This is a genomic window from Buttiauxella brennerae ATCC 51605 (assembly GCF_001654925.1).
GTDB classification, from domain to species: Bacteria; Pseudomonadota; Gammaproteobacteria; order Enterobacterales; family Enterobacteriaceae; genus Buttiauxella; species Buttiauxella brennerae.
This window is the reverse complement of record NZ_LXER01000015.1, coordinates 57,672-173,014: the sequence shown is the minus strand read 5'-3', so window position 1 is coordinate 173,014 and position 115,343 is coordinate 57,672. Positions and strand designations below refer to the sequence as shown.

The following is a 115,343-nucleotide window of genomic DNA, read 5'->3' as shown; positions in this document are numbered from 1 at the left end:
CCCATATGACCGTGCTGGAAAACGTCGCATATGGCTTGATGGTAAAGGGGATTGATAAAAAAACACGGCTGGCCAAAGCGCAGGAAGCGCTCGAGCGAGTCGCCCTGGGGTTTGTTCACGCCCGTAAACCTTCACAACTTTCCGGCGGCCAGCGCCAGCGTGTGGCACTGGCTCGCGCGCTGGTGAATCGCCCACGCGTATTGTTGCTGGACGAACCGCTTGGCGCACTGGATCTCAAACTACGTGAGCAGATGCAGGGTGAGCTGAAAAAACTTCAGCGCGAACTGGGCATTACTTTTATTTTCGTCACCCACGACCAAAGCGAAGCACTGTCGATGTCTGATCGCGTAGCGGTGTTTAATAACGGGCGTATCGAGCAATTGGATACGCCACGCCAGCTTTATATGCAGCCGCGCACGGCGTTTGTCGCGAGTTTTGTCGGCACTTCAAACGTGTTGCAACCGGCGCTTTCCGGGAAAGTGTGCGGTGAACAAGCGCTATTTTCCCTGCGTCCGGAACATATCGTTCTGAGTGATGAACCGAGCCACCACAATGAAATTCGGGTGAGCGGCATGATTCAGGAAATTCACTATCAGGGAGCAGCAACGCGCCTTGAACTGCGCCTTGCCGACGGCGAAAAACTGCTGGTCAGTGAAGCGAACCCGCAACGGATTATCAGCGAAGAACGCTATCAAATTGGCCAGCAGGTCACCGCAGTCTGGCCTCGTGCGGCGATGGTTCCGCTGTTGGGGGAAGGATGAAATGGATATGAGCCTTCCCACATCTCCTCCTGACAACCGCTTGATGCGTCGCATCGCCACGTTTTTGTGGCAGCGCCCAGGCTTCTGGCTGGCATTGTTATTGCTGCCGCCGCTGCTGTGGTTCGGCGTTATTTATCTCGGCTCGTTGCTGACGCTGCTGTGGCAGGGGTTTTATACCTTCGACGATTTCACCATGTCGGTCACACCGGACCTGACGTTCGCTAACATTGCCGCGCTGTTTAACCCGGCGAACTACGACATCATCTTGCGCACTCTGACGATGGCTATCGCCGTCACGCTCGCCAGTGCGGTATTAGCGTTCCCGATGGCCTATTTTATGGCGCGCTACACAACGGGCAAACTGAAAGCGTTTTTCTATATCGCCGTGATGCTGCCGATGTGGGCCAGCTACATTGTTAAGGCGTATGCCTGGACGTTGTTATTGTCTCGCGACGGTGTGGCGCAATGGTTCCTCAATCATATGGGACTTGAGCCGCTGCTGAACCTGATACTGACAATCCCAGCGGTAGGCGGTAATACGCTGTCGACTTCCGGTTTGGGGCGTTTTCTGGTGTTTCTCTATATCTGGCTGCCGTTCATGATCCTGCCTATTCAGGCGGCTCTTGAGCGCTTGCCGCCCTCGTTGTTACAGGCCTCCGCCGATTTGGGCGCACGCCCATCGCAAACTTTCCGCCATGTGATTTTACCGCTAGCCATTCCGGGTGTAGCGGCGGGTTCTGTGTTTACGTTTTCGCTTACGCTGGGTGATTTTATTGTGCCGCAACTGGTGGGGCCGCCGGGGTATTTCATCGGCAACATGGTCTATTCCCAGCAGGGCGCGATTGGCAACATGCCGATGGCTGCCGCATTTACGTTGGTACCCATTGTGTTGATCGCTATTTATCTGTCACTGGTGAAACGACTGGGGGCCTTCGATGCACTCTGAACGCGCACCATTTTTGCTAAAAGTTGCAGCCTGGGGCGGGGTTATCTTCCTGCATTTTCCGTTGCTGATTATTGCGTTGTACGCTTTCAACACCGAAGAAGCCGCATTCAGCTTTCCACCAAAAGGGCTGACGCTGCACTGGTTCAGCGTGGCTGCATCACGCGGGGATATTCTTGATGCAGTGACGTTGTCACTTAAAATTGCAACGCTGGCCACGATACTGGCATTAATACTTGGCACGCTTGCTGCAGCGGCATTATGGCGGCGCGAATTTTTTGGCAAAAACGCCATCTCTTTATTACTGCTTTTGCCGATTGCGCTACCGGGAATTATCACCGGTATCGCACTGCTGACAGCATTTAAGATGATGAATTTTGAGCCGGGCCTCCTGACCATTGTGGTAGGGCATGCGACGTTTTGCGTGGTCATTGTGTTTAACAATGTCATCGCCCGTTTCCGGCGCACCTCTTACAGCCTGATTGAGGCATCAATGGATCTCGGGGCCGATGGCTGGCAGACCTTCCGCTATGTCATTTTGCCTAATCTGGGGTCCGCATTGCTCGCCGGAGGCATGCTGGCGTTCGCGCTGTCGTTTGATGAAATTATTGTCACCACCTTTACCGCCGGACATGAGCGCACATTACCGTTGTGGCTGCTCAACCAACTGGGCCGTCCGCGTGAAGTTCCGGTCACCAATGTGGTGGCGTTAATGGTGATGCTGATGACCACCATTCCGATTTTAGGGGCCTACTGGCTGAGCCGTGGCGGAGATGAAGTCGCGGGCAGCGGTAAATAACGAAAGGGTATCACTATGCAAAGCCAACTGTTAATTAACGGCCAGTTAGTGGAAGGCCTGGGTGAAAAACTGCCGGTATACAATCCGGCAACCGGTGAAGTGCTGCTTTCGATAGCCGAAGCCACAGCCGATCAGGTTAATGATGCGGTGATGGCGGCTGATAAAGCGTTTGCTGCATGGGGCCAAACTACGCCGAAAGAGCGTGCAGAACATCTCCTGAAACTGGCCGATGTGATTGAACAAAATGGCGAAGTTTTTGCCCGTCTGGAGTCGCAAAACTGCGGCAAACCTTACCATTGCGTGTTGAATGATGAGATCCCGGCGGTGGTGGATGTGTTCCGCTTCTTTGCTGGCGCAAGCCGCTGTTTGAACGGATTGGCAGCGGGGGAATATCTCAGCGGCCATACCTCCATGATCCGCCGTGACCCGGTGGGCGTGGTGGCGTCTATTGCACCGTGGAACTACCCGTTAATGATGGCGGCATGGAAACTCGGCCCGGCACTGGCCGCAGGTAACTGTGTGGTGATCAAACCGTCAGAAATCACGCCGTTGACTGCGTTTAAACTTGCTAAGCTGGCAAAAGATATCTTCCCGGCTGGCGTATTGAACGTGCTGTTCGGCCGTGGGCAAACGGTGGGTGATGCGCTGACCGGTCACCCGAAAGTGCGCATGGTTTCGTTAACCGGCTCAATTGCTACTGGCGAACACATCATCAGCCACACCGCACCTTCAATTAAGCGCACCCATATGGAACTGGGCGGCAAAGCGCCGGTGATTGTGTTTGATGATGCAGACCTGGATGCCGTAGTAGAAGGTGTGCGCACCTTCGGCTATTACAACGCCGGGCAAGACTGCACCGCCGCGTGCCGAATTTACGCCCAGAAGGGTATTTACGACAAACTGGTGGAAAAACTGGGGGAAGCGGTCAGCAGCCTGAAATATGGTGCGCCAGACGATGAGTCCACCGAGCTTGGGCCATTAAGTTCTGCCGCACATCTCGAACGGGTGAGCAACGCGGTGAATGCCGCCAAGGCGCTGGCGCACGTCAAAGTGGTGACGGGTGGGGCGAAAGTCGAAGGGCCAGGATATTACTTCCAACCAACGCTGCTTGCGGGCGCGAAGCAGGAAGATGATATCGTGCAAAAAGAGGTATTCGGCCCGGTGGTCAGCGTCACAACGTTTGATGACGAGGAGCAAGTGCTGGGTTGGGCGAATGATTCCGACTACGGACTGGCCTCTTCAGTCTGGACGCAAGACGTAGGCCGTGCCCATCGTCTTAGCGCTCGCCTGCAATATGGCTGCACCTGGGTGAATACCCATTTCATGCTGGTCAGCGAAATGCCACACGGCGGGCAAAAACTTTCGGGTTACGGCAAGGATATGTCGTTATTCGGGCTTGAGGATTACACCGTTATTCGGCATGTGATGATTAAACATTAAAGTCGGGACACACATCCAGCAACGAAAACATCACCCCCTCATGGCGAGAGGGTGATGTTTTTTTCATCTTAGTGATCAAGATATAAGTAATGCATCCAGCTGGTCATGCGCAGCAAAACCTTACGCATCACCGATACATGGGTAAAGTGGTCAGAATAGACGGCAACTTGCGCAAAGATCCCATCAGGCAAGGCATCTACCTGGGCATTGGGCGCGAGTTCAATCACCGCCAGCACGCCATCACTTCCCGGAGTTAACGTCAGAGATTGCAAAGTCCCCTGCGCCTGATAAGAGCCACCCGGAACTACGGGCAAAACTGCTGTCAGCTTACCCTCAAAAACCTGCCCCGGTAGCGCATTAAACACCACTTCGGCTTGATCGCCAGCTTCCAGGCGTAACAACGAGTTCTGCCTGAACTGGGCGATGATCTGGCGTTTTTGTTGTGGGATAAACACCATGACAGGGCGTAACGGCAGGGCAGCCGCGTAGGTGCCCGGGCGAATCAGCACTTGTGTGACGTAGCCGTCGCTTGGTGCACGGATCACGGTTTGACTGAGGTTATATTTCGCCTCGGCAAGTTGAGCGCGCAGGCTGACAATCTGAGATTGCTCGCCATTCACCAGGCTATCTAACTGGCTTTTAATTTGCGACTGTTCGGCAACCGAGCCTTTTACCAGCGCATCTTGCGCCAGAAAATTTTGCCTCGCATTATCAATATCACTTTCTGAGAAGGGGTTAACTCGGGCTTTACTGCCCTGAAGGTAACGCTGGTAATCTTTATACAGTCTGTCACGTTCGGCGGTCACGCGGGTGGTATTCGCCACGGCTGCATCAAGTTGCGATTTGAGTGACTCGGTACTGTGGATGGCGGTGATTAAATCAGCCTGCAATCTATCAACTCGCGTCTGGTAGCGAGTCGGGTCTAATTTAAACAGCACTTCTCCTTTTTTGATCATCGTATTTTGTTTATCGGTCACTTCACTGACAATTCCGGTCACCTGTGGGGTAAGAGGAATAGAGATAACCGCTTTTTGCGCTAAATAAGTATAAGGATGGTTGTAGTTCATTAATAAAATAAGTGCGCCAATTAAAAACACCCCTCCTAAGGCCGCGGTTGGTACGGTCCATTTATTTACCGGTATTTTAAAAATCTTAAATACGGCCCACGCAAATGCCACATACGTCAGGATAATGAGCAGATCCATGATATTACTCCGATGGAGTTATTTTGTTGTTATCCAGTTTCTGTTCCAGCTCGCTTACGCGTTGCTGTAACGAAGCCAGTGTTGCGTCGGCATCTTGTTGCATGCCCCAACCTCGTTCAGGGCGGTAGAGCGTTGCCCATATCCATAAGAACGGCCAGATGACATGAAGGGTAAACAAACTGACCCACCCGGCGACGTGAATGGCATCGGCGTGAGGGTGGTTGCGGGCTTTGGCTATCAGGTAAGGAATGTCGTGAAGAATAATAATCCCATAAAAAATAATGAGAAAGACAACGATCAGAACACCCAGCGCAAAATAGTTGAGGAACATAGTGACCTCGTTTGAGAAACAGCCGTTTTTACTAAAGATAGTCGTTATCTAACTCAGGGTTTATGAATCAATAAAAATTTACCCGGAATAATTAATTACCACCCTAATGAGCAGGATAACGCCGGTATTTTCTTTCCTGAAAAAGTCGTAATAATGAAACCAGGCGTTATCCTTTTTTCTTTTGTTAATTACTCTGTCTCGTCGCGAATATCTGTAGACGAGGCATTTTTTTGAACAGATTCAATCCCTTTGTGGGCTGCTGCTTTTGATGAGTACATTTCGCTTTGTGCAATGACTTGCCCGTTTGACGCTTTTAGCACGAAATAAAATGGCTCAGCTGTCGCTTTCGTTGATTTCTTTAACACATAGTGTCCCATAGAAAATCTCCGCAGTTACCCAAGGCCCAATGCCAGTGGGATAACTTAAATATAGTGCAATCAACAAGCGAGGCGGTTAGGGGAAAACGATAAGGGTAAAAACTTGATCTAAGTCATAAAAAAGAGCATATTTTGCGGGAAATTTTTCAAACTACCCATTATAAAAATGACTCTTTATCAAGATATGTTGGTTTTTTACGCTGTAATGTCGTTAATCACTGCTTTTGTTACCTGGTTTTTGGCTCACGATACCAAACGAATTAAACTATTAAGCTCTGTGCTGGTGGGTGCGACCTGGCCGATGAGTTTTCCGGTTGCATTGATGTTCTCTTTGTTTTAAAACCCTAAATAATTAAAGGGTTACCCAAACAGGTATGGCATGAACGAGATAACTTTTTTTCAGCGCTTTGAGAGCGATATTGTCGCCGGGCGCAAAACAATCACTTTGCGAGATGCCTCTGAATCACACTTCACTCCGGGCCAGCAGTTGCGCGTCGGGCGATATGAAGATGACGTTTATTTTTGCACCATTGAAGTCGTCAGTGTGACGCCTGTTGCACTCGATGAATTGACTGATGAGCATGCCCGTCAGGAAAATATGACCCTGCCGCAGCTCAAAGAGGTGATTGCAGAGATTTACCCAGGCTTGAATGAGCTTTATGCGATTGTATTTACGCTGGTTTCTAAAGCGTAAAACGGAAATAAAGACACAGGAAGGGGAGTTCCCCCTTCCTGACAACGAACCTAATGACTGGCTTTCTTCAACATCTGATACAACTCATCTTTCAGCCGCAGCTTCTCTTTTTTCATCTGCACGACTTTCTCGTTGTATCCCGTCCCTTGTGGCCCCCCCTTGCGTAAAATCTCGTCGTCGAGTTGATTGTGCTTATCATACAAGCTGAGGAAACGTGGGTTAGCGGACTTGAGTTCGTTGATCAATTCACTGTACTCAGGAAACATTGCGAACCTCCTGGACTTTTATGGGTGAATGGAATGTGGACTGGCAGTAGTTGCCAGGTCCAGTGTAGGCACCCCTTAAGGCAAATTGAAAGCGCCGCTTCGTAAGGGTTTGTCAATTTGCGAGCCGTCAGGCGAGTTGGTTAAATTGATGATATTTTCAGCGAATCGCGGGTTGCATAATCGCAAAAATTGATAACGACAATCTCATTCTCATGTGCTAAAACATATCTATGATATATCTTATGCATTCAAAAATGAGAAGCCAATGACTCTACAAACAAAACCAAATCTCCCAAAACGCGTGAAAAATGAGATTAAGTTCCGCGAATTATCCATTAAAAGTAAACAAACGGTCGCCGGTTGCTTCCATCGTATTGTTTTTACCAGCCCCGATCTGGTCGGTTTTTCATCGCAGGGGTTCGATGACCACATCAAAGTCTTCTTCCCACCTGAAAATGGGGACTTTGTTCGTCCGTCCGTGACTGACGATGGCATTGTCTGGGGCGAAGGCCCACGCCCGATTTCCCGTGATTACACGCCACTGGCTTTTGATGCTGCCAGCCACGAACTGACGCTGGATTTTTATATTCACGATGGCGGAGTGGCGAGCATGTGGGCCGATAAAGCAGTAGCAGGCGACACATTGCTTATCGGCGGGCCGAGAGGGTCGCTGGTTGTTCCGACTGATTACGCTTTCCAGCTCTATATTTGCGATGAAAGTGGTCTGCCAGCTGTGCGCCGCCGCTTGCTGTCATTACCTGAACACATTGCCCCGGTGGTGCTGGTTAACAGCCACCATGCGCACACTCACGAGTATCTCAGCGAGTTTAAACGCGCGCGCGTGGAGTGGCTTGATTCTGAATCTATCGCACAGCGTGTCAGCGCTTTTGAATTCCCGGACGACGACTACTTTGTGTGGGTTACCGGCGAAGGGCGCGATGTGAAACAACTGAGCGATGAACTGCTGGAAAACCGTGGGCTGGACGGAGATTACGTCCGCGCTGTGGCTTACTGGCATAACAAATAAGGAGACGACTATGCGAATCCATCATCTGCACCATCGTTTTTGCGCTAAACATGAACGCCATGAAAGGCACGGCCTGCACGGTGGCCATGAACACGGCGGCATGCTGGAAGGGAAATCACGCCAGCGCCGTGAACGCTTGTTTGACGCCAACGACATTCGCCTGCTGATCCTGCATTTCCTCTCCAGCAACACGGCTCATGGCTATGAGTTGATCAAATCCATTGAGGCGACGGCGAAAGGCGAATATGTGCCAAGCCCGGGGATTATCTACCCAAACCTCTCTTTGCTTGAGGAGATGGGACTGATCGCTGCCGTGGAAAGCGACAGCAGCAAAAAGGCGTGGATACTAACGGAAGAGGGCCAGGCCTTGCTTGCCGAGCAGCACGATGAACTTAGCCACGTGATGACTCGCCTCGAATCATTGGGCGTACTGGGCGATAACCGTCGGATCCCTGAAATTCAACGCGCTATCCACAACTTCAAAATGGCGCTCAACACCAAACTTGGTCAAAGCGAACTGCCAAAAGAGACGTTGTACAAGATCATCGATACTTTAGATCAGGCTGCAAAAGACATCGAACGCAGTTAATAACTTCTTATTGAGTATTAAGCATAAAGTTTTTGCGCGTAATGCCGAAACTTTATGCTTCCTCTTCAATGAGAATTTGAAATTATGTTAACTCGCATAAAAGTTGTAACCAGTTTGTTGTTTGTGCTGGGCCTATTTGGAATATTGCAAATGACGTCTGGCGGGTTGTTCTTCAACGCGCTGAAAAACGACAAAGAAAACTTCACTGTGCTGCAAACCATTCGCCAGCAACAGTCAACGCTCAATGGTAGCTGGGTGGCGTTACTGCAGACGCGCAACACGCTTAACCGTGCGGGCATCCGTCATATGATGGACACCAACAATATCGGCAGCGGCTCAACGGTTAATGAGCTGATGCTTATCGCCAGCCAGTCGTTAAAGCAGGCTGAAAAAGAGTGGGCAGCGTATGAAGCTCTGCCACACGATCCGCGTCAAAGCGAAGAGTCCATCAATGAAATCAAACGCAACTATGTGATTTACCACGGTGCGTTGGCCGAGCTGATTCAACTGCTTGGTGCCGGTAAAATTAACGAATTCTTCGACCAGCCTACCCAGAAATACCAGGATGGTTTCGAGCAGCAGTACGTCAACTATCTGCAACAAAATGACCATTTGTATCAACAAGCGGTAGACGACAATAACCAGTCATACTCACAGGCCATCTGGATTCTGGTAGTGATTCTGGCGCTGGTTATCGCGGCGATTATTACCGTCTGGCTGGGCATCAAGAAAACCCTTATCGAACCTCTGCATCGCCTGATTGATAACATCCGCCATATTGCGGACGGCGATCTGGTGCACGCCATTGATGTGGAAGGGACCAATGAGATGGGGCAACTGGCGGCGAGCCTGCGACATATGCAGTCAGAGCTGGTCAGTACCGTAAACGAAGTGCGTAACGGCGCGCATGCGATTTACAGCGGTGCCAGCGAAATTTCTATCGGTAACAACGATCTTTCTTCCCGTACTGAACAACAAGCCGCTTCGCTTGAAGAGACTGCTGCCAGTATGGAACAGTTAACCGCGACCGTGAAACAGAATGCGGAAAATGCCCGTCAGGCAAGCCAGCTGGCCTTAAGCGCGTCAGAAACCGCGCAGAAGGGCGGCAAAGTGGTGGATAACGTGGTGCGTACCATGAATGACATCGCCGGCAGCTCGAAAAAAATTGCCGACATCACCAGTGTGATTGATGGCATCGCTTTCCAGACCAATATTCTGGCACTGAATGCGGCGGTAGAAGCCGCGCGTGCCGGTGAACAAGGGCGTGGTTTTGCGGTTGTTGCAGGTGAAGTGCGTAACCTGGCACAGCGTAGCGCACAGGCTGCAAAAGAGATTAAAGGGCTGATTGAAGATTCCGTAAACAAAGTGGATACCGGCTCAACTCTGGTTGAAAGCGCGGGTGAAACCATGGGCGAGATCGTGAATGCGGTCACGCGTGTGACGGATATCATGGGCGAAATCGCGTCGGCGTCTGATGAGCAAAGCCGTGGTATCGACCAGGTCGGGCTGGCAGTTTCGGAAATGGACCGAGTGACGCAGCAAAACGCCGCTTTGGTTGAAGAATCTGCCGCTGCTGCATCAGCGCTAGAAGACCAGGCAAGCCGTCTGACTCAGGCTGTTGCCGTGTTCCACATTGGTCAGGAAACCAAAAATGAACCCCGCACTGCTGAGCCGAAACTGGCCAGTAGCCCGGTGATGAAGCGCAAAGCACCGGTAAGCGATTCAAACGAGAACTGGGAAACCTTCTGATTCTCGTCATGTGAGTCTTGAATACGGGCAACAACATCATTGCTGTTGCCCGATATTTTGACTTCGCGAACTGTTGCGGATAGCCGTTATTGCACGTCTGTGCGCCAGCGCATCGGGAATACCCCATCGACACGGAAACTTGAAAGAAAACGGAAACGCTCAAGTTGAGCAACGCCTTTGGGTTCTGTCGTTTTACCCAAAATCTGGATCAAACCCTTTTCGTCATAAACCGGCCAGTGCGGTAATCCTGGGCCATTCGGATCCGATTTCTTCCCAAAATTGGTCCAGTAATTCATTAAAAGGTCAGAGAATGCATAATCGAGTGCTGCCGCCCGAACCCGGCTTCCGATAACGTGTTGAGGCGTTAGGGTGCCGAACACAAACGGGACATCGGTTATATGAGAGGCGATGGCGACATAAGGTGAGGTGTAAGTAAATTCGTAGCCATAAACCGGTTCACCAGACTTGCTTTGCAACTCAAGCCACTGCCAGGTTTGTTCGCTGATGGTAAAGTCAGATGTCAGATTATCTGCCGACGTATTGGCCTCGGCATCTGTTGAAGCCGGGTAGAATTTCAGAAACTCGGCAAGTCGTTCCTTCCCGAACATACGCTGCGCTGCATCTCTGAACTCCTGGGCATTGGCATGGGGCAAAGAAAATGCTTTGAAAGGATAATATTCAGCTTCCTGCCATCCGGCCAGAAGAGGAATTTTCATCTGTTCGCCACGAGCGAATACCGCTGCTGGAAATTCCGGCACGACAAAATGATCGACGTTCGGCGAGAATGCGGTGACGATCGGATTCTTGTCAAAATTCCATAGCGCGGCATTATTTAACGCATCCGCAGGCATGGATCTGAGTTCAGAAATAGATTTCGCTCCCATTTTTTGCATATACGCCTGGCCCCTTAAGCGAGACTCCTCAAAGCTCTCCAGCGGGCCATATTTGCCGTCCCAGAACGCGCCACTCTGGCCGATAGCTTTATGAAACAGTCCCTTCGCAGGCGGCGACATCATCAATATCCCTACGGACATGGCACCAGCCGACTCACCAAATAACGTGACGTTCTCGGGGTCACCACCAAACGATGCAATATTATCTTTCACCCAGCGTAACGCAGCGATTTGGTCCTGCAGGCCGTAATTACCTGATGCGCCTTCGGCATCCAGTTCAGGATGGGCCATAAAGCCCAATACCCCAAGGCGATAATTTAAGGTGACCAGCACGACACCTTTTTCCGCCAGTTTGGTTCCATCGATGGTTGGGTCGCTGCCTGAACCGAACTGAAAACCACCGCCGTGCAACCAGACCATGACGGGCTGTTTATCAGACGTTTTTTTACTGTTGGTCCAGATGTTTAATGTCAGACAGTCTTCACTTCGAGGGGAGCCGGGGACCGGATCTTTTTCCAGTGCCGACAAACAACGGCTTCCTGGCAGATGCGCATCTCGCACACCATCCCATGCTTTATGCGGCACAGGCGCATGCCAGCGAAGCTCACCCACTGGGGGTTCTGCATAGGGAATACCTTTAAAAGCCAGCACGCCATGTTCATCACGATCGACACCCCGGATGACACCCGTGCGTGTCTGCACTTCTTCGCGTACTTCTTCAGTATCCGTATCCGCAGCGGCAAAGCGAGCCGGTACAAAGGCGGCGCAGGCAATTAACCCAGACAACAGTAAAAGTTTCATAAAATTCCTTTTTAATCTAACCGTTAGAGATTTAGCTCTCAGTGACTTGATGCAGTCTGGTGGCAAAAGAAGATAATATGAAATAGATAATTTTGACCAATCAATCATTGTTAATGATTGATTGGGTGATTGAGAGAGCGATTGATTGAATTACGCCGCCTGTCTGCGCGTTCTACAACTCGACCTCATCAAGGCGCATTAAACGGTCCAGGCGCTGATGGTAGCAAAAAAGGGTGGGAGGCGCAGTTCATCCTATAACCACACTTCTACACGACGGCGCACAGTTTCACTCCTAATGCCTCAGCGACACGAAACACGGTACCAAACTTAACCTGGTCGGGGTCTTTAAACAGCCGTTTCAACGTTGATGCCGATACACCCGTTTGCAGTTCAAGAGTTGCCAGATCAATGTCCAGCTCTTTGCGACGTTGGTTGAGTTGTTGCCCCAACTGCGCAGGCTCAGTAATGATCTGTTCGGCTAGCGCAAGGTCTGATTCTTGCGCCCGCAACGCCACCGCTTTTTTAACGTCACTCAATAATTCGCTCATGGTATGCAGTTTGGCTGCGAGCGTTGCGTTGTCATAGTTCATATATGACCCTTTGGTTAATATTTTTACAGCGAAAAGATGTTTTATGAGCCATTTATAATGCCAGATGTCATATGTGGTCTTTTTATCGAATTAATTTTAAAAATGGGTCATTTATGAGCCACTGTCAACCGCGGGGGTCATTTAAGGTCTTTTTTCGGTAAATAAAGGCAAAAAAAGTCCATGTGTGACCCTTTATATTAGAATAAATCGGCTTATCCAGATTCTGAATAACCAAATGTAAATTAATTGTTTCACTCGTATTGATAGAAACCTTATTAATTAAGACATGTTAAACAATACGAGTTTGTCGCATGTCTTATCGAATCAGCCTGCTGGATAAAAGCCCGGTCGCGAAGAACGACTCGCCTGGCGATGCACTGAAACACACCCTGCACCTGGCACAACAGGCGGAAGCCTGGGGTTATCACCGTTTCTGGATTGCCGAACATCACAACACCGCACGCCTGGCAAGCCCATCGCCGGAACTGCTGATTGCGTGGATTGTGGGGCAAACCCGCCGTATTCGCGTCGGTTCCGGTGGGGTGATGTTGCAGCATTACAGCCCGTATAAAGTGGCTGAAAACTTTAACCTGCTGGCAAACCTCGCACCCGGCAGGGTTGATCTCGGCGTAGGTAAAGCGCCCGGCGGCTTGCCACTGTCGACACAGGCTTTGCAGCGTGGCGGCCAAGATAAAGAGTCGTTCGCTGAAAAACTCACCCAGCTTGATAACTGGCTCTCTTTACCCGCCGCACAGGATGACGAAGAAACCTTACGTGCCACGCCAATTCCTGCACAAAGTGCTGAGCGTTTCTTGCTGGGCGCAAGCCTTGAGAGTGCAACACTTGCCGCAAACCTTAACTGGAACTTCGTCTATGCCGCCCATCTGAATGGCGACAAAACGCTGATGCGCGACGTTCTTAGTACCTGGCGCAGCATAAGCCAACGCGACACGTTGGTGGCGGTGCAGGTGATTGTGGCAGCCGATGCCGAAACTGCCGATGAGCTGGCAAGCCTGGTCGAAATCTGGAGCGTTGAGCTGGAAAACAACCAGCGCGTAAGTGTGGCCAGTGAAGCGCAGGCTTATGCCTTTGCTCGCCAGGCGGGCAGCGCTATCAAAAAAATCGAACGGCGCGAACCTTCATTGCTGAAAGGCACAGCAGAGACAGTCCATGCAGGGCTTGAGGCACTGAGCCAGCAGTTTGGAATCGACGAGTTCATCATTGATACCCCGATTGCCGATGCTGCCGCGCGCTTGCAGTCGCTTCGTTTATTGGCAGGCGTGACACCGCTGAAATCGGTTTCTGATTATGCCGCCTCCTTTACCGCACAGCATGAAGCCTGGTAAGGAAAGCGCGATGACATTCAAACAGCAGCTTATCGACTGGCGACGCGAGCTACATCAGAACCCGGAGCTTTCCGGGCAGGAAGTGGCGACTACCACACGTATTCGCCATTGGCTGGAGTCTGCCGGGCTGCGTCTGTTGCCGTATTCACTTGCCACCGGCGTGGTCGCTGAAGTGGGGCATGGCGATAAGGTGATTGCGCTGCGCGCCGATATTGATGCACTACCGATTCATGAAACCAGTGGCGTTGCATTCAGTTCACGCAATGACGGCGTGATGCATGCCTGCGGGCATGATGTTCACAGCAGTGTGATCCTCGGCGCAGCCTTGTTACTCAAAGAGCGTGAAGCACAACTGGCGGGCCGTGTGCGTTTGTTGTTTCAGCCCGCGGAAGAGAATTTCACCGGGGCGAAGGCATTAATTAAAGCCGGGGCGCTGGAAAACGTGTCGGCAATTTTCGGCATGCACAACGAACCGGGCTTGCCTGTTGGCACCTTTGCCACCAGAGGCGGCGCATTCTATGCCAATGTCGATCGTTTCGTTTTACGGGTGAAAGGAAAAGGCGCTCATGCCGCACGCCCACACGAAGGGCACGACCCCATTGTGCTGGCAAGCCAGCTGGTTATAGCGCTGCAAACTATCGCCAGCCGCGATATCGATACGCTGGATTCGGTGGTGGTCAGTGTCACGCGCATACAAGGGGGAAATACCTGGAATGTGCTGCCGGAAAACGTCGAACTCGAAGGCACGGTGCGAACGCATCGTGCCGATATTCAAAAGCAGGTTGAGAAACGCATTCGTGAAATTGCAACCGGCTTAGCCAGTGCCTTTGGCGCACAGATTGAAGTGGAATGGTTTAACGGGCCGGTGACGTTAATCAACGATGAGCAATGGGCGGCATTTGCCATGCAGTTGGCACAAAGCGTGGGTTACCAGACGCAGACTTCCCAGTTGCATATGGGCGGTGAAGACTTTGCGGTTTATCTGCAAACCATTCCCGGTGCGTTTGTCAGCATTGGTAGCGCCAGCCCTTATGGTTTACATCATTCGGCGTTTAATCCGGATGAAGCATTAATTGAAGATGCAGCGAGATATTTCGCAACGCTTGCTGAACAGGCGTTACTAAAAAACTAACTATTGCTCATTTGCAGGGGGTTCACTCCCCGGGATGCGTGCGGCCAAAATATAGGGGTATATATGTCAAATAATCGACAACTGCGTCTTGGAACAATCTTGCATGGCGCATCGGGAAATATGTCGGCATGGCGTCACCCGGCAGCGATTGCAGATGCCAGTATTAATTTTGAATTTGTGAAAGAGACGGCGTTAAAAGCAGAGGCGGGCAAACTGGATTTTTTATTCGTCGCCGACGGTTTATATATTAATGAAAAATCGATCCCGCATTTTCTCAACCGATTTGAGCCGTTAACGGTGTTATCGGCGCTGGCGAGTGTTACCACCCATTTAGGGCTGGTCGGCACGCTATCCACCTCTTACAGCGAGCCTTTTACTGTTGCCCGCCAGTTTGCAAGCCTGGATCATTTAAGCAAAGGACGCGCGGGCTGGAACGTGGTGACATCACCATTGGAAGGCTCCGCTAAGAACTTCTCTCGCGAGAAACACCCGGAGCATGCTTTGCGTTATCGCATCGCTGATGAATATCTCGATGTCGTAAAAGGGCTGTGGGATTCCTGGGAAGAAGATGCATTTATTCGTGATAAAGACAGCGGTAAATTCTTTGACCCTAATAAATTACACACGCTGGACCACCGTGGTGATTTCTTCCAGGTGGCTGGCCCGCTGAATATATCGCGCACGCCACAAGGCAGGCCTATCGTATTTCAGGCAGGGGCTTCTGACGATGGCAAGAAATTAGCCGCGCACCATGCCGATGCTATTTTCACCCATCACGACACGCTTGAAGAAGCGCAGCATTTCTATCGTGATGTGAAAAGCCAGCTGGCAAGTCACGGTCGCAATGATGATGACCTGAAAATATTCCAGGGCGTGAGTGTGATTGTCGGTAAAGACGCAGATGACGTCGAAAACCAGTATCAGACCACCGCCGCGCTGGTTTCAATTAACGATGCACTGAATTATCTCGGCCGCTATTTTGAGCACCACGATTTCAGCCAGTATCCGCTGGATGAAGCGTTCCCGGATATCGGGGACCTGGGGCAAAACAGTTTCCGCAGTACCACCGATGAAATCAAACGCAATGCCCACGAACGCAATCTGACACTGCGCCAAGTGGCGCTGGAAGCCGCATCTCCACGCCCACGCTTCGCGGGAACGGCCCAACAAGTGGCAGACGGACTACAGCAGTGGTTCGAAACCCACGCCGCCGACGGTTTTATCATTCAGGGTGGCACCCCGGATACCTTCCCGCGCTTTGTTGACGAGGTGGTTCCCGAGTTGCAGGCGCGAGGCTTGTTCCGCACGCAATACCCAGGCACCACGCTGCGTGAAAGTCTCGGGCTTAAGAATCCCGTTAATCAATTTTCATAGCCGTTGCAGGTCGGATTAGCGAAGCGACATCCGACAATAAAAATAAACACCAAAATAAAAAAGAGAACCTGTTATGCACAAAACATCGCTCATTCTTGCTATCGCTCTGGCACTTTCGTCGGCACAAACGCTGGCACAAGAGGTCACCATTAATGGCACTGGCGTAAGTCTGGAAGCCAATAAAACGCCGATTAACACCGTTGTGAATCCGCAGGCCGTAGCGAAGCTGCCAAAAGATTACCGCTTTGCCGTTCCGGGTAAATTCACCGTCGCGGTTGCCGCACTCAATTCGCCGCCATTAACGGTGTTTGCTGAAGATAACAAAACGCTGCTGGGGAGCGAGGTGGATATTGCTCGCCTGGTGGCGGACAGCTTAGGGCTGGAACTTAACGTGGTACCGACATCCTGGGAGGACTGGCCCTTGGGCGTGAGTTCCGGGAAATACGATGCGGCAATCAGCAATATTACCGTCACCAAAGACCGTAAACAGAAATTCGACTTTGCGACCTACCGTAAAGACTCACTGGGCTTTTATGTAAAAGCGAACAGCCCGATTAAGAAGATTGAGAAAGCGGAAGATATCGCCGGGCTGCGCATTATCGTCGGCTCCGGGACCAACCAGGAATCAATTTTGCTGGCGTGGAATGAAGAGAACCTGAAGAAAGGGCTTAAACCGTTCACCCCGGTTTATACCAAAGACGATGCAGCACAAACCCTGGCATTGCAGTCTGGCCGTGCTGATGCATTCTTTGGCCCGAACGTGACCGGTGCCTGGAAAGCGGCACTGACGCAGAAAACGCAACTGGTCGGTGTGGTGGATGGTGGCTGGCCAAAAGCTGCGCATATCGCCGTCACACTGAAGAAAGGCAGTGGCCTGGTTGACCCGGTGCAAACCGCACTCAATGGCGTCATCAAGAATGGCGATTACAACAAAGTGCTGAACCGTTGGGGCGAAGGCGTCGAGCAAATCCCGGCATCTGAAATCAACCCAGCCGGCCTTGGCGACTAAGGAGCGACCCATGAGCGAACAATTTCGTGATGTCTCACCGGAAGCGCCGGAACTCCAGCCGATTATTGCCGGGCTGTTTGGCGAATATGAAGCGCGTTATGGGGATTACTTTTCCCGTGATGCGGAAGTCGAACTCACCGAATGGTATCTGGCGCCTCAGGGGTTATTCATTGTTCTGGAGCGTGACGGCGAGATTATTGCCACCGGCGCGTATAAGCCATTTGATGAATACACCGCCGAGATAAAACGTATCTGGACGCATCCGGAATTACGTCAGCAAGGGCTTGCCCAGCGCGTCATGCGGGAGCTGGAAAACAGGGCGCAGCTTGCCGGTTATAGCCATCTTTATCTCACCACCGGTTTTCGCCAACCGGAAGCGGTAAAGCTGTATCTGAGTCTTGATTACCAACCGCAGTTTGATATCTACCGCGACCGCGAAGAATACAGCGTGGCTCCTTTCGACGGGCGCTTACGGTTTACCAAACAGCTAACCGTTGCGCAGCTGAAAACGGCCTGAGGAATCATCATGACAACACCATCAAATCTGCCATCAACCATTAAAGTGGTTCCGGCGCGTTACCCGCTGCGCACGTTGGGGGCGGTCGTCGCGCTGTTTGTGCTGGCAATCGTTATACAGTCGGTGGCGTTTAACCCGCGCTGGGAATGGAGCGTCTTTGCCCGTTGGTTCTTCGACCCGGTGATCCTTGAAGGTCTGGCACAAACATTATTGCTGACGCTGATTGGTACCGCGCTCAGCGTGGTGATTGGCGGCTTGCTGGCGCTGGCGCGGCTGTCTTCATCATGGCTGTTAAACAGCCTGGCGTGGGGCTATATCTGGCTGTTTCGTTCATTGCCGCTGATTGTGGTGCTGATCATTCTGTATAACTTCTCCTATCTGTACGACACGCTTTCAATCGGTATTCCGTTTACCCAAATCAGCTGGGCAAGTTACCAGACGATCAACGTGTTGGGCCAGTTTTCTACCGCGGTTGTTGGGCTTACGCTTGTGCAAAGTGCGTATACGGCCGAGATTATTCGCGGCGGTTTTCTGGGCGTGGATCACGGGCAATATGAAGCGGCAGCAGCATTAGGTTTACCGGCATGGCGACGCACGCTGCGTATTATTTTGCCACAGGCGCTGCGCACCATTTTACCTTCAGGTTTCAATGAAATTATCAGCCTCGCGAAAGGCACAGCGATGGTTTACGTACTGGCAATGCCGGAACTGTTCTACACCATTCAGATGATCTACAACCGCACTCAGGAAGTGATCCCACTGCTGATGGTCGGCGCGGTCTGGTATCTGGTTATCACCAGCGTGCTGTCTTTGATTCAACATCTGGTTGAACGCTGGCTGGCTCGCAGTGAACGCCGCTCCGCTATCAACCAACAAAGCCCGGCTCGCCAGACACCACGCCAGCCTGTACTGCAAACTCAGGAGGCCGCTCATGCTCCACTCCCATAATCAAGGTTCCGCTAATCAAACCGGCCATATTTCCATTACGGGCGTCAGTAAATATTTTGGCCGCCATAAAGCGCTGGATAACATTTCTCTCGAGCTAGAACCGGGTTCGGTGACGGTGATTCTTGGGCCATCGGGTTCGGGAAAATCAACGCTGTTACGGGCGATTAACCATCTGGAGCGGGTGGATGAAGGCTTTATCCAGATTGATGGCGATTACATTGGCTACCGCCAGGCGGGCGACAAACTGTATGAGCTGAAAGAAAAAGAGATCCTGCGCCAGCGCGTTAACGTCGGCTATGTGTTCCAGAACTTCAACTTGTTCCCGCATCTCACGGTGCTGGAAAACCTGATTGAAGCACCGATTGCCCATAAGCAATTGAGTCGTAAAGCGGCGATTGAGCAGGCGTATCAATTACTCGATGTTGTCGGGTTGCGTAATAAAGCGGATGCCTGGTCGCGCCATCTTTCCGGTGGGCAGCAGCAACGTATTGCTATTGCCCGTGCTCTGGCACTGCGACCACGCGTGATGCTGTTTGACGAACCCACCTCGGCACTCGACCCGGAGTTGGTGGGCGAAGTGTTGGATGTGATTAAAAAACTGGCTCGTTCCGGTACCACGCTTGTCGTTGTCACCCATGAGATAGGATTTGCCCGTGAAGTGGCGGATAACGTGGTGTTTATGGTCGACGGCAAAATTGTTGAGCAAGGCAGCAGCGATGAAGTGCTTAACCATCCACAACATTCCCGAACGCGTCAGTTTTTATCGAAAGTACTTTAAGGAGCAGTTATGAAATTTGTCCCACTGGCGCTGTTGATCTTTAGTTCGGCGAGCTTTGCGCAGGGAAGCCTCGATCTCAAAGCCAACGAACAGCCCATCCATACGGCTAAAGACCCGGACGCTATCAGTAAAATCCCGCAGGATTATAAGTTTGTTGAGCCGGGTACGCTGACGGTCGCTATTTCCGCGCTAAATTCACCACCGCTGGCGATGCTTGCGAGTGATAACCGCACCAGGATCGGCAGCGATCCTGATATCGCCCGTTTGCTGGCCGATAGTTTGGGTCTGAAACTCAAACTGGTGCCGACCGCATGGGAAGACTGGCCACTTGGCATTACGTCCGGTCGCTACGACGTGGCGCTGGTGAATATTGCGGTGACCGAGCAGCGTAAGACGAAGTTTGATTTTGCGACCTATCGCGTGGATTCACTGGCATTTTCGGTGAAATCAGACAGCCCGATTCAAAAAATTGCCGGGCCAGCAGACGTGAGCGGGTTACGGATTATTTTAGGCTCTGGGACCAATCAGGAAAAAATCTTGTTGGGCTGGAATGAGCTAAATGAACGAGAAGGACGCAAACCGGCGCAACCGATTTACCTGACGGATGACGCTTCCGGTAATCTTTATATTCAGGCCGGGCGAGCGGATGCAACCTTTGGCCCGCAGAGTGTGGCGGCCTATAAAGCGGCGTTAACCGGGAAAACACGAGTCGTTGGGCTTGGGCCTAAAAAAGCCTATGTTGCGACCACCACCAAAAAAGGAAATGGGCTGGTTTATGCATTGCAGGCTGCCCTTGATGGCGCAGCAAAACGTGGCGAATACCAGCAGGTTCTCGACAGATGGGGAGAAAAGGGTGAAGAAGTCGCTTCAGCGGAGGTTAACCCGCCGGGGATTACCTATCCGTAGCCATATCTTTTTCGACTAAAAGCGCCAGGTGAATAAACCCGTGAATATCACCCAGTGCCTGTTCACGTGCCAGCGGCGCACTGTCGATAATCAGTTGATCCGAATACCCGTTTAGCAGGGAACTTAGCTGGCGGGTAACGCGCAACACATCCGTCTGGCGGAACACGCCGCTTTCAATACCAGCCGCAATAACACTCGCCAGCAACGCATCCCACTTTTCGGTCAGTGTTAACGCAAGCTCAGCATAAACCTTGTTATGCACCGCGAGGCGCCACAACGAACCGTACAACTCCCACACGGCGTCAGCGCGGTCGGGTAAATAATCTTCCACAAAAGTATTCAAGCCTTGCTCGGGAGGCAGGGCGCGAGTTTTTTGGGTAAAGGTTTCCAGCTCGGCATACATAAAGCGCGAAAACGCTTCCACGCACAGCGTCTGCCAGTCCGGAAAGTAATGGTAAATATGGCTACGGGCGATACCCACTTGTTCGGTCAGCTCGCGGGTTGTGACCTTTTCCACCCCTTTTTCGGTGAACAGGACAATCGCGGCATCAAGAATATTCTCTTTTAGAACAGTCGCTTTTTGTTTCATCTCGGCACCTTCGTTGACTTTGAGCAAGTGCTCAAATAGAATCCTTTCGTTCTTGAGCAACCGCTCAAGAATAACAATCTAAGAATATAAAGTCATGCATACTTCACCTGAAACCGCACAGCTTGTGCCATCGCGCGGTGCTTTAACCACCATCAAAAAACTCGCCAGACTGCACAGTAAAAAGCTGGTCATTACGCTTGCGCTGGTGGTCGCCGAGAACGTTATTTATCTGCTTTACCCACTAATGGCCGGCTTTGCCATCAACGCCATTATAAAAGGGCAGCCGCTTCATGCATTGTTATATGCGCTGGTGGTTTTCATTATGTGGGCAATAGGGGCGGCACGCCGCAGCATGGATACGCGAACATTTGCCGTCATCTATGCCGGGCTTGCGGTCCCGGTCATTCTGGCTCAACGCCAGGATAAACACGATCATTCAACAATCGCTGCGCGTGTGACACTGTCACGCGAATTTGTGAATTTCTTCGAAACACACCTGCCGCTGTTGATTACGTCGGTCGCTTCAATCATCGGTGCGGTGATTATGTTGCTGACCATCGAGTTCTGGGCGGGCATCGCTTGCCTCGTGGTGCTGGTTTTCTTCGCATTTTTCCTGCCGGGCTACACCCGCAAGAACGAAATGCTGTATGAAAAACTCAATGACAGGCTGGAAAAAGAGGTGGGATTTGTCGGTTATGCGAGCGAAAACACGCTGAACAAGCATTACAACTTTCTGGCGCGTATTCGTATTCGGCTGTCCGATCGTGAAGCGTTTGGATATCTGGCGATTGGTATTGCCGCAGCGTTCCTGTTCTCAATGACCATCTTTTTGATGACCGTGAAAGGTGTCGGGAACGCCGGGCATATTTACTCTGTCATGACCTACATGTGGATGTTCGCCATGAGCCTTGATGACGGCCCATCTCTGCTTGAGAAGTACTCACAGCTCAAAGAGATAGGCAAACGCGTCAATACAGGACTGGTGGATTAACCCACTTCCGGCAAAGCACTGGACGCAATCAGCGCCTGAATAACAATCACGGCAATACCGCAGGCGAACACTACAACCAGCAGCGGTTTGCCTCCGACGACACGGTAACCAGGCTCTTTTTGAGTCTGGCGACTTTTCCAGACCAGCAGCGACGGGATGATGAGCGCAAGTATTGCCAGCGCAACACCGGCATAACCCAGCGCCATAACAAACCCTTGCGGGTAAAACAGGGCGAAGACCAGCGGTGGCAAAAAGGTCATCAGCCCGGTTTGCGCCCGGCCAGCTGCATTACGTTTGCGGTTAAACAAATCGCTTAGATAATCGAACAACCCCAACGACACGCCCAGGAATGATGTGGCCAGCGCAAGGTCGGCAAAAAGATGCACCGCCAATTCGACATGCGACGAGGCTACCACTTCACGAACCGCCTGCAATAAACCATTCAGACCAGAGTGGTTAGCTAAAAGCCCGCTAAACACACCTGAATCAATCGCACCCAGCGTGGCGACTTGCCAGAAGATATAAGCCACTAACGGAATGGCGCTGCCGATGATAAACACCCAACGCAGTTTGCGCAGGTTGCCATCCAGATAGCTGACGATACTAGGTACGCTGCCGTGGAAACCAAACGAGGTGAAGATCACCGGAATGGCTGAAAGCGCCAGACCTTTCTCCAGCGGCAACGTCAGCAAGTTAGTGTGATGGATGTGCGGCATCATCAGCCCCAGCATTATCACCAACATAATAATCTTGGCGCTGAACAGCACGCGGTTGAACATATCCACCATATAGGTGCCGATGCAGACAATCCCCCCGGCAACAATCGTGAACAGCAAAACCCCGGTGGTGACGGAGACAGATGCCGCAAACCACTGGTTCAGACTTGCGGCTAACAGCTCGCCCGCACCGCTGATATATGCAGCCGTCAGGGCATACATCAGGAACAACATGCTAAAGCCGGTCAGCCATTGCCCCGGCTTCCCGAGATAACGGCGGGCAAGGGTGCCAAGCCCGGTGTCGGCGGAGACGTGCTGATAAACTTCAACCAGCAGCAGTGCGGTGTAACACATCAACCCCCACAGACCGATGAGCAACAGAAAAGTCACCCCAAACCCAACACCTGCTGAAGCCAGCGGCATTGCCAACATTCCTGCGCCAATTGTGGTTCCGGCGACGATAAAGATACTGCCAAGAGTGCGATTCTTCACGCTTCCCTCTGAATTTACGCTTGTAATAACGACATTATGCCGCGCAGGGTAAGGGATTGTTACGCACTCGTCAAATCAGGGTTACATCTGGTGTAATCTTTAGTTTACGATTTCATTTGGTGCCCAGAAGTGAAAACCTTCTGCTTTGGAGCCATCGAGCAAAGCGCAATCCCAAGGGCGATCAGCAGCGCGCTGACCAGGTGGAAGCCGTGTAATGGCACATGGAGAAACAGCACGCTAAACACGCCACCGCTTAGTGGAATAAGGTGCGAATAAACTTCACCGCGGGTAGCACCTATCGCCTGAATACCTTTATTCCACAGTAAATACGACAGCCACGACGGGAAGATAACCAGGTACGCCAGCCCTAGTAAGAAGCCTGAATTAAAGTAGGCTTTCATCTCAGATGCGTAGTGAGCCGCTGAATATAGCGACAACACCGGAAGCAACACTATAGCCCCAATGGCCGCACTCACTGCCACGAACGCATTCCCGCCAACCTGTTTTGGTTTTAACCGCAAGAACGCGCAGTACAATGCCCAGCTGATTGCTGAACCCATGGTCCACACGTCGCCACGGTTAAGATTTTTGAGCGTATCCAGGTGCAACAGGTCGCCCTGCATCACCAGATAGATCACGCCCAAAGAACTGAGCACCACGCCATAAATATTGCGCCGCGAGATGGCCTCTTTGAAAATAAACTTATTAATGAGCAGCACTAATGCTGGCGTGGTGGATAAATAAATCGCCGCATTCAATGAAGAGGTGTATTGCAGGCCGATGTAGAGCGTCACCGGGAATAATACTTGCCCGCATAACGCGAGGAAAAGCACCGTGTATTTTGTCTCGACCATCACCTGCCATTGGGCTTTTATCTGCCGGAAATAGAGGCCGATGAGCATCACAGCGGTAATTAACCAGCGGGCTTCTGACAGAACAACAGGGTCAACCTGTGCTACCAGTTCATGACCCACAACATAGTTTCCGCCCCAGAAACAGGCGGCAAGGCTTAACAGTAAATACGGCATATTTTAGTTTCCAGAAAACGGTTCAATGCATACAGGCATTGATTCAATGCATACTGCTGGTTTTACATCGCCGCTTCAGACGGTGCGAGCCACCTGGTGTTAACGGGCTAAGTATCAACAGATCATTGATTCATGGGTTTGTGGAGTACAATGGTAGGGTGGCGAGATAACGGAATCTAATTCATCTTTTTCATGGCGAGGTATAGTTTAAAACTATGAGGTTTACACTGCGGCAACTGGAGTTTTTCATCGCGCTGGCGCAAACACAGCAGATATCCAAAGCGGCCTCACGCTGTAATATCTCGCAGTCGTCGATGACGGTCGCCATGCGCAATCTCGAATCCTCGCTCAACAACCAGCTGTTTTTACGCCAACCGAAAGGTATTGAGCTGACTGCCGCAGGTGAGCGCTTTCTCCACTACGCCCGTAAAATCATTAATGACAGCCAACTGGCCATCGACGATTTACTGCATCAGCCACAGCTGGAGCAAGGCACGGTCAATATCGGCATTGCCAAAACCCTTTCGGCGTATCTGCTCCCGGCAGTGATTCTTGAAGTTGAACAGCACTTTCCATTAATGACGATTAACTTCATTGAAGCGGACCCGCTGGCGTTAACCGATTCGTTAAAGCGCCAGGAAATTGATTTCTCGCTGTTGTTAACTTCAAATATTGCCCATGACAGCGCCCTGAAAACTGAAATTTTCATTCGCTCACCGCGCCGACTCTGGGCGGCACAAGGCCACCCGCTATTGAACCAGGACGTTATTCATCTCGCGGATCTCGCAAACCAACCATTCCTGCTGCTGGATACCGACGAATACCCCGACGTGATTAAAGAGCACTGGCGCACGCATGGCGGTAGCCCGAATATCAGTTTCACGACAACTTCATTCGAAACGGTGCGCAGTCTGGTTGCAAAAGGAAAGGGCGTGACGATATTGTCTGACCTGGTGTATCGCCCATGGTCACTGGAAGGGTTACGCGTAATGCGCCGCAGTATTGCAGACAGCACAACGTATATGGATGTCGGCGCCGTAACACTTGCGCAGCGGGAAGTTGCCGCCCCTGCGGCGACGGTGCTGGACTATTTGCGCCGTGTGATTACACGCCTGGGCGAAGAGGTGTGATAGCGCAACCTGCGATTCCCTGGTGTTGACTTCAATACGATTAATTATTGACCCCGGATTATTCCGGGGTTTGTTTTAATTATCGGTAATAGTGATGGTGCCAACCGTGGTGGTGGCCACCATCGCGATAAATACAGCCAGATAAGCTCATTACAATGATTATGCTACTGATAACTAGTACAAATTTTTTCATGCTACACACCGTTTTTCACTATTAACATTACCCCTGATTATCGGTGGATATAAATCTGGAACAACCAGATAAAACTCAATTTTATCGCCTTCACATTTTCTTCAATATTGCTTATTTAATATTCACTGTCATCGTTAATATTATGAGTATTTTATTTCCCTTAATGGGTTTTAACTTAGCAGGCTAATGGTCAATGACCATCACTCCTGGAGTGAGTGCTGTTGATGATTTGTTTACTGTATTAATTGTAAGGTAACGACTCCGTTATATTTACAGGTAAAGATAACCGTTCTCGATAGCGAGAAATATATCCCATTCATATAAGGTTTTAAATTTTGAAATATTTAATATTACCGGTTTTGATCATGCCTTTGATGGTGTGCGCATCGACGAATAATGATGAACAGCGTAACTATGATCTCAAAAATTTCACATCTAATTATCATAAATATAATATTGGTGATATTGCTCACGACATTAATTTCACCCCTGACTATGAGATTAAAGCATGGCGTATCCGGCATTTACCCATGCCAAAGGCGGGTGCGTTCTGGAGTTATATGGACGGGACTTACGTCATGTTAAGAAAGAGCGATCGCCGGATTATTTCCGCTAAATCCTCGGATATATTTTACCCACGCATGATTGACTGATTTTTAATGGCAAGGCAATGATTCAATGAGAAATGTTAAGAGAAAGCTACTGGGGTGGGCACGTTCTGATTTTGTGACTTACAAAGAGGTATACAAGAAATTTGGCGGTAGTATAAATATGAATCCTGATGTTCTTGAATACTTTTTACAAGAGAAAAATATCTGTGTGGAATTTTTCCATTATGAAAAAAATGGCGAAATAATAGCAAGTTACTTCCTGATAGATGGCCGTGAAGTGGGCCTGAATGTGGCACAAGATTTCCCTGTGACCTTTGACGAAGTTCTTATTCCCATGGATAAGCAGGCTAAATTTGTTTTGCCCGATAGTACCAATAAGCTTTCGGTGGGGAACAGAGCGAATGTAAAAAATGCCACATTTACGCTATTCAGAAAGAAACAGGTTTGCTGGGTTAAAGAATCTTTCTCAGCCAAGAATGATAAAGCGCGTCGAAATGAGTTTAATAAATTCATTAAAAGTGGTGGCGAAGTTAAAAGTTATGATGAGTTATCACCACAAGAATTGGCGGAGATCTACATAAATCTATTCAAACTCAGGTTTGCCGATAGCGTGCGCTGTTATGAAGCTGAAAACTTAATCTGTATTCTGACAAAATTCAGACACATGCTTTTTGGCAACGTGCTTTACATGCATGGCAAACCTTGTGCGTATGATTTGATGCTTAAATCTGAAAGCGATGGAGCGGTGTACTTCGATGTGCCAAATGGCGGGCTCGATAAAAACTACCTGCATTTGAGTATCGGCAGCATTCTCATGTGGCTGAACATCAAGTCTGCCAAAGAGCTGTGCCAGTCACTGAACAAAAAGATGACCATTTCTATTGGCGTTTATGAACCGCAATGGGAATACAAAAAGAGATGGGCAACGGTGTCCCATGTCGGGAAGGTGATCTGTTAAGTGACTACCTGTTTTTGATGGATTTACGTGAATTCTGCTGCCCTGATGGTGTGCAAAATCAGCAGAATTCACGTAGCGACGCCATATTTCGATAAAACAATATAATTCAAATGGTTAGAGTAACTCGTTAACTACCCCAACGGTCTTTAAGATAACTGACGGCTTCGCGGGTCTGTGGCTGATTGAGATAGTCCTCGCGGAACAAAATCGTGCCGCTGATTTGTGGCAAAGATTCATTGAGATCGAGCTGCTTTTTCAGCTCGGGAACGCCACCCTTTATCGTCCAGTCCGGTTCTTTCTTCGATGGTTCACCGATTTTGTAGAGCGCAACGCCAATATAAAGGCGCGTATTTGTTGGTTTCACCACATCTACCCACCATTTGGCGAGCACATCATAGCGAGCAGCATCACGGGCGAAAGGCCAGTACAACTGCGGGGCAATGTAATCCAACAAACCCTGTTGCACCCAGCGACGAGTGTCGGCAAACGATTCATCATACGCCGCGGCACCTCGGGTATCGGAACCATTCGGATCGAATGATCGGTTACGCCACACACCAGCAGGGCTTACACCAAACTCAACATTCGGTTTCAGTTGTTTAACGGTGCGGGAAACCTGTTCAATCAACAACTGAGTGTTATGCCGCCGCCAGTCTGCTTTGGAATTAAACTCTGCCCCATACTTTTTGAAGGTCTGGTTATCGTTAAGAGTAAAACCCGGGGACTCGGTATAGAAGTAGTCATCAAACTGGACACCGTCAATGGGATAACGAGTCACGACTTCGGCAACAATGCTGGTTACCCAGTCCCGCACTTCAGGGATACCCGGGTCGAGCACATAACGATCGCCGGAAGTGCGTATCCAGTCGCGGTGCAACACAAACACACTCGGCGGCTGGTTCGACAAAGTGTTATTGAGTTCGGCAACGGTCGACGGTTTAGTATTGGTGGAAACACGGTAGGGGTTAAGCCAGGCATGAACTTTTATACCGCGCTTGTGCGCTTCGTCGAGCATAAACTGCAGCGGATCGTAACCGGGGTCTTCACCAATTTTGCCCGTCAGCACATCTGACCACGGCAAAATTTTTGATGGCCAAAGAGCGGTGCCGTCGGGTTTAATCTGGAAGAAAACGGTATTGATGCCGAGCTCTTTGAGTTTATCCAGCTTCGCCTTCAGGGCTTCTTGTTGCTGGCTGATGCGCGTTGCAGAATTTGCCGGGTTAACGGATGCCAGCGGAGGCCAGTCAAGTCGCGAAACCGTTGCCAGCCAAATGCCACGCACAGACTCTTGAGTTTGTGGCGTCTTACCCGTAATGGGGTTTTTAGCCCCTGGCGATAGCGGGGTAACGAGTGACTTCGGCGGTGTGGATGAGCAGCTGGCAAGTAAAAGTGCCGCGACAACAAGAGAGCCTAATTTTTTGGCTTTCGTTCCGCAAAGAACGCTATGTGAACTGCTGATAATTGACTCCAGTGTTTCGGGTAGTCGCTGAAAGAAACATTCTCTTATTATTTGAATTTAAGTCAATCAGTTAGCACCAGCTATTGTAGGGTTAATGAAGCCAACTTCACTCGCACTAAATTAAATGTTAGTACTCTTTAAACGCCAGCTCAAGACGGGCGAGTAAAGGTTTAAACAGGTAACTTAGAAAGGTCCGCTCACCCGTTTTTATCGTCACACTTGCAGGCATACCGGCTTTGATTTTGTAATCACCCAGCAAATGCACGCCTTCTGTTGAGACTTGTACTTCTGCTAGGTAATAGGGCTGTTGTGTGACTTCATCAATCAAGCGGTCAGCCGAAATGGTTAACACGCGCGCAGGCACCGATGGCAATAACGCATGGTTAAGGGCAGGGAATAGCACATCAACCATCAGACCTGGTGCCATTTTATCAATGGCGTGCACCGGTATTTTGGCATCAATTTGCAGTGGCTGCCCGGCGGCAACAATATCCATCAAATGTTCGCCTGGTTGAATAATGCCGCCCACAGTGCTTATTTTGACATCCAGAACGATGCCATCAATCGGCGAACGGATTTCGGTGTTATCCAGTTCATGGCGGGTAGAAACCAGTTCATCTTCAAGCATCGACACTTCTTTTTGCTTTTCACTCAGTTCAGATTCCACTTCGCGCAAATATTGGTGACGCACCTGATACGCTTTGATTTTCAGTTCATTTTGCTGTGATTTTAGCTTCGCGATATTCAGAATATCCTCTGATACGCTGCCGGATATTTCAGCAGCTTCGCGTTCAAGCACCAGTAATTGTGCTTTTGGGTAGTAGTTTTTTTCGCTCAGTGCTCTTATCGCACCCAACTCCCGATTGATTAGATTAGACTGATGATCCCGAAAACTTTTTATTTTATTTAAATTATCAGTTTGTTCTACAAGCCCATCGAGCGTCTCCTGAATCATTGATAATTCATCCTGGATATTTTTCCTACGCGTATCAAATAGTTTTTCTTGCAGATTCCTCACCTCAATCAGGCGTTTATTATCGGCAAATTGCAAGGTTAGTTTATTATCAAAGGTGATGGTTTCGAGACCGCCTCTTTCTGCCAGCAAACGATCTTCAATGCTTTTTGCGGACATGTATTGCGCATTTAACGTGCTATAACGCATGCCAAGCTGCATTTTATCCACGCGTACTAATACCTGGTTTTTTTTAACTAAATCGCCTTCTTTAATAAAGATATCGGTGACCCGACCACCGCTCAAATGCTGAATGGTTTTACGATGGCTTGAAACTGTCACCGTGCCATCAGCCACGACCCCCGCATCTAAAGGGGCTTGTACCGCCCATAATAAGAAGCCGCCGACGCCAAGCGTAATAACGATCATCCCACGCAGAATCGGAGGCCAGATGTTGGTATCCACACTGCCTGAAGCTGGGTTTTCGGAGATATTGTTGTTCTTTTTCATCATCAGGCCTCGCGTTGCTGTTCATTACTCGATGAGGAAGAGGTCGCCACCGGTTTTAATATGTTTGCCTGGCGTAGACTGGCGAAAACCTGGTCGCGGGTTCCGAACTCCTGCACGGCTCCTTCATTGAGTAGCAAGACTTTATTGACCACGCCAAGCAGCGTCGGGCGGTGCGAGATAATAACTGTGGTTTGGCCCTGTGTTCGTAATGTATTGATAGCTTTGATTAAGGCAAATTCACCCGCGTCATCGAGGTTGGCATTTGGCTCATCGAGCACAATAAATGCCGGGTTGTTATACACCGCACGCGCAAGCCCAACACGCTGGCGTTGCCCACCGGACAACTGGTGCCCGCCGGTGCCCAGTGGTGTGTCGTATCCCTGGGGAAGTCGTAAAATCATTTCGTGTACACCGGCGAGGATCGCGGCGGCCACGATAAGTTCGCTGTCGCCTTTCGCAAAGCGGGCAATATTCTGCGCAATGCTACCGTCAAATAATTCAACATCTTGCGGCAGATAACCAATGGAGGGGCCAAGTAACTCTTTGTCCCACTGGCAAATATCTGCCCCGTCGAGGCGAACCTTACCGGATAACGGTTTCCAGACACCGACCAGCAATTTGGCCAGCGATGTTTTCCCGGATGCAGAAGGGCCAATAATGCCCAGCACTTCACCTTGTTCAAGCTGCAAAGAGATATTGCGCAACAGCGGGGCATGCTGGCCGGGGGCGGCAGCAAATACACTTTCGACGCTAATATTGCCTTTCGGGCGCGGGAGCGTCAGGACTTCTTTTGCCGCTGGGTATTCTTTCAGGAGTGTCGACAACTGGTGCCATGCGCTTCGAAATTGCACAAACTGTTTCCAGCTACCGATGATTTGTTCCACCGGGTTAAGCACTCGCCCAAGAATGATGGAAGCGGCAATCATCAGCCCTGGGGTAATTTGCCCCCCGATCACCAGTAATGCACCGGCACCCAGCGCGATGGATTGCAGTAACACACGCACAAAACGGCTTAAGCTGTTTAAGCTGGCCATTTTATCGGCAATCTGCGTTTGCAAAACCAGCACTTTGTCATGCTGCTCACCCCAGTGAAGTTTCAGGGTGGAAAGCATTCCCATTGCTTCGATGGTGTCGGAGTTTTGTAATTGCTTGTTGAGTTTGCTGGCGTTATTGATGGTTAACGCATGGGCTTGCTGAATAGGGCGTTTAGTTGAAAATTCGGAAACCAGGGTCAGGATAAACAATATGGTTATCCCTCCCAGAGAAAGGTATCCCAGCAGAGGGTGGACAAGAAACGCGATGAATAAATATACCGGCGTCCATGGAATGTCCAGCAATGCAAATAAGCTGTTGCCGGAAAGAAACTGACGAATTTGATCCAGTTCGGCTAATGCCTGCGCTGGATTACTGTCGCCAGTGGCAACCTTTCGTTTAAATGCAGCATTAAAGACGAGCTTATTTAATTTTACATCGAGTCTATTACCCAGTCTTATCATGACACTTGAACGGGCCGACTCAATCATCGCAATAACGATGTATATCCCGACAATAAGTAATGTCAGCATCAGTAAGGTGGTGGTGTTTTTACTGACCAGAACACGATCATAGACCTGCAACATATATATTGCCGGCGCCAGCATAAGCATGTTTATTACACAACTAAAAAACAACAGCATTATAAAGGTGGGTTTCGTACCCTTTAATGCATTCTTCAGTTCTGTTGGCGTATGCTGGCGCGACATAGTCTACTCCTTACGCAATCAGTGAATTATTGCCGTTGTTAGCGGCAAAGGTTGAAGGTAATTCGAGAATAAAATCACCGATATTAACGGTGGTTGAGTTGACGCCGACTAACGTAATGACATCAGCACCTACGGTGACGACGGTGTTACCGTTGTTTCCCGTAATCCCGACGCTGCTCGCAAAACTACCCGAAGTGATACCTAACAAACTCAAATCGAGGTAATCCTGTCCGCCATTGGCATTACTATCGAAGCCAGTAATACGGTCTTGCCCGAAACTTGCGCTGAAAGCGAAGATGTCATTACCGATACCGCCGTCCATGGTGTCATTACCCGCCTGACCGTTGAGAATATCGTTACCGATTCCACCGGAAAGAATGTCAGCACCTGCACCGCCGATCATGACATCGTTGCCGTTGCCGCCTTGCAGGTTATCGATTCCGTCACCGCCATCAAGGAAGTCATTTCCCAGCCCGCCTGACAGTTGGTCATTGCCTCCCATACCAAACAAAAAGTCATTACCGTTGCCGCCGGTGATGATGTTGGCAATGGCGTTCCCTGTGCCAATGAAGCTGCCCTGGCCGGTGAAGACCAGTTCTTCAACGTTATCGCTCAAGTCATAGCTACTGAGGTTGGTCTGTACGACATCATTCCCGGCGTTGAGGCCTTCGATGACAATGTCGCCCGCGTTATCAACGATGTAGGTATCATTACCCGCGCCGCCTGCCATGCTGTCAGCACCCTGGCCGCCATCGAGGTTGTCGTTACCCGCATCCCCTTGCAGGATGTCTTGCCCGGCATCACCGGAGAGGCTGTCGTTGCCGATACCACCAACCAGTAAATCATCGCCTGCAAGCCCCAGCAGAGTATCGTTACCACCTTCACCACGCAGGATGTCACTCCATGCGGTGCCGATGAGAACGTTACCGCCGTTGTTGCCCACAACCATGTCACCAACCGGCTGCGTCGTTGTTGATGTCAGCACCACCGGTGGGTTTCCTTCATCGTCAACGACGGTAACCACGACCTGCAATGTCCTGCCAATCATCGTCTGACCCGGCGTGTAACTGGCAGCAGTAGCACCGTTGATATTCACAAACCCGTTTCCGGCACTCATTCTCCACTGGTAACTAAAGTTACCGCCGGTCAAGCCGTCAGCATCAGCAATACCGGAGACAACAGCGGTAAGGGTGACGCTTTCAGTCGGTGTCAGGTCATTAATGACTGGCGCACCGGTAGTCGGCTGGTCCCGCACCATCACGGCCTGGGTTTGCGCAGAAACAATGGACTCTGCATCCCCCATTCGGTCATTGAAGCTGGCAACGACGCGAAGTGGTGCACCCAAAATAGCGCCAGGTACTCTGAACTCCTCACCGACGGCCTGATCACGCCATTGACCACTGGTAAACGCCTGCCATGTCAGCGTGATAGCGGCATTTGCCGCAATACCGTTTCCATCCTGCAGATTCGCCAGGTTTACGCGCAAAAGATCGCCAACCGAGGGTGAAGGGTTACTAATGGTGAGATTGCCCGTGGCCTGTTGAGCCGTGACCCATAACTGCTCGCCGTTACCGAACTCCACTTTTTCGATGTTTAGCAGGCGATCGATACCGTCATCAAGGTTCAATGCGGCATCGGGCGTGGCATGGTCAACCCTGAGGCTGCCATCTGGCATGCGGGTAAAGACGTAGTTGCTGCTGATATCGCGGTACACAGCAACGTCGGTTTCTGACCCATCACCCTCACGCAAAATTTCGCGCACTATCGCGAGTTGGTCGGGTTTTAAGGTGCCTGCCAGCATGTACGATTTCAGTTCGTTCATGCTGTCGGCAGTCGTGACGCCCGCAAGCCCGGTAACCGCAATGCGCACGTTGAGCCACGCGTCACCATCAATAATGTCATTGCCTGCTTTACCGGTAATGCGGTCGCTGCCGCCGCCGCCGAGCAAAATATCGCTGCCATCATCCGGGTTAAGCAACACGGCATCAGGATTGGCTGAGTGTGCCACACCGAGAATGGCCTGGAGGCCGCTAATCCTGTCAGCGCCTTCCTGGGTAAGATTATTGGAAAGCGGGGTGCCCAGAACCGGAGCGGTGCCGAGAGGCTGTTCGGTGCCCACTAACACATCGTTGTGTTTCCAACCCGATAACCCTTCAACCAGGTCGAAGCGATCCCGTAGGATAAACTCTTGCTGGTTGACGAAAATCGGAATACCGAGGTCAGAATTAGCACCGTGCGGGTCGCCTTTATGGATTGCCCAGTCGAATCCGGCCATACCATTGTTACGCTGAATACCTGCTCCCTGAACCATGATGTCGTCGCCTGCTTCGCCATCGTAGTCCGTGTCGTTACCCTGGCCGTTCAGCACGTCATGGCCGACAATCGTACTGTTGAAGAACAGTTCGGAGTTTTCGCCCGTTAGTGAGTCAAACCCGTCACCGCCTTCCAGCCAGTCATCGCCTTCGTTGCCAAGCAGGGCGTCCGCGCCGGAGCCGCCCAGAACAAAGTCATTGTCCCGGCCAGCAAAGACTTCCTGAGCATCTTCACCCACCACGACGAAGTCACTGCCGCTGCCACCGAACACCAGGTCGTTGCCGTTACCGGAGAAAATGACATCGTGGCCTGCATCGCCATGCAGGAAGTCGGCATCACCAACCGGCGTGCCGGTGTCGGTGATAATGTCATTGCCGTCACCCCCGTGAACGACATCCGCCTCATCGCCGCCATCAAGACGGTCATCACCACCATCCCCCCACAGGCTGTCGATGCCTTTACCGCCGATCAACGTGTCGTTACCGGCAGAACCGCCGAGCACCACATGGCCATCGCCGGTGTATTTAAGGTAAGCGCCATCAGCTGCGCCATCACCGTTAACATCATTAGTGGCTGCGCGCCGCGTCATTAAAGGCGTTAACAAGTCTTTAAGCGGGTTACCCCATTTCGGGTCTATTTCCGTTTGCAGCGCCTGGTTGACTTCGAAAATATGATCTGGCGTCTGGAACAGGTTAGCGGGCAGGTGAGATGAACCGTTTTCTCCAAGGTCGCTGTTGCGCATAACCAGCGCGGAGAATGAGTTGGCTTCCAGCTCATTGAGCATGTTCATCCCTTGAACGCGGCTCAGGTAGTAGAAACGGTCGCCGTCTTGCAGCATTTCCATTTGCGTTTCAAAAACAAAGTTGAAGGTGGAACCCAACATTCCGCCAAACTCGTTTTTACGCTCGGCAAGTCCGCCAATCCAGAAGTCGACCATATTCAGGCCGGACTCTTTTGTGGCCCATGCACCGGTGCTGTTGAAGAAATCCATCGCATCGGCGGGTGGAGACGTTGTGCTATTGCCGAACAGCAAGAAGTTCACCGCATCGCGTTTCCCTGCAATGGAGGTGGCAGCCAGAATCAGCTCATGCTGACCGTAAGCGGCCATAAAGTTGATGATGGAGGCTGGGTTTTTTAGATAAGTGGTGAAATCGGCCCAGCTGGTATAAGGCCTTAGTTCGCTGTTACCGCTTAATTCAAAGAACTGTTCACGGGCCTGGTTGAGTGTCGGCATGGCGGTATCACGCCCACGGGCAATATTCAGCGCACCTAAATCGAGCGGCAACCCGATAAGGTTATTGCGCAGAGCATCGGTAATAAATTCATCAATTTCATTACCGACTTGCCGTGTCATGCCGCGAACTATTGCGCCTATCGCCTGTTCGTCAGAAACCGTGTTACCGTTGATTTGGTTAAAGGCGACCGGGTTGAGGAACGCTTCAATCAGGCCAATGTCACCGCTTTGCATATCGATATCGGTACGCGCCACGGTTTCTGTCAGCATCGAGTGGCCAAAACGGTAAACCACGTGTGCGAACTCAGCAAAGATCAGCGGGTTAATGTCTGCGGTGTTAGAGAAGACGAACGGGTCGACGGCGGGTTGCACGGTGCGCGCAAACTCTTCGAACACCAGGTGCTGGTACTGCATTTCAGTGGTAAAACGGCCTGCCTGGAACAGATATTCGCCGTTCCAGACCAGCGTGCTGGTATCGGCTGGCAGTGCAGTTATCTGGTGTGCTGGCATCAGCCATTCGTTGATCAGGCTGATATCGCCGGTTGCCAGTAAAGTGGTTTTGTACTCTTCCACCAGGCGGTTATGTTCACTATGAAAAACAGCATGTACCGCGGTTAACCCGATGTTTTCATTACCGCGCCCGTCACCGGTGATGAAATGCCGATCGAGCAATTCGTCATCATAGGTTCCAGCGGGCTGTGCGCCGCCAATCACATTATCGTCATCGGCGAGCAGGCCTGCTTTTGGTGCCGCAGTGTGGGCAATGTCATCAAGAAAAGCGTGTCCGGTACGCAGCGTTCCGGCAGGCAAAAAGTCGCCGTTAGCCTCAAACAGCCCGTTGATGGTGACAATCTGTACTTTGCCATTTTCACTTAAGATCAAGTTACCGTAGCGGTCAGTGGCCAGCAGCGGAACATTAAACACGTCCTGATCGGTGAGTTTAATGCCGAGCATGGTTTCAGCCTGGTTTTTGACATCAGCCCAGGTTGCCAGCCCGCCGTTCGCATCGCCTAATAAATTGCCGGTTGGTTCAGGCTTGCCATCAATCATGACGTATTCGCGGATGAATATCTGATGTGAAGGGTGGGAGGTATAGGTTTGGTTTTGATCGATGAAGGGAGTCGTGAGGTTGACAGTTTCATGGTTAGCATCAACCTTTGCCCTGGTTAATACCATGAAGTTAGTGGGCGACCCATCTACATATAAGGGGTCATCAGGTTGCAGCGGAATGAATACAATGCCGTTTCCCTCCTTTGGAATTAGATCCAGACCGTGGTCAAAGAACTGCCCGAATAGTGTCATCCAGCCATTGAAAGCAGGGGACAAACCCACATCCGGAGACAGGTTAGGAATCGACAAACTACCATTTGCCGATGTGGTTCCTCCTCCAGGTGCATCTTGTAAGCCGTTATGCGCTTCGACTGCTGCCGGGTTGGAAGCTGTTTGGTCCGATATCAAGTTACTGATAATACGCGGGTCTGCATCAATAACCGTCCCGCCGAGTTGGGTGTAACTGGTCATGGCGTCAGCATCTTGCCAGTTCAGCGCGGTTAATCTGGGCATGTTTTGATCGGCAGAACCGTAGAGTTCCTGACCGGGTAGAAGGTTATTCCAGGAGCCATCTACGGTACGTATCCCGTAGGGAAGTAATGGGCTGGAGACTAAGTCACGCAGTGTATCGCCATTCACACTGCCGTCCGGGTTTGTCGCTGCTTCCGATATTTTTATCTGCTTGAGAATAAAAGCAAGATCGTGCAACGTGACAGTAAAGTCATATTGTGAGGCCATAAATAATTACCCCTATCTTTACTCTATATAAACTATCATCACTCGTTCCTGCTATTAAAAAACAGGCAGGGGAATGAACCGTGTGTAATAAAATTAGTTATCAGGCTACTATTTAGCAGCCAAGGTCCATTTTATGTAATTAAAAATACTGCGACCTTGTTAGATTTATTCTCCATGGGTAAAATACTTAGCAGAATAAGTTTATCGACTCATCCACAACGATGGATATATGCAACTTGCAGGCAGCCTCAGCCTTTTGAATTTGCAGGTGCATTCAAGGCAACAGAAACATGAGTCATGCTTATGTTACGCGGAGGTTTTATCTCACATGACATTTTTGTTATGATCAAACTATGGTTTTTTCTTTAAGTTACTTCTCTAATACTTTTTAATGACAAAATATTAAATATGAAACTATTAGCTCATGCATTTATCTCGCAGGGTTATTTCTTGTTGTTTATTCGCATAAAATGAAGTGCAGAAAAGTATGTTTAATACATAAGAGACACACAAAAATAACGCATTACATTGAAGTTACTGTGTTTTTATTTGATGGGGTACATTTGGCAGGACAGTATTCATCCAATACTGCGCAGATGATAATGAGACTCAATTCATGTTGAAAGGCAATGGCATTTTCATTTCTTTACGTTCTGGTTTACTTAAATAGACAGTAGGGCCACGATTACTGGCTACATTTTTACATGTGCCGGATAATAAGATTAGCTCGCAACCCTCAATATATTAAAAATGTGTCATCGCCTTTGCTATTACTGAAGAAAAAAGGAGATTTATTCGTATTGCTATCGACAAATGATGACTGGGTGAGTAAAAACATGGGGTGGAAACTATCCACCCCGTTAATACATTACAGGTTTTCCCCATTACTCGCGATAACCTGTTTATACCAGTCAAAGCTGCGTTTTTTACTGCGTTTCAGGGTCCCTTTACCGTCGTTGTCTTTATCGACATAGATAAAGCCATAGCGTTTTTTCATTTCACCCGTGCCTGCGCTGACGATGTCAATCGGCCCCCACCAGGTGTAACCCATGATGTTGCAGCCATCGGCAACCGCCTCAGCCATTTCACGGATATGTTGACGGCCATAATCAATGCGCGCGGTATCGTTTATCACGCCATTTTCGTCTACTTCATCCACGCCACCATAGCCATTTTCAACAATGAATAATGGCTTACGATAACGATCTGCCAGCTCGTTACAGACGATCCGGAAACCTTTGGCGTCAATCGGCCAGCCCCATGCAGTTTTTTCGAGATACGGATTGTCCTGCCCGACGGTGCCACCGGTATCAATGCGGAACTCGCCATCTGCCTGATGCAGCACACTTCGGTAATAGCTAAAACCAAGGTAGTCAGAAGGGTGGCTGGCGATAAGTTCCAGGTCGCCATCCGCAATAGCCAGTTCAATGTTCTGCTCGCGAAACAGTCGCGGCGTCCAGGCCGGATATTCGCCGCGCATCATCACATCTGAATAAAACAGAGAACGGCGACGCAGCTGCATGGTCGAGAAAATATCATCCGGGTTACAGGTCGCCGGGTAGACAGTACTAAGCGACAACATGCAGCCAATTTGCGCTTGCGGAATAATTTCGTGGCACAGTTTGTTCGCCAGCGCGTTAGCCACGAACTGATGATGGGCCGCCTGGTAAAGTTCCTGCGGCGTGGAGCCCGCATCGACCGCACCTGTCGCAAACGGCATACGGTTCATGTTGTTCAGTTCGTTAAAGGTCATCCAGTATTTGACCTTGTTGCGGTAACGCCTGAACACCACGTCGCAGTAGCGGGTGAAGAAGTCCACCAGTTTACGATTCTTCCAGCCGCCGTATTCCTGATAAAGCGCGAGGGGTGTTTCGTAGTGGGATAGGGTAATAACCGGTTCAATGCCGTATTTGAGCAACTCATCAAACAAATCGTCGTAGAATTTCAACCCGGCTTCGTTGGGTGTGGTTTCATCGCCACGCGGGAAAATACGCGTCCAGGCGATGGAAGTCCGAAAGCAGGTGAAGCCCATTTCAGCAAACAGCGCCACATCTTCTTTGTAATGGTGATAAAAATCGACCGCTTCATGGCTGGCGTAATATTTATTTGGGTCGATGGTCGCGTCATGATGGCCAGAAACGATACCACCGCGCACTACGTCCGAAATAGACGGCCCTTTGCCGTCTACGTTCCAGGCACCTTCCGCCTGATTAGCAGCAATCGCGCCGCCCCATAAGAAACCCTTCGGAAAAACAGACATATTCGCTCCTTAATCTGTTAAATCTTGACCGTTAGATGAGATGACTTTTTTGTACCAGTGATAGCTCTTTTTCAGGGATCGCTTCTGGGAACCATTGCCCATATCGTCCTGATCGACATAGATAAAACCGTAGCGTTTGGAAATTTGCGCCGTACCCGCGCTGACCACATCAATCGGTCCCCACCAGGTGTAACCAAAGAGATCCACGCCATCGGCAAGGGCTTCCTGCATTTGTTCAATATGCTGGCGCAGATAATCAATGCGGTAATCGTCATTAATCGAGCCATCTGGATTGACGGTATCCACAGCCCCAAGGCCGTTTTCAGCAATAAACAACGGTTTCTGATAACGGTCATACAGCTGGTTCAATGCCAGGCGCAGCCCTTTCGGGTCAATCTGCCAGCCCCACTGGCTGGTCGGCAGGTGCGGATTGCGAATACCACCGGTGATCAAATTACCTTCCGCGCCTTCCAGTTTTTCCGGGTTGGCGCTAACGGTGCTGGACATGTAATAACTGAACGAGACAAAGTCCACCGGGTGCAGGCGCAGGATCTCATCGTCACCGACTACTTTTTGCAGCGTGACACCTTTTTCAGCCAGCATCCGCTCGGTATAAGCGGGGTAATAGCCATGTGCCTGGACATCGCTAAAGAACAGCGACACACGCTGCATCTCTTCGCAGGCCTGTAAGTCATCCGGGTGGCAGGTGTGTGGGTAAAGCATCTGGTAGCTGATCATGCAGCCGACCTGAGAGCCTGGGATAATGGCGTGGCACGCTTTGGTGGCAAGCGCACTGGCGACAAACTGGTGATGTGCGCCCTGGTATTTGTCCTGTTCCAGGTGCGGGTTGTCCTCTTCAATCACGCCGACACTGACGTAGGGATGGTGCTTCACGCAGTTAATCTCGTTAAAGGTCATCCAGTACTTCACTTTTTTGCGATAGCGCGTAAAGCAGGTTGTAGCGAAACGTACGTAGAAATCTACCACCTGCCGGTTCGGCCAGCCGTCATAATCCGTCACCAGATCCAGCGGCATCTCATAGTGGGAGAGGGAAACTATCGGTTCTATTCCATGCGAAAGCAGGGCGTCAAACACCTCGTCATAGAACTTCAGTCCAGCTTCGTTTGGCTCGCTTTCATCACCGCGTGGAAAGATGCGCGTCCAGGCAATCGACATGCGAAAACACTTAAAGCCCATTCCGGCAAAGAGGGCGATGTCCTCTCTGAAATGGTGATAGAAGTCATTGCCTTTGCGTTTCGGGTAGTATTTGGTGCTGTTCGGATCCTGCGCTTCACGCACCTGGGCGTGGGTCATTCCCAGCCATTGGTCAAGCCAGCGCTCTTTAGGCGTGTTGATATCGAAGGTATAAACATCAGAAACAGACAGTCCTTTACCGTCGACATTCCATGCCCCTTCAAGCTGGTTTGCAGCGGTGGCACCACCCCACAAAAAACCTTCCGGAAATGATTTCGAAAATGTCATGCGCTTACTCCTCATGCCGCCGTGGCGGTCAGTGTCAGAAATGCGTCGCAGCTGGCGATTTCACCGTTCGATTTAACCGGGCTGATGTCGCCGTAACGTTCGCTGTTGGTCACCACCAGGATGACGCTCGGATCAATGCCTGCAGCCTGTAGTGCATCAAGGTCAAAGGTGACCAGCAGGTCGCCAACCTCAACAAACTGCCCGGCCGTGATATGGCTGGTGAAGTGCTTACCGCCCAATTTGACGGTGTCGATACCGATATGAATCAGGATTTCCGCACCCGTATCGCTTTGCAGCGCCAGCGCGTGGTGAGTTTCAAAGACTGACTCCACCTTGCCGTTGACAGGCGAACGCAGCTCGCCCGTAATCGGGTAAATCGCCAGCCCTTTGCCGAAAATCTCGTCGGCAAAAACCGGGTCACTCAGCGTGTTTAGCGCTTTGAGCTCGCCACTCACCGGGGCAAAAAGGTTCTCTTCCGGTTGGGTGACAGGCAAGGGGCTCACGCCCGCAACGACAGGCGCGGTGGACTCTTCGAAACCGAGGATGACGGTAAGCGTCGCGGCACAGCCAAAGGAGATGGCGATACTGACCACGGCCCACAGGAAAGTGGGGCCGACCAGTGCCGGAATGCCCGGCAGGCCACTTAAGGCGAAAGCGTAGGTTTTTACCCCCATCACCATGGCGAATGCCCCGCCGCAGGCACCGCCAATCAGTGCAGCGGCGAACGGGCGTTTGTAGCGAATATTGACCCCGTACATCGCCGGTTCTGTGATGCCCATTGCAGCGCTAAAACTGGTCGTCAGAGCCAGGGATTTGAGCTTTTTATCGCGAGCACGTAAGAAGACGCCGAAGGCGGCACCCGCTTGCCCAAGGTTGGCGATGTAAAAGAGGATCTTTATCGGGTCAAAACCGATGGTGCTGATGTTGTTGATCATGATCGGCACTAACACATAGTGCATGCCCGTGATGATGATCAGTGACAGCGTGCCGCCCACCACAATTCCGGCCACCACGCCCATGTTTTCCACCAGCCAGATGATGCCGCCAGACAGCGCATTACCGGCAAAAATGCCCACCGGGCCGATGGCGATAAGCGTAATCGGTGTGACAATCAGCAGGCACAGCAGCGGCACAAACATGGTTTTCAGCGGGCCAGGCATAAAGCGGTCTATCCAGCGTTCCACATAACTGAGCAGCCAAACCGTCAGCAATATCGGGATCACCGTCGAGGCGTAGTTAACGGTGGGAACAGGCAAACCCATAAAGTTAACGGGTGCGCCAGCTTTAAACAGTGTCTGAATGGCCGGATGGAAGAGTACCGAGGCAATTGCGACGGCAACATAAGGGTTGGCCCCGAATTTCTTTGCCGCACTGAAGGCCAACGCCAGCGGCATAAAGTAGAAAACGCCATCACTGATCGCCAGCAGGATTTGGTAGGTCTGGTTGGTGTTGTCCACCCATTTCATGGCAACCATCAGCGCCAGTATCCCTTTCAGAATACCGGCCCCGGCAATCGCGGGAATAATGGGTGAAAAGATGCTAGAGAGACTTTCGAGAATAACCGACACAGGATTACGCCGCCTGGTGGGGCGTGCAGCGTTATCAAGGCCGGGTAACTGGGCGAGCAGGGCATTGCATAAGGGATCTACGTCATTGCCAATAATCAGCTGGAACTGGTCGCCGGAGATATTGACGCCCATCACGCCCTCTATTGATTCAAGGGCCGCGCGGTCAGCTTTGTCGTTATCTTTAAGCAAAAAACGCAAGCGGGTGATGCAATGAAACAGCGATAAGACATTCTCTTTGCCGCCAATATTGTCGATAATTTGGCGAGCGGTGTTCTGATAATCCATAAATATTCCTCCAGACTGAAGTCATAAGCCGACTTCATCCACAATGACCGGTATTCACCGGGACCTTGTTTCCTCTGGGGTTTGCCTGATTGAACAGTAACAAGCCTGGATAGAATCACTACTTTTGCGACTTCTACAATTCCCCTGCATCAGGAACTGTACGCTGCACAATATTTTCAATGTGCACCGTCAGGTAGAGCTTTTCCGAGTTGCTCATGGTGTGGTGATAATTCTTACCGACAAATTCACTCATCGCTTCCACACATTTCAGCGTGGACTGATAACGCTGCTGCACCAGTTCGAAAAAGTCTTCATCGTCATTATTTAACACCACCCCATCAATCACCCGCTGAGCAAAGAATTTCAAATGGGTAATAAATCGCTGGTAATTCAGACTGTGCTCATCGAGCGGTAAATTAAAAAAGTATTTAACGATATTCTGCAATTGATAAATAAGGCGCGTAATTTGCGTGGTTTTTCCCATGGCGTCATTCAGCCCCGCATTCACAATATGCAAAGCAATACTGCAGGCTTCGCTGTCCGGTAATAGCGTACCGGTGCGGGCAACGATAATCCCCAGCGCCTGACGGCCAATGGCGTACTCCACCTTATAAAAATGGCGTACCTCCCACTCCAGTGGGTTGGGTAAAACCTCATTGTTTTGTTGGCGTTGCAGGGCAAAGTGCAGGTGGTCAGCAAGGGTTACGTAAAGCCCTTCACTGAGTTTGTGCGCCAACACGCTGCGGGCATGGGTGATGATATCGGCGGTGATCTGCAAAATATCAACAGGGACTTCGCTGACCAAATCTTTAAAACGGGCAGAAACCTGGGAGTCTTCCAGACGGAATATTTTATCAATAGCGTCGCGATCAATACTGGCACCCGTGCGGGTATTAAACCCCAGGCCACGGCCGGTTAATATAATTTCCAGGCCATCTTCATCTACTGCGCTGACAACATTATTATTTAATATTTGTTTTACCAGCATCGCTAACTCCTGAAAACAAAAACGGGCAAGACATAAATACAGCAAAAGGCGGTTTAAACCGCTCAGTCTGCATTTAGGTTTTGCCCGATAGTCGGTAACAAGCGTAATGCCGTTAAAACCTAGCACCGTGAAATAAAATATTCAATGCAACAAAAGAGTTTCATTACATTCATATGCCAAAGTGTGATCGGGATTGCGAAAAATCCCGATCGCTGAAATTCTTGAGTTGTTAGCCTTATTCCGACGCTGTGCTGGCAATTTTCTCAACAGGCTTAGTGTGAGTTTTATTGCTGGAATAGATGAAGAAAAGGGCGATTCCCAGGCAGATCACCGCACCAAGGCGGCTCATTGAGAAGTGAATCACCTCGTTGCCTAACCAGCCAAAATTATCAATAAGCATACTCATGGCCAACTGACCAAAGATAACTGCAACCGTTGCCACCGCCGCACCAATACGCTGAACAGCCAGTACCATAACGACGATGTAAGGAACACCACAAAGTGCGCCAAGCAACTGCCATTTCGGCACATCCAACAAGGTCAGGGCATGCTTGGGTTCGAAGAAGAAAATGAGCAGCGCCGTTACCAGTGCACCAACGGAGAACGTCAGAAACGCACTGCGGAACACACCGACCTGGCTTCCTAATTTGCCATTAATGGCCGCCTGCATGCTAAGCACCGCGCCGCCGATCACAGCCAGAATAATCATTACTATATTCACAGATTCACCTCAGCCTTTTGCCACAAGGAACAGCGCAGCAATAATAAAAACCAGCGCGATAATACGTTTGCTGTCAATTTTCCGATGAGCAGTGCCAAACAGGCCGTAGTGGTCAATCACCAGACTCTTGAAAACCTGTCCTGCCAGAATGCCAATCATCGTCATTGCAATGCCGATGATTGGCACCGCAACGGTCAGGATGACGACGTAAATCGGGCCAAGGATGCCACCCAGCAAAGTCCACGATGGCTGAGTAAAGAAGGAAGGGCTGTTGCGTGGACTAAAGAACAGCATCAACAGAAATGTCAGCGCAGCACCCACGCCGAAAATACTGAATGTTGCCCACAGGTCTCCGACCTCGCTCCCAAGCGGCCCTAATAATCCGGCTTCAACAGATAGCCCCATCCCGCCAGCAACGACGAGTAATATCAATATAAGCTGCATAAAACAGTCTCCGGTAGTTTGGCCGGGCATCGTATAGCAGCGCGCTATAATGAAAAACGGTATAATTCAGGAAACACTTTTGCAGGAACCGGGACAATGTACGATCCTAGCGCCATAAATTTTCGCACCCTGATATTTTTTATCGGTGTGTTTGATGAACAGAACTTCTCTGTTGTAGCAAGGCGCGAAGGGGTCTCGGCGTCGATGATCTCGCGTGTGATTCTTCAACTTGAAGACACGCTTGGGCAGCAGCTTTTTTATCGAAACACGCGAGCCGTGATTCCCACTGAAGCGGGCAGACTCTTCATTGACTATGCCCGGACCATGACTGACCAACTGAGCGAAGCCCGCAAAGAGATGCTGGACAGATCCCTGGAACCCGCAGGGCTGATACGAATCAACGCGCCTGTCTTTTTTGGCCAGCGCCACATTGCACCCTGGCTGACCGAACTTTCAGACCGCTACCCGCGATTGCTGATTGAACTGACGCAAACGGATGACTATATCGACCCGCTCAAAGATGCCTCTGATGTGATTTTTAGAATTGGCACACTGACGGATTCCACTTTCCATGCCCGCATCTTTGGAACCCAGCGTTATCACCTGGTTGCCTCACCGAGCTATATAGAAAAATATGGCAAGCCAGAATTACCTGCCGAACTCCATCAACATAAATGTCTGGTTTACAAAGGATCGTCTGGTCCCAATCGTTGGTTATTCAGAAAACCTGGCGAAAGCTGGACTCACTATCCTGTTACCGGTTTACTCACCTCCAATAACGCTGAATCCTTACTGACCAGCGCGCTGGGCGGTATGGGAATGGTTCTTTTCCCTGACTGGCTTATTGGTGACAGTCTTAAAAAAGGCCAGCTTGTCAGAGTCATGGATGGGTTCGAGGCTGCGATTAAAACAGAGCCACAGCATGTTGCCGCTATTTATCCCAACGCACGGCATCCACCGTTAAATGTACGGGCGGTTGTTGATTACTTCGTGGAAGTTTACGGCTCGCCGCTTTACTGGCAGTTTGACTGATGTTCATGCTGTATACCCGAGCAGGAAGCACATGAACCGGGCAGGATTACATGGTGGAACAGCTTCCGGGTACATTAGAGAAATGATTTATATCGCATCGTTGTAAAATTAATTAACGCTCCATTCATTTCGTCAAGCCATGTCAAACGTATAAAAAGCCCCATTAGAAAATAATGAGGCTTATTGTGAACACCAGTCGATTTTTTTGCTTAACCTATCGGTATTAAGCTCACTGATGAGCCTGGATTTACTCCCTCGGATCAATCACATCAGGAACTTCCGGGTCCACAGGGTCAATAACATCCGGGATTTCAGGAATTGTGTCGCCAGGAAGCGGTTCATCGACCGGCACCGGATCTACCAAATCAGGACGTTCAGACATAAAACCTCCAACGATTTAATAATAGACAGCTAATAAAGCAAATTAAATTTATTTCTGATTTTGCTTGGTTTTTTTATCATCGTCCTTTGGTAACTTTTGAGGGTTTTTTGGTTGTTCCTTAGAAACGTTCAAAATAATGTTTTTCATAGAGAGCTCCAACAGGATTAGCAGCAATTTGCTACAACCTAAGAATAGCATTATTTAAGGATTCAGCGAGCGCAGCGGTATTTACCAAAACGGGTAAACACCTTTGAAAAGGAGTTAAACCGTTGTGTACTCAAAGAATGTGGCACGGAAATAATAATCCCAAAAAATTATTTGCAAACAAATGAATTGACAGCATAAAATTAATGCAGCAAGTAAATGAGATCGGAAGAAAAGGATTGTCTCTGGCTACATATATTTACAATGCAAGGGGGTTAATTTTCAATGAGATATTCTTTCCGGTTATCAAGGGCCCTCAAGATAATATACAGAATTGATACGTGCCAAAAAAATATTTCATTGCTATGTTGCGGTTCTGGCATCACAGCAATGAAAAATTTTTGACGTGGGTAGGGATAATCACTTTTTAATGCGTCTTTTTCTCTGCATCCGGATTCACGGTGGACTCAGCGATGGTGCTCAGTTTGCTGTCGGCAGCTTTCTCTTCTTCAAGGGTTTCACCCAGCAGGCTTTTTGCCTTCGAATAACCCAGTTGTGCCGCAAGCGTACACAAAGTGCCATATGCAGCTATTTCATAATGTTCAACTTTCTGTGCCGCCGCGATCAGCCCCGCATCACGGACAGGCCCTTCGCTAATCTCCTCAATGATTTCATCGCCTTCGTCGATTAACCCTTCCATAGCCACACATTTAATCCGGGCGAGTTTTAACTCTTCGATACTGTCCACGACATTATCTATCCGTTCCAGTTGACCACGTGTCTCTTCAAGATGGCTGCGGAATGCTTCTTTAAGTAAGGGGTCATGTGCTGCCCGCGCAAGCTTCGGTAAAGCACGGATTAACTGTTTCTCCGCACTGTAGGTATCGGACAGTAAATGTCTGAATAAATCTTCGAGTGTTTTGATTTGCATAATGATTATCCAATGTTGAATTTAGTTTCCACTGTTTTCAAAATAAGAAGCGGCATGCAGGTTAAAAATGATTGACCAAAACAAGCCATGAATATTAAGGATAGCCATGGAACGAGATCTTCCACTTAAATATTTCCAGTTTTATTCCTGACAGCGCTTAAAGTGGGATGGATTTTCTCGCAAATCATGTTGAAAAAAAACATAAAGCCTTAACTTTCTGTAGTGATTAAACATGTCATTCAACGCATTGTGTCGTGTGATTATCAGAAGGGGGATGTTGAACAGGTAAATAGCGACTGGAAGGAAAGGGCGTCAATTCAGCGAAATAAATGCATCTATGAAACGTGCAAAATTAATTAGCGCTCCGTTTAATGACGGACCGCTAATTAATCATTGCTATTCGAGAGAATAAAATATCGGGATAAGATCACCCCATAAATCAAACCGTCTGAAATTAATACTGCGCCGGCAAACTTAAATATCATCAAAAGTATGATCAACGACAATCTCGAGCGTCTTACGCACAATGTCGATAGTGACAACATCTTGCGTGGATTCAATGGCCTCAATCAACCGTTGAATGATGGCTTTATTGGTGACATGTCCATCAGTGGCAAGAATGCTGCGGATTACCGCGCCGAGTAATACGGCCTCGTCGGCCAGCATATCGCCCGCGCTACGGAAATAGTTTGTCAGTGCAGTGTTTGGCAGAGTGGCATAAATTTCTGATTTATGAAGCGTCATCTGTGTCATTTACTCTCACCATTATAAAGTTGTTAGTTAGTTGAGGTAGTCAGTGTTTCTTACTGCTACCGGGAGTCGTGCGGTCGTCAAATAAAGGGTAAATATTATTTTCTGGCTGAATCCGACTCTCCCTGTCCCACTCCTTTTGTGCTGGCACCATCATGCGACGTGAGATGCCCAACCGGTTGTGCCTGATATCGACAATCACATCCGAGATGACATTTCGCCTCGCTTCTTCTTGTTCCGTGGCTTCCATCGTTTGCAGTCTTTCAATCAGAGACCTGGTGCTGATAGGCCCGTTATCGTAAAGAATTGATAAAACTGCTTCTCCAATCACTTGATCGATTAATTTCTCTTTTTTACTTCGGTTCATAACAGCGTCTCTGCTTGCCATTGAGTTTCGTAAATGAAACCCGGCATGAAATCAGCACTCCTGGTCGGGAGGTCAGCTGAAGAGGGTAGGCTTGGGTCTCTCGCCTGAAATATTGCTCCGTAAATGTTGATCGAATAAACCGTTCATTTCCATTATCAGGGCCGTATTAACCTAACGGTCAAATAGCAGGCCAATTAACGTATGGTAGTGACGCTCTTCTTCCGGACCTGATGCTCCTTCTACCCGACGTAATAATTTGGTGCAGATGGATTTACGATTCAAACTCCGCCCGTCGGTAAGGATTTCAACCACAATTTCACCTAAGGTTTCCTGTTGAGAAGGAAGTGCCGCTTTGGTGAAATATCGCGTAATGGCATTCGCGCTATTGGTAACGTGATTGTTCTGTTGCATCAGTCAGTCACTCCTGTAAGCAAGTCATGTGTCGTATGTGTACAAATAAAGTTATACAAGTATTAAAAATCTGTACATAAAAAATTGCCCGGAATTTTCTTAATTCTTAAGCATAAAATGCTTATCTTTGTTATTCATGATGTTAGATGTGACTGGTGAACAGATTCAATGCATAGCCTGTACAGATTGCTGGAGATCTTTGCAGAAAGGAACAAGGGAATTGTGCCGTTAAAGCTTTACAACCACCTCGAGTCAACTGTTAATAAGTTATTAATATTAATGTATTTTAAAGTTAAATTCCGGCCGTTCATCTGCTAATGTAAATGCTCAAATAGCTGCATATCGGATACCACATGCTTACTACCATCATCTATCGCAGTCATATCTGTAAGGATGTACCGTTTCATTCAGTAAAACAGATGGTTGCAGCCGCAAACATTAAGAACGGCCAGATCGATGTGACAGGCATACTGCTGTTCAACGGCACGCACTTCTTTCAGTTGATTGAAGGCCCGCAAGACAGTGTTTTAGAGATTTACCAGCATATTTGCCAGGATGAGCGGCACCACAATATCGTTGAATTGCTTTGCGATTACGCACCGGCACGGCGCTTTGGGAAGGCCGGAATGGAGCTTTTCGATTTAAGGGAATATGACCGGGATGAAGTGCTGCAGGCGGTGCTCGATAAAGGGACGTCAAAATACCAACTTATTTACAATGATCGTGCTCTGCAGTTTTTACGGACGTTTGTCGAAGCGACTGAAAAAGAAAACTATTTTGAAATCCCACCGGCTGATGCCTGGGTATTTATTCCTGATGATAGTGGGAGCCATACAGACGTTGTTGTTTCCGATAACACCGCAGACTGTTGCTTTGCGTTTCAGCCCATAGTCGACCCATTCGCACAGAAAATTGTCTCCACAGAAGCGTTAATCCGTACACCCTCTGGCGATTCTCCCGCCGTCTACTTTGAAGGGTTAACCGGTAATAGCCTTTATGAAGCAGACCTTAACAGTAAAAAAGTGGCTTTTGCGATGGCAAGTGCGCTCGGGCTTGGCGGACAGTCTATCTCGGTAAATCTCTTACCCATGACGCTGGTCATTATCCCCGACGCGGTTGATTTTCTGTTAAGCGAAATCCAGTTACATGGTCTTGTGCCTGAGCAGGTGACAGTCGAGTTTACTGAAAACGAAGTTATTTCACGTATCGATGATTTCACCAGTGCTATCAGGCAATTGAAAGCTGCGGGTATCAGCGTGGCGATAGACCATTTTGGTGCCGGGTTTGGTGGTCTGTTGCTGCTGACTCAGTTTCAGCCCGACAGCATTAAAATCAACCGCGAACTGATTCAGGATGTCCACAAAAGTGGTCCACGACAGGCGATTATTCAGGCAATTATCAAATGCTGTGCAACACTCGAAATCTCCATTTCGGTTGTCGGCGTCGAGAAAGCGGAAGAATGGATGTGGCTGGAGTCCGCGGGGATCACGCAGTTTCAGGGCAATTTATTCGCCAGTGCCTGTATGAATGGAATATCTCAAGTGGCATGGCCTGAACGGAAAGCCGATCTCTGAGCACGGTTGTACAATAAAAAAATTGGTTGTACAACCAACCAGGAGTGGTTAGTGTCTACAAGGATGTTTCAAGCTCAATACGAGGGAGTTAATGACCCTATACAGTATCGGTGAAGTTGCCGAACGATGCGCAATCAACCCTGTCACGCTGCGTGCCTGGCAACGCCGTTATGGTTTACTTAAACCGCAACGCAGTGAAGGTGGGCATCGGCAATTTGATGATGAAGATATTCTGCGTATTGAAGAGATTAAGCGCTGGATAAAAAGCGGTGTGTCTGTTGGTAAGGTCAAGGCACTGCTGGAATCAAATCAAGTCATCTCTCAGGGCGATGATGTGTGGCGGTCACGACAAGAAGATGTGATGACGGTTCTGCGCCTTGTACAACCTGCTCAACTTCGCTCGAAAATTGCGGCTTTAGGTCGCGACGTTGCCGTTGAATCGTTGATTGATAATGTGCTTATCCCGGTACGTAAACGGCTGAGCCTGGATAAAAACACCGCCAGGGCGATGAGCAGTTTACTCGATGGTTTGCTTATTGATTATGTTGTTCTGTGCCTTGCAGACGCACGGAAAAAAACAGGGAAGAGCACATTACTGATTGGCTGGGAGAGCGATGACAGAACTCGCTTATGGCTTGAGGCCTGGCGCCTTTCACAATATGGCTGGCAGCCTGATGTTCTGGCCGATCCGCTGGATTCTCCCCGTCCTGAATTATTCCCGGGTCAGCATATCTTTGTCTGGACAGGAAAGGCATTAACACTGCGCCAGCGGGAGCAAGTTGAACACTGGCAGAAACAAGGGTTTGCCATTAAATCTCACGCTGTGACGACTGATAAAAAACTCATATAAAGGCCGTCTTCATCTCGCAGACTGGCCTTTCCCCACATTTAATCAGTTGTTGTTTCGCCTGGCATACTCTTCAGAGACTCAATATCAATTTCCGCCTCGTTTGTTTCAAGCAGTTGAGTCAACAAAAGGAGATTGTTGAATTCATTCAAAAGTATCTCTGCGTCTGATTTCAGTGGGGTATCAGCCGCATCTAAAGCGGCATTGATCGCTTTTCTGACATTTTCAAGCATCTCATTCATTCCACCGTTTTTACCAATAGTCAGTAACAATGCCCCGATCAGCAGCGACTGCGCTTCGACTTTCGCTGCAAGTTGCTTGGCTTCAGCATCCATTTTCGAGATTTTTGCTATCACACCCAGGATAAGATTTTTCATAAAAGCCCTTTTTTAGCCAGGTCACTCCCTTATTCAAATAAGGGTGAGGTTTGTTTGATGAAAATGAAAATAGCTCAACTTCCGGTTACTCACCACTCTCAGCGCACACAAACCGGCTGATGAGACATAGCTGCCAGATATATACGTATTTAATGCGTGTTTTCCGTCGTTTATGTTGTACATTTTTATAGAATAAAAAATGATTTTCATTATCATTGCGCTTTCGAATTATACGTTCATTCAAAGAGTAGTGTTAAATGAAAAAGGTCATCTGCGCGTTAGGAATGGTGCTCACTTCGGTCAGTTCAGCTTTGGCGACGACGTATCCTCTAACGATTGAAAATTGTGGATATAAAGAGACGTTTACCAAAGCCCCTGAGCACGTCGTCGCTCTGGGTCAAAACACCGTCGAAATCCTGCTGCTATTAGGGTTGCAGGATAAGATAGCTGCCAGTGCGTTTTGGCCGACTAAAGTTCTTCCGCAGCTCGCTCAACAGAATGCAAAAATAAAACTCCTGACGGTTGAGATACCGACGCTTGAATCCATCCTTGCTCAAAACCCTGATTTTGTTGCAGCGCAACTGCCTTTGCTGCTCGGCCCTGAAAGTAAAGTCGCTAAGCGCGAAGATCTCGCCACCGTTGGCGTGAATAGCTATATGTCTCCTGGTATGTGCGCCACCAAAAAAGATATTGGCGATATGTACGGTAGCCGCCAAAAACTGTGGGACATGACATTCCTTTATAAAGAGATTGAAGACTTCGCGAAAATCTTCAACGTCGAAGATCGCGGCCAGGCGTTAATTGTTGATTTTAAAAAACGCGAAGCCGATCTTCGCCAGACGTTCGGGAAAAACAATAAAGATCTTTCGTTTGTTTTCTGGTTCTCCAGCTCTTCTCCTTCTTCTGACGTCTATGTCGGCGGCAAGAACAGCGCTTCCGGCTTTATCGCGAATGTATTGGGCGGCCATAACGCCATTACCTCAGAAACAGAGTGGCCGACCGTTGGCTGGGAAAGCATTATTGCCGCGAACCCTGATGTGATTGTGGTTTCGAGCCTTGACAGAAATCGCTGGGCACTTGATAGCGCAGAAGAAAAGATTAAATTCCTCAAAAGCGATGCTGCCGTGAGTCAATTAGATGCAGTGAAAAAAGGTCATATCGTGGTGATGGACGGTCAGGCGATGAACCCAACGATTCGCACAATTTATGGTGCTGAACAAGTTGGTGAGCAGCTCAAAAGTCTGGGACTCAATAAATGACCGCAGTAGCACAGCCGATGAAAAAAACATTTCTGGTTGGTACGACGAGTATTTTTTCAGTGGTGGTTTTGTTTCTGGTTATCGCAACTGGCGTCAGCGTAGGGGAGCTTTCTATCCCGCTGCGAACCGTGTTCTACGCCATCAGCAATAAACTCGGGCTGACACAGGAGCCCCTTAGTCGCATTTACGAAAGTGTGATTTGGGATTTCCGCCTGAGCCGTGCCCTTGTTGCGGCGTGTTGCGGTGCCGGCCTGGCAATTTGCGGTGCAGTACTACAAAGCCTGCTTAAGAATGCGCTGGCAGAACCTTATGTGCTTGGTGTTTCTGCGGGCGCTTCAACGGGCGCCGTTTCAGTGGTCGTGTTAGGCGTCGGAACGGGCGCGGTGTCGCTATCTGCCGGAGCTTTTGCGGGGGCATTTGCCGCCTTTGCATTTGTTGCCTTTCTGACCAATGGCGCACGGGGTGGCAATGAACGAACCATTCTGGCGGGTGTTGCAGCGTCACAACTCTTCAACGCTATTACCGCTTACACCATCAGCACATCCGCCAGTGCGCAGCAGGCGCGTGATGTGATGTTTTGGTTATTGGGCAGTTTCAGCGGCGTGAGATGGCCTGAGTTTCAACTTGTGCTGTTTGTCGTGTTGGTCGGGCTTGCCGTGTGCCTTTACTATTCCCGGGCGTTAGATGCTTTTACGTTTGGCGATGATGCGGCGGCTTCTCTGGGCATTGCTGTTCCCTGGGTTCGCTTGATCCTGTTCACCGTCACTGCGTTGATTACCGCCACTATTGTCAGCATGGCCGGTTCCATCGGCTTTGTGGGTTTGGTCGTGCCACATGTTATGCGCTTCTTCTTTGGGCCGCTGCATCGCAGGTTGCTTATCACCAGCGCACTGGCCGGCGCCATTTTGATGGTACTGGCAGATATCGCCTCGCGCTTGTTAATCGCCCCGCAAAGTCTTCCGGTTGGCGTGGTCACCGCGCTGGTTGGCGTGCCGTTCTTTGCCGTCATTATCTACCGCTCAAGGAATAAGTGATGAGTATTGCCGCTGAAAATATTACCTGGCGGGTGGGGCAAAAAACCATCGTCAACAATGTCTCATTGAGCGTGTCGAGTGGAGAAACCGTCGGGCTGCTAGGTCCTAACGGTTGCGGCAAGTCATCGCTGCTGCGGATCCTTGCTGGATTGCGACGGCCTCATTCAGGTGCTGTCACGCTGGATGGGCAAAATATCGCCCGGATTGCCAAAAAGCAGTTGGCGCGGCGGGTCGCATTTGTGGAACAGCACGGTATGACCGAGGCGAATATGCGCGTTATCGACGTGGTCAAACTGGGGCGTATTCCCCATCACTCGGCATTTTCTAACTGGAGTAAGCAAGATGACGAGACTGTCACTGCCGCACTCCAGCGCGTGGACATGCTGAGCAAAAGCGAGCAGGGGTGGTTGAGTTTATCGGGTGGTGAGCGCCAGCGTGTTCACATTGCTCGCGCACTCGCACAATCGCCGACGGAAATCCTACTTGATGAGCCGACCAACCATCTGGATATTCATCATCAAATACAGTTGATGAAACTGGTCAGCGAACTGCCGGTGACCAGCATTGTGGCTATTCATGATCTCAACCATGCTTCCATGTTCTGCGACGCGCTGATTGTGATGCAAGAAGGGCAGATTGTCGCCGCTGGTCGCCCGCAGGAAATCCTCACCGAGTCACTGCTTTGGGATGTGTTCAGGGTAGAGACAAAGATTGAAATTTCCCCATTCCACGGAAAAAAACATATCCACTACATCGCTTAACACCAGGTCATTAGAATGCTTTTACCCATCCGGCACTCAGCAACTCAGCCCTGGCCGCCTGTGTTACTGGGCAGTCAGTTTGTTTTTAATGTTGGTTTTTACGCTGTGGTGCCGTTTCTGGCGGTGTTTTTACGCGACGATATGATGCTGTCCGGTGGGCTCATCGGGCTGATATTAGGTTTGCGAACTTTTTCACAGCAGGGCATGTTTATTGTTGGCGGCGCGTTGTCCGATCGCTACGGCGCACGCATCGTCATTCTCTGTGGCTGTATTCTCCGTGTCGCGGGCTATTTGCTATTGGCATTCGGGGAGTCACTGTTTCCGATAATCATGGGCGCTTGTCTTACCGGTATCGGGGGAGCGCTGTTTTCTCCCTCAATCGAAGCTTTACTGGCAAAGGCTGGCACGCAAAGCGAATTAGCGGGGAAACGTAGCCGCGCGGAATGGTTTGCTTTGTTTGCAGTATGTGGGGAGTTAGGCGCCGTGCTTGGACCGGTGGCGGGGGCTTTGCTGACAGGATTAGGTTTTCGCCAGGTTGCGCTGGCAGGGGCGGGAATCTTCGTCGTCGCATTGGTGGTGTTGTTTTTCTGCCTGCCACCCACAAACGCCAGCAAACAGACCCTCAACATCCTGCCGTGGTGGACGACATTCCGTAACCCACGTTTTGTCGCCTTTATCATCGCCTATAGCTCATGGCTGTTAAGCTATAACCAGTTATATTTTGCGCTACCGGTGGAAATCCAACGTGCAGGCGGCAGCGAAAAAGATCTTGGCCCGCTGTTTATGCTGGCATCACTGCTGATTATTATCCTGCAACTACCGCTGGCGCGTTTTGCCCGCCGCGTCGGAGCTGTGAGCATTCTGCCGGTAGGTTTTGTGCTTATTTCCGCTTCATTTCTTAGCGTCGCACTGTTTGCTGCCACACCTGCGCCAGAAAACGGACTACGGCTTTTGCCTTCCGCCTGTTTTGTGACGTTACTGACCCTGGGGCAAATGCTACTGGTGCCTTCAGTGAAAGATTTAATTCCGTGGTTTGCTAACGAATCGACGCTGGGCGCGCACTATGGTGCGCTGGCCTCCGCCGGAGGCTGTGCAGTACTCGCGGGAAACTTCTTTCTCGGCAACCAACTTGATGACGCGTTGATACCTTCCACTAAAGCTATTTACCCGTGGCTGCAATTAGCGTTTTTCCCGTTGTGTAGCGCGATAGCGATGGTTGTGATTTGTCGGCCGATGCGGAACCGATAACTGTGCGTTATTTATTCAGGGCGTGATACGATGAAGCTCATTCATTGACAGGAAAATCATTATGTCCTTCTTAGACTCCGCAATGAAACGCTTCACAAACGCAGCAAGTCGTTCCGTCACATGCCCAATCTGTGGCAACAAATCCCAGCAAACCGCCAGTAAAGTCCGACAGGGGCAAGCGTTACTCTGCCCAAAATGCAAATCACTCTTCGTTGTTCCGCGCTAATCAACCTTTTTTTGCGCGGACTGATGACAGCCTACACAAGAAAAACGAACAATATTTAATCTATACTTTTGAGAAGACTCTCGCAGCTGTTAAATCCCTGATGCCTGACACCCCATCCTGAGAGAACGTTTCTGATCTGATTGAACAACTGCTCCTGTGCGTCCATATCGCCTGATGAGCAAATTCATGAAATTAAATATTAAACGGTGGCTTACTGCGAGTAAGTCACTGGAGACTCATGCAGAAACTCCAGATTGGCTGGGTACTGAATCGGCTAACGAAAGCCCTATTAAAGCAGAACTCTTTTCTGCCGCTCAGATGGAACGCTACGGCCAGAAGTTAGCGCGTTCACATAAATTATCGGCCACGAAGTTGCCTTATTATTTACTTAAGCGCCTGGAAGATAACGAAGCCATTATTACCCGTAACTGCTACCTGCTTAATGCCGGCGAAAAATCCGGTATTACGCCTGCTGGCGAATGGCTGCTGGATAATTACTACCTCATCGAAGAACAGATCCGTGTGGTTCGCCATCACTTACCCAAGAATTTCGGTAAGGGGCTGCCTCCGTTGGCGGCACCGCATAATTGCCCACGTATTTATAATATTGCCTCTGAAGCGATTGCCCATGCCGATGGCCGATGGGAAGCCGCCAGTCTGACAAGTTATATCGCCTCGTATCAGCAAGTTACTCCGTTGACGTTGGGTGAGCTTTGGGCCTTGCCGGGCATGTTGCGCCTGGCGCTTATAGAGAATTTACGCCGGGTCAGTATCGAAGTCGCTGACGCTCAGAAAGAGCGAAATCTGGCGAATGTCTGGGTAACGCGCATTTTTGAATGTGCCGAAAACACGCCAGCAGACTTAATTATGGTGATTGCGGATATGGCGCGTTCACGCCCGCCATTGAGCAGTGCCTTTGTGGCAGAACTGGTTCGCCGCTTGCAGGGGCGGGGGAACATGCTCTCTTTGCCGCTGACCTGGGTCGAGCAGCGCCTTGCTGAAACCGGCGTCACCACGGACCACCTGATTCACCGCTTTAACCAACAGCTTGCCGCAAGCCAGCTTTCTGTCAGTAACAGCATCGCCGGTTTGCGCTTGTTAAGCGAAACCAACTGGGCAGACTTCGCCGAAGCCATGAGCCTGGTTGAACAAACACTGCGCCAGGATCCCTCGGGGATTTACCCGACAATGCATTTCGATACCCGGGACCACTATCGACACATTGTTGAGATCCTCGCCCGGCACAGCCATCACAGCGAACCCGAAGTCGCCAGTCATATTCTGGGCATGGCACAGGCAATGGATGCCACCACGCCCGGTAATCATGTGGGTTATTTTTTAATTGGTGAAGGGCGCGCCGTTCTTGAAGAACAGCTTGGCGCCAATACGTCGTGGGTCGTCCGGCTGCGGCATAGTTTTAATCAAATACCGCTCCTTTCCTGGCTTGGCAGCCTCAGCCTGTTGACGACAGCGTTCACCGCCGACATTTTATCCCGCACGCACCAACAAGGCATGGGCTGGCCGCTGGCGCTTCTGGCATTACCGCTTGTGGTGCTGATTAGCCAGTTAGCGATTAATTTGCTGAGTGAAGCGACGACTCGCTTCCGCTCGCCACTTCCTCTGCCGCGCATGGATTTCTCAAGCGGTATTCCGGCGGAGTTTTGCACTATGGTGGTGATCCCTTGCTTGCTCACCAGCCGGTCCGGGATAGATAAGCTGCTTAATAACCTGGAAGTGTGTTTTCTCGGTAACAGCACCGCAAACCTGTACTTCGCATTACTGACTGATTTTGCAGATTCCCCCGATGAAAACTCACCAGAAAATGATGAGCTTTTACACTGGGCAGAAGCGCAAATGCAAAATCTGAATCGCCGCTATGCACCTGTTTCCACGCCGCTTTTCTTTTTACTTCACCGTTCGGCGCAATGGAATGAGCAACAAAACGTCTGGATGGGTTATGAGCGTAAACGCGGCAAACTGTCGATGCTGAACAGTTGGTTACGCGAGCCCACTGAACAGTTTGCCGAGGTGCACAGCAATGTGATTAGCCCGCCTGCGGGGGTGAAATATGTCATCACCCTGGATAGCGATACCGTTTTGCCGCGTGATACCGCCCATAAGCTGGTCGCGACAATGGCACATCCGCTCAATCACCCGAAATTTGATGCCGTAAAACAGCGCGTCGTGAAAGGGTACGGTATTTTGCAGCCCGGGCTTGCGGAAGAAATTCCGCGTAACGGGCAGGGGCGTTATGCAGCGATGTGCAGTAACGTGCCGGGTAATGATCCTTACTCGATGATGTCATCGGATATTTATCAGGATCTGTTTGGAGAAGGCTCGTTTGTCGGGAAAGGTATTTATGATGTGGATACCTTTGTGCAGGCTACGCACAACTCTTGCCCGGAAAACCTGGTCCTGAGTCATGATTTGCTGGAAGGGTGCTATGCCCGTTCGGGGTTACTCAGTGAAGTCTTGCTCTATGAACAGTACCCCAATAATTACCTCACCGATGTGGCAAGGCGCACCCGCTGGATACGCGGTGACTGGCAATTGCTGAACTGGCTTAAATTAAGAGTCAGGAAAGCAGATGGTACGCATGATAAAAACCCGCTCAGTACGCTTTCACGCTGGAAATTGCTGGATAACTTGCGCCGCAGCCTGGTGGCACCGTCATTTCTGACCCTGGTGTTTTGTGCCATTTTACTGGTCCCGAATCCTTTTTACTGGTCTGGTGTACTGGCAGCGGTGCTGTTACTGCCCACGGCGCTAGTTCTGTTGCAGGATATTCTGAATAAGCCTGCCCGACGGCCGTTCTTACAGCATCTGGTTCTGGTGTCAGCAAGTGGCCTTAAACGCCTGATGCGCATTGGTCTGGGATTTATCACGCTTCCCCATGAAGCGGGTTATTCGCTCCGTGCGATTGCAGTGACGTTATGGCGATTGGGTATTAGCCATCACAACCTCAACCAGTGGGCCAGTTTCGACCAGATTACAGAGCGTGCAAAAGCCTCACCAATGCGTTTTTATCGGGCAATGTGGCTCAATGTCGTTTCCGGTATTGCACTCATATTGCTCGCGGCATTTTTTGCGCCAATGCTGCTATTTTTTGCCGCGCCTGTCGGCGTGTTGTGGTGCCTGGCGCCTTTATTATTAAGCTGGATGAGCCGCGAACCTGTACGCCACACCATCGCATTTAATGCTGATAATAAACGACTGCTGCGCCAAAGTAGTCGTGAGATCTGGGCTTTCTTCGAGACTTTTGCCACAGAGAAAGAAAACTGGTTACCGCCGGATAATTACCAGGAAATCCCACACCCGGTGATTGCGCACCGCACTTCACCGACCAACATTGGCTTGTCGTTGATGGCCAACCTCACCGCATGGGATTTTGGTTATATTCCGCAAGGTGAAATGTTGCAACGCATCACGATGACGCTCGATACGCTGGATAAGATGGAGCATTACCGCGGCCATTTATATAACTGGTACGACACTCGCACACTGGCGCCGCTGAATCCGCGTTATATCTCAAGTGTCGACAGCGGCAATATGGCCGGACATCTGCTTACCCTCAGCGCAGGCTTAACCGGGCTACGTAACCAACCCATTCTCAATTGCACACAATTGCTGATGGGCATTGATGATACCTTGCAAATCCTTGAGAAAGCCTGGGGACAACATGCCCCGACATCGCTGCGCCAGTTGCGCAATCATTGCAAAACAGCGGTGACACTCCACCCGTCGTTACTTTATCCAGAGCTGAAAAACATGCGTGCGCAAAGTAATCGTCTGCACGCACTTTGTAGTCATGAAGACGGGCGCATCCGCCGCTGGGTGGATCATCTCCAGCATCAGTTAGTGATTATCTGCCACGAATGGACACATTTTCTCAGTTGGCTGCCCGCCGGCTGGGACCGTGAGTCTCTGCCTACGCTGTCCTGGCTTGCCCAGACAAAACACACTGGAGAAGGCACCCCGTCAGAATCCGTGATTCGCCAGGCTCGCACGCGTCTGGATATTATTAATGAGCTTGAACAGCGCCTGATTGAACACGCCCGGATGGATTTTGTCTTCCTGTACAACGAAGTGACCAGCCTGCTCAGCGTCGGTTATAACTGCGATAACAATAAACTCGACAACAGTCATTACGACTTGTTGCCGTCGGAAATTCGCCTGACCAGCTTCCTGGCGATCGCCACTAACCAGTTGCCGCAAAAAAGCTGGTTTGCACTGGGGCGACTCTTCACCACCATTGATAACGAAACCGCGTTGATGTCGTGGAGTGGCTCAATGTTTGAATACTTAATGCCGAATCTGGTGATGCCAACTTATCCAGGCAGTTTACTGGAGGAAATGAGCCAGTCGGCAGTAAAACGCCAGATTGACTGGGGTAAAGAGCGGGGCGTGCCGTGGGGAATTTCAGAGTCAGGTTATTACTCGTTTGATGCGCTGCAAAACTACCAGTACCACGCTTTCGGTGTGCCGGGCCTTGGTTTGCGACGGGGGCTTGCAGATGACATGGTCATCGCACCGTATGCCACCATGATGGCATTGACTGTCTCACCTCAAAAAGCCTGTGAAAATCTGCTGAAACTGGAAAAAAATGGCGCTCGTGGGGAATATGGCTTCTATGAAGCGCTGGATTACACACCTTCACGCCTCGCCAGCGGCCAGATGTATGCCGTGGTTCGTTCATGGATGGCGCACCATCAGGGAATGGCATTCCAGGCACTGTCCCACGTTCTTTTAGGTGCGCCAATGGTCGACCGCTTTATGACCAGCCCGTCATTTCAGTCGGCACGACTGTTATTGCAGGAACGGGTTCCTGATGCGGTTGAATTGTATAGCCCGCGTCGCCATTTCGAATCCCACGAAGGGGTATTGCAACTGGTACAGTACGAAACCCGTGAGTTTACCGACGTTGACAGCCTGATTCCCGAAGTTCAGTTACTCTCGAACTCCGATTACCATCTGATGATAAGTCAGTCCGGCGGTGGTTATAGCCGCTGGAAAGACCTGGCGTTAACCCGCTGGCGCAGTGATGCAACCTGCGATAACTGGGGCGCATTTTGTTATATTAGTGACCCTGTCACAAATGAGGTATGGAGTAATACCTGGCAGCCGCTGGGTGAACCCGTCAGCCAATATGACGCGATATTTACCGATGCGGGGGCCGAATTCAAACTTGTTGCCGGAACCGTCAGCGTTAAAACGCAGATTGTTGTCTCGCCCGAAGATGATATTGAGCTGCGCCGCGTCACCTTACTGCATCGTGGGCGGCAGCCGCGCACTTTCGAGCTGACGACATACGCGGAAGTGGTGCTGGCTCCGAAAGAGAGCGACCTGGCCCATCCGGCATTCAGTAATTTGTTTATTCAGACTGAGTTGGTTCCCGAGCAGCACGCCATTCTTTGCCATCGTCGGCCTCGCGCGCCTGACGAATCTTGCCCGTGGATGTTTCATACCATGGTGGTGCACGGACAGGCACAAAACGAAACCTCATTTGAAACCGATCGTGCAAAATTTCTTGGCCGCGGGAAAACCCCGGCCAATGCCGTTGCGACAACACAAAGCGGTTTGCTCAGTAACAGTGCCGGGCCCGTACTCGACCCGATCCTTGCGATTCGCCAGTCCATTGTTTTACAGCCCGGCTTGCCCGTTACCGTCGACATTATTTATGGCGTGACGGAAAGTCGCCAACATAGCCAGGCACTGGTTGAGAAATATCACGACCATCCGATTGCCGACCGCGTCTTTGAACTGGCCTGGTCACATAGCCAGATTGTCCTGCGCCAGATTAATGCCAACGAAGACGACGCAACGCTCTTTAACCGCCTTGCCAGTGCAGTGCTGTTCCCTGGACCCGAACTGCGTGCTGATGCCAAAACACTGTGCCGTAACCGGCGCGGCCAGTCAGGGTTATGGGGTTGGTCTATTTCAGGCGACCTGCCGATCGTGATTCTTAATGTCACCAGCGATGAAAGTATTCTGCTTATCACTACCATGATTCAGGCCCATCATTACTGGCGCTTAAAAGGGTTGGCCGTCGATCTGGTTATTCTCAACGATAACCCCGGTGGTTATCAGCAAGAGCTCCAAAACCAGATAATAGAATTATTGATGGCAGGATCAGAAGCCAACCAGATAGATAAACCCGGCGGTATTTTTGTGCGAAATGGCGAACATATGTCGGCTGAAGACCGGCTTTTGCTGTTAAGTGTGGCGCAAATTGTACTGGATGATAGGGCTGGTGGTTTGAAAGAGCAGCTAAATCAGCGGCTTCAGGTGGCTATTCCAGCGCAGCAGGCTTTTACGCCACGCGCGGTTATCCCCGCCAATCAGCACGATGCCTGGCAGCCTGATACCAGTGCGTTGGTGTTTTTCAACGGACGTGGTGGGTTTTCGCAAGATGGCCGCGAATATCAGATAACACTTGATGAAAACGACCAGACACCTGCACCCTGGGCCAACGTTCTGGCCAATAACAGTTTTGGTACCGTCATATCTGAAGCGGGCCAGGCCTATACCTGGTATGAAAATGCCCATGAATACCGGCTCACACCATGGGAAAACGATCCCATCAGCGATCGTTCTGGCGAAGCGTATTATTTGCGTGATGAAGAAAGCGGGGCGGTCTGGTCGCCCACTACGTTGCCGGTGCGCGGCAACGGGCATTATCTTTCACGCCACGGCTTTGGCTACAGTGTTTTTGCTCACCGTGAAACCGGTATCGACACGGAATTAACGGTGCTGGTGGCGGAATATGCCCCGGTAAAAATCGCTATTCTGACGCTCAGCAATACGTCGGGGCGCACCCGAAAAATCTCCGTTACGGGTTATGTAGAATGGACACTCGGTGAATCCCGAAGCAAATCGGCAATGCATGTTGTGACGCGGACATCGACAACAGGGCGTGGTTGCGGAGTGCTGGCAAATAACTTCTACTGTAGCAATGGTTCGGAAAGAACAGCCTTCTTCGCGGTAACGGGCATGCATTGCTCGGTCACGGGTGACCGTCGGGAATTCCTTGGCCGCAATGGACAGCAGCGTGACCCGTCGGCCATGAAACAGCGAACGTTGTCTGATAAAACGGGAGCAGGGCTCGACCCGTGTGGCGCAGTGCAATCTGCAACCACCTTGATCGATGGCGATCAGCGAACATTTATTTTTGTGCTGGGTATCGGGCAGAATCCGCAGGAAGCGGAATCGTTGATTAACCAGTATCTGAGCGAAGATGCCGCACGTAGTGAACTGTCGAATGTTCACAGCTACTGGCACCGTATGCTCGATCAAATCGTCATTTCTACCCCAGACCCGGCGGTCAACTTACTCGCCAATGGCTGGCTGCTGTACCAGACTATCGCATGCCGCCTGATGGCTCGCAGCGGTTACTACCAGTCCGGTGGCGCTTTCGGTTTCCGTGATCAACTACAGGACACTCTGGCTCTGAGCCATGCCGCACCCGAACGGCTACGCGAGCAAATCCTGCTTTGTGCATCGCGCCAGTTTGTTGAGGGCGACGTTCAACACTGGTGGCACCCACCATTAGGAAACGGGGTTCGCACCCGTTGTTCAGACGATTATCTCTGGTTGCCGCTGTCTATTTGCCACTATGTTGAAACAACGGGTGACACAGGGTTGCTCGAACATCGCCTGCCATACCTTGAAGGCCGGGAATTACAGCCGGGAGAAGAGTCGGCCTACGAGCAGCCGGTTATCAGTGCGCTTGAAGAGACACTGTGGCAGCACGGGGTAAAAGCTATTCGCCATGGCCTGCGATTTGGTCAACATGGTTTGCCTTTAATGGGAGCGGGTGACTGGAACGACGGCATGAACCTGGTCGGGCTAGAAGGAAAGGGCGAGAGCGTCTGGCTCGGGTTCTTCCTGTATGAGGTTTTGCAGCGTTTTGCCAACCTTGCAGAACAAATCCACGATAACGACACTGCCGTACTTTGCCGGGCAGAAGCCGCCAAATTGCAAATCAACCTTGAGGCATCCGCCTGGGATGGGGCCTGGTATCGCCGGGGCTACTTTGATAGCGGGGAAGCGCTGGGTTCGCAGAGCGCAAAAGAGTGCCAGATAGATGCCATTGCCCAAAGCTGGGCGGTGCTATCAGGGGCGGGAAGTACAGAGCGTTGCGCGCAAGCCATGCAGGCACTGGACTCACGACTGGTGGATAACGAAGCCGGGTTGATAAAATTGCTTACTCCGCCGTTTAACGGCAACGGGCCAAATCCTGGCTACATTCAAGGTTACCTGCCGGGCGTACGTGAAAATGGTGGGCAATATACTCATGGTGCCATCTGGGCTGTCATGGCTTTTGCCCGCAGCGGCAATATCGAACGAGCCTGGCAACTTTGGTCGTTGATTAACCCGATAAACCATGGGCTTACGGCGGATGCAACAGATCGCTACAAAGTCGAACCCTACGTGATGACGGCGGATATTTACAGTGTTTCGCCTCACACCGGGCGTGGTGGCTGGAGCTGGTATACCGGCTCGGCGGGCTGGGCGTATCGGTTAATCATTGAGACATTACTGGGTATTCAAAGGCAGAGCGGCACAATCACCGTTCGACCTTTATTGCCACGTGAATGGTCTACTGTGAGCCTGGTTTATCGACATGGCTCGAGCGATTATCAGATTAATGTGGCGCGTAGCGTGGGCGAATATCAGATCATGCTGGATGGTCAGTTATTGCCAGGAGACACCATCCCACTGACGGACGATGGGCTCCGGCATATTGTGGAGATAAAGCAGGGGGGTGTGCTGTAACTTTTTATCCCAGACGGGCGATCCGCGAGCGGGCCTCGTCAAGATGGCGGCGTAATGTATCAAGGCATGGGCCAAAATTGGCAGAGAACTGTTCGCAATCACTTGCGATAACAAAGAAGTTTTCAGCCAGGCCCAGCGCTTCATGCCAGATATCGCCGCTAATGACTTCCGGCAGTGATGCTGGTCGAAGCTCGTTCACGATTGCGCCACCCGTTCTTGGGGCGAAACCCATAGGCAGAATGTCGTAGGCTGGCGCGAGTTGATATGGGCGGCCGTGGCTGCTGATGAACGACAAGTTCCCGTGGTGCATGTCGGTATTGCCAATGAGCATCCCAAATGCCCAAAGCCGAGCGGTGCCAACTGCGGATGAAGGGTGGACATGACCTCCCGTAATAAGGCTATTAACCAAAACAGGCCATGAGGCCCTGGCATTGCCGATAAACTCCGCATCAAGTGCCCGCAGCGAGAAGACGCCGATACGCCCCAGTTGGCCAACACGGTCGAATCGGGGGATCTCGAGGAAGCGCTGACCACCAAAATCAAATACTTCGGTTTCCACACCAAGCACTCTCAGCGCCAGGTGTTCAGCCACCAGAAGGTCGCGCCAGCGTTCACTAACCGGATTATCGTCCGGGGCCGAGAATTTCACTAAGACGTGACCGCGTTCTGTATAGGTGCAAAATTTCGGCTGTTCACCGCCTGCCGATGATCCCGGTGCCTCACCGGCACCAGCCGCCAACGCCAGTGCGGGGAATGCTGTTGCGCGCTCAACAGGAGTGGGTTCCGGCATCGCCAGGAAACGCTCTCGTGCTCGTTCACCTATCAGCAGGTTACCGATAGCATCATGACCATGTGCCAGCAAAGCCCGAACAACATCTGCGTCTGCCCATTGCTCTGGATTCGCCGGCAGGGCAAGCTCTGCCGCATATGTTGATGCGTAGGCTCGACCGAGATACCCCTGTGGTCGCATGTCAAACAGCCACCACGGCAGACCGTCGCTGTATAGACTCACGCTATCGGTCTGCACCATGACAAATCCCTCCGGACGAACCGGAATGAGCTCGCCAAGAGGCTTAACGCGTCCTTCATCAGTAATGCGGTAAATGGGCGCAGACCTGAATCCGCGATAGGGATCGCGTAGCGCGTATTGAATAGATGGACCGGCTCCGATTCGAACAATATCATCGCCAATATCTCTCAATGCACGGGACATTGTTGGTTGACTAATTCCCATTATCTCAATGAGTTGCCGAGACTGCATCGGCCCCTGGCTGAGCAACTGGCGTATCGTGTCAGAACGAGTAGGCATCATGCTGAATCACTTTTTGAATAGATGTATGAATAGATAGGTGAATGCATACTCTAGCAGTTAATTTGTAACTCGTCATCCTGGATGGGGCTGCTACAACATTGCCGATGACGAACTAGCTGTGCTCGGCATTGGCTGGCGTACGTGTCTGGACGGGGAGGTTACGTAACACAAACCTGACTTGCATAAAGTTAACTAAAACATTTCCATGCTATAGCCAAACGCTTTAAGACAGATTCTGATCGCTAAGAAATCCTCTCTGTGTTTTGTAACTTAGGGTTCCAAATGTAGGGGTGGGGATAAGAAGCAATGCGCCAATGAACCTTCAGACTCAATTTAACATAATATACATTATGCGCACCAAGGTAAGCTAAGGCTGAATCCAGGGGTTAATCAATCTGATTGCCCTAGTTGCTGATAGCATCCGAAAGTTCTTTCTCCAGCGCTGATACCATCACTCTGGCCATCTCATAGTTCGACTGACCACCTCGTGGTTAACTCCCATCAACAACAGTTAACGAAATATCGGCAACCAGCGTTGTGCGGTCGCTAACTTTAAATTCACCTGGTGTTAATCGAGGTGTCACTGTTAGTGTGAAATTCATCTGTTGCCCCAGCGCCAAAGTGTTGCCAGCCATGGGCATAATCCCTTCATTGTTGCCAACCCGCAGTTCATCCGCGGCGCTGCCTTGTGCCACCAAACTTCCCTGATTATTCGTTTTACTCACCGCGTAATGTTGCCCGTCCAGCGTGAGCTTGCTGACTTCCATGTTGATGTTGCTTTGGCTGCCGAATGTAAACTGGTCTTTGCCATTAGTTGTGCCACCGAAAAACACCGCGAATTTGCGTGCATCCGGGCAATAGACGCTGACATTGATTTCCTGTTCCTGCATCTCATTCCAGTCGCGGGATTTTTTCACCGCGTCGTCGGCGCGTAGCACGTGCAAATCCAGCGTGGGTTGCGACAGCGTTATCTGGCAATCACTGCTGGCAACACAAGGCACCGCCGTCGCCAAAAGGGATACCAATGTTAGAGTGTGAAACAAATTTCTTTTCATCGACATACGCCCTCGCTTTGCTCGTAAAAGGCTTCTTTATCTTGCTTTTCAGGCAGTTTCCAGTGGATTTGGCACATGCGCTTACCGTCATCATCGGCTGCGTACAGTTCAGAAACGCCGCCGACATCATTAAGGAAAACATGGCCATCATCGACGGCGGTCACAATGTAATTGCTCTTCTCATCAACCACAGAAACGCCCTTTTGCAGCGGTTCGCCGTTCGCCAGTAGCACGCGCAGCATCACCCGGCGGGAATTCAACACTTTGAAGCCGAGCCTGCTCACCGAACCATGGCCGACGGCAACGACTTTTGTGCCGTTCGCCAGATCCATACTTTGCGGCAAACTGTTGCTGTTAATTTCAATTCGCGCATTGCGATACAGCGGCATTCCCGGTACCACCGCCTGCCCCCACGCATCTGTCCAGATGGTGCCTTGCGGGGTTGAAATTTCAATGCCGCCCACAGCTTCGCTAAGGCGTGCGATTGCAAACGTATCTTTCACGCTGTACGGCGAAAATGTGACGCCGTTCTCGTGCATAACCACCCCGCCGCTTAGCGTCATGTTGTAGTTAGTCTGGTGATTGCTGCCCGCCCCCGCGCCGACATCAAGCTGCGTGTAGTGCAGATTGGTATTAATGTCACCATTGAAACTGGTGTTGTTGTTCTGAATATCGCGGTCGGTTGAAACGGAATAAACCGTATTTTGCGTCAGAGAGCCGCTGGTTGTTGCGCCAACGGTAGTGTCATCACCCTGCTTTCGCATGTGCGTGCTAAAGCTTTCCGAGCCAAGCGGAATGCTAATGTTGACGTAGAAAATATCTTCATTGTTCTGATCTTTACTGCTGTTGCCCACCTGACTTTGCCAATTAACCTGCATGGAAATCCGCTCATAGGATTTGCTCCAGGTGGCATTCAGATAGCGCGAATCTTTATTGTCTTTGCTGCCCTGATTCAGACTGTAGCCAAGCGCCAGCGTGCCCAGGATTCCCTGGTTCCAGGTGACCGATGTGCTATAGCTGTTGGCATAGCTGGTGTAATTCTTATTCAACGCGTCGGTTAACTCGCGGTAATCCGCGCTGTATTTTGCAGCCGAGGCGGAAAACGACACCGTTTCCAGCGGATAAATCCCGAGTGAAATCTCGCCTTTCGTCCCTTTGCTTGAATCGCCAAAGGATTCTCTGCTTGCCAGCATACGGGTGCCAATGTCCCAGTTTGTCGTGGGCTGGTATTCCAGCAATGCGCCTGCGGCCTGGTAATCTTTCGCCTGCACCCCGGAAGCGGTAAGGCTGATATCGTGATGCAAACGCCACGCATTGGAATAGTTCGCCACCATCGGGTTGCTGTAGTCCGAACTCACGTCTCTGACTTGCCCCACAGATAATGAAAAGCCCTGCGGACGCGCAAAACGCTGCACGTTCAGCGAAGAATACGCAATGACGTAATGGTTCGATGAGCCGTCGGTTTCAACAACCGTAATATCCAGATCGGTATTGCTACGAATTATCGGCACGTTATCGAGGGTGAATGGCCCCGCCGGCACTAATGTCGAATAGACAAGTTGGCTCGTCTGGCGCACTTCAACACGCGCCTGCGCACCGCGAGCAATACCGCGCACCGTGACACCGGAATCGCCCGAAAACAGCGCGCTTTCCGGACTCCACTGCACGCCATTAATTGGCGTACCGCTGAATAAACCGGAGATAGCATTCACCTGCCCTATTTGTAACTGGCGTTTTTGCTCTACAAAGGTATGTGCCGCGTAGGTGTACAGGCTGTTGGCGGTGAAATCTCCATTGTTGCTGGTGATGACGTAATTGCTGCGTAAAAACCAGTCAGCAATATTCATACCGCCTTCAAGCATCGCCTGGCGGTAATCAGAACTGCTGCTGTCATAACGGCTCGAGGTGCTAAAAAGGTTGTAGTTCAGCACACCTGCGCTGCCACCGTGTAAAACGTTAGATAGCGCACCGTCCGGATCGTTTGCTACCGCTTCAGGCGGGACAACAATTACTAGTTGTTCGCCGTTAGGCAGTGGCGTTATGGTCGCTGTCGAGACTTCTTCATGATAATCGTGGCAGCTTTTTGCATCCGGCTCTTTAATTGCCTGAAGCCCTGCGGCGCTTAGGAATTCGTTATCCACGCACAGTTCGCCTTTCTGCCCAAAACGAACGGCGATAGTGCCTTTATCTTTGCCATTCACTTTTAAAGAAACGGGGTGCATGCCCGGTAAAAATTTAGCTTCATTAGCAAAATAGGTATTCACGCTGGCATCCACGCCGCGCTTTTTTAAGATTTCAGTATCAAATGTATATTCTGTCGCCCAGGCACTATGACTTAACAGCATTACAGGTAAAGAACTGCGCAGAATAACGCGCAGGCAAAATGACAGGTCTGACAATTTATACATACTGATTCTCTTAACTTCGACTACTTATTGAGTGGCGCGGTATAACTCGCAACTTCAATGCCGTAACGACTGGCAGGTGAAAACTTAACCTGGCTATCGGTTGTAGCAGGTTTATTCAATGTGGCTGTCAGGATTTCGCCCGGCAGAATATAGGGCTTGCCGATTCTGGCGTTTGCCCCTGAAGGCAACGTCTGGACTGTAAGCGCAAGGCGCACCACATATGGGCTTGGGTTTTTAACGGTGATGGTGCTGCCAGTACTTGTCCAGTTCAGCAACGTCCAGGCATCTTTTACAATTGGCAGGTTTTTCGGGTGAATTAATACCGGAATATCCTGACGTAAATTAAAACCAACTTTCATAGACTTAGAAAAATCTTTCGGCGGAATACCTTCAAAAACAACGCGTTTTAAATGCTCGGTGGTTAATGGCGCATCACTCTTCATAATAAAACGCAATTGCTGAGTCTGGCCGGGTTCCACTCGCACCACCGGTTGCGTAACATTCAGGTGGACGCCTTTGTCATCGGGTAAATCGGTGATGGTGGTATATAATAAATTTGGCAAAGCATCGGTATTCACCAGGTTTATTGTACCGCCCATATTGGATTCATCAATAATGAGCAGCGATGTTTCCGGGACTAAACCTGCAGCAAATACGGGAGTAGCGCATAGCAAAGAAACACTCAACAACGCGCGGCGAGATAATGGAGAAGATATAAACATTTTCAGTTAATCCTGTAATTATTACACGCCAGTCCGTGCTGTAATATCGTTAATAAAAAAGGGGGCAGCAAAACTGCCCCAAATACTCAGCGTTACACAAATAAATCAGAGATAAACCAGGCTGATAGTCGTTTGACCATCTAACTGGGTATCGTCAGCAATCGCCAGCGCTTGTGTTCCCTGAATCGCCAGTGCCACGCGTAATGGGAATGTCGCGTTAGTGAAGGAGATTGGGTCAACCGTTGCGCTGTCTGCCACGGTCATTTTACGGGTGGCATTGTTATTCATAGCACCCAGGCTATTCGGGCTCCATGTGGTGTTACCGTCGTCGCGGGAAATAGCAGATTTGTTTGCGCCATCAGCCATTACGTTAGACAGCACAGCAATGGTATAGGCACCGATATTCACGCCGCCTGTGGTTTTGCCCACGCCGAACTGGTTAATCGCGTTCTGGCTCTGGGAACCATCTGCAAAGGCGTTATTAATTGGCAGCGTTGCCAGGCTATCTGAACGGTTATCCATGGTTGTCCACGCAACTTTAGACGGTGCGTCGCAGCTGATGGTTAATACCAGGTCACGCGAGCCTAATTGGTTAGTCCCGGTCGCAGATAATTCGCCTAAACGAACAGTCCCGAAATCTGCCACGCCACCATTGCTCAGCGTTGGAACACATGCCGAATTAGTTAACGTCCCTGTTACGTGCAATGTTGCAGTTTCTGTTGCCATGGCTGCACTGATGCCAGCAATAAGCAAACTTATTGCTAAAGTTAATTTTTTCATAATAACCTTCAATAATTAAATGAACTCAGAAATCAAATGTATTTGAGTTGATTGATATTTATCTCTCAGAGATAAACCAGGCTAATTGTCATCTGACCATCAAGTTGAGTGTCATCGGTAATTGCCAGGGCATTTGTTGATTTAATGGTTGCCGAAACAATCATTGGGAATACTGCTGTGGTAAATGCGATTGGCATTTTGTCATCACCACCCACAGACGCAGTACGGAAATTAGAATCCTGACCGTGCATAAATGGCGTCGTGGTCCATGGGGTTTGAGGTGACTGATCTTTTTGCCTATACATAATTGTCGCCAGCACGCCATCAGCTGTTACACCCGATGCTGGCACTTCAATAGCATAAGAGCCAATACCCACGCCCGCAGCGGTTTGACCCAGGCCAAATACCTGGCTTGTGGCCGTCATGGTGTAATTACTGTCTACGAAATGGACCGGTAAGTTAGGGTCGGTAGCAGAACGGTTATCTAGTGATGTCCAGCCCACTTTCGTTGGCGAATCACAAGAAATAGAAAATGTTATTGTACGTTCACCCAATGCGTTATTTGCCGTCGGAGATAATTCGCCTAAACGGATAGTGCCAAAATCAACCACGCCACCATTACTCAAATTAGGTACACATGCTGAATTTGTTAATGTCCCTGCCACTTTTAATGTGGTGGTTACGACAGCCCATGATGGACAAGCGCTTGCAAATAAAATACTTGCCAGAAATACCTTTTTCATAAAACCCTCACTGGAGTAAAAGAGAAAATAGACGCTGCCTTTGGAGGTAACTTAATTATCTCTTCCGGGAATAAAAATGTTTTGCAGTAAAATCTGCCCATCAATATTTGTTATCTTGATCAAAAACAAATTTCTATAGCTTCCAGTTTGTTTTCTGGAAAGAGAATATTGATGATTATCAAAAAACATTTCAAGATTATTCAGGGTGTACTTTTACACCACACTCCAGTCAATAATGCGTTTATCGATTATTCAGTGAGTTATCGTAATTATCGATTAACCAATAGAGTAAATGCAGGGACTGGCCTGAAACGTCCACAAATTAAATTGTTATCGAGACCGAAAATAAAGGTTTGTTAAATGTTAAATATCATTGTGAGTATGTAAAACCTGAGAGAGGCTGACGACTTGAAACCACGGATGTTACCGACGTGATTGCATTGGTGAGCTTGTTATGATTGATGGCTTGGTTTGAAGGTCGTGCATCAAAATGCTGTCTTCTGGTTTACATGGATGATGCTATTGGCCAGCTGATACACCTGTGCTTATGTGAAACTGAGTCGGCCTTCCACTACATGCTGGCCACGTGTGACTATCTTGATAAACATGAAAAACCTGTCGCGTTCTACAGTGACAAACATGCTAATAGAATTTCATTAAGGTCAGTCGGATAAACAATTTCTGCCGTTTCAACAAGTTCGTTTAGCGACCACCAGTGGTAACTTTCGATAACTGATTTTTCATTCACACTCCAACCGCCGGTATTGATATCGTTGCTATCGAATTTCACGATATAAAAACACTCTTTCGCCAGAACGGTTTCTCCACTGGGCAATGTCATTTCGAATGTACCCTCGGCAACACATTGCCCAACATCGTTTCGCACAATGCCCGTTTCTTCATGGAGTTCTCTGATGGCGGCATCTTCAAACGACTCATCATCCTCAACGCCGCCACCGGGAGTTGCCCAATACGAACGGCCTGCTAACGCATCGTCATGATGCACAAAGCGAAACAGTAAAACTCGGTTTGCTGGGTTAATAATCAGCAAACGCGCAGAACGACGAACACGCATTACAGGTTTCCTTATTTCGTCCAGGATCAGGTTTTAATTTAAGCCAGTTCACCAGGCCTCTGGTTCTCGTAACATATGCACAATATTAGAGGGGCTCATTATCCATCCCCCCTTAAACCCATCCGGCAAGGGTTCGACGGTATCACAACGGACAACCCCACTTTCTTCTACCTGCTTCAGTGCTAATTTATGATCGGGCGTAAATAGCTCAAGCCAAACCTCGGCCTGGCTCAGGCCTGGCGCTTCATCAATCCACAGTCGGTTTGGGCCTAGTATAAAGCCGGTCGCCGGTGGCTTGTCCGTAATTTCAGGCAGTCCTATGGTCGTCCGGTAAAAATTGAGCGTCTGTTGATACTGGTGAGTCGGTACTTTTATAGCGATATCAATCCCGCCTTTGATTTCGGTTTTCATCAGGATTTACCTTATTCAGAATGTGTGTGAATAAGTAAGCCTGGTATAAACCCGCAATCTATCAACTGACCTGCTTAAGTGTCAGATTTTGGTCTGGTTAACCCGTTCTGAGAGTTCCTGATGGCTTTCTTTCCTTTCACTGTAACGGTCTGCAAGGTAGCCCACGTGCCCTTTCAGAATTAACGTCATTTTGAACAGTTCTTCGGTGACATCGACAATACGATCATACCAGGCTGATGGTTTCATCCGCCCTTCATCGTCAAACTCCTGCCAGGCTTTCGGGACTGATGACTGATTTGCAATGGTGAACATTCGCATCCAGCGGCCAAGGATCCGCATCTGGTTTACCGTATTAAAGGACTGCGACCCGCCGCAAACTTGCATCACCGCCAACGTTTTCCCTTGTGATGGACGAACAGCACCTTCACTCAAGGGTATCCAGTCTATCTGCGCTTTCATCACCGAACTCATGGCGCCGTGCCTTTCAGGAGAGCTCCAGATCATTCCATCACACCACCTTACCAGTTCCCGCAATTCGAGCACTTTTGGATCTGTTTCTGGCGCATCATCGGGCAATGGTAAGCCTGAAGGATTAAAGATTTTTACTTCTGCCCCCATTTTTTCCAGCAACCGCCCTGCTTCTTCGGCCGCAAAACGGCTATAGGAACGTGGCCGAACAGAACCATAGAGAATCAAAATACGTGGTGCCGCCTGCGTATCATCCTGAAGTTTGCTGGTGATCGTTTCATCAAAGTATGTCTGTTCGAGTGCGGGTAAATGCACCATAAAAAATCTCCCATTTGAAAGCTGTGCTTTAAAAGCTAACACATATGAATTAACATATGTATCACCAATTCATATCGAGGTTCAACATGCTACAGCCTGTTCAGCTTTTCAAACTGCTCGCCGATGAAACCCGTGCGACCATCGTGATGCTACTCAGAGAAACGGGTGAATTGTGCGTTTGCGATATTTGTGCGGCAACGGCAGAGTCTCAACCGAAAATATCCCGTCATATGGCACTGTTACGTGAAGCAGGCCTGGTCACCGATCGTCGGGAAGGCAAATGGGTACATTACCGCCTGTCGCCACACATGCCTGCCTGGGCCGCAGCGATCATTGATTCGGCCTGGAATTGTGAACGAGAAAACATCTGCAACAAACTCAATAACGCTTCATCTGGTACCTGTTGAATATGAACTTATATATGCATTTAAACAAATATGAACGGAGTGCCTGATGCTACTTGCTGGTATTATTTTTTTGCTCACTCTCGTTCTGGTTATCTGGCAGCCTAAAGGGTTGGGAATTGGCTGGAGTGCCGCATTTGGCGCGGGTCTGGCGTTACTGACGGGAGTGGTACAGCTGGGTGATATTCCGGTGGTTTGGCAGATAGTCTGGAATGCGACCGCCACCTTTATCGCGGTGATCATCATCAGCCTTTTGCTCGATGAGTCCGGTTTCTTTGAGTGGGCCGCGTTACATGTTGCCCGTTGGGGCAATGGCCGAGGCCGCCTTCTGTTTACCTGGATTATCATGCTGGGTGCTATGGTCGCGGCACTGTTTGCCAATGATGGCGCGGCACTTATCCTGACGCCTATCGTGATTGCGATGCTTCTGGCGCTGGGCTTTAGCCAGGGAGCAACACTCGCTTTTGTTATGGCCGCAGGGTTTATCGCCGATACGGCCAGTCTGCCGCTGATTGTCTCGAACCTGGTCAACATCGTTTCGGCTGATTTCTTCAAACTTGGTTTTGCAGAATATGCAGCAGTGATGGTGCCGGTTAACCTCGCCGCCATTGCGACAACGCTGGTCATGCTGCACCTGTTCTTTCGCAAAGATATTCCCGCGGTTTACGACGTGTCGCTGCTGAAAACACCCAAAGAAGCGATACGGGATATCAATACCTTTAAGACCGGTTGGTTGGTATTGGTTCTGCTTTTAGTCGGTTTCTTTGCCCTGGAGCCGCTCGGCGTGCCAGTCAGTTTTGTTGCCGCTGCTGGCGCGTTGGTCTTGTTGGCCGTTGCGAAAAGGGGCCATGCGATCAATACCGGAAAAGTGCTACGTGGCGCGCCGTGGCAAATCGTTATCTTCTCACTGGGTATGTATCTGGTGGTCTACGGTCTGCGTAATGCGGGGTTGACCCACTACCTTTCTGCACTTCTTAACCAGCTCAGTGAGCATGGTTTATGGGTGGCTACATTAGGGACCGGGTTCCTGAGCGCATTCCTCTCTTCTGTCATGAACAATATGCCGACCGTACTCGTTGCTGCACTGTCAATCGAAGGCAGCACAGCCACCGGCGTGATTAAAGAAGCAATGGTTTATGCCAACGTAATTGGTAGCGACCTGGGGCCAAAAATCACCCCGATAGGCAGTCTTGCAACATTGTTATGGCTGCATGTTTTGTCGCAGAAAAATATGACCATTACCTGGGGTTATTACTTCCGGGTGGGCATTGTGATGACGATTCCGGTGCTGTTTGTCACGCTGGCGGCCCTGGCATTGCGGCTATCAGTGACACTGTAACTATTAATTAACTTATAACTTCAATGGCATAGACCATTGAAGTTTGAACAAGAGACAACAACAATGAGCAATGTGACTATTTATCATAACCCTGCCTGTGGAACCTCACGCAATACGCTTGAATTGATTCGTAACAGCGGCGCTGAGCCGACGGTAATCCTTTATCTGGAAACGCCGCCCACCCGTGAAGTGCTGGTAAAATTAATTGCTGATATGGGGATTACTACCCGGGCTCTGTTGCGTAAAAATGTCGAACCCTATGAGCAATTAGCGCTTGGGGACGATAAATTTAGCGACGAACAGCTGGTCGATTTTATGTTGCAGCACCCTATTCTGATTAACCGACCGATTGTCATTACCCCTCTGGGGACGCGTTTGTGCCGGCCTTCCGAGGTGGTTTTAGACATCTTGCCAGATGCACAACACGGCGCTTTCGCCAAAGAAGACGGTGAGCAAGTTGTTGATGACAACGGCAACCGCATTAAGAAATAGCAGCGACACAAGGGAGCACTGAGTGTTCCCTTTACTTTATGCTCACTGTATTTAAAATAGTCACCTTCATCTCTTCTCTATAGGTATTCGTCCAATGCGCTATTGATGCCGCCGTCTGTCTGACGGCCGATTTACTTGTCCTGAATTATCGGGCTGGTTTCTGGCATCTATGGAGTTGCATCTATGACGAATTCGTATATCGCGCTGGAAGGCGTATCTTTTGTTTTACCTGATGGCACACCGCTGTTTTCACAACTCAATGAAACTTTTGACTCACGCCCTACAGGTTTGGTTGGGCGAAACGGTGTGGGCAAAAGTGTTCTCTCGCAGATTTTAGCCGGGAAGATTTCGCCATCGTCCGGCCGCTGTACCCGTTCCGGTATGGCGTATTATCTGGCTCAGCAAATCCTCTACCCGCCAACCGCTAAGGTTGCCGATCTTGCAGGCGTTCGGCCCATTATCGACGCACTTGAACGCATCGAGCGAGGCTGCGTGTCTGCGGCAGATTTTGATATGGTTAGTCACCATTGGGATATTCGCCAGCGCTTGCAGCATGAGCTGGAGCAATGCGAACTCGGGCATGTCAGCGCCACAACACTTGCCAGCCAGTTAAGTGGCGGTGAGTCCATGCGCGTTGCACTTATCGGCGCCTGGCTTTCTGAGGCGGACTTTTTGATCCTCGATGAACCCAGTAACCATCTCGACCGCGCCCACCGCAAAGTGCTGATTGCCCAGCTACAGCGCTGGCAAGCGGGATTATTGGTGGTAAGCCATGACCGGGAGTTGCTGGAATCAATGCAACGAATTGTTGAACTGTCATCAATTGGCCTGAATAACTATGGCGGTAACTATTCGGTTTACAAACAGCTTAAATCCCAGGAAGTACAGCTTGCTCAGCAACAGCTGGAACAACGAAAGCATGAACGCCAACGCGAGGAAAAAAACCTTCGCGACCAGAAAGAACGCCTTGAGAAACGGCAGTCGCGCGGGAATCGTCATGGGCGCGAAGCCAATCAGGCCAAGATTTTGCTCGGCGGGCAAAAACAGCGCAGTGAGACCTCTGCCGGGAAATTAAACCAGCGCCAGCTTGCTGCACATGAATTACTCAATCAACGCGTGCGCGATGCGGCCAATCTTGTTGAAGAAAATGTGGCGATTGTGGTGCATTCCCTTGAAGTTAACGTCCCGTCAAAACGACAAGTTGCCGTCCTCCATGAGGTGCAACTCCCCTTCGTGCCAGGCTTATTATCTCCGCTAAACCTGGCTATTTCTGCGCAACAGCGAATCGGTGTCGTTGGGCGTAACGGATGTGGAAAATCGACTTTGCTGAAAGTACTGGCAGGTCACTTGCAGCCATTGCGTGGTGTTTGCCAGGTGCCACACGGAGTGGCCTTACTTGATCAGCACCTTACGAACCTTGATCCGCAACGCACCGTTCTTGAACAGATGTTTAAAGCCAACCGCACTGCTGGCGAGGCCGATTTACGTATGCGCCTGGCACAATTGGGCCTGGATGCTCAAAAAATCCAGATAGCCAGCGGGTTTTTAAGCGGTGGTGAACGCCTGAAAGCGGCACTGGCCTGTGTGTTGTACGCAGACCCCACCCCACAACTGCTGTTGCTTGATGAGCCCAGTAACCATCTTGATCTGCCCTCACTTCAGGCGCTGGAAATGATGCTGCGGAGTTATCAGGGAGCAATGATTGCCGTGTCACATGATGAGGTATTTCTGAATAACCTGAATTTAACCGGGCGTTTATCGGCCACAGACTCGGAATGGCAATTTCAGGTATGGTAACGCCAGAATACCTTCAGGCCCCCTGTTCGGCCTGTAGGTTTGAACATCGTATTGTGTCGCATGGTTGCGACCTTTTCTGGTATGAATTTAGAATTATCATCAGTGAAAAAATATCACTGTACATTGAAATAATATCGATTCATAAGTGAAAGAACAGCATGTAGCATGATGAAATGTCTGCGGAAAAGAACTCTCCACATTCGCAATTAACGCCGTTATAAAAAGGAAGCATCTATGAATGACACCCCGTTCGCATCCCATCAAATCGGTGATTATCGAGTTACCGCACTGAGTGACGGTCATATGGCGGCCAGCCTGGATCTCTTATCCGGGATTGATACCGCTGATGCGGATGAAATCCAGCGCAATGCAGGGATCTCCCAGCCGGGAAATATTCATATCAATTGCTACTTAATTCGCGGGCGGGGTCGAACAATTTTGGTTGATGCCGGTACGGGTGGATTGAATAACGCGGGAGGAAGCCTCAAAGATAACCTTTATGCGGCCGGATCCAGCCCGGAAGAAATCGACACCATTCTGTTGACGCATGCTCATCCGGATCACATCGGTGGCCTGCTGGATACGGAAGGCCGCGCGACCTTTGCGAATGCGGAGCTTTATATTCACCCGCTCGAAGTGAAGTTTTGGCGAAATGATACCTTTCTAAACCAGGCGAGCGAACGGGGTAAACGGAATTTTGAACTGGCACGGCGCACGCTTGATATTTATGGGCGGCGTGTAAACTTCCTGAGTGAATCAGCAATAGTTGCAGGGATTCGCCCGGTATCCCTGCCCGGCCACACGCCAGGTCACACCGGTTTTCGCATTGATTCAGGGGATAAAAGTTTGCTTATATGGGGGGATATTGTTCATTACCCGCATATACAGTCAGCACAGCCTGCGGTTTCCATCGCCTTTGATTCTGATCCTGCTCAGGCCCAGGCTTCCCGCAAAAAAATCCTGGAACTGGCGGCTCAGGAAAAATGGCTAATTGCGGGTATGCACTTTGGCAAACCAGGTTTTGCACACATTATTCCTGATGCTGACGGATACCGTATTGCATACGCTGAAAAGTAAATGCAGAAGCAAGTTCAGTGCGGGCAAATCCCGACGATCTGGCAAGCGTCGTTAACGTCAGCGTGTCGGGATTTACAGAGGGCGCATAAAAAGGGATTTTAGTCGAAAACACCATTAATGACAGACGTCACTATTGCAGTACTTAATGCAATCAGAACCAGATTATCGCCGACAATTTTCCATTCGTATCCGGGATAATAAGGAAGCTGGTTCAGCATCGTGCCAGGTACAGTTTTCTTAGCAATCCCCGGAGGAAGCGGTTTACCGCGAGCGAGGTTTTTTGCAATACCTGGAGGTAGCGACTGGTAGCCTGTCAGCCCATAGTTAACTGCGAGTTTTCGCGCATCATTAAAACTGATATCTGAGTCAACATGGTCGGGTTTTCCGTAATTTTTACGGCTGCCATGATTATCTGCAGACTTATCGTTTCCGTTACTATGAGCGCTACTATTCCCTTTGTTTCCACTGTTCCCATTTCCACTATTTCCATGGGCACCACTATTTCCGTTGCCTGGGTTGGCTAATGCGGGGCCAGCAAACAATGACAAGGAAATAGCGACCGTAACAGCAGTTAATAATCCACGACGCTTAAACATAACCACTCCTGAACGTATGGGCATATCCATAAATTTATGTTCACGAATGAGGTTTCTGCAATGGTCATTATCTTATTCTGTTACGCCAGTATGGAAATTATCTCGGTACCACGAACAGTGATTTACATTTTGGGCAGAGCAATGTTTGCCCCTGGCGGATTTTGTTCGCAGGAAAAGATGATTTGCTCTGGCAGATTGGGCACGTCACCGTACCGTTTGATGCGTTACTGAAGCGCTTCATTGCATAATCGAAAATAGACATGATAATTAGCCTTTCAATGAATGAGGTTCATCGTATCACGCCCTGATCCAATAGCGCATAAGTTATCCAGAGGCAGGCTATCAAGATGGAAAATGGTGGGCTCTTTACTCATAAAAAACTGCACCTTAATTGTTGAGTAACCAACATTTGGGGTGCAGTGAAAACTCATTCCGACTATTGAGTTGCGCTCAAAATCAGAATGTTTGCCAGCCCCCTTCCTGAACTGACACTTTAGGTCTGACCGGGGCGACCTGAGGTGATATTGATGCCATCACTTTATCGTCATCGCCCAATCGCAAATTACTGGTTCTGGTTTGTAGTTCAACCACCTGGGTTTTAAGAACATCCGAGGATTCAGCAAGTTCGACAACCACCGCTGCATTACTCTGTGTCACTTTTTCCAGTTCGGACAAGGCAATAGTTATTTGTTGAATGCCCTTTTCCTGTTCATTAGTCGATATGAAAATATGCTCCATGAGGATATTAAGATCTTCAGATCCTGAAACGATATCGTGCATATTTTTTTCTGCTTCAGAAACTAATTTCGCGCCCTGCATCACATTAATATTTGTCGTTTCAATAAGTGACTTAATATTTTTTGCCGACTCGGAGCTTTTCTTCGCTAATACCCTGACTTCACCGGCAACAACGGCAAACCCTTTACCGTGTTCCCCAGCCCTTGCCGCTTCAACGGCCGCATTTAATGCAAGTATGTTCGTTTGAAAAGCTATCCCATCTATGATGCTGATGATTTCTGTCATTTTCTTCGAACAGTCAGTGATTGAAACCATATTTTCTGTGAGTTTTTGCATCAAATGGCTGCCGTGGCCAGCCGATTTATGCGCTTCACTGGTGATATTGTTTAACTGCCGCGTGTTCTCTGCATTACTCTTTGTTCCAGCCGAAATCTCTTCCATGCTTGAAGCCGTTTGCATCAGCATTGCCGATTGTTGTTCGGTTTTTACTGAAAGCTCAGCACTCTGGTTTGCAAGCGTTGCTGATAAAACGCTGGCTGAATTGGATGATTTTCTTATATCCATGACCAGACTGGATATTTCTTTTGCCAGGCTATTTATCCCTGGAATTAACTTACCTGCGCAGTTGTTACCAAAGGCACGAATAGAGATAGATAAATTCCCGGAGCTTATCTCATCAATATTGCGCTTCACTTCATTAATGGGTTTAACGAGGTATTTGGTCATATACGACCATAATATCAGAAGCAATGCAGCCCCAACTGCATTGAGCATGAGAACGACATTCACATTTGCCTTCAAAAAGAAGGCCATGAGATCCATTAAGGCAATAGAGGCTGTTGTAAAAACAATAATAACGGTTCTTACGCTGTAGTTATTAAGCATGTTTAACCCTATAACATGTATCGCAGGTACCTATATTAAGTACGGGGATTCGGGAAAAATCCAGTGCCTAATGAAAAATGAAGCTATGTATTGACCTAAGCGAGTAAAAAAGTTTTTTACACTTCTTTACCATTTGGTGAAAATTCGCAGGGGAGATAAAAAACGGTGCGAGCGGCACCGTTTATTTTTAGTGAGTTATTTACCGTTCAAATAATCATCAGGCCAGTATTTATAACCATTAACCATTGCCTGTGCGGCAAGGCCTTTTTCGGTTATTTCATAGACATTAACCGGCTTAGGCATTGTTACCGTGCCGGGTGCAACAGCACTCGCCGAAGTGCCTACGGCTGGCAAACCTTTGTCATCATATTTAGCGGCTGCATTGGCATCTGCGCCAATAATGTAGCCATTCTTAATAAAATCACTTAGCGCCTTACTGTCATTAAACACCATCACGGTGCTTAACTGTTTCACGCCCATGCCCACGCCCGCCCCGGCTTGTGCCATTTTCATGTAGGTGTCTTTACCCGTTCTGAGATCTTTCACTACCCCATAACCGCTACCAAATCCGAATAACAGAATTTTGCTGCTGTTATTGGAGAATACTGCGTAACCTTTTGCCTTCAATATCTTACTGCGCGCTTCAGGATGGATTTTATAAATTTTAGTCAGCGTATTGATTCGCATTTGCTGAATCGTGTTACGTTGCTGACTTGCGGTATCACCTTTAGCGCTGCAACCAACAATAGCCAAAACTGCGATGAGTATTAATTTTTTATACTGCATGTGTCCCCGCGCTCAAAAAATAAACGGCAAGACTTAACAACCTGAGTCGTATAAGTGCCGGAAAAAGAGCGCGAATGTTATGGTACGGCAGGATTTATAAATTATTCTTTTGTGCGAACCTGAGAAGTATTTTGTTTAATTTTGAATAAAGTAAAACTAGATTTTTTACTGATTTACAGCGCGGGAAGATTAGCACCCCTGGCTTTTTTAACGAATAAGCTCGAACGCCTGTCAGAATATGTTAACTTCCTCGCAAAAGAGGTTAAATGTGTCAATAAATCGCTGAATTCAGCCTGAACTGACAGATCGATTATTTCTAATGAGGCAATGCATGATTAAACACACTCTGCGCCAGACCGCCCTGATGGCAAGCGCGTTAATTCCTTTACTCCTCACCAGTTCGCCATTGTGGGCGCAAGCGCCGCAGGACACGGTAGCCATAGGTAAAAAACTTGCCGAGCTGGAGAAAAGTACCGGTGGGCGCCTGGGCGTAGTGCTGATCAACACCGCTGATAATTCACAAATTGTCTATCGTGGTGATGAACGGTTCCCAATGTGTAGTACCAGCAAAGTGATGGCCGCTTCAGCTATTTTGAAACAAAGCGAGACGCAAACCGGTTTGCTAAACCAGCGTGTTGAAATTAAGAAATCAGATTTGGTCAACTACAACCCTATTACGGAAAAGCACCTTGATGGCGGCATGACTATCGCCGAATTAACCGATGCGACGCTGAGATACAGTGATAATACCGCCATGAACAAACTGATCGCCCAACTTGGCGGGCCGGATAAAGTCACGCAGTTTGCACGTTCCATCGGTGACAAAACCTTCCGTCTGGATCGCACCGAACCCACGCTAAATACCGCCATTCCGGGTGATGAACGTGACACCACCACTCCGGCAGCAATGGCCAAAACTCTACAAAATCTTACCCTGGACAATGCCCTCGCAGAACCGCAGCGCAAACAATTGGTTGAGTGGATGAAGAAAAACACCACAGGTGGCGCAAGTATTCGCGCAGGTTTGCCGACGACATGGACGGTGGCGGACAAAACCGGCAGTGGCAGTTATGGCACGACCAATGATATCGCCGTGATCTGGCCTGAAAACCAGCCGCCGTTGGTTCTGGTGACCTACTTTACTCAGCCGCAAAAAGAGGCCAAATCGCGTAATGATGTGTTAGCCGCAGCGGCTAAAATCGTTACCGAAGGTCTTTGAGGTAGACACGAGCGATGGAACTTAAAGCACCACTCCCGATCATGGCAGCAGGCAGTTTACGCCTGGCATTCACGCCGTTACTGAAACAGTTTACTCAGCTAACGGGGATTGAGGTTATCGCTCAGTATGGCCCCGCCGGACTTCTGAAAGAGCGCATAGAAGCTGGCGAGCCATGCGCCCTTTTCGCCTCAGCCAATCGGGAACATCCGCAGCATTTACTGGCGAACGGTCACGCCACGCAAACTCATACGTTTAGCTGGAACCAGCTTTGCCTGACGACACAGGAAAAGGGTGGCTGGCTGGCGTTGCTCAGCGACCCGTCATTACGGATTGGTACATCCACGCCCGGTTGCGACCCGTCCGGTGATTACACCTGGGCGCTGTTTGATAAACTGGAGCAATTGCAGCCCGGCCTTGGGCAACAGTTGCGGGAACGTGCCATTGCACTGGTGGGTGGGCGAGACACATTAAGAGTTCCGCCAGGTGAACTGGCCAGCGCCTGGATACTGCGCCAGAAATATGCTGACGTGTTTATCGGCTACGCGCACTATGGAAAAGCGCTGGCTCAGCAGCCGGATATTCGCAGCGTTACCCTCCCAGCTGAGCACAACATATTGTGTGAATATCAGCTGGCAGTACTTGAAGAGTCACCGGAAACAACCGCGTTGGTGGCCTTTATTCTGGGCCAGGCGGGGCAAGCCTTCCTGACCGAATCCGGTTTTTTACCGCTTAACGGTCAATCACTTATCTGTCAATCATAAACAGCGGTGCAATAAATGGGGTGGAATAATTATCCACCTCGATTTTGCGCAGTTCGACACCATACGCCAGATACATATTTTCTTCGGTCACAATGCTGAGAGTTGGCCCTGCCAGCCATTTGCCGCCGGGTAACAGTAGCAGCGTGTGAGTTGCCACCTGTAAGGCATGAATCGGGTCATGGGTGGTAAAAATAATGCCGCGATGCTGCCGATGGGCCAGGTCGCTAATCAGTTGCAAGACCACTTGCTGGTTGGCTAAATCCAGCGCTGAGCACGGTTCATCCAACAGTAACGTCTGGCTGGCCGTCACCAGCGCGCGGGCGATCATCACCAGTTGTTGTTGCCCACCTGAAAGCGCTGTAAACGCACACGCGCCGAGATGTGCAATATTGAGCTGCTCCAGTGCTTCGCAGACGCGTAATGTGTCCTGGTGACCCGGCTGTGAAAACAGCCCAACATGTTGCGCACGCCCCATCAGCACCACATCCTTGACCGTATAGGGGAATGGCAAATGAGAATGCTGTGGAACAATACCGATGCCGCCCTGATTTTCAACGCTTCCAGCAAGGGGTTTTAACGTTCCGGTGAGTGTATCGAGCAGCGTGCTTTTTCCCAGACCATTTCGCCCCAATACCGCCCAGACATCGCCTTGCCGACTGTGGAAATTTAACGGCTCGAACAACGGCTTGTCATAGCCATACAACAATGCCTGAACGCGGATTTCACCAGCTGTCATCGGCGGCCTCTGCGGCTGGATTGAATTAACAGGATGGTAAACAATGGCGCACCAAGTAGTGCGGTGATGATCCCCGGCGGGATTTCCGCATGCATTAAGGTGCGGGCAATATCATCCACCACAATCATAAAACCACCTCCCAGCCAGAAAGCACAGGGCAGCAAACGGCGGTGATCCACTCCGACAAAAAGCCGGGCCAGATGCGGGATAACCAGCCCTACCCACGCAATGCTGCCACTCACCGCAACTTGTGCAGCCACAAGGCACGCACAACAAATCAGAACACTGCGGCGCAATGGCACTACGGAAACGCCCAGTGCTCTGGCGTCTTTGTCATTCAGGGATAAGAGATTTATACGCCAGCGTAGCTGGAACAAAATCGCGGCGGCAATACACACCGGGACTGCCAGTAGCAAAACTTTGTGCCAGTTAGCCGTGGCAAAACTGCCTAACAGCCAGAATACGATATTAGGTAGAACCTCTTCAGTATCGGCCTGGTATTGAATCAGGCTAACCAGTGCGGCAAAGAAACCGCTTAAAATAATGCCGGACAAAATCAGAACCAGAGTATTTTCCCGGCCCTGTAGCGCGGCAATGGCGTACACCAGTGTCAGTGCGCTTAGCCCGAAGAAGAACGTGGAGCCCATCATCAGAATCGGGCTTAAGCCGAGCAAAATCGCCAGCGTGCCGCCAAACGCCGAGCCTGATGTCACGCCGATAATATGCGGGTCGACCAATGGATTATGGAAAACCCCTTGTAGCGTCGCACCACATAACCCCAGCGCACCGCCAGCCAGAAAAGCCATCAGGATGCGTGGCAGCCTGACAGACCAGATGACCTGACTGGCAATGCCTTGCCCTTGCGAATAATGGCTGAGCTGATAAAAAACCTCGCTCAACGAGAGCGGATACTGGCCAAGGCACAGCGAACTGATTCCCAGCAACAACACTGACGACATCAGCATCAATTGCTGGGGAACGCACGGCTTACTGCGGTGCATCAGGCTGCCAGTTCACACGATAGAATTGCTGGTAATAAGCTTGAGCCTGGGCATCAACATCCACGTTTTTATAGGCACCAGGATAGAGTTTTTTCGCCATCCACAACTCACCAATAGCCAGCGCCTCCGGCATCGGGTAGCCCCACGCTTTCGCATATTCAGGCATCAACCAGACACGATGGTTTTTCACCGCATCAATGCTCTGCCAGTTTGGGTCATTAAGGATTTCCGTCACGACTTGCGGGTAGCGGTCCTGCACGAAGATAACCTGCGGGTTCCACTGCAAAACTTGCTCAAGCGAAACCTGTCGCGCCCCTTTTACCGTGGCGGCTGCCACGTTTAGCGCGCCCGCATGGTTCATCATCAGACCGGTGTATTTACCCGAACCGTAAGTCATCAAATTTGGGTTTGCCATATAGACGCGAATTTTTTGCTCATTCGGGATATTCGCAACCGGGGCGTTGAATTTTTTGCGGGCGTCAAAGGTGTATTTGATCAGCGCCTCACCTTGCGGCTTGCGCCCGACAACATCGGCAATTAAGCGTATGCCTTGTTTTAACCCTTCGTTATAGGCTTGCTCTTCGTCGCCCATGGTCGGGTTCATTTTGTCCTGCTGCCCGTCGGCGTCTTTTCTCAGAGAAACTGCCACAACCGGGATACCGGCATTCTGAATCTGCTGAATCATTTCACTGGGCGCATAATTGGCAACGAACACCACTTGTGGATGAATCGCCAGCAGGCTTTCGATATTCACCTCGGTCAGATCGCCAGGCATCGGAAGTGTGGCGATTTCAGGCATGAAGCGCGAAAACTCTGGGCCGAGCTGCTTTTTCCAGCTTTTCATCACGCCAGTAATTTCATTTTGCGCGTTCAGTTGAACCAGAATATTTAAGGTCTGGTGTTGCAACACCACGACGCGTTCAACGTGGTCTGGCAATGTAACCTGGCGACCAAGTTGGTCAGTGATGATTCGCTCTGCCTGAGCGGAAACGGTGAAAAGCACACAGGCAAAAGCCAGTGCAATATGACGAAGGATTAACATAAGTGCCGTCTGGATAAGAGTAAATTCGATGTATATTAAATTATATAACGATTGCGCTGGCAACTGATTCTCGAACTTTGCGGCCAATCAAACAAAAGCGTCGCGCCTGTATTCATGCCTGGCCTGGCTAACGGTGAACGACTATCATCGCCTGGTATTGCCTGCCGCCGGGGCTGTGTCCCCTGCTCATTTTTCTCTCATTTTGCTGTTAATGATATTGCCAATGAATGCTCCTGGAACTGAAAACCTGCTATCCGTTCGTGACCTTACCCACCTCTTTTCTGGTCAGGTGCCACAAGTCGATGCGGTTTCTTTTGATGTGTATGCCGGGGAGTTTGTCGCGATTATCGGGCCGAATGGCAGTGGCAAGTCAACGTTGTTACGGCTGATTATTCGCGAACTGCTTCCCGCCAGTGGGAGCATCGTGATTCAGGGCAAAACATTGCACACCATGAAGCCCATCGAACGCGCCCGGACTATTGCCCTGCTCACCCAGCATGACAATGCCGACCTACGGCTGACAGTCAGTGAATATGTGGCGCTTGGCCGCATTCCCTGGCAGGCCGAATACAGCAATCTCGAGCATGAAACAGCCATTACTGAAGCCATTCATGATGTCGGCATCACGCATTTGCAGCATGTTTCACTGGGAAAATTGTCGGGTGGCGAACGCCAGCGGGCAGGTTTTGCCCGCGTGCTGGTGCAAAAACCGACTCTGCTGCTGCTCGATGAACCAACGAACCATCTCGACCCGCTCGCCCGCCATCAACTGCTAAGTTTGATCAGGCGAAAAAACATCACCACGCTGGCGGTTTTGCACGATCTTGAGTTGATCCAACCTTTCGCGGATCAGGTTCTGATGATGAATGCAGGGCGGATGGTTTGCCGGGGTACACCTGCACAAGTTCTCGACTCCCCTGGCTTTCAGCGAGTTTTCGGAATGCAAAGCCTGCATGTCACCCACCCCAAAAGCGGTAAAACACTGCGTATTTTCGAAGCCCTGCCTTCGGAAATTGATGGATATACAAATAACTGAGCATTGTTTGATCTGACTTGACCTATTCACCTAATCAATTCCTGTATGGTGCGGCGGTTTACCAGGGGCGTGGATTGACCTTGCTTCTGGTTCTGCCGCTTTAGCGCATGTCGCTAACCGGAAGTGAGGCATAACCCCTCATGATTCAGGAGTAGATGTGAAAAGATTTATTCTCACGGCGCTGATGGTCGTGATTTCCGGTTTTGCCGGAGCCTCTGGCTTCCCGGTCACCGTCGATAATTGTGGGCAGCCACTGACCTTTACCGAAGCGCCAAAACGCATGGTCGTTCATGACATCAATATGTCTGAAATGGCGTTTGACCTGCATCTGCAACCCCAAATAGTCGGTGTCAGCGGCATTTCAGGCTGGTACAAAAACATTCCAGCGTTTACGCGCTTGCAGGGTTCAATCCCAGAAATTGCCCCCAAACACCCGTCGATGGAAACGCTGCTCGCGGCTAAACCTGACTTATTTTTTGCAGGCTGGAACTACGGTTTACGCGGTGACGTCACGCCCAAAGCGCTGGCAAAATTTAATATCAAAACGCTTATCCTGACCGAAAGCTGTATTCACACCAATAACCACCGCACACGCGCCACCATGGATTTGCTCTACGGGGATGTAAAACGCCTCGGCCAAGTCTTTGGCAAAAAAGAAGAAGCAATAATTCTGGTGAATAGATGGAAAAAACAGGTTGCAGATTTGGCGAGTAAAACTGCCGGACGTAAACCTGTGCGGGTATTTCTTTATGATTCAGGCGAAGACAAACCCTTTACCAGCGGTGCTTATGCGATGCCAACGGCAATCATTGAAGCGGCTGGCGGGAAGAACGTAATGGATACGCTGGATAAAAGTTGGACCACCACTAACTGGGAAAGCGTTGCCGCCACGAAGCCGGAATTTATTATCCTGATGGACTACCAGTCTAATTATAACGGTGGTGCCGACGGGTTACAGCGCTTCCTCGAACAGCACCCGTTGATGAAAAACACCCCTGCTGTTTTGCACAATCGTTACCTGAAACTGAAATATCAGGAGCTCACTCCTGGGCCTGCCAATATCAGCGCCATCAGTAAACTTGCACATGCCTTTTATCCGGGCGCATTTAACTAATGTTCGCCAATAAACGTTTTTTACTGGTGTGGGTTTTAGCTCCGCTGGTGCTGGCGGTTCTGATGCTTGCCAGTATCACTAAAGGGAGCGTGCCGCTTTCGTTTTCACAAGTGTTGGCTGCACTAGGCTTAGCGCACGGTGAAGCCGACCCCATGATCAAGAGCATCGTGCTGGAGTTACGTTTACCCCGCACGCTGCTGGGCATCATTGCAGGAGCTGGGTTAGCGTTGGTCGGTTCACTGTTGCAAACCACGACGCGTAACGATCTCGCAGACCCGTTTTTGTTTGGTTTGTCTTCCGGTGCTTCTGCTGGCGTGGTACTGGTCATCACGCGTTTTGGTGACAGCTTCGGAACATGGACGCTGCCGCTGGCCGCATTCGTCGGCGGTATGTTATCCGCAGTTGCGGTGATGGTTATTTTTATGTCTCAGTCGCATAAAGGGACGGAAAAACTGATTATTTGCGGGCTGGCGGTGTCATTTTTATTTGGCGCGCTGACCAATTATTTGATTTTTTCCGGTGACCAACGCGCGGCCAGCAACGCACTCTTCTGGGCATTGGGTGGCCTGGGCTTTGCCCGATGGGAAAATCTGGGGTTTGCTGCAACCGCACTGGTGATACTTGGCGTGTTAATTTCCCGCAACTGGCGAGCACTTGATGCCCTGCTTGGGGGTGAACAAACGGCGTGGTCGCTGGGGATTAACGTCAACCGGTTGCGAACTGAAGTTTTTATCTGCTGTTCAATGGCAACCGCTATTCTGGTTTCCCTGACGGGCGTTATCGGTTTTGTCGGGCTGATGGTGCCGCACCTGGCGCGTCCGTTCGCCGGGGTTCGCCACCAACGGTTGCTGCCACTGGTGGGCGTGATGGGCGCAATATTGCTATCTGCCGGCGACATTCTCAGCAGAACGCTTACCGCTCCCCAGGAATTGCCGATCGGGATAATCACTGCGGGTGTGGGTGGTGTCTTTGTGTTGGTTATTTTGCTGCGCCGCACGCATTAAGTCTCACTGATCGTTGCGGCGGCGACCTATCCATTCTTCAATTTGAATCGGCAACGCTTCGGGTGCTTTTCTGAACATACGGCGCGCCAAATCTAAAACGGTGTGTTGCGCTAACGCTTCTTCCATTCGCTGCTGGGCGACTTGCATCACGTGGCGCACACCGCACACTCCTTCACAAGCCCAGGCAGGGGCCGGTTCATCGAAGATGGCCATGCGCTGGCGAATCTCTTTACAGTCAAAAATTGATTTTTCACCGTCGATAGCCGCAACAATATCCAGCACGGTTATCTGGTCAGCAGGTTTTGCCAGCCGAAACCCGCCCCCTTTCCCTTCAGTACTTTCCACCAGGCGGGCTTTAGAGAGCTTGGTAAAAATTTTTGCCAGATAGTCATACGGCACATTTTGCAGTTCAGCGATTTCACGCACACTCATCTCGCGCCCGTCGCCTTTGCTATCAACCATACACATCAAGCTATGGATGCCGTACTCCACTCCAGAACTGTAAAACGCCATAAATTCTCCGCCCAGTTAATTCTTAGTTAAATGATAATTCCTTCCCTCTTACGAAGCAATTCCTCTCATGAGTAATTGTTGGACACATCTTTAATGTCAAATTAATTCAAAGCCTTAACATAAACATATAATCCTGCACAGCAAAACGCTTGAAAAGATTAACTACGACTAATATGATCGCAGTTAATAAAACATATGACCACTGAAATGGCAGGAATGAAATCATGAAACAGCAAGTTCTTATTTTGGGTGCAGGTTTTGCAGGTATGTGGGCCGCCTTGAGTGCTGCTCGTCTAACCGATCTTCACGATCGTAGTGATATTGAGATAACCGTGCTTGCACCGCAGCCTGAACTGCGCATTCGCCCGCGTTTCTATGAAGCCGGGGTAGAAAGTTTTGCGCCCCCGCTGCTGCCGTTGTTCGCGGCAACGGGTGTGAAATTTATTACCGGTTCAGCAAGCGAAATTGACGTGGCAAACAAACAAGTCTGGTATCACACAGCACAAGAGCAGTTGGCTGCCATTCACTACGACCGCCTGGTGTTAGCAACCGGTAGTCACATCAACCCTATTTTCCCAGGTGCGAAAGAGCATGCTTTCGATGTCGACCAACTGGAAAGCGCCGCACGTCTTGAAAAGCACCTTAACCAGTTAGCGGAACAGCCAGAAAGCGACGCGCGTAATACCGTGGTGGTGTGTGGTGGTGGTTTTACCGGTATCGAACTGGCCACTGAATTGCCAGCACGCTTACGTGCAATTTTGGGTGAAACCACGCAGGCACGTGTGATTGTCGCCGACCGCAGCCCGGTGGTGGGTGGCCATTATAGCGAGGAATTGTGCGATGTAATCAAACAAGCCAGCGACGAACTGGGCGTTGAATGGATGCTGAATGCGGAAATCGCTTCGATTGATGAGCACGGCGTTACGTTCAAAAATGGTGATTTTATCGCCTCTCATACCGTGGTGATGACAATGGGTGTGCAGGCCAGTCCGCTTACCGGGCAAATCCCTGCCACACGCGATGCCCAGGGGCGCCTGCACGTCGACGAGAATTTGAAAGTCATTGGGCAAGAAGACATTTATGCAACCGGTGATGTGGCCTATGCCCGCACGGATGATAAAGGCAATACTGCCCTCATGACCTGCCAGCATGCGATTATGCTGGGGCGTTTTGTGGGTAACAACGTTGCCGCAGATATTATCGGCGTAGCGCCTCACCCTTATCGCCAGGTCAACTACGTAACATGCCTGGATTTAGGCGGTTTCGGCGCGGTGTACACCGAAGGCTGGGATCAGGTGGTTAAATCAACACGTGCAGAAGCGAAGAAAATCAAAGTCGCCATCACCAGCGAGCTTATCTACCCACCGAAGGCAGACAAAGCAATCGCTTTTGCGGCGGCCGACCCATTAGCGCCGTTTGTGTAGAAAATTTCAGGGTGGATATGCGTAACAATCCACCCGGTTTTTATCTGTGGCGAGGGTTTATTCCTCGCTCTTTTTACCCTGCCAGTTCGCCCATGGGCTATCAACCGGAAGCTCTTTAGCCGCCTCTTCTGCCGTCTCTACCATATCGATATACAGATCTTCGACTTCTTTACGGGCCCAGGGAGTACGGCGTAAAAACTTCAGGCTGGATTTGACGCTCGGGTCACTTTTAAAACAATTGATGTTGATGAGCTTCGCCAGTTTTTCCCAACCAAAATGCGCAACTAAAGCATTCACAATGGCTTCGAGTGTCACGCCGTGCAGCGGGTCTTTTGATGCGTGGGTCATAATGCGTCCAGTAAGTCTGAATAATTGCGCATACGATAGCAAAATTACGCGACCTCATCTTTCTAAAGGATGAACTTTCCTTACAGGCGTACGACATGTAGCCTACCCGGGCATACATTCATCAAGAGAATGATAAGGATTACGTAATGAAACATGCAGTATGGACTCTGTCGCTTGCCCTGCTATCCAGCACGTCGGCGCTGGCCGCCGTTGATAAACTCCCGGCGCCCATCAGCGCATTAGAGAAGCAAGGCTTTGAGCTGAAAGGTGAATTTAAAGGCCCCGGCGACCTGCCTGGATATGTAATGCAGTTTCAGGGGCAAGGCACCACCGTGTTCCTGACGCCGGATAAACAGCATGCCATCATGGGTAACTTAGTTGATGCCACGGGTAAAAACCTCAGCGATGCGCAGGTCGAGAAATGGGTTTATGCACCCATGGCTAAAGAGATGTGGCAAAAGCTTGAGAAAAACCACTGGATAGCGGCAGGTAAAGCCGATGCCCCACTGGTTGTGTACGCGTTTGCCGACCCTTATTGCCCGTATTGCACACAATTCTGGCAAAATGCGCAGCCGTGGCTGGCCTCCGGAAAAGTGCAGTTACGCGTATTGATGGTCGGTATGTTACGCCCGGACAGCGGTCAGAAAGCCGCAGCCATTATGATGGCTAAAGACCCAGCAAAAACGCTGGCGGAATATGAAAACAGTCAGGGCAAAATGGAGCTGAAAGTCCCAGCGACCATCACACCTGAAATCAAGAAAGCTCTCGAAGATAACCTGGCGTTAATGGATGAACTGGGCGGCACGGCCACCCCTTCTATTTACTATCTGAACAAAGACGGCCGCCTGCAACAGCACCAGGGCTTACCAGACGACGCCACTATGAAAGTGATCATGGGCGACGATAAATAGCCTCTTCGGGTGACGTTGTCACTTCATAGTGCCAGTACGGGCTTACAACGTCGCCCGGCAACCGCAAATTCACGCAACGCTTCACGCCACTGCGCCAGCCCAAATAGCGTCACTTCCGGTAGCTGGCTTTTGGCCAACAGAGGCCACAGCTCGACAAACCATTGTTGCCACTCGTGAGAATCGGTAACTGCCAGGGTATCGCGCAGATGGAAGCGTTGCGGCTTCGCACGTGCTCCACGGGCGTCAAACGGTTGGCCGCTCAACAAACCGTATGAAACAAAATCAGCCTCGGCTTTCAGGTTTGTTAATAACCGGGTGGCAAGTTCACCGCCAACCGCATCGAACACCACATCGGCCTGCTGCGCCGCCATGTTCAACACATTAACGTCATCGATTAAAACAGGTTTAATTCCTTGCTCATGCAATGCCGCCGTTTGCTCTTTGCTACGGCAAACTCCCCAAATATTTTGCGCCCCCTGAAGGCATGCCCACTGCGCCAGTAATGCCGCACACGATGAGTTGGCGGCAGTCAGCAGCACAGTTTTCCCTCGCACCGGCCATTTTTTTAACATCACCCATGCGGCCAGCGGATTGATATAGCCACGTGCCGCCAGCAAATCGGGAATGCTATCAGGAACCGGGACGGCCCACTGCGGCGAACAATCCAGCAAGCGTTGCCAGGTTCCCTCACCCCGCAAAGGCAAAACGCGCTGGCCGATAAATTCAGGGTTATCCGCATCTGTCACCACGCCAACGCCTTCATAACCCACCACGCGCGGCGGCGTCACCCGGTGGCTATAAGCGCCGGTAACGGGAATCAAATCTGAAGGATTGACTGGCGCATAGCGCATCTGCACGCGCAACATGCCACAAGGGCGCGGCGCGATGTCTGATTGCTCGAGAGTGATGACATGTTCAGGTTGGCCAAATTGCCGAAACCAGAGTGCGGAATTTTGCATAAAAAAATGCCTGTAAACAGAGCCTACAGGCACTATATCAGGGTTTTCTGCCGGATGGCGTTGCGCTAATCCGGCCTTGGGGCTTAGCAGTAACGAGCGACTGCTGCGCGCATACCCTGGCTCAGAATAACCTGCAAATCTTCGCTGACTTTAGCAACCAGACCTGGAACTTGAGTCAAGTCCTGGCCCCAGTGATCGCTGTCGCTCAGTACCGCTTCAACCAGCTGTTGCTCTGTGATCTGCTTGTCGCCAAGTGATGCCCACAGTTGCTGATAACGTACCAACCAATGCTCATCATCCTGCAGAGGATAAGTTTCGTTGTTACGCTCGCCTTTATAGAAGGCAATCAGTGCAGCCAGTGCGAAAGTCAGACGAGCAGGCAACGTACCGGTCGCCTGTTGGCCTGCCAGCAGTTGCGGCAGAATACGGGTGCGGAACTTAGTCATACCGTTGAGCGCGATAGACAGCAACTGGTGCTGAATATACGGGTTCTGGAAACGGCTGGTGACGGCTTGTGCGAATGACTGCAATTCGTCACGCGGCAAGTCCAGCACTGGAATGATTTCTTCAGCGATGGTTTTTTCCACGAAGCCACACACTTCAGCATCGTTCATTGACTCGCCAACGGTGTTCAAACCCGCCAGGTAGGCAACTGGAACTAACGCGGTATGTGCACCATTCAGAATCGCAACTTTACGTTCTTTATACGGTTTGATGTCATCAACAATCAGCACGTTCAGCGCCAGTTTATCCAGACGCAGTTCTTGCGCCAGAGATGCCGGGCCCTGAATAACGAACAGGTAGAAGTGCTCAGCCGCCGCCAGGAAACCATCTTTGTAACCCAGTTCTGCTTCGATATTGGCTGCTTCGTCACGCGGATAACCGGTAACGATACGGTCCACCAGCGTAGAACAGAAGGTGTTAGCCTCATTCAGCCATTGAATGAATGCTGCTGGCAGCTCCCACTCTTGAGCGTAACGCAGAACCAGTTCTTGCAATGCATCACCGTTGTAGTCGATCAGTTCACAAGGAATGATCACCCAACCTTTATCCGCAGCACCGTTGAAGTGGCTGAAGCGTTCGAACAGCAAACGAGTCAGTTTAGCCGGGTAGCTTACCGCTGGCGCATCTTCAAACTTGTCGCCTGCGTGGTAGCTAATGCCCGCTTCGGTGGTGTTGGAGAACACGAAACGCATTTCTGGGTTATGAGCCAGTTTCAGGTACGCGTCATATTCTTGATAAACGTTGATTTCACGAGTGACTGAGCGAATCAGACGCGCGTCGCTTACCGCTTCGCCCTGCTCGTTCAGACCACGGATCACCGTAGTGTAAAGCCCATCCTGGGTAGACAACGACGGCGGGAAAGCGCTGTCGATTGGGCGCACGATAACAACGCCCGCATTCAAATCCGTATGTTCATTGAGTAAATCTACTTGCCAGTCAATAAAAGCACGTAAGAAGTTGCCTTCACCAAACTGGATAATACGTTCAGGATATTGAGCGCCAGGGAAATCATGACGATTAAGTGTTTTCACTATGTTGTTCCTTGGTGTGTACAGGATGAACGACCACAAATATCCTGCTCAAAATATCAGAACTCTAACAAGTGAAACCCCGTTTTGATCAAACTAAAGTTATTATACCAATTTTCATCTACATCTCATGCCAGCGGTGCGACGTCCGTCACGGTTGTTTTGCTATCGCACCCACAACTGAAAAACCACACCCCTGTTTGGTATAACATCTCGCACCTGATGCGGTTAACGTAGTTCAGCGAACTGGGTTTGTAACTCTTCAAGCAATGAATAGCGCTTGCGGTATTCCGAACGTTTTTTGCTGGCAATTTCACTCAGATCTTTTTGCGGTAATGACAATGGCAGCCTGTAAAGATGCTTACCGTATTGCTCACCGCCGGTTGACTGCCAGAACTCATCATAACTGGCGTGAAAATGCTTGCCCTTACTCAGTCGATAACGCAGTCCGCGGAATACATGTCCTTCATTACTCACCCCAAAGATCCCTTTAATTCCCTGCTGTGCGGCTAATAACCACAACACTTCCATGAGCAGACGTTTAGGAAATAACCCGTAGCACGCTTTAGTCGCCGTTTTAATTGTTTCATGCGGCACACTGCGATGAGCGCCTTGTAGCCCGCCAATAAAAATCTTGTCACCCGATACACAGAAGGTTAATGCAGCAAGTCTTACCCCATTCATGTTCAACCAAAGGGTACTCTCACCTTCTCGCTCCGCACCCAGCGCGGTACTGGCATTAATTTCTATTTTCTCACCGTCTTTACCGCTCAGTTCCAGCAACACAGTTTGTTCTGGGGACATCAGGCCACGCGCAAGGGTTTTACAACCCAGTTTTTCAATAAATTGGTAATGACTGAGGATCGCATCCACGCGTGCGGAAGCATTCATACCCAAATGCAAATAATGGCGATGGATTTTACTTGGCAGCGTTTTTTGCGCTTTTAGCAGCGTCGAAAAATAGCTCTGTTGTGCCATAGAATTAAAGAAACGCAGTGTCTGGCGGGGAGCTAAAAGTGTACGCAACAGGAATTTCGCCCGGTATGACTTTTCATGCCAGATATCACAGGGAGCCAGGCTCCCGTTAATCAAAGCCATGATGGTGGAAACCCCTGCATTATTTTTTTGCAGTGATGGATGTTGGTCCAGAATAGTCATTTTGCCTCCAGGCGATAAACTTTGCTTCACTCGCGGTGAATTCCTCATGCAAAGTTTATTCGCTGGAACCTATACGCTTTTACAACGACTAAATGAAAACTCTCGCTCAGGCACTATCTGTTTAGGGTCGAGTGACAAAGCACAACCTAAATAGACGCTGCCATATCTTCCTGGGTTATGTGCGACGTGCAGGTCTGGTTACGGCCATTACGTTTCGACAGATACAGATACTTATCGGCTTGCGCTAATAGCGAGTTAAAGGCATCAAGCAGCGTCTCTTTATCCGGTGTCGTCGCAGCCAGACCGATACTAACCGTAATGAACAATGACTGTTGTTGATAACGGAACGCCGTCAGCTCAATACTCTGCCGAATTTTCTCGGCGATTGCATAACCTTGCTCTTCGGTACAGGTACTGCAGGCCACGACAAACTCTTCACCGCCAAGACGAGCCACCAGCCCATCTTCACCTACCGTTTTTTTCAGTTGCGCAGCAAATGCCGCCAGCACCACATCACCGCATTCGTGACCATAGTTGTCATTAATACGTTTGAAGTAATCAATATCCAGCAGCATCACACACAGTTTCTGGTTCGGTTGATGCTTCAATGGCGCTTTCACTTTCAGCGCTTCATAAAGACCTGAACGGGAATGTACGCCAGTAAGAAAGTCAAAATCAGCACGCAGTGAGGTCTGTTTGATCAGACGGTTAATTGCATCAACACTGACTGACACAATCAGCGGGCAAATGGCCATGGTGGCAATCCCCAGACGCGCCGAAAACATCTCGTTCAGCACCCGCGGTGGGTTCTCATGAATCATGACTATCGTATTGGCGACCAGAACAATTTCGATACCCCCGGTCAACAGCGTTATCAGTGCGGTGACCGGCACCGGATAGCGAATCGCACACCAGATAAGTGCTGGCAACGGGAATGCCAGACTCCCGGCACCACCAATCAACACGGAGGCAATAATCGAAATGATCACTCCCAGCAACGGGTAGATTTTCGAGACATGGAATGCAGGCAGCTTGTCCCACTGCGGCCATTTCGCCATCAGTAAAAACGGCATCAGCAGCACCCCTGTTGAAAACTGCTCGCTAAACCAGTCGGCAAAGAGTGGCAGAAATTTACGGTAATCCGATGACGGGCCAAAGGAGCCAACCGAGCCCAATAGTGAGCTGAGTAGCGAGGCAATCAGGCAGAAATAGAAAAGATTAAAAGCGTTCAACGCCCAATTATTTTCATCCTGCACACGTGTGTAGCGCAGCAATAAACCTGCGGCCAGAATAATAAAGATCATATTAGACAGATTTATTATCGCCGACTGCCAACCCCAATGCGTAGTGAAGGCGTCATAAACAATCATCGCGCTATAACAGATAAAATAATAGATTGGCCGATTCAGGAACGGGTTGCGCACGAACACCGCCGCCAGCACAGCGTTCAGCGGCCAGAACAGCGACAACTCATCAATCAGGCGAAGTGACGCGCCAAAGAAGTAAAACAGCGTCGTAATGACAAATATATTTATAACATTAGCCAAACGTTTTTCAGGCGAAAAGATTTTAAAGCCAGTTTGATTAGACATGCTATTTGAACTCATATTTATGCATGCACTGCGTAATAAAATAAAACAACCGGGTGAGTGCAAAAAATAATTTTTAGCTTAGCATATTTTAACTGGTTGAACCTGTGGCCAACCCGATAAAGACTGATATGTGAAGCTGCCCGATGAGACTCGCCGTCCCCTGCGTTTTTTTCCGCCACACGTCGCGCTAAAGTGACAGGAAACAGCGTTTACGCCTAAGTGTAAAAAGATTCAGAAGATTGAACGGCCAATGCGCTGTGCCAGAATCTCCAGAGCGGCCGTTCCTGCCAGAGAGTTACCGGAGGTGTCTAATTCCGGGCACCACACGGCAATCGTCATCTCTTGAGGCACCACAGCAATAATACCGCCCCCCACACCTGACTTACCCGGCATGCCAACGCGATAAGCAAATTCTCCGGCACCATCATACATACCGCTGGTCACCATCAGTGCGTTAATCTGTCTGGCTTGTTGTGCGGTAATAATCGGTTCCTGAAGATGCAATGCGCGCCCCTGGTTTGCCAGAAACAGAAACGTTTTCGCCAGTTCCATGCAACTCATTTTCAGCGCACAGTAATGGAAGTAATTCTGTAAGACAGTAATCACATCGTTTTCAAAATTGCCGAATGACTTCATCAACCAGGCGATCGCCGCATTGCGTGCCGAATGTTCAAACTCAGATTTCGCAACCCGCGAGTCATAAGCCAGATCGGGCTGTTCTGCCAGTACCCGCACCACTTCCAGCATGCGTTGTTTCGGCGCACTTAAACGAGTTTGCAGCATATCGCAAACCACCAGCGCCCCGGCATTAATAAACGGGTTACGCGGTTTACCTTGTTCAAGTTCCAGTTGAAGTAAGGAATTAAATGGCTGGCCAGACGGCTCTTTACCCACCCGCTGCCAGATTTCGTGCTCTTCGTAGCGCCCCATAGCGAGCGTCAGACTAAGCACTTTAGAAATAGACTGGATAGAGAAACGCTCACTAGCATCTCCCGCACTAAATACTTCGCCATCAACGGTACAAACCGCAATACCCAGTTTGTCCCCCGGAATTTCTGCCAGTGCGGGAATGTAATCTGCCACTTTACCGCGGCCAATGAGCGGCCGAACCTGGGTAAGAATATCTTCCAGCAATGTGTTATCTAACAAACCTGGCACTGCAAACTCCTGATTGGCGGGTATTTTACACCCGCCATTATATCAGACAGCCACAGTATCAGGCAGATGAAAACGCGGCCAGGATGTACCAGCGGTTTGCAACGCTACAGTGTTGCATAGGCGTGACTAGCGTCGGTCTTTCCAGACAGTCTGCACATTGCAAAACTCACGCAGACCGAAATGAGAAAGCTCACGCCCGAACCCGCTCTTCTTCACGCCGCCAAAAGCCACGCGTGGGTCACTTGCACTGTAACCATTGATAAACACACCTCCACACTCAAGGCGTGCGGCAAACTCATCCGCGAGCTGGGCATTTGCGGTAAACACGGTGGCAGAAAGCCCGAAGTCACTGTCATTAGCCAGCTCAAGTGCATGTTCGGCATCACGCGCAACGCTAATTGCCGCTACCGGGCCAAACAACTCTTCCCGGAAGGCAACCATGTCCGGCGTGACACTCCCCAAAACAGTTGGTGCGTAGTAATTTCCTTTTCCGGCAATTTTTTCACCACCGAGCAGAAGCTGCGCCCCTTGATTAAGTGACGTTGTCACCTGATTATGCAGCTCATCACGCAGGTCAACACGCGCCATTGGCCCGATGTAAGTTGCCTCATCCGTCGGGTCGCCAATTTTTAGCGCCTGAACAGCCGCCAGGAATTTCGCGGTGAACGCATCCGCAATCCCTTCCTCGATAATAAGGCGTTTGGCCGCCGCACACACTTGCCCGGTATTCTGGAAGCGCCCGGCGACCCCGGCTTTAACGGCTTCATCAAGGTCCGCGTCATTGAGCACAATAAACGGGTCAGAACCACCCAGTTCAAGAACGCATTTCTTCAGTGCACGACCAGCCTGCGCACCAATAGCCGCACCCGCTCGCCCGCTGCCCGTTACGGTAATCGCCGCAATGCGTGAGTCGTTAATCGCCTGGCTTACCCCTTCAGGGGTGACATTAATCACCTCGAACACACCTTGCGGGAAATCAGCTTCAGCAAAGATCTGTTTAATCAGCGCCGCGCTGCCCATCACGTTCGGTGCGTGTTTCAGTACATAACTGTTGCCTGCCAGTAGAATGGGTACCGCACCACGTAGCACCTGCCATAACGGGAAGTTCCACGGCATCACCGCCAGAATCGCACCAAGCGGGCGGTATTCAATCACCGCCTGCTGGTTTTCGACTTGTGTGCCTTCGGTGGCAAGCATTGCCGGGCCATGCTCTGCATACCAGTCACACAGGTTAGCTGTCTTCGCCACTTCACCACGTGCTTGCATAATGGGCTTGCCCATTTCAGCAGTGATCATTTGTGCCATGGCTTCAGCGTTATTACGCAGCGCCTTCCCGAGGTCGCGGAATTTATCCGCCCGCTGAGCCAACGGCACATTGCGCCAGACCTTAAATGCGGCGTGATTGCCCGCAAGTGCGCTATCCAGTTGTGTAAGTGTTTCAAACGGCGTGGCTGAAAGCTGATCGCCGGTCGTTGGGTTAATTGAAATCGCGTGAGTCGTCATAGTGCCCCCTGTGTTCTGTTGATGCCGTTACCTTAATCCTGCGTGACAATCATGAAAAATGAATAATAATGAGCGAGTCATTCACGTATCGAGAATATCTTATGGATCTTACGCAGCTTGAAATGTTCAATGCGGTAGCGGAAACCGGCAGCATCAGTGCCGCAGCAGTGAAAGTGCACCGGGTGCCCTCCAATCTCACCACGCGTATCAAGCAGCTTGAGGCCGATCTTGGCGTGGAATTGTTTATCCGGGAAAACCAGCGTTTGCGACTGGCCCCTGCCGGACACAGTTTCCTGAGTTACAGCAAACGTATTCTGGCGTTGGTTGATGAAGCGCGGATGGCGGTTTCTGGCGATGAGCCGCAAGGTAGCCTGGCGCTGGGTTCACTGGAAAGCACTGCGGCGGTGCGTATTCCTGGCCTGCTGGCTCTCTTTAACCAGCGGTTCCCAAAAATTCAGCTTTCGCTGGCAACGGGCCCTTCTGGCGACCAGATTGATGGCGTGCTCGACGGGCGTTTATCTGCAGCGTTTGTCGATGGCCCGGTTTTGCACCCATCGCTTGATGGTTTTGCTGTGTATGAAGAAGAGATGGTGATTGTCTGCGCGGCAGATAGCCCTCTGATTACCCATGCCCAACAAGTCAGCGGAGCCAGTATTTATGCCTTCCGTGCTAACTGTTCCTATCGACGCCATTTCGAAAGCTGGTTCCATTACCAACAGGCGGTACCGGGGAAAATTCATGAAATGGAGTCATATCACGGTATGTTGGCCTGCGTGATTGCCGGAGCGGGAATTGCGCTAATGCCACGCAGCATGCTGGAAAGTATGCCTGGCAGTCACCAGGCCTCTGTATCGCCTTTGCCAGATGACTGGCGTTACCTGAATACCTGGCTCATCTGGCGTAAAGGTGCGAAAACCCGACAACTGGATACCTTTATCGGGTTACTGGAGGAAATGGCTCAGCTGCGCAGTAATACTTTACCGACTAAATAGGTAGTTGCCTGCCCGGCGATAAGCACGCGGTCACCCACTAACTGGCAACGTAAATCGCCGCCGCGTTGAGAAACCTGGCGGGCAAGCATTTGCGTTTTACCAAGCCGTTCTGCCCAGTATGGAATAAGCATGGTGTGCGTTGAGCCGGTCACCGGATCTTCAGTGATTGCCGCAGCCGGTGAGAAGAAACGGCTGACAAAATCATAACCTTCGATTTCGGCCGGTGCGGTAATGCAGACCTTTTGGTTGAGCTTGAGCATCAGCTGAAAATCGGGTTTTACTGCTTCGACCTGCTGCTGACTGGCGAGTACGACCGTATAGGTGCGCCCAAGCCTGACTTCCTGATATTCAACAATACCCAATGATTCGAGCAGGAATTGTGGCGGTTCCACGGCTTCGCTGCGGGTTGCCGGGAAATCCAGCGTCAACCAGTCGCCATTGCGGGTGACCGTCAGCGGGCCAACGAACCTTGTCGTGAACTCAATGGTGGTTTCCGGGTAATTCAGATATTCAAAAATCACATGCGCTGTGGCAAGCGTTGCATGGCCACACAGGTTGACTTCCCCTTGCGTGGTGAACCAGCGCAGCTCGAAACCGCTATCAGTGGTAATAAAGAAAGCCGTTTCAGATTGATTGTGCTGGCGAGTCATCGCCAACAGGGTTTCATCCGGCAACCATTCTGTCAGTGGACACACGGCTGCCGCATTGCCACCAAAAGTGGTATCGGTAAACGCATCTACCATATAAAAATCAATTTGCTGCATAGCATCTACCTCTGTGTGTGTCTGTCACATCTACCATGCCATGAGAGTCATGCTTACCCACACAATTAAATGAGACTTAAATCACAAAATCAGTTGTATGGCTGGATTGATGGTTTTATGATCACCGCCTCTTCACACTTTTTATTTACCAGCGCGAAACCCATCAATGACAATAAATAACGTCTCACGCAAAACGGCATGGTTACGCGTCGTTACCCTCGCTGTTGCAGCCTTCATATTTAATACCACTGAATTTGTTCCCGTCGGTTTGCTGTCTGACATCGCCAATAGCTTTGGCATGCAAACCGCTGAAGTCGGCATCATGTTGACGATTTACGCCTGGGTTGTGGCATTGATGTCGCTGCCATTTATGTTATTAACCAGCCAGGTTGAGCGTAAACGGTTGTTGATTGGCATCTTTACACTGTTTATCGCAAGCCATGTGCTGTCATTTGTGGCATGGAACTTTACTGTGCTGGTGATAAGCCGCATCGGTATTGCGTTTGCTCATGCTATTTTCTGGTCGATTACCGCGTCGCTGGCTATCCGTATGGCGCCGGCCGGTAAAAAAGCCCAGGCACTGAGTTTGATTGCCACAGGTACGGCGCTGGCGATGGTGCTCGGTTTACCGCTTGGGCGCGTGGTTGGGCAGTATTTTGGCTGGCGCACCACTTTCTTTGCTATCGGCGTGATTGCCGCACTGACGCTGTTCTGCGTCATCAAACTGCTGCCTAAACTGCCAAGCGAACATTCTGGCTCGCTGAAAAGTTTGCCGTTATTGTTCAAGCGCCCTGCTCTGGTGAGCATCTATGTACTGACCGCTGTGGTTGTGACGGCGCACTACACCGCCTACAGCTACATTGAGCCGTTCGTGCAAACCGTGGCCGGGTTAAGTGCCAACACTGCGACCTTCCTGCTGCTGGTTCTCGGTGGTGCCGGGATTATTGGCAGCGTGATGTTTGGCAAGTTAGGCAACAAACACTCATCGCTGCTGGTCAGTGGCTCGATAGGCTTATTGGTTCTCTGCCTCGCCCTGTTACTACCTGCCGCGCAAAGTAGCGCAAACCTGACGGTACTCAGCCTGTTCTGGGGCATTGCGATTATGATCATCACCCTGGGTATGCAGGTGAAGGTTCTGGCGCTGGCACCAGATGCAACCGACGTGTCGATGGCGCTGTTCTCAGGGATATTCAATCTTGGGATTGGTGCCGGTGCCTTGCTCGGCAACCAGGTCAGCCTGCATTTTGAAATGTCGAGTATTGGTCTGGTGGGTGCGGCTCCGGCCCTGGCAGCACTTATCTGGTCAGTGTTGATATTCCGCCGCTGGCCGGTGTCGCTTGAAGAGCAGCAAAGCCACTAAGTGCGTTAAGGGCAACGGACTGATACCGCTGCCCTTATTAAACTTAATGCGCCGGGAAATGGGTAATAATTTCCAGCACGCCGTTAATAATAAACTGCACGCCCATACAGACCAGCAAGAAGCCCATCAGACGCGAAATTGCCTCAATCCCACTCTTGCCGACCAGGCGCATAATCGCACCAGAGCTGCGCAAACTACCCCATAAAATCACACCCACCAGCGCAAAAATTAGCGGTGGCGCAACCAGCACAACCCAGTTTGAGAAATTGACACCATGTTCAATTGTTGATGATGAACTGATGATCATCGCAATCGTACCCGGCCCTGCGGTGCTCGGCATGGCGAGCGGAACAAATGCGATATTGGTTTCCGGCTCTTGCTCCATCTCTTCGGCTTTAGAGTGTGCCTCTGGCGACTCATGGGCTTTTTGTTGTGGGAACAACATTCGGAACCCAATAAACGCAACAATCAGGCCACCGGCAATACGCAGACCGGGTATCGAAATGCCAAAGGTATTCATCACAACTTGCCCGGCATAATACGCAACCATCATGATGATGAACACGTTCACTGACGCCATTAAGGCGGTTTTATCACGTGCTTTCTTGTTCATGTCTCCGGCGAGGCCGAGGAACAATGCTACCGTGGTCAACGGGTTAGCTAAAGGTAGTAACACCACCAGCCCGAACCCAATAGCCTTAACCAATTCCATCATCTTAAGTCCTTAATTACGGTGATTTACTGCGCTGCTGAGTATAGCAGTCAACCCTGCGCATGTTGGTTATCAGATTTGTATCAATGTTAAAAACTGAACCGTTTTAGCTATTCGTGTCATCGATTACTCATTACGTTGACTTATGGTTGCCTGAGCAATAATATCTGCCGTGATTATTTATACTTGCCTGGGCAACCATAGTGAAAAACACAAACGATCTGTTTAACCAAGTGATTCCCCTCGGCAGACTGATCCATATGGTTAACCAGCACAAAGATCGTCTGCTCAACGAGCATCTTTCCCCTCTCGATATCACCGCCACGCAATTTAAGGTGCTTTGCAGCATCTACTGTGAGGAGTGTGTTCAACCGGTGGAACTGAAAAAAGCGTTGTCGGTCGACCTGGGTGCGCTAACCCGCATGTTAGACCGCCTGCTGTGCAAAGGTTGGATCGAACGTCTGCCTAACCCAAACGACAAGCGCGGTGTGTTAGTACGACTGACTCCGGAAGGAAAAACGTTGTGCGAGAAATGCCATCAGCTTGTGGGGCAAACCCTGCACCAGGAACTGACTAAAAACCTGACAGCGGATGAAGTGAACACTCTTTATCAACTGCTGACAAAAGTATTGCCGTAAACCCTGAAAAGAGGTGAAACGATGTCCAGACGGAACAATGATTCAATAACAATTCAAAGCATTTTGGACTGGATTGAAGAGAACCTGGAGAACCCTCTGTCGCTTGAGAAGGTTTCACAGCGTTCTGGCTACTCGAAGTGGCACCTGCAACGGATGTTTAAAAAAGAAACAGGCCATTCATTAGGCCAATACATCCGCAATCGTAAATTGACCGAGATCGCGCTTAAGCTCAAACAAAGTAATGAGCCGATTCTCTATTTAGCGGAGCGTTATGGGTTTGAGTCACAACAGACACTCACCCGCACGTTTAAAAACTACTTCTCTGTGCCTCCTCACCGGTTCCGCATCGCGTGTTCAGGTGGAGAAGGAAAGTATATTCACCCGCTAAATCATTAAAATATTAAACAAATGCTATGCAACCGTCTGTTCACACAGACACCGAGGATTTATGAAACGTTTTATCGGCGCTGCAAGCCTGCTACTGATTCTGGCTTCCGCTAACGCTCTGGCAGAGCAACCAGGTAACTTCCGTGCCACGCAAACAAACTATGGCAACATGATTATCCCACCTTCGGATAACCATGCCGACAACAGCCATATGATTGGCGATAAGTCAGAGCAGTTGGGTACACCTTACTACCACAACAGCAGTAACTGATTTTAAGCCTCTGGCGGGCCGTCATTAACTGACTCGCCAGAACTAATTCACCACCGCCCGCCGTATCCGCAAGCCAAAAACGTTAATATACAACCCGCCCATAATTAGCACCGCGCCGGCCAATTGCGTAAACGACAACGTTTCGCCAAGTAACCATGCCGCACTTGCCATACCCACAACCGGCACCAGCAAAGATAACGGTGCAACCCGCCAGGTTTCGTATCGCCCAAGCAAACTGCCCCAAATACCATAACCGACGATGGTCGCAACGAAAGCCAGATAAACCAGCGACAGAATCGTCGTCATATCAATCGCCACCAGGCTTTGCCACATCAACCCAGGCCCGTCGAGCAGATAACTTGCCGCGAAAAATGGCAGCACCGGAATTAACGCGCTCCATATCACCAGCGACATAATCGGCGGGCGCGCTTCAAGTTGCATAATCTTTTTATTGAAGATATTGCCGCATGCCCAGCTAAAGGCAGCCGCCAGCGTCAACATAAAGCCCAGTAACGCAACATGCTCCCCGCCCAGACTTCCCTCAATCAGCACTAATACACCGATGATGGCAAGCGAGATCCCAGCCATTTGCTTTCCTTGCAGACGTTCCTTAAACACCATCGCGCCAAGAAGAATGGTAAAGAACGCCTGAGCCTGAAGCACCAGTGACGCAAGCCCGGCAGGCATGCCAAATTTAATCGCCGAAAAGAGAAACGCGAACTGCCCGAAACTGATGGTCAGGCCGTAGGCGGCGAGCAGACGAAAGGGTATTTTGGGGCGCGCAACAAATAGCAGCGCAGGAAAGGCAACCAGCAAAAAGCGCAGCCCGGCCAGCAACAGCGGCGGCATATTGTGCAACCCCATTTTAATGACCACAAAATTCAGCCCCCATACCACAACCACCAGCATCGCCAGCAGCCCATCTTTACGCGTCATACCCTGCCCCTGTTTATTATAAGTTTGTTAAAACTTAAGGCTAATTGACTATTGTGAACAGATACAGATAGTCGTTTTAAGCGTCAGTACAGAAAGCATTTCATGATAAAGGCCATCTATACTTTGCCAATTCTTCATGCTAAATCTGAACGCATCCTTCCCGAACATACTAAAAAAACACAATAAAATGGTTTCACTCGTGACACGTTTTTCTGGCAAGCAACTTTCCATCAGCGTTTTACTTTTGTCTTCACTGCTCCTGACCGTCGGGCGTGGTCTGACGCTGCCGTTTATGACCATTTATCTTTCGCGGCAGTACGGTATGCCGTTAAACGAAATTGGTATGGCGTTGACCATCGCGCTCACCGCGGGTGTCGTGTTCAGCCTGTGGTTTGGCATTCTCGCGGATAAATTCGACAAGAAAATATACATGCTATTGTCGATTGTTATTTTCTTAGGCGGGTTTGTGGCAATCCCATTGGTGAATAGCGCCGTTTTAGTGGTGATGTTCTACTCGTTGATTAACTGCGCGTATTCGGTATTTGCCACGGTGCTTAAAGGGTACTTTTCAGACACGCTGGAAATTCACCAGAAACCTAAAATTTTCTCGCTCAATTACACCTTTGCCAACATAGGCTGGACGGTTGGCCCGCCGATTGGCACGCTGGCGGTGCTCTACAGCACCAACCTGCCATTCTGGTTATCCGGGCTCACGGCGGTGATCCCGTTTATCGTCATTAGCCGCTACGTGCATAGCGTGCCGATCAGCAAAGCGCCGACTGAAGATAATATCGTTCTTTCGCCTCGCCAGATGCTAAAAGACAAAGCGCTGATGTATTTCACGCTGTCTGCTTTCCTGGGCTCTCTGGTTTTTGGATCGTTTGCCGCATGTTTATCGCAATACGCGATCGCAATTTCAGACTCCGATCTGGCACAAAAAGTGGTGGGTGTAGTGCTGCCAGTGAATGCTTTTGTGGTGGTGGTTTTTCAGTATATGGTCGGCAAACGCATTCGCCCGGACAACATCAAAAAGCTGATGGGCTACGGCACGCTGTTTTTTATGGCGGGTCTGGCAGGCTTTATGGTGTCGGGCGATAACCTGTTGCTATGGGGCATTTCCGCTGCGGTGTTCACGCTGGGTGAGCTGATTTTTGCGCCAGGCGAATATATGCTGGTGGACAACATTGCGCCACAGGGCCTGAAAGCCAGCTACTTCTCGGCACAGCAACTGGGCTGGCTGGGTGGCGCCTGTACTCCGCTTTTCACCGGTTTGATGCTGACCTGGTTGCCGCCATACATGCTGTTCGTGGCGCTGATGGTGGCGATTGCGTTGTCGTATCTGATGATAGTAAAAGGAATGGCGGTAAAACCGCAGCTGGCGCTCAATTAAAGGGTGGATGTCGCTTCGCTCATCCACCCTGAATAACTCACGCGCTAGCCCATATTTTTACGGTACTGAATAAACCCAGGCTTATCCGCTAACTTGTCGTATAACGCCTGGCCTGCCGCGTTGGTTTCATGGGTATGCCAGTACACCCGGCCACAACCTTTCGATTGAGCATGTTGGTAAACACCTTCAATCAATGCCCGGCCAACCCCTTTGCCGCGCAATTCAGGCGCAGTAAACAGATCTTCAAGATAGCAATGATCGGACGCCGACCAGGTACCTCGGTGGTAAATCATATGCACAATGCCCAGCATTTTCCCTTGTTCGTTAAAGGCGCCCAACGCAAACATCGGCTCGGCGGCATCATGAAAACGTTGCCAGGTCAGTTGGGTAACGGCATCACTGAGCTGCGAGTTATAAAACGTCAGATAACCTTGCCATAACTCGGACCACGCCGCGAAATCGCTTTCGACCAGCGCCCTGATTTGCACCGGGTGGCGATCGGATTTTGCGCGGTTAACTGCAAGGCTTGCACGAATTTGCGATAAACCCTGCTTCTGTATGCCATCAGGCATGTTCTCAGCAGACAACCACGTTTCAAACGCCTGCTGGATCACCGGCCATTCGCTATCGAGAATCGAAAACCATGCCGTGTCGCGAGTGCGCTGTTTATAGACTATTGCCTGGCGGAACAGCCCTTCGTAACGGAAACCAAGGCGAATCGCCGCATGGCGCGACGGGCCATTCAAGCTGTCGCATTTCCACTCGTAGCGGCGATACCCGAGCCCGAAAGCATATTTCATCAGCAGATAATGGGCTTCGGTCGCCTGAACGGTGCGTTGCAGCAGCGGGGTGTACATCACAAACCCAACTTCCACCACACCGTTGGCCGGGTCGATGCGCATCAGCGACAGCGTGCCCAGCGCCTTGCTGTTTTGGGTATCGACCACCGCATAATGCAGCGGATCATTACTGTGCGACGCGGTTTCTATAAAATCAGAAAATTGTTGGGCACCTTCAAACGGCCCGACGCTTAAATATGTCCAGCCACGATCATCTTTGGCGGTGTTCCAGGCATCCCACAAACCAGCGCTCTGGACACGGGTCAGCGGTTCCAGGCGGCAGTAACGCCCTTCCAGCACCACACGCTCTGGGCGCGGGCAAGGTTGCCAGCCCGGAAGTGCATTGCCAACAGGTTGTTGATATTCATTTGATCCAGTCAATCGATGCCTCACAAGGAAGATAGAATTTGTACCATGAATATAAACAACGAATGGCATAACAAAAAGAACCATAATGTGGCCAATTTAGCAGACCATCGCTCGGGACTAAATCGCCACCAGTCCTCTCACGCCTTCAGCTTCCATATCAGCACCTTTACCACGCTGGACAATTGAGCCACGCGACATCACCAGATAGTTGTCGGCGAGATCGGCGGCGAAATCATAAAACTGCTCGACCAACAAAATAGCCATATCCCCTTTAGCGGCGAGACTGCTAATCACCTGGCCTATCTCTTTAATCACCGAGGGCTGTATCCCTTCGGTTGGCTCGTCCAGAATCAACAGCTGCGGTTTGCAGGCCAGGGCGCGGCCAATGGCCAGTTGTTGCTGTTGCCCGCCAGAAAGGTCACCGCCGCGCCGTTGTTTCATCTCTTTGAGTACAGGAAAGAGCTGGTAAATTTCTTCAGGCACCTGTTTTGCGTCACGCCCCGCAAAACGTGAAAGCCCCATCAACAGGTTTTCTTCTACCGTCAGGCGCGGGAAGATTTCGCGTCCTTGTGGCACATAAGCAATCCCCGCTTGTACACGCTGGTGCGGTTTACGGCTGGTGATGTTGTTCTGCTGCCAGTTCACGCTGCCAGATTTCGCCGGGATTAGCCCCATCAGGCATTTCAGCAGCGTGCTTTTGCCCACGCCGTTGCGCCCAAGCAGGCAGGTGACTTCACCAATTTTTGCTTCAAACGAGACCCCGCGCAGAATGTGACTGCCGCCGTAGTATTGATTGAGTTCGTTGACTTGTAGCATAAACCACCCTCATCCCGGCCTTCTCCCATAGGGAGAAGGCGAAAAACGAACGATCCCCTCTCCTGTGGGAGAAGGAGACACCGAGTCATTCCCTCTCCTGGGGGAGAGGGTTAGGGTGAGGGCATCAATCCCCCACCACAAAATTACCGCCCCAAATACACTTCAATCACCTGCTCGTTGGCCTGCACTTCCCGAAGCGACCCTTCTGCCAGCACCTGCCCCTGATGCAGCACCGTCACATGGTCGGCAATGGTTTCCACAAAGCCCATATCGTGCTCCACCACCATCAGCGAGTGCTTGCCCGCCAGCCCGCGAAACAGTTCAGCGGTATATTCTGTTTCAGCATCCGTCATGCCCGCAGCGGGTTCATCCAGCAGCAGCAAATGTGGCTCCTGCACCAGCAACATGCCGATTTCCAGAAACTGTTTTTGCCCGTGGGACAGCAGCCCGGCTTTACGATGGCGTTCTGTACCGAGGCGCAGCGTGGTAAGCATTTCGTCAATGCGGTCGCGCTGTTCAGAATTCAGCTTTGCCCGCAGGCTCGCCCAGACTGATTTATCAGCCTTCTGGGCAATCTCCAGGTTTTCAAATACCGTCAGCGCTTCAAACACCGTCGGTTTCTGGAATTTGCGTCCAATGCCGCGTTTGGCAATATCAGCCGGTTCCAGGCGCATCAAGTCAGTGGACTGATCGTAAAACGCCCTGCCGCTTTGCGGTTTAGTTTTACCGGTAATCACATCCATCAGCGTGGTTTTCCCGGCACCGTTCGGGCCAATCACGCAGCGCAACTCGCCAACGCCAATATTGAGCGACAAATCTGTCAGCGCTTTGAAGCCGTCAAAACTGACATTTATGTTTTCCAGCATCAGCACCGGGTCAGTCTGGTCGCGAAAGCGGTCAGCTTCATGCTGACGGGTAAACAGCGGCTCGCCTGGTTGCATTATTTGTCTCCCTTACGCAGCAGGCCAATCACGCCTCGCGGTAAAAATAGCGTGACGACGATAAAAATCAGGCCGAGGAACAGCTGCCAGTATTCCGGCACCGCCATAGTGAAGTAGCTTTTTGCGCCGTTCACCAGCCCCGCGCCAAGGATCGGGCCGATCAACGTGCCGCGCCCGCCGAGCGCCACCCAAATCGCGGCTTCAATGGAGTTGGTTGGCGACATTTCACCCGGGTTGATAATCCCCACCTGCGGTACATACAGCGCCCCGGCAAGGCCACACAACACGGCGGACAACGTCCATACCAGCAGTTTGAAACCTTTCGGGTCATAACCGCAGAACACCAGGCGGTTTTCTGCATCACGTACCGCGGTCAACACCCGGCCAAACTTGCTGCGCGCCAGGGCAAAACCTATCCCGAGGCTTGCCAGCAGTAATAAAACCGTGGCGATAAACAGCCCAATACGCGTGCCCGTTGCGGTAATTGGCATAGCCAGGATTGTGGTGAAGCCAGTAAAACCGTTGTTGCCGCCAAAGCCCGTTTCATTGCGAAAGAACAGCAGCATTCCGGCGTAAGTCAGCGCCTGAGTCATAATCGAAAAATAGACGCCTTTGATTTTTGAGCGAAACGCGAAGAAACCAAACACCAGGGCAAGCAACCCTGGCACCAGCACAATCAGCGCCAGCGCCCAGGCAAAGTGCTGCGTGCCCCACCAGAACCACGGCAGTTGGTCCCAGCTCAGGAATGACATAAACGCAGGCAGTCCGTCACCTGCCGCCTGCCGCATCAGATACATCCCCATGGCGTAACCGCCGAGGGCGAAGAAAATGCCGTGGCCCAGGGAAAGTAACCCGGCGTATCCCCACACTAAGTCCAGCGCCACAGCGACCGTGGCATAACAGAGAATTTTGCCGACCAGCGTCAGCGTGTAGGTCGAAAGGCTCAATGGATGGCTGGCTGGCAACAGCGTTAAAAATGGCAATGTCAGCATCAGCAACACAATCAGTGAACCCAGCACCAGCGAAATGCGCGGCGCTTTGCGGGTGAGCGTTAACGTTAGCGGCTGGCTCATCAGTCAATAACCCTCCCTTTCAGCGCGAACAGGCCTTGCGGGCGTTTCTGGATAAACAGAATGATCAGCACCAGAATGAGTATTTTGCCGAGCACCGCGCCAATTTGCGGTTCCAGTATTTTATTGAAGATACCCAGCCCGAATGCCGCAGCCACGGTTCCCGCCAGTTGGCCAACACCACCCAGTACCACCACCAGGAAAGAGTCGATGATGTAACCTTGCCCCAGTTCGGGGCCGACATTGCCAAGCTGCGAAAGTGCCACCCCGCCAAGACCCGCAATGCCGGAACCGAGGCCAAACGCCAGCATATCCACACGCCCGGTTGGCACACCGCAGCAGGCAGCCATAGCGCGGTTTTGCGTCACGGCTCGCACATTCATACCAAGACGGGTTTTGTTCAGCAGCAGCCAGGTAAACAGCAGCACCAGCATCACAAAACCAATCACCACCAGGCGGTTCCACGGCAAAATCAGGTTCGGCAAAACCTGCACGCCACCGGAAAGCCACGCCGGGTTGGCGACCTCCATGTTTTGTGCACCAAACACCATGCGTACAATCTGAATCAGCATCAGGCTGATACCCCATGTCGCCAGCAGTGTTTCCAGCGGGCGGCCATAAAGATGGCGAATCACGGTGCGCTCAAGCGCCATGCCGATGCCGGCGGTAATGGCAAACGCCACCGGTAATGCCACTATCGGGTAAAACGTCAGCAAGGATGGCGCGTAGTGCTGAAATACGCTTTGCACCAGCCACGCGGAATACGCGCCAAGCATCAGCATTTCGCCGTGTGCCATATTAATCACGCCCAGCAAGCCGTAGGTAATTGCCAGCCCGAGAGCGGCCAGCAGCAAAATGGAACCCAGCGAGATCCCCATAAATGCCTGGCCGAGAATGTCGCCCAGCATTAAACGGTGCTGAATTTTTTGCAGTCCTTCATTGGCGGCGTGGCGTACCTGCGCATCGGGTTCGGTCTGCGCGTCAGCCAGCGGTTTGAGCAATGCTTGCGTATCGGGATCGGCAGAATGGCTCAGAAGCTCTACCGCATTCAGGCGCACTTTTGCATCGTGACTGGTGAGCTGAAGTTGTGCGAGTACACCTTCAAGCGCACGGCGGACACCTTCGTCTTGTTCAGTTTTCAGTCTTTGTTGCACCAGCGGCAGCAGCTCTGGCTGTGCATCGCGTTGCAGAGCCTTTGCGGCTTGTAAACGTTCGGTGACGTTGTCACTGACTAACTGGTGGCTGGCTAGCGCGCTTCCTGCCAGAATCCGCAAACGGTTAGTCAGTCGAACTTTTTTATCGTTAATGACCAGATTTTCATGCACCAGAGCGTTAAGTAACGGTAAACGCTTTGCATCAGGTGCCGCCGCCCAGGTTTGCAGCAGTTTGGCCTGTTGTGTGCGGTTGGCTGCGGCAAAATCCTCGGCATCTCCGGCTCGCGCAAGACACGGCAGCAGCCAGGCTACGATTAACAGCCAGCGGAGTAGTTTCATGATTGTCTCCTTCGGTTCGCTTTTCCCCCTCACCCTAACCCTCTCCCCCAGGGAGAGGGGATCGTCCGGTTTCCCCCCTATCCTTGGGGAGAGGGCCGGGGTGAGGGAGAAAACGAGTTAGTTACTCGCCATTTTCACAGGCTCGTCAGACTTCTTATCATTGCCTGCAATGAACGGGCTCCATGGCTGCGCGCGTACCGGTGCATCGGTCTGCCACACCACGTTAAACTGGCCGTTACCTTCAATTTCACCAATCATCACCGGCTTATGCAGATGGTGGTTGGTGGCGTCCATGGTGAGCGTAAAGCCCGACGGCGCTTTGTAGGTTTGCCCTGCCATCGCCGCGCGAACTTTGTCGACGTCCGTGGTTCCGGCTTTTTCCACCGCCTGTGCCCACATATGGATGCCAACGTAGGTCGCTTCCATCGGATCGTTGGTCACAACCGTGTCAGCATTCGGCAGCTTGTGGGCTTTGGCGTACGCTTTCCATTCGGCGACAAACGCTTTGTTGGTTGGGTTATCCACCGACTCAAAGTAGTTCCACGCCGCCAGGTTACCGACCAGTGGTTTAGTGTCTATCCCACGCAACTCTTCTTCACCGACCGAGAACGCCACCACCGGCACATCGGTCGCTTTCAGGCCCTGGTTTGCCAGTTCTTTGTAGAACGGCACGTTGGAGTCACCATTAATGGTTGAAATGACGGCCGTTTTGCCGCCAGCTGAAAATTTCTTGATATTGGCAACAATGGTCTGGTAATCGCTGTAACCAAACGGGGTATACACCTCTTCGATGTCTTTATCCTGCACGCCTTTGGAATGCAGGAACGCACGTAAAATTTTGTTGGTGGTGCGCGGATAAACGTAATCCGTGCCCAGCAGGAAGTAGCGTTTCGCCGCTCCG

General features: G+C 50.4%; 104 protein-coding genes and 3 pseudogenes (2 of these 107 cut by a window edge). 49 read left to right on the top strand and 58 right to left on the bottom strand.

From position 1 onward, the window contains the following. The 4 genes in view from M975_RS07920 to patD are tightly spaced (at most 15 nt apart) and all read left to right on the top strand, a layout consistent with a single transcriptional unit that may run on beyond the window. A protein-coding gene (locus tag M975_RS07920) for an ABC transporter ATP-binding protein (RefSeq protein ID WP_064558602.1) crosses the window boundary here: on the top strand, positions 1-761 show its 3' portion. 265 nt of this gene lie to the left of the window's left edge; the window shows 761 of its 1,026 coding nt (coding positions 266-1,026); its start codon lies beyond the left edge, outside the window; it ends in the stop codon at positions 759-761. A 7-nt stretch (positions 762-768) separates the two neighbouring features. Then, positions 769-1,707 carry an ABC transporter permease gene (locus M975_RS07915; protein WP_425338995.1) on the top strand — a complete coding sequence of 313 codons (939 nt, stop codon included), beginning with the start codon at positions 769-771 and terminating at the stop codon, positions 1,705-1,707. After that, positions 1,697-2,503: an ABC transporter permease gene (locus M975_RS07910; RefSeq protein ID WP_064558599.1), complete on the top strand. Its 807-nt coding sequence runs from the start codon at positions 1,697-1,699 to the stop codon at positions 2,501-2,503. Before M975_RS07915 ends, M975_RS07910 begins: the two co-directional genes overlap by 11 nt. Before the next feature lie 15 nt (positions 2,504-2,518). Beyond that, the gene (patD, locus tag M975_RS07905; protein WP_064558597.1) at positions 2,519-3,943 is read left to right on the top strand and encodes an aminobutyraldehyde dehydrogenase; all 1,425 of its coding nucleotides are present in this window, start codon (positions 2,519-2,521) and stop codon (positions 3,941-3,943) included. 68 nt (positions 3,944-4,011) lie between these two features. On the opposite strand, the gene M975_RS07900 is transcribed toward patD, so the two are convergent. From M975_RS07900 to M975_RS07890, 3 genes are all read right to left on the bottom strand, one after another. Beyond that, positions 4,012-5,148: an HlyD family secretion protein gene (locus M975_RS07900; RefSeq protein WP_064558595.1), complete on the bottom strand. Its 1,137-nt coding sequence runs from the start codon at positions 5,146-5,148 to the stop codon at positions 4,012-4,014. A 4-nt stretch (positions 5,149-5,152) separates the two neighbouring features. After that, positions 5,153-5,479: a DUF3302 domain-containing protein gene (locus tag M975_RS07895; RefSeq protein WP_064519002.1), complete on the bottom strand. Its 327-nt coding sequence runs from the start codon at positions 5,477-5,479 to the stop codon at positions 5,153-5,155. 188 nt (positions 5,480-5,667) lie between these two features. After that, positions 5,668-5,856: a YegP family protein gene (locus M975_RS07890; RefSeq protein WP_064519000.1), complete on the bottom strand. Its 189-nt coding sequence runs from the start codon at positions 5,854-5,856 to the stop codon at positions 5,668-5,670. Positions 5,857-6,022: 166 nt separating this feature from the next. Between M975_RS07890 and M975_RS07885 the strand changes: the two genes are divergently transcribed. Both M975_RS07885 and yqfB read left to right on the top strand, forming a co-directional pair. Then, positions 6,023-6,196, top strand: coding sequence for a GhoT/OrtT family toxin (locus tag M975_RS07885; protein WP_064558593.1), 174 nt, complete (start codon positions 6,023-6,025; stop codon positions 6,194-6,196). 39 nt (positions 6,197-6,235) lie between these two features. Then, a complete protein-coding gene (gene yqfB / locus M975_RS07880; protein ID WP_064558591.1) occupies positions 6,236-6,550 on the top strand; it encodes a N(4)-acetylcytidine aminohydrolase in 315 nt (104 codons plus the stop codon). 50 nt (positions 6,551-6,600) lie between these two features. Here yqfB and M975_RS07875 read toward each other — a convergent pair whose 3' ends face one another. Then, the gene (locus tag M975_RS07875) at positions 6,601-6,816 is read right to left on the bottom strand and encodes an HP1242/YdcH family protein (RefSeq protein ID WP_064558588.1); all 216 of its coding nucleotides are present in this window, start codon (positions 6,814-6,816) and stop codon (positions 6,601-6,603) included. 265 nt (positions 6,817-7,081) lie between these two features. Here M975_RS07875 and M975_RS07870 point away from each other — a divergent pair, with 265 nt between their 5' ends. The 3 genes from M975_RS07870 to tsr all read left to right on the top strand — a co-directional run bounded on the left by M975_RS07870 (position 7,082) and on the right by tsr (position 10,181). Continuing rightward, entirely contained in the window at positions 7,082-7,843 is a 762-nt protein-coding gene (locus M975_RS07870; protein ID WP_064558586.1) for a siderophore-interacting protein, read from the top strand. 10 nt (positions 7,844-7,853) lie between these two features. Beyond that, entirely contained in the window at positions 7,854-8,432 is a 579-nt protein-coding gene (locus M975_RS07865) for a PadR family transcriptional regulator (RefSeq protein WP_083967859.1), read from the top strand. 84 nt (positions 8,433-8,516) lie between these two features. Further along, the gene (tsr, locus tag M975_RS07860) at positions 8,517-10,181 is read left to right on the top strand and encodes a methyl-accepting chemotaxis protein (protein WP_064558584.1); all 1,665 of its coding nucleotides are present in this window, start codon (positions 8,517-8,519) and stop codon (positions 10,179-10,181) included. A gap of 86 nt (positions 10,182-10,267) precedes the next feature. Here tsr and M975_RS07855 read toward each other — a convergent pair whose 3' ends face one another. Both M975_RS07855 and M975_RS07850 read right to left on the bottom strand, forming a co-directional pair. Further along, complete coding sequence (locus M975_RS07855; protein WP_083967858.1) at positions 10,268-11,875, bottom strand: carboxylesterase/lipase family protein; 1,608 nt, start codon at positions 11,873-11,875, stop codon at positions 10,268-10,270. Positions 11,876-12,141: 266 nt separating this feature from the next. Then, the gene (locus tag M975_RS07850; protein WP_064558582.1) at positions 12,142-12,465 is read right to left on the bottom strand and encodes a helix-turn-helix domain-containing protein; all 324 of its coding nucleotides are present in this window, start codon (positions 12,463-12,465) and stop codon (positions 12,142-12,144) included. Between the two features lie 311 nt (positions 12,466-12,776). Between M975_RS07850 and M975_RS07845 the strand changes: the two genes are divergently transcribed. The 8 genes and pseudogenes from M975_RS07845 (at position 12,777) to M975_RS07810 (ending at position 20,475) form a co-directional block, all read left to right on the top strand. Beyond that, positions 12,777-13,811 carry an LLM class flavin-dependent oxidoreductase gene (locus M975_RS07845; RefSeq protein ID WP_064558579.1) on the top strand — a complete coding sequence of 345 codons (1,035 nt, stop codon included), beginning with the start codon at positions 12,777-12,779 and terminating at the stop codon, positions 13,809-13,811. Between the two features lie 10 nt (positions 13,812-13,821). Continuing rightward, positions 13,822-14,943, top strand: a complete 1,122-nt coding sequence (locus tag M975_RS07840; protein WP_064558578.1) for an amidohydrolase — start codon at positions 13,822-13,824, stop codon at positions 14,941-14,943. Positions 14,944-15,006: 63 nt separating this feature from the next. Beyond that, a pseudogene (locus M975_RS23570) lies at positions 15,007-16,309 on the top strand (LLM class flavin-dependent oxidoreductase); the annotation flags it as partial. 67 nt (positions 16,310-16,376) lie between these two features. Further along, positions 16,377-17,326: pseudogene (locus tag M975_RS23565) on the top strand (ABC transporter substrate-binding protein); the annotation flags it as partial. A 10-nt stretch (positions 17,327-17,336) separates the two neighbouring features. Continuing rightward, positions 17,337-17,843: a GNAT family N-acetyltransferase gene (locus M975_RS07825; protein WP_064558572.1), complete on the top strand. Its 507-nt coding sequence runs from the start codon at positions 17,337-17,339 to the stop codon at positions 17,841-17,843. 9 nt (positions 17,844-17,852) lie between these two features. Next, positions 17,853-18,791: an amino acid ABC transporter permease gene (locus M975_RS07820; protein WP_064558570.1), complete on the top strand. Its 939-nt coding sequence runs from the start codon at positions 17,853-17,855 to the stop codon at positions 18,789-18,791. After that, positions 18,775-19,569, top strand: coding sequence for an amino acid ABC transporter ATP-binding protein (locus M975_RS07815; RefSeq protein WP_064558568.1), 795 nt, complete (start codon positions 18,775-18,777; stop codon positions 19,567-19,569). The genes M975_RS07820 and M975_RS07815 overlap by 17 nt, the downstream gene beginning before the upstream one ends. Positions 19,570-19,578: 9 nt before the next feature. After that, positions 19,579-20,475 (top strand): transporter substrate-binding domain-containing protein, encoded by an 897-nt coding sequence (locus M975_RS07810; RefSeq protein WP_064558566.1) that lies wholly within the window; start codon positions 19,579-19,581, stop codon positions 20,473-20,475. Here M975_RS07810 and M975_RS07805 read toward each other — a convergent pair. Further along, the gene (locus M975_RS07805; RefSeq protein WP_064558564.1) at positions 20,462-21,064 is read right to left on the bottom strand and encodes a TetR/AcrR family transcriptional regulator; all 603 of its coding nucleotides are present in this window, start codon (positions 21,062-21,064) and stop codon (positions 20,462-20,464) included. The genes M975_RS07810 and M975_RS07805 overlap by 14 nt on opposite strands. A gap of 94 nt (positions 21,065-21,158) precedes the next feature. Here M975_RS07805 and M975_RS07800 point away from each other — a divergent pair, with 94 nt between their 5' ends. Beyond that, positions 21,159-22,055: an ABC transporter six-transmembrane domain-containing protein gene (locus M975_RS07800; protein WP_064558562.1), complete on the top strand. Its 897-nt coding sequence runs from the start codon at positions 21,159-21,161 to the stop codon at positions 22,053-22,055. Here M975_RS07800 and tyrP read toward each other — a convergent pair. Beyond that, positions 22,052-23,263 (bottom strand): tyrosine transporter TyrP, encoded by a 1,212-nt coding sequence (gene tyrP / locus M975_RS07795; RefSeq protein WP_064558560.1) that lies wholly within the window; start codon positions 23,261-23,263, stop codon positions 22,052-22,054. The two genes, M975_RS07800 and tyrP, sit on opposite strands and share 4 nt — an antisense overlap. A 104-nt stretch (positions 23,264-23,367) precedes the next feature. Then, positions 23,368-24,291, bottom strand: coding sequence for a DMT family transporter (locus M975_RS07790; protein WP_064558558.1), 924 nt, complete (start codon positions 24,289-24,291; stop codon positions 23,368-23,370). Positions 24,292-24,506: 215 nt separating this feature from the next. On the opposite strand from M975_RS07790, the gene M975_RS07785 reads away from it, so the two are divergent. The 3 genes from M975_RS07785 (at position 24,507) to M975_RS07775 (ending at position 27,183) form a co-directional block, all read left to right on the top strand. After that, entirely contained in the window at positions 24,507-25,421 is a 915-nt protein-coding gene (locus M975_RS07785; protein WP_064558556.1) for a LysR substrate-binding domain-containing protein, read from the top strand. A 558-nt stretch (positions 25,422-25,979) separates the two neighbouring features. Then, entirely contained in the window at positions 25,980-26,267 is a 288-nt protein-coding gene (locus M975_RS07780; protein ID WP_064558554.1) for an RcnB family protein, read from the top strand. Positions 26,268-26,292: 25 nt separating this feature from the next. Then, complete coding sequence (locus tag M975_RS07775) at positions 26,293-27,183, top strand: GNAT family protein (RefSeq protein ID WP_064558552.1); 891 nt, start codon at positions 26,293-26,295, stop codon at positions 27,181-27,183. A 127-nt stretch (positions 27,184-27,310) separates the two neighbouring features. Here M975_RS07775 and M975_RS07770 read toward each other — a convergent pair whose 3' ends face one another. From M975_RS07770 to M975_RS07725, 10 genes are all read right to left on the bottom strand, one after another. After that, complete coding sequence (locus tag M975_RS07770) at positions 27,311-28,645, bottom strand: glycoside hydrolase family 10-like protein (protein ID WP_425338998.1); 1,335 nt, start codon at positions 28,643-28,645, stop codon at positions 27,311-27,313. Positions 28,646-28,769: 124 nt separating this feature from the next. Continuing rightward, a complete protein-coding gene (locus tag M975_RS07765; RefSeq protein ID WP_064558548.1) occupies positions 28,770-30,107 on the bottom strand; it encodes an HlyD family type I secretion periplasmic adaptor subunit in 1,338 nt (445 codons plus the stop codon). Next, positions 30,107-31,846: a type I secretion system permease/ATPase gene (locus M975_RS07760; RefSeq protein ID WP_064558546.1), complete on the bottom strand. Its 1,740-nt coding sequence runs from the start codon at positions 31,844-31,846 to the stop codon at positions 30,107-30,109. Before M975_RS07760 ends, M975_RS07765 begins: the two co-directional genes overlap by 1 nt. Before the next feature lie 10 nt (positions 31,847-31,856). Further along, the gene (locus M975_RS07755; protein ID WP_064558544.1) at positions 31,857-37,181 is read right to left on the bottom strand and encodes a peroxidase family protein; all 5,325 of its coding nucleotides are present in this window, start codon (positions 37,179-37,181) and stop codon (positions 31,857-31,859) included. An 868-nt stretch (positions 37,182-38,049) separates the two neighbouring features. Beyond that, on the bottom strand, positions 38,050-39,441 hold the full coding sequence (locus M975_RS07750; protein WP_064558542.1) for a glycoside hydrolase family 1 protein: 1,392 nt from the start codon (positions 39,439-39,441) through the stop codon (positions 38,050-38,052). A 9-nt stretch (positions 39,442-39,450) separates the two neighbouring features. Next, positions 39,451-40,923, bottom strand: coding sequence for a glycoside hydrolase family 1 protein (locus tag M975_RS07745; RefSeq protein ID WP_064558540.1), 1,473 nt, complete (start codon positions 40,921-40,923; stop codon positions 39,451-39,453). 11 nt (positions 40,924-40,934) lie between these two features. Then, positions 40,935-42,776, bottom strand: a complete 1,842-nt coding sequence (locus tag M975_RS07740; protein ID WP_064558538.1) for a beta-glucoside-specific PTS transporter subunit IIABC — start codon at positions 42,774-42,776, stop codon at positions 40,935-40,937. 133 nt (positions 42,777-42,909) lie between these two features. Continuing rightward, positions 42,910-43,764 (bottom strand): BglG family transcription antiterminator LicT, encoded by an 855-nt coding sequence (gene licT / locus M975_RS07735; RefSeq protein ID WP_064558536.1) that lies wholly within the window; start codon positions 43,762-43,764, stop codon positions 42,910-42,912. A 235-nt stretch (positions 43,765-43,999) separates the two neighbouring features. Then, positions 44,000-44,485 (bottom strand): DMT family transporter, encoded by a 486-nt coding sequence (locus M975_RS07730; protein WP_064558534.1) that lies wholly within the window; start codon positions 44,483-44,485, stop codon positions 44,000-44,002. A 9-nt stretch (positions 44,486-44,494) separates the two neighbouring features. Continuing rightward, entirely contained in the window at positions 44,495-44,929 is a 435-nt protein-coding gene (locus M975_RS07725) for a DMT family transporter (RefSeq protein ID WP_064558532.1), read from the bottom strand. Positions 44,930-45,025: 96 nt separating this feature from the next. Here M975_RS07725 and M975_RS07720 point away from each other — a divergent pair, with 96 nt between their 5' ends. After that, positions 45,026-45,961 carry a LysR family transcriptional regulator gene (locus M975_RS07720; RefSeq protein WP_064558530.1) on the top strand — a complete coding sequence of 312 codons (936 nt, stop codon included), beginning with the start codon at positions 45,026-45,028 and terminating at the stop codon, positions 45,959-45,961. Positions 45,962-46,208: 247 nt separating this feature from the next. Here the strand turns inward: M975_RS07720 and M975_RS23360 are convergent, their stop codons facing one another. The 5 genes from M975_RS23360 to ycgZ all read right to left on the bottom strand — a co-directional run bounded on the left by M975_RS23360 (position 46,209) and on the right by ycgZ (position 48,946). Continuing rightward, positions 46,209-46,343 carry a hypothetical protein gene (locus tag M975_RS23360; protein ID WP_245164359.1) on the bottom strand — a complete coding sequence of 45 codons (135 nt, stop codon included), beginning with the start codon at positions 46,341-46,343 and terminating at the stop codon, positions 46,209-46,211. 571 nt (positions 46,344-46,914) lie between these two features. After that, positions 46,915-47,418, bottom strand: coding sequence for a YciE/YciF ferroxidase family protein (locus tag M975_RS07715; RefSeq protein WP_064558528.1), 504 nt, complete (start codon positions 47,416-47,418; stop codon positions 46,915-46,917). A gap of 474 nt (positions 47,419-47,892) precedes the next feature. Beyond that, positions 47,893-48,171 (bottom strand): biofilm development regulator YmgB/AriR family protein, encoded by a 279-nt coding sequence (locus tag M975_RS07710; RefSeq protein ID WP_064558526.1) that lies wholly within the window; start codon positions 48,169-48,171, stop codon positions 47,893-47,895. A 40-nt stretch (positions 48,172-48,211) separates the two neighbouring features. Further along, on the bottom strand, positions 48,212-48,556 hold the full coding sequence (locus M975_RS07705; protein ID WP_157093348.1) for a hypothetical protein: 345 nt from the start codon (positions 48,554-48,556) through the stop codon (positions 48,212-48,214). Positions 48,557-48,706: 150 nt separating this feature from the next. Beyond that, positions 48,707-48,946: a regulatory protein YcgZ gene (gene ycgZ / locus M975_RS07700; protein WP_064558522.1), complete on the bottom strand. Its 240-nt coding sequence runs from the start codon at positions 48,944-48,946 to the stop codon at positions 48,707-48,709. 353 nt (positions 48,947-49,299) lie between these two features. Here ycgZ and M975_RS07695 point away from each other — a divergent pair, with 353 nt between their 5' ends. Both M975_RS07695 and M975_RS07690 read left to right on the top strand, forming a co-directional pair. Further along, complete coding sequence (locus M975_RS07695) at positions 49,300-50,520, top strand: diguanylate phosphodiesterase (RefSeq protein ID WP_064558520.1); 1,221 nt, start codon at positions 49,300-49,302, stop codon at positions 50,518-50,520. Positions 50,521-50,611: 91 nt separating this feature from the next. Then, on the top strand, positions 50,612-51,370 hold the full coding sequence (locus tag M975_RS07690) for a MerR family transcriptional regulator (protein WP_064558518.1): 759 nt from the start codon (positions 50,612-50,614) through the stop codon (positions 51,368-51,370). A gap of 38 nt (positions 51,371-51,408) precedes the next feature. Here M975_RS07690 and iraP read toward each other — a convergent pair whose 3' ends face one another. After that, a complete protein-coding gene (iraP, locus tag M975_RS07685; protein WP_064558516.1) occupies positions 51,409-51,744 on the bottom strand; it encodes an anti-adapter protein IraP in 336 nt (111 codons plus the stop codon). Positions 51,745-52,001: 257 nt separating this feature from the next. Here iraP and eitA point away from each other — a divergent pair, with 257 nt between their 5' ends. From eitA to M975_RS07660, 6 genes are all read left to right on the top strand, one after another. Beyond that, positions 52,002-53,003, top strand: a complete 1,002-nt coding sequence (gene eitA / locus M975_RS07680) for a siderophore ABC transporter substrate-binding protein EitA (protein ID WP_064558514.1) — start codon at positions 52,002-52,004, stop codon at positions 53,001-53,003. Positions 53,004-53,020: 17 nt separating this feature from the next. After that, on the top strand, positions 53,021-54,037 hold the full coding sequence (locus tag M975_RS07675) for a FecCD family ABC transporter permease (RefSeq protein ID WP_425338997.1): 1,017 nt from the start codon (positions 53,021-53,023) through the stop codon (positions 54,035-54,037). Further along, positions 54,037-54,798 (top strand): siderophore ABC transporter ATP-binding protein EitC, encoded by a 762-nt coding sequence (gene eitC / locus M975_RS07670; protein WP_064558510.1) that lies wholly within the window; start codon positions 54,037-54,039, stop codon positions 54,796-54,798. The genes M975_RS07675 and eitC overlap by 1 nt, the downstream gene beginning before the upstream one ends. Positions 54,799-54,813: 15 nt before the next feature. Beyond that, the gene (locus tag M975_RS07665; RefSeq protein WP_064558508.1) at positions 54,814-56,046 is read left to right on the top strand and encodes an MDR family MFS transporter; all 1,233 of its coding nucleotides are present in this window, start codon (positions 54,814-54,816) and stop codon (positions 56,044-56,046) included. 61 nt (positions 56,047-56,107) lie between these two features. Continuing rightward, the gene (locus M975_RS23355) at positions 56,108-56,272 is read left to right on the top strand and encodes a YnfU family zinc-binding protein (RefSeq protein ID WP_280643777.1); all 165 of its coding nucleotides are present in this window, start codon (positions 56,108-56,110) and stop codon (positions 56,270-56,272) included. Positions 56,273-56,458: 186 nt separating this feature from the next. Beyond that, positions 56,459-65,047, top strand: a complete 8,589-nt coding sequence (locus tag M975_RS07660) for a glycoside hydrolase family 94 protein (protein WP_064558506.1) — start codon at positions 56,459-56,461, stop codon at positions 65,045-65,047. A 4-nt stretch (positions 65,048-65,051) separates the two neighbouring features. On the opposite strand, the gene yjjJ is transcribed toward M975_RS07660, so the two are convergent. The 6 genes from yjjJ to M975_RS07630 all read right to left on the bottom strand — a co-directional run bounded on the left by yjjJ (position 65,052) and on the right by M975_RS07630 (position 72,067). Continuing rightward, positions 65,052-66,356, bottom strand: a complete 1,305-nt coding sequence (gene yjjJ / locus M975_RS07655) for a type II toxin-antitoxin system HipA family toxin YjjJ (RefSeq protein ID WP_074388339.1) — start codon at positions 66,354-66,356, stop codon at positions 65,052-65,054. A gap of 494 nt (positions 66,357-66,850) precedes the next feature. Further along, entirely contained in the window at positions 66,851-67,414 is a 564-nt protein-coding gene (locus tag M975_RS07650) for a DUF1120 domain-containing protein (protein ID WP_064558502.1), read from the bottom strand. After that, positions 67,411-69,822 carry a fimbrial biogenesis usher protein gene (locus M975_RS07645; RefSeq protein WP_064558500.1) on the bottom strand — a complete coding sequence of 804 codons (2,412 nt, stop codon included), beginning with the start codon at positions 69,820-69,822 and terminating at the stop codon, positions 67,411-67,413. Before M975_RS07645 ends, M975_RS07650 begins: the two co-directional genes overlap by 4 nt. Positions 69,823-69,842: 20 nt before the next feature. Next, on the bottom strand, positions 69,843-70,544 hold the full coding sequence (locus M975_RS07640) for a fimbria/pilus chaperone family protein (protein WP_064558498.1): 702 nt from the start codon (positions 70,542-70,544) through the stop codon (positions 69,843-69,845). A gap of 105 nt (positions 70,545-70,649) precedes the next feature. Beyond that, on the bottom strand, positions 70,650-71,324 hold the full coding sequence (locus M975_RS07635) for a DUF1120 domain-containing protein (RefSeq protein WP_064558496.1): 675 nt from the start codon (positions 71,322-71,324) through the stop codon (positions 70,650-70,652). Between the two features lie 65 nt (positions 71,325-71,389). Continuing rightward, a complete protein-coding gene (locus M975_RS07630; RefSeq protein ID WP_064558494.1) occupies positions 71,390-72,067 on the bottom strand; it encodes a DUF1120 domain-containing protein in 678 nt (225 codons plus the stop codon). A gap of 424 nt (positions 72,068-72,491) precedes the next feature. On the opposite strand from M975_RS07630, the pseudogene M975_RS23350 reads away from it, so the two are divergent. Next, positions 72,492-72,711: pseudogene (locus M975_RS23350) on the top strand (ISNCY family transposase); the annotation flags it as partial. On the opposite strand, the gene M975_RS07625 reads toward M975_RS23350, so the two are convergent. The 3 genes from M975_RS07625 to arsH form a co-directional block, all read right to left on the bottom strand. Next, positions 72,693-73,142, bottom strand: a complete 450-nt coding sequence (locus tag M975_RS07625) for an NUDIX hydrolase (RefSeq protein ID WP_064558492.1) — start codon at positions 73,140-73,142, stop codon at positions 72,693-72,695. The pseudogene M975_RS23350 and the gene M975_RS07625 sit on opposite strands and share 19 nt — an antisense overlap. Before the next feature lie 48 nt (positions 73,143-73,190). Continuing rightward, positions 73,191-73,553 (bottom strand): hypothetical protein, encoded by a 363-nt coding sequence (locus M975_RS07620; RefSeq protein ID WP_064558490.1) that lies wholly within the window; start codon positions 73,551-73,553, stop codon positions 73,191-73,193. Between the two features lie 81 nt (positions 73,554-73,634). Next, positions 73,635-74,339, bottom strand: a complete 705-nt coding sequence (arsH, locus tag M975_RS07615) for an arsenical resistance protein ArsH (RefSeq protein ID WP_064558488.1) — start codon at positions 74,337-74,339, stop codon at positions 73,635-73,637. Between the two features lie 86 nt (positions 74,340-74,425). On the opposite strand from arsH, the gene M975_RS07610 reads away from it, so the two are divergent. The 5 genes from M975_RS07610 to M975_RS07590 all read left to right on the top strand — a co-directional run bounded on the left by M975_RS07610 (position 74,426) and on the right by M975_RS07590 (position 79,448). Beyond that, on the top strand, positions 74,426-74,746 hold the full coding sequence (locus M975_RS07610; RefSeq protein ID WP_064558486.1) for a metalloregulator ArsR/SmtB family transcription factor: 321 nt from the start codon (positions 74,426-74,428) through the stop codon (positions 74,744-74,746). A 46-nt stretch (positions 74,747-74,792) separates the two neighbouring features. Next, positions 74,793-76,082 (top strand): arsenic transporter, encoded by a 1,290-nt coding sequence (locus M975_RS07605; protein WP_064558484.1) that lies wholly within the window; start codon positions 74,793-74,795, stop codon positions 76,080-76,082. A gap of 63 nt (positions 76,083-76,145) precedes the next feature. Next, positions 76,146-76,574, top strand: a complete 429-nt coding sequence (arsC, locus tag M975_RS07600; RefSeq protein WP_064558482.1) for a glutaredoxin-dependent arsenate reductase — start codon at positions 76,146-76,148, stop codon at positions 76,572-76,574. 183 nt (positions 76,575-76,757) lie between these two features. Next, complete coding sequence (locus M975_RS07595; RefSeq protein ID WP_064558480.1) at positions 76,758-78,371, top strand: ATP-binding cassette domain-containing protein; 1,614 nt, start codon at positions 76,758-76,760, stop codon at positions 78,369-78,371. A 234-nt stretch (positions 78,372-78,605) separates the two neighbouring features. Continuing rightward, positions 78,606-79,448 (top strand): MBL fold metallo-hydrolase, encoded by an 843-nt coding sequence (locus M975_RS07590; RefSeq protein WP_064558478.1) that lies wholly within the window; start codon positions 78,606-78,608, stop codon positions 79,446-79,448. Between the two features lie 98 nt (positions 79,449-79,546). Here the strand turns inward: M975_RS07590 and M975_RS07585 are convergent, their stop codons facing one another. The 4 genes from M975_RS07585 to M975_RS07575 all read right to left on the bottom strand — a co-directional run bounded on the left by M975_RS07585 (position 79,547) and on the right by M975_RS07575 (position 82,453). Then, positions 79,547-80,044, bottom strand: a complete 498-nt coding sequence (locus M975_RS07585; RefSeq protein WP_064558476.1) for an anti-virulence regulator CigR family protein — start codon at positions 80,042-80,044, stop codon at positions 79,547-79,549. A gap of 97 nt (positions 80,045-80,141) precedes the next feature. Further along, positions 80,142-80,306, bottom strand: a complete 165-nt coding sequence (locus M975_RS23345) for a YnfU family zinc-binding protein (protein WP_280643776.1) — start codon at positions 80,304-80,306, stop codon at positions 80,142-80,144. 194 nt (positions 80,307-80,500) lie between these two features. Then, on the bottom strand, positions 80,501-81,667 hold the full coding sequence (locus M975_RS07580; RefSeq protein WP_064558474.1) for a methyl-accepting chemotaxis protein: 1,167 nt from the start codon (positions 81,665-81,667) through the stop codon (positions 80,501-80,503). A 195-nt stretch (positions 81,668-81,862) separates the two neighbouring features. Beyond that, complete coding sequence (locus tag M975_RS07575) at positions 81,863-82,453, bottom strand: lipid-binding SYLF domain-containing protein (RefSeq protein ID WP_064558473.1); 591 nt, start codon at positions 82,451-82,453, stop codon at positions 81,863-81,865. 331 nt (positions 82,454-82,784) lie between these two features. Here M975_RS07575 and bla point away from each other — a divergent pair, with 331 nt between their 5' ends. Together bla and M975_RS07565 are read left to right on the top strand one after the other, a co-directional pair. Beyond that, positions 82,785-83,672 (top strand): class A beta-lactamase, encoded by an 888-nt coding sequence (bla, locus tag M975_RS07570; protein WP_064558471.1) that lies wholly within the window; start codon positions 82,785-82,787, stop codon positions 83,670-83,672. A 14-nt stretch (positions 83,673-83,686) separates the two neighbouring features. After that, positions 83,687-84,433, top strand: a complete 747-nt coding sequence (locus M975_RS07565) for a substrate-binding domain-containing protein (RefSeq protein WP_064558469.1) — start codon at positions 83,687-83,689, stop codon at positions 84,431-84,433. On the opposite strand, the gene M975_RS07560 is transcribed toward M975_RS07565, so the two are convergent. From M975_RS07560 to M975_RS07550, 3 genes are read right to left on the bottom strand one after another with little or no spacing between them, the layout of a single operon-like run. Then, a complete protein-coding gene (locus tag M975_RS07560) occupies positions 84,417-85,169 on the bottom strand; it encodes an ABC transporter ATP-binding protein (protein ID WP_064558467.1) in 753 nt (250 codons plus the stop codon). The genes M975_RS07565 and M975_RS07560 overlap by 17 nt on opposite strands. Then, positions 85,166-86,134, bottom strand: coding sequence for a FecCD family ABC transporter permease (locus tag M975_RS07555; RefSeq protein WP_425338996.1), 969 nt, complete (start codon positions 86,132-86,134; stop codon positions 85,166-85,168). The genes M975_RS07560 and M975_RS07555 overlap by 4 nt, the downstream gene beginning before the upstream one ends. A gap of 22 nt (positions 86,135-86,156) precedes the next feature. Then, positions 86,157-87,212 carry an ABC transporter substrate-binding protein gene (locus tag M975_RS07550; protein ID WP_064558653.1) on the bottom strand — a complete coding sequence of 352 codons (1,056 nt, stop codon included), beginning with the start codon at positions 87,210-87,212 and terminating at the stop codon, positions 86,157-86,159. Between the two features lie 223 nt (positions 87,213-87,435). On the opposite strand from M975_RS07550, the gene M975_RS07545 reads away from it, so the two are divergent. The 3 genes from M975_RS07545 to M975_RS07535 all read left to right on the top strand — a co-directional run bounded on the left by M975_RS07545 (position 87,436) and on the right by M975_RS07535 (position 90,366). After that, on the top strand, positions 87,436-88,248 hold the full coding sequence (locus M975_RS07545; protein ID WP_064558463.1) for an ABC transporter ATP-binding protein: 813 nt from the start codon (positions 87,436-87,438) through the stop codon (positions 88,246-88,248). Positions 88,249-88,405: 157 nt separating this feature from the next. Continuing rightward, positions 88,406-89,362, top strand: a complete 957-nt coding sequence (locus M975_RS07540) for an ABC transporter substrate-binding protein (RefSeq protein WP_064558461.1) — start codon at positions 88,406-88,408, stop codon at positions 89,360-89,362. Beyond that, positions 89,362-90,366, top strand: a complete 1,005-nt coding sequence (locus tag M975_RS07535; RefSeq protein ID WP_064558459.1) for a FecCD family ABC transporter permease — start codon at positions 89,362-89,364, stop codon at positions 90,364-90,366. The genes M975_RS07540 and M975_RS07535 overlap by 1 nt, the downstream gene beginning before the upstream one ends. Positions 90,367-90,369: 3 nt before the next feature. Here the strand turns inward: M975_RS07535 and M975_RS07530 are convergent, their stop codons facing one another. Continuing rightward, positions 90,370-90,879: an RrF2 family transcriptional regulator gene (locus M975_RS07530; RefSeq protein WP_064558457.1), complete on the bottom strand. Its 510-nt coding sequence runs from the start codon at positions 90,877-90,879 to the stop codon at positions 90,370-90,372. A gap of 224 nt (positions 90,880-91,103) precedes the next feature. Between M975_RS07530 and M975_RS07525 the strand changes: the two genes are divergently transcribed. Continuing rightward, entirely contained in the window at positions 91,104-92,303 is a 1,200-nt protein-coding gene (locus M975_RS07525; RefSeq protein WP_064558455.1) for an NAD(P)/FAD-dependent oxidoreductase, read from the top strand. 57 nt (positions 92,304-92,360) lie between these two features. On the opposite strand, the gene M975_RS07520 is transcribed toward M975_RS07525, so the two are convergent. Beyond that, positions 92,361-92,651: a VF530 family protein gene (locus tag M975_RS07520; protein WP_064558453.1), complete on the bottom strand. Its 291-nt coding sequence runs from the start codon at positions 92,649-92,651 to the stop codon at positions 92,361-92,363. Positions 92,652-92,797: 146 nt separating this feature from the next. On the opposite strand from M975_RS07520, the gene dsbG reads away from it, so the two are divergent. Next, positions 92,798-93,562 (top strand): thiol:disulfide interchange protein DsbG, encoded by a 765-nt coding sequence (gene dsbG, locus M975_RS07515; protein ID WP_064558451.1) that lies wholly within the window; start codon positions 92,798-92,800, stop codon positions 93,560-93,562. 23 nt (positions 93,563-93,585) lie between these two features. On the opposite strand, the gene M975_RS07510 is transcribed toward dsbG, so the two are convergent. From M975_RS07510 to sad, 6 genes are all read right to left on the bottom strand, one after another. Further along, the gene (locus tag M975_RS07510) at positions 93,586-94,521 is read right to left on the bottom strand and encodes a zinc-dependent alcohol dehydrogenase family protein (protein ID WP_064558448.1); all 936 of its coding nucleotides are present in this window, start codon (positions 94,519-94,521) and stop codon (positions 93,586-93,588) included. A gap of 83 nt (positions 94,522-94,604) precedes the next feature. After that, positions 94,605-96,056 (bottom strand): tagaturonate reductase, encoded by a 1,452-nt coding sequence (locus M975_RS07505; protein WP_064558447.1) that lies wholly within the window; start codon positions 96,054-96,056, stop codon positions 94,605-94,607. A 225-nt stretch (positions 96,057-96,281) separates the two neighbouring features. Further along, positions 96,282-97,211: a VirK/YbjX family protein gene (locus M975_RS07500; protein ID WP_064558445.1), complete on the bottom strand. Its 930-nt coding sequence runs from the start codon at positions 97,209-97,211 to the stop codon at positions 96,282-96,284. A 146-nt stretch (positions 97,212-97,357) separates the two neighbouring features. After that, a complete protein-coding gene (locus M975_RS07495; protein WP_245164356.1) occupies positions 97,358-98,803 on the bottom strand; it encodes a GGDEF domain-containing protein in 1,446 nt (481 codons plus the stop codon). 231 nt (positions 98,804-99,034) lie between these two features. Beyond that, entirely contained in the window at positions 99,035-99,961 is a 927-nt protein-coding gene (gene glsB, locus M975_RS07490) for a glutaminase B (protein ID WP_064558441.1), read from the bottom strand. 126 nt (positions 99,962-100,087) lie between these two features. Beyond that, on the bottom strand, positions 100,088-101,464 hold the full coding sequence (gene sad, locus M975_RS07485) for a succinate-semialdehyde dehydrogenase (RefSeq protein ID WP_064558440.1): 1,377 nt from the start codon (positions 101,462-101,464) through the stop codon (positions 100,088-100,090). A 101-nt stretch (positions 101,465-101,565) separates the two neighbouring features. Between sad and ptrR the strand changes: the two genes are divergently transcribed. After that, complete coding sequence (gene ptrR / locus M975_RS07480; RefSeq protein ID WP_064558439.1) at positions 101,566-102,456, top strand: putrescine utilization regulator PtrR; 891 nt, start codon at positions 101,566-101,568, stop codon at positions 102,454-102,456. Here the strand turns inward: ptrR and M975_RS07475 are convergent. Beyond that, entirely contained in the window at positions 102,423-103,220 is a 798-nt protein-coding gene (locus tag M975_RS07475; RefSeq protein WP_064558437.1) for a PhzF family phenazine biosynthesis protein, read from the bottom strand. The two genes, ptrR and M975_RS07475, sit on opposite strands and share 34 nt — an antisense overlap. Positions 103,221-103,386: 166 nt before the next feature. Between M975_RS07475 and M975_RS07470 the strand changes: the two genes are divergently transcribed. After that, positions 103,387-104,580, top strand: a complete 1,194-nt coding sequence (locus M975_RS07470) for a sugar transporter (RefSeq protein WP_064558435.1) — start codon at positions 103,387-103,389, stop codon at positions 104,578-104,580. Positions 104,581-104,623: 43 nt separating this feature from the next. On the opposite strand, the gene M975_RS07465 is transcribed toward M975_RS07470, so the two are convergent. After that, a complete protein-coding gene (locus tag M975_RS07465) occupies positions 104,624-105,295 on the bottom strand; it encodes a MarC family NAAT transporter (protein WP_064558433.1) in 672 nt (223 codons plus the stop codon). 200 nt (positions 105,296-105,495) lie between these two features. On the opposite strand from M975_RS07465, the gene marR reads away from it, so the two are divergent. Genes marR through marB form a run of 3 tightly spaced genes read left to right on the top strand, consistent with a single transcriptional unit; the run spans position 105,496 to position 106,588 of the window. Next, entirely contained in the window at positions 105,496-105,930 is a 435-nt protein-coding gene (gene marR, locus M975_RS07460; protein WP_064558432.1) for a multiple antibiotic resistance transcriptional regulator MarR, read from the top strand. Between the two features lie 21 nt (positions 105,931-105,951). Beyond that, entirely contained in the window at positions 105,952-106,326 is a 375-nt protein-coding gene (gene marA, locus M975_RS07455) for an MDR efflux pump AcrAB transcriptional activator MarA (protein ID WP_064558430.1), read from the top strand. Positions 106,327-106,378: 52 nt separating this feature from the next. Continuing rightward, positions 106,379-106,588 carry a multiple antibiotic resistance regulatory protein MarB gene (marB, locus tag M975_RS07450; RefSeq protein ID WP_064558426.1) on the top strand — a complete coding sequence of 70 codons (210 nt, stop codon included), beginning with the start codon at positions 106,379-106,381 and terminating at the stop codon, positions 106,586-106,588. A gap of 42 nt (positions 106,589-106,630) precedes the next feature. Here marB and eamA read toward each other — a convergent pair whose 3' ends face one another. After that, positions 106,631-107,524 carry an O-acetylserine/cysteine exporter gene (gene eamA, locus M975_RS07445; protein ID WP_064558422.1) on the bottom strand — a complete coding sequence of 298 codons (894 nt, stop codon included), beginning with the start codon at positions 107,522-107,524 and terminating at the stop codon, positions 106,631-106,633. A gap of 199 nt (positions 107,525-107,723) precedes the next feature. Between eamA and ydeE the strand changes: the two genes are divergently transcribed. After that, a complete protein-coding gene (gene ydeE, locus M975_RS07440; protein ID WP_245164345.1) occupies positions 107,724-108,914 on the top strand; it encodes an efflux MFS transporter YdeE in 1,191 nt (396 codons plus the stop codon). 44 nt (positions 108,915-108,958) lie between these two features. Here ydeE and M975_RS07435 read toward each other — a convergent pair whose 3' ends face one another. The 6 genes from M975_RS07435 to urtA form a co-directional block, all read right to left on the bottom strand. Continuing rightward, positions 108,959-110,134 (bottom strand): GNAT family N-acetyltransferase, encoded by a 1,176-nt coding sequence (locus M975_RS07435; protein ID WP_245164343.1) that lies wholly within the window; start codon positions 110,132-110,134, stop codon positions 108,959-108,961. Between the two features lie 105 nt (positions 110,135-110,239). Next, positions 110,240-110,938: an urea ABC transporter ATP-binding subunit UrtE gene (urtE, locus tag M975_RS07430; protein WP_064558416.1), complete on the bottom strand. Its 699-nt coding sequence runs from the start codon at positions 110,936-110,938 to the stop codon at positions 110,240-110,242. Between the two features lie 143 nt (positions 110,939-111,081). Further along, complete coding sequence (gene urtD, locus M975_RS07425) at positions 111,082-111,879, bottom strand: urea ABC transporter ATP-binding protein UrtD (RefSeq protein ID WP_064558412.1); 798 nt, start codon at positions 111,877-111,879, stop codon at positions 111,082-111,084. Next, complete coding sequence (gene urtC / locus M975_RS07420; protein WP_064558409.1) at positions 111,879-112,952, bottom strand: urea ABC transporter permease subunit UrtC; 1,074 nt, start codon at positions 112,950-112,952, stop codon at positions 111,879-111,881. Before urtC ends, urtD begins: the two co-directional genes overlap by 1 nt. Further along, positions 112,952-114,442 carry an urea ABC transporter permease subunit UrtB gene (gene urtB, locus M975_RS07415; protein WP_064558408.1) on the bottom strand — a complete coding sequence of 497 codons (1,491 nt, stop codon included), beginning with the start codon at positions 114,440-114,442 and terminating at the stop codon, positions 112,952-112,954. The genes urtC and urtB overlap by 1 nt, the downstream gene beginning before the upstream one ends. A gap of 117 nt (positions 114,443-114,559) precedes the next feature. After that, positions 114,560-115,343: the 3' portion of an urea ABC transporter substrate-binding protein gene (urtA, locus tag M975_RS07410; RefSeq protein WP_064558407.1), read on the bottom strand. 488 nt of this gene lie beyond the right edge of the window; 784 of the gene's 1,272 nt are visible here — the last part of the coding sequence; its start codon lies off the right edge, out of view; it ends in the stop codon at positions 114,560-114,562.

Coding starts and splice junctions, on each gene's coding strand:
- M975_RS07520 (WP_064558453.1), bottom strand. CDS start 92,651: ATGACCCACGCATCAAAAGACCCGCTGCACGGCGTGACACTCGAAGCC.
- M975_RS07590 (WP_064558478.1), top strand. CDS start 78,606: ATGAATGACACCCCGTTCGCATCCCATCAAATCGGTGATTATCGAGTT.
- eitA (WP_064558514.1), top strand. CDS start 52,002: ATGAAAAAGGTCATCTGCGCGTTAGGAATGGTGCTCACTTCGGTCAGT.
- licT (WP_064558536.1), bottom strand. CDS start 43,764: ATGCTGGTAAAACAAATATTAAATAATAATGTTGTCAGCGCAGTAGAT.
- M975_RS07645 (WP_064558500.1), bottom strand. CDS start 69,822: ATGTATAAATTGTCAGACCTGTCATTTTGCCTGCGCGTTATTCTGCGC.
- M975_RS07625 (WP_064558492.1), bottom strand. CDS start 73,142: ATGCGTGTTCGTCGTTCTGCGCGTTTGCTGATTATTAACCCAGCAAAC.
- M975_RS07910 (WP_064558599.1), top strand. CDS start 1,697: ATGCACTCTGAACGCGCACCATTTTTGCTAAAAGTTGCAGCCTGGGGC.
- M975_RS07890 (WP_064519000.1), bottom strand. CDS start 5,856: ATGGGACACTATGTGTTAAAGAAATCAACGAAAGCGACAGCTGAGCCA.
- M975_RS07825 (WP_064558572.1), top strand. CDS start 17,337: ATGAGCGAACAATTTCGTGATGTCTCACCGGAAGCGCCGGAACTCCAG.
- urtB (WP_064558408.1), bottom strand. CDS start 114,442: ATGAAACTACTCCGCTGGCTGTTAATCGTAGCCTGGCTGCTGCCGTGT.
- iraP (WP_064558516.1), bottom strand. CDS start 51,744: ATGAAAAATCTTATCCTGGGTGTGATAGCAAAAATCTCGAAAATGGAT.
- M975_RS07470 (WP_064558435.1), top strand. CDS start 103,387: ATGACAATAAATAACGTCTCACGCAAAACGGCATGGTTACGCGTCGTT.
- M975_RS07805 (WP_064558564.1), bottom strand. CDS start 21,064: ATGAAACAAAAAGCGACTGTTCTAAAAGAGAATATTCTTGATGCCGCG.
- M975_RS07620 (WP_064558490.1), bottom strand. CDS start 73,553: ATGAAAACCGAAATCAAAGGCGGGATTGATATCGCTATAAAAGTACCG.
- M975_RS07820 (WP_064558570.1), top strand. CDS start 17,853: ATGACAACACCATCAAATCTGCCATCAACCATTAAAGTGGTTCCGGCG.
- M975_RS07465 (WP_064558433.1), bottom strand. CDS start 105,295: ATGATGGAATTGGTTAAGGCTATTGGGTTCGGGCTGGTGGTGTTACTA.
- M975_RS07555 (WP_425338996.1), bottom strand. CDS start 86,134: ATGCTGATGTCGTCAGTGTTGTTGCTGGGAATCAGTTCGCTGTGCCTT.
- M975_RS07610 (WP_064558486.1), top strand. CDS start 74,426: ATGCTACAGCCTGTTCAGCTTTTCAAACTGCTCGCCGATGAAACCCGT.
- M975_RS07535 (WP_064558459.1), top strand. CDS start 89,362: ATGTTCGCCAATAAACGTTTTTTACTGGTGTGGGTTTTAGCTCCGCTG.
- M975_RS07510 (WP_064558448.1), bottom strand. CDS start 94,521: ATGCAAAATTCCGCACTCTGGTTTCGGCAATTTGGCCAACCTGAACAT.
- M975_RS07875 (WP_064558588.1), bottom strand. CDS start 6,816: ATGTTTCCTGAGTACAGTGAATTGATCAACGAACTCAAGTCCGCTAAC.
- ptrR (WP_064558439.1), top strand. CDS start 101,566: ATGGATCTTACGCAGCTTGAAATGTTCAATGCGGTAGCGGAAACCGGC.
- M975_RS07715 (WP_064558528.1), bottom strand. CDS start 47,418: ATGCAAATCAAAACACTCGAAGATTTATTCAGACATTTACTGTCCGAT.
- tsr (WP_064558584.1), top strand. CDS start 8,517: ATGTTAACTCGCATAAAAGTTGTAACCAGTTTGTTGTTTGTGCTGGGC.
- M975_RS07650 (WP_064558502.1), bottom strand. CDS start 67,414: ATGAAAAGAAATTTGTTTCACACTCTAACATTGGTATCCCTTTTGGCG.
- M975_RS07850 (WP_064558582.1), bottom strand. CDS start 12,465: ATGAACTATGACAACGCAACGCTCGCAGCCAAACTGCATACCATGAGC.
- bla (WP_064558471.1), top strand. CDS start 82,785: ATGATTAAACACACTCTGCGCCAGACCGCCCTGATGGCAAGCGCGTTA.
- M975_RS07695 (WP_064558520.1), top strand. CDS start 49,300: ATGCTTACTACCATCATCTATCGCAGTCATATCTGTAAGGATGTACCG.
- M975_RS07745 (WP_064558540.1), bottom strand. CDS start 40,923: ATGACATTTTCGAAATCATTTCCGGAAGGTTTTTTGTGGGGTGGTGCC.
- M975_RS07710 (WP_064558526.1), bottom strand. CDS start 48,171: ATGACACAGATGACGCTTCATAAATCAGAAATTTATGCCACTCTGCCA.
- M975_RS07765 (WP_064558548.1), bottom strand. CDS start 30,107: ATGATGAAAAAGAACAACAATATCTCCGAAAACCCAGCTTCAGGCAGT.
- marB (WP_064558426.1), top strand. CDS start 106,379: ATGAAACGTTTTATCGGCGCTGCAAGCCTGCTACTGATTCTGGCTTCC.
- urtC (WP_064558409.1), bottom strand. CDS start 112,952: ATGAGCCAGCCGCTAACGTTAACGCTCACCCGCAAAGCGCCGCGCATT.
- patD (WP_064558597.1), top strand. CDS start 2,519: ATGCAAAGCCAACTGTTAATTAACGGCCAGTTAGTGGAAGGCCTGGGT.
- M975_RS07500 (WP_064558445.1), bottom strand. CDS start 97,211: ATGACTATTCTGGACCAACATCCATCACTGCAAAAAAATAATGCAGGG.
- urtD (WP_064558412.1), bottom strand. CDS start 111,879: ATGCAACCAGGCGAGCCGCTGTTTACCCGTCAGCATGAAGCTGACCGC.
- M975_RS07475 (WP_064558437.1), bottom strand. CDS start 103,220: ATGCAGCAAATTGATTTTTATATGGTAGATGCGTTTACCGATACCACT.
- M975_RS07900 (WP_064558595.1), bottom strand. CDS start 5,148: ATGGATCTGCTCATTATCCTGACGTATGTGGCATTTGCGTGGGCCGTA.
- M975_RS07495 (WP_245164356.1), bottom strand. CDS start 98,803: ATGTCTAATCAAACTGGCTTTAAAATCTTTTCGCCTGAAAAACGTTTG.
- yjjJ (WP_074388339.1), bottom strand. CDS start 66,356: ATGCCTACTCGTTCTGACACGATACGCCAGTTGCTCAGCCAGGGGCCG.
- M975_RS07690 (WP_064558518.1), top strand. CDS start 50,612: ATGACCCTATACAGTATCGGTGAAGTTGCCGAACGATGCGCAATCAAC.
- arsH (WP_064558488.1), bottom strand. CDS start 74,339: ATGGTGCATTTACCCGCACTCGAACAGACATACTTTGATGAAACGATC.
- M975_RS07895 (WP_064519002.1), bottom strand. CDS start 5,479: ATGTTCCTCAACTATTTTGCGCTGGGTGTTCTGATCGTTGTCTTTCTC.
- dsbG (WP_064558451.1), top strand. CDS start 92,798: ATGAAACATGCAGTATGGACTCTGTCGCTTGCCCTGCTATCCAGCACG.
- M975_RS07915 (WP_425338995.1), top strand. CDS start 769: ATGAGCCTTCCCACATCTCCTCCTGACAACCGCTTGATGCGTCGCATC.
- ycgZ (WP_064558522.1), bottom strand. CDS start 48,946: ATGCAACAGAACAATCACGTTACCAATAGCGCGAATGCCATTACGCGA.
- arsC (WP_064558482.1), top strand. CDS start 76,146: ATGAGCAATGTGACTATTTATCATAACCCTGCCTGTGGAACCTCACGC.
- M975_RS07550 (WP_064558653.1), bottom strand. CDS start 87,212: ATGTTAATCCTTCGTCATATTGCACTGGCTTTTGCCTGTGTGCTTTTC.
- M975_RS07545 (WP_064558463.1), top strand. CDS start 87,436: ATGAATGCTCCTGGAACTGAAAACCTGCTATCCGTTCGTGACCTTACC.
- M975_RS07530 (WP_064558457.1), bottom strand. CDS start 90,879: ATGGCGTTTTACAGTTCTGGAGTGGAGTACGGCATCCATAGCTTGATG.
- M975_RS07775 (WP_064558552.1), top strand. CDS start 26,293: ATGAGAAATGTTAAGAGAAAGCTACTGGGGTGGGCACGTTCTGATTTT.
- M975_RS07605 (WP_064558484.1), top strand. CDS start 74,793: ATGCTACTTGCTGGTATTATTTTTTTGCTCACTCTCGTTCTGGTTATC.
- M975_RS07870 (WP_064558586.1), top strand. CDS start 7,082: ATGACTCTACAAACAAAACCAAATCTCCCAAAACGCGTGAAAAATGAG.
- eamA (WP_064558422.1), bottom strand. CDS start 107,524: ATGACGCGTAAAGATGGGCTGCTGGCGATGCTGGTGGTTGTGGTATGG.
- M975_RS07855 (WP_083967858.1), bottom strand. CDS start 11,875: ATGAAACTTTTACTGTTGTCTGGGTTAATTGCCTGCGCCGCCTTTGTA.
- M975_RS07740 (WP_064558538.1), bottom strand. CDS start 42,776: ATGGATTATCAGAACACCGCTCGCCAAATTATCGACAATATTGGCGGC.
- M975_RS07750 (WP_064558542.1), bottom strand. CDS start 39,441: ATGTCTGTTTTTCCGAAGGGTTTCTTATGGGGCGGCGCGATTGCTGCT.
- M975_RS07845 (WP_064558579.1), top strand. CDS start 12,777: ATGTCTTATCGAATCAGCCTGCTGGATAAAAGCCCGGTCGCGAAGAAC.
- M975_RS07885 (WP_064558593.1), top strand. CDS start 6,023: ATGACTCTTTATCAAGATATGTTGGTTTTTTACGCTGTAATGTCGTTA.
- M975_RS07725 (WP_064558532.1), bottom strand. CDS start 44,929: ATGCAGCTTATATTGATATTACTCGTCGTTGCTGGCGGGATGGGGCTA.
- M975_RS23360 (WP_245164359.1), bottom strand. CDS start 46,343: ATGTCTGAACGTCCTGATTTGGTAGATCCGGTGCCGGTCGATGAACCG.
- sad (WP_064558440.1), bottom strand. CDS start 101,464: ATGACGACTCACGCGATTTCAATTAACCCAACGACCGGCGATCAGCTT.
- M975_RS07760 (WP_064558546.1), bottom strand. CDS start 31,846: ATGTCGCGCCAGCATACGCCAACAGAACTGAAGAATGCATTAAAGGGT.
- M975_RS07585 (WP_064558476.1), bottom strand. CDS start 80,044: ATGTTTAAGCGTCGTGGATTATTAACTGCTGTTACGGTCGCTATTTCC.
- M975_RS07565 (WP_064558469.1), top strand. CDS start 83,687: ATGGAACTTAAAGCACCACTCCCGATCATGGCAGCAGGCAGTTTACGC.
- M975_RS07810 (WP_064558566.1), top strand. CDS start 19,579: ATGAAATTTGTCCCACTGGCGCTGTTGATCTTTAGTTCGGCGAGCTTT.
- M975_RS07675 (WP_425338997.1), top strand. CDS start 53,021: ATGAAAAAAACATTTCTGGTTGGTACGACGAGTATTTTTTCAGTGGTG.
- yqfB (WP_064558591.1), top strand. CDS start 6,236: ATGAACGAGATAACTTTTTTTCAGCGCTTTGAGAGCGATATTGTCGCC.
- M975_RS07865 (WP_083967859.1), top strand. CDS start 7,854: ATGCGAATCCATCATCTGCACCATCGTTTTTGCGCTAAACATGAACGC.
- M975_RS07705 (WP_157093348.1), bottom strand. CDS start 48,556: ATGGCAAGCAGAGACGCTGTTATGAACCGAAGTAAAAAAGAGAAATTA.
- M975_RS07580 (WP_064558474.1), bottom strand. CDS start 81,667: ATGCTTAATAACTACAGCGTAAGAACCGTTATTATTGTTTTTACAACA.
- M975_RS07840 (WP_064558578.1), top strand. CDS start 13,822: ATGACATTCAAACAGCAGCTTATCGACTGGCGACGCGAGCTACATCAG.
- M975_RS07755 (WP_064558544.1), bottom strand. CDS start 37,181: ATGGCCTCACAATATGACTTTACTGTCACGTTGCACGATCTTGCTTTT.
- M975_RS07635 (WP_064558496.1), bottom strand. CDS start 71,324: ATGAAAAAATTAACTTTAGCAATAAGTTTGCTTATTGCTGGCATCAGT.
- M975_RS07595 (WP_064558480.1), top strand. CDS start 76,758: ATGACGAATTCGTATATCGCGCTGGAAGGCGTATCTTTTGTTTTACCT.
- M975_RS07780 (WP_064558554.1), top strand. CDS start 25,980: ATGCCTTTGATGGTGTGCGCATCGACGAATAATGATGAACAGCGTAAC.
- M975_RS07640 (WP_064558498.1), bottom strand. CDS start 70,544: ATGTTTATATCTTCTCCATTATCTCGCCGCGCGTTGTTGAGTGTTTCT.
- M975_RS07790 (WP_064558558.1), bottom strand. CDS start 24,291: ATGCCGTATTTACTGTTAAGCCTTGCCGCCTGTTTCTGGGGCGGAAAC.
- marA (WP_064558430.1), top strand. CDS start 105,952: ATGTCCAGACGGAACAATGATTCAATAACAATTCAAAGCATTTTGGAC.
- M975_RS07630 (WP_064558494.1), bottom strand. CDS start 72,067: ATGAAAAAGGTATTTCTGGCAAGTATTTTATTTGCAAGCGCTTGTCCA.
- M975_RS23345 (WP_280643776.1), bottom strand. CDS start 80,306: ATGTCTATTTTCGATTATGCAATGAAGCGCTTCAGTAACGCATCAAAC.
- urtE (WP_064558416.1), bottom strand. CDS start 110,938: ATGCTACAAGTCAACGAACTCAATCAATACTACGGCGGCAGTCACATT.
- M975_RS07665 (WP_064558508.1), top strand. CDS start 54,814: ATGCTTTTACCCATCCGGCACTCAGCAACTCAGCCCTGGCCGCCTGTG.
- eitC (WP_064558510.1), top strand. CDS start 54,037: ATGAGTATTGCCGCTGAAAATATTACCTGGCGGGTGGGGCAAAAAACC.
- M975_RS07560 (WP_064558467.1), bottom strand. CDS start 85,169: ATGACAGCTGGTGAAATCCGCGTTCAGGCATTGTTGTATGGCTATGAC.
- M975_RS07800 (WP_064558562.1), top strand. CDS start 21,159: ATGCATACTTCACCTGAAACCGCACAGCTTGTGCCATCGCGCGGTGCT.
- M975_RS07720 (WP_064558530.1), top strand. CDS start 45,026: ATGTACGATCCTAGCGCCATAAATTTTCGCACCCTGATATTTTTTATC.
- M975_RS07575 (WP_064558473.1), bottom strand. CDS start 82,453: ATGCAGTATAAAAAATTAATACTCATCGCAGTTTTGGCTATTGTTGGT.
- M975_RS07815 (WP_064558568.1), top strand. CDS start 18,775: ATGCTCCACTCCCATAATCAAGGTTCCGCTAATCAAACCGGCCATATT.
- M975_RS07660 (WP_064558506.1), top strand. CDS start 56,459: ATGAAATTAAATATTAAACGGTGGCTTACTGCGAGTAAGTCACTGGAG.
- M975_RS07785 (WP_064558556.1), top strand. CDS start 24,507: ATGAGGTTTACACTGCGGCAACTGGAGTTTTTCATCGCGCTGGCGCAA.
- M975_RS07525 (WP_064558455.1), top strand. CDS start 91,104: ATGAAACAGCAAGTTCTTATTTTGGGTGCAGGTTTTGCAGGTATGTGG.
- M975_RS23355 (WP_280643777.1), top strand. CDS start 56,108: ATGTCCTTCTTAGACTCCGCAATGAAACGCTTCACAAACGCAGCAAGT.